The organism is Pseudoalteromonas sp. ATL1, assembly GCF_058933015.1.
In genome coordinates this window covers 2817474-2932816 of record NZ_JBZYXL010000001.1, presented here as the reverse complement: position 1 = coordinate 2932816, position 115343 = coordinate 2817474, and the positions used below count along the sequence as shown (strand labels likewise).

General features: G+C 43.5%; 46 protein-coding genes (2 of these 46 cut by a window edge). 21 read left to right on the top strand and 25 right to left on the bottom strand.

Annotation, left to right across the window (positions count from 1 at the left end; translation table 11 throughout):
• On the bottom strand, window positions 1-2338 hold the 5' portion of the coding sequence (locus AC5FX4_RS12795; protein WP_493606765.1) for a penicillin acylase family protein. Its footprint begins 116 nt before the window's first position; 2338 of the gene's 2454 nt are visible here — the first part of the coding sequence; the start codon lies at window positions 2336-2338; its stop codon lies off the left edge, out of view.
• A gap of 464 nt (window positions 2339-2802) precedes the next feature.
• Between AC5FX4_RS12795 and AC5FX4_RS12790 the strand changes: the two genes are divergently transcribed.
• From AC5FX4_RS12790 to AC5FX4_RS12745, 10 genes are all read left to right on the top strand, one after another.
• Window positions 2803-24993: a non-ribosomal peptide synthase/polyketide synthase gene (locus tag AC5FX4_RS12790; protein WP_493606764.1), complete on the top strand. Its 22191-nt coding sequence runs from the start codon at window positions 2803-2805 to the stop codon at window positions 24991-24993.
• A 1-nt stretch (window position 24994) separates the two neighbouring features.
• Complete coding sequence (locus AC5FX4_RS12785; protein WP_493606763.1) at window positions 24995-36148, top strand: amino acid adenylation domain-containing protein; 11154 nt, start codon at window positions 24995-24997, stop codon at window positions 36146-36148.
• A 2-nt stretch (window positions 36149-36150) separates the two neighbouring features.
• On the top strand, window positions 36151-51846 hold the full coding sequence (locus AC5FX4_RS12780; RefSeq protein WP_493606762.1) for an amino acid adenylation domain-containing protein: 15696 nt from the start codon (window positions 36151-36153) through the stop codon (window positions 51844-51846).
• Window positions 51843-65486 (top strand): amino acid adenylation domain-containing protein, encoded by a 13644-nt coding sequence (locus AC5FX4_RS12775; RefSeq protein WP_493606761.1) that lies wholly within the window; start codon window positions 51843-51845, stop codon window positions 65484-65486. Before AC5FX4_RS12780 ends, AC5FX4_RS12775 begins: the two co-directional genes overlap by 4 nt.
• Window positions 65487-65493: 7 nt before the next feature.
• Window positions 65494-66762 (top strand): efflux RND transporter periplasmic adaptor subunit, encoded by a 1269-nt coding sequence (locus AC5FX4_RS12770; RefSeq protein ID WP_493606760.1) that lies wholly within the window; start codon window positions 65494-65496, stop codon window positions 66760-66762.
• The gene (locus AC5FX4_RS12765) at window positions 66759-67508 is read left to right on the top strand and encodes an ABC transporter ATP-binding protein (RefSeq protein ID WP_493606759.1); all 750 of its coding nucleotides are present in this window, start codon (window positions 66759-66761) and stop codon (window positions 67506-67508) included. Before AC5FX4_RS12770 ends, AC5FX4_RS12765 begins: the two co-directional genes overlap by 4 nt.
• 9 nt (window positions 67509-67517) lie before the next feature.
• The gene (locus AC5FX4_RS12760) at window positions 67518-69932 is read left to right on the top strand and encodes an ABC transporter permease (RefSeq protein ID WP_493606758.1); all 2415 of its coding nucleotides are present in this window, start codon (window positions 67518-67520) and stop codon (window positions 69930-69932) included.
• Window positions 69933-69953: 21 nt separating this feature from the next.
• Window positions 69954-71030: a TauD/TfdA family dioxygenase gene (locus tag AC5FX4_RS12755; protein ID WP_493606757.1), complete on the top strand. Its 1077-nt coding sequence runs from the start codon at window positions 69954-69956 to the stop codon at window positions 71028-71030.
• 21 nt (window positions 71031-71051) lie between these two features.
• On the top strand, window positions 71052-72650 hold the full coding sequence (locus AC5FX4_RS12750) for an MBL fold metallo-hydrolase (protein ID WP_493606756.1): 1599 nt from the start codon (window positions 71052-71054) through the stop codon (window positions 72648-72650).
• Between the two features lie 317 nt (window positions 72651-72967).
• Complete coding sequence (locus tag AC5FX4_RS12745; protein WP_493606755.1) at window positions 72968-74653, top strand: S41 family peptidase; 1686 nt, start codon at window positions 72968-72970, stop codon at window positions 74651-74653.
• Window positions 74654-74794: 141 nt separating this feature from the next.
• On the opposite strand, the gene AC5FX4_RS12740 is transcribed toward AC5FX4_RS12745, so the two are convergent.
• Complete coding sequence (locus AC5FX4_RS12740) at window positions 74795-76351, bottom strand: metallopeptidase domain-containing protein (RefSeq protein ID WP_493606754.1); 1557 nt, start codon at window positions 76349-76351, stop codon at window positions 74795-74797.
• 280 nt (window positions 76352-76631) lie between these two features.
• On the opposite strand from AC5FX4_RS12740, the gene AC5FX4_RS12735 reads away from it, so the two are divergent.
• A complete protein-coding gene (locus AC5FX4_RS12735; protein WP_493606753.1) occupies window positions 76632-77924 on the top strand; it encodes an amidohydrolase family protein in 1293 nt (430 codons plus the stop codon).
• 39 nt (window positions 77925-77963) lie between these two features.
• On the opposite strand, the gene AC5FX4_RS12730 is transcribed toward AC5FX4_RS12735, so the two are convergent.
• The gene (locus AC5FX4_RS12730) at window positions 77964-78956 is read right to left on the bottom strand and encodes a GlxA family transcriptional regulator (RefSeq protein WP_493606752.1); all 993 of its coding nucleotides are present in this window, start codon (window positions 78954-78956) and stop codon (window positions 77964-77966) included.
• A 118-nt stretch (window positions 78957-79074) separates the two neighbouring features.
• On the opposite strand from AC5FX4_RS12730, the gene AC5FX4_RS12725 reads away from it, so the two are divergent.
• Window positions 79075-80973, top strand: coding sequence for a beta-ketoacyl synthase (locus AC5FX4_RS12725; RefSeq protein ID WP_493606751.1), 1899 nt, complete (start codon window positions 79075-79077; stop codon window positions 80971-80973).
• A 648-nt stretch (window positions 80974-81621) separates the two neighbouring features.
• Window positions 81622-83202: a BCCT family transporter gene (locus AC5FX4_RS12720; RefSeq protein ID WP_493606750.1), complete on the top strand. Its 1581-nt coding sequence runs from the start codon at window positions 81622-81624 to the stop codon at window positions 83200-83202.
• Between the two features lie 97 nt (window positions 83203-83299).
• On the opposite strand, the gene AC5FX4_RS12715 is transcribed toward AC5FX4_RS12720, so the two are convergent.
• The 4 genes from AC5FX4_RS12715 to AC5FX4_RS12700 form a co-directional block, all read right to left on the bottom strand.
• Window positions 83300-84001, bottom strand: coding sequence for a 3'-5' exonuclease (locus AC5FX4_RS12715; protein WP_493606749.1), 702 nt, complete (start codon window positions 83999-84001; stop codon window positions 83300-83302).
• Between the two features lie 17 nt (window positions 84002-84018).
• Window positions 84019-85914, bottom strand: a complete 1896-nt coding sequence (locus tag AC5FX4_RS12710) for a DUF294 nucleotidyltransferase-like domain-containing protein (protein ID WP_493606748.1) — start codon at window positions 85912-85914, stop codon at window positions 84019-84021.
• Between the two features lie 184 nt (window positions 85915-86098).
• Window positions 86099-86938, bottom strand: coding sequence for an S-formylglutathione hydrolase (gene fghA / locus AC5FX4_RS12705; RefSeq protein WP_493606747.1), 840 nt, complete (start codon window positions 86936-86938; stop codon window positions 86099-86101).
• 9 nt (window positions 86939-86947) lie between these two features.
• Window positions 86948-88072, bottom strand: a complete 1125-nt coding sequence (locus tag AC5FX4_RS12700) for an S-(hydroxymethyl)glutathione dehydrogenase/class III alcohol dehydrogenase (protein ID WP_493606746.1) — start codon at window positions 88070-88072, stop codon at window positions 86948-86950.
• Between the two features lie 95 nt (window positions 88073-88167).
• Here AC5FX4_RS12700 and AC5FX4_RS12695 point away from each other — a divergent pair, with 95 nt between their 5' ends.
• On the top strand, window positions 88168-89049 hold the full coding sequence (locus AC5FX4_RS12695; protein ID WP_493606745.1) for a LysR family transcriptional regulator: 882 nt from the start codon (window positions 88168-88170) through the stop codon (window positions 89047-89049).
• Here AC5FX4_RS12695 and AC5FX4_RS12690 read toward each other — a convergent pair.
• A complete protein-coding gene (locus AC5FX4_RS12690) occupies window positions 88988-90682 on the bottom strand; it encodes a SulP family inorganic anion transporter (protein WP_493606744.1) in 1695 nt (564 codons plus the stop codon). The genes AC5FX4_RS12695 and AC5FX4_RS12690 overlap by 62 nt on opposite strands.
• Window positions 90683-90839: 157 nt before the next feature.
• Between AC5FX4_RS12690 and AC5FX4_RS12685 the strand changes: the two genes are divergently transcribed.
• From AC5FX4_RS12685 to AC5FX4_RS12670, 4 genes are all read left to right on the top strand, one after another.
• On the top strand, window positions 90840-92051 hold the full coding sequence (locus AC5FX4_RS12685; RefSeq protein WP_493606743.1) for a lipoprotein-releasing ABC transporter permease subunit: 1212 nt from the start codon (window positions 90840-90842) through the stop codon (window positions 92049-92051).
• Complete coding sequence (gene lolD, locus AC5FX4_RS12680) at window positions 92044-92733, top strand: lipoprotein-releasing ABC transporter ATP-binding protein LolD (RefSeq protein ID WP_493606742.1); 690 nt, start codon at window positions 92044-92046, stop codon at window positions 92731-92733. The genes AC5FX4_RS12685 and lolD overlap by 8 nt, the downstream gene beginning before the upstream one ends.
• Window positions 92726-93955: a lipoprotein-releasing ABC transporter permease subunit gene (locus AC5FX4_RS12675; RefSeq protein ID WP_493606741.1), complete on the top strand. Its 1230-nt coding sequence runs from the start codon at window positions 92726-92728 to the stop codon at window positions 93953-93955. Before lolD ends, AC5FX4_RS12675 begins: the two co-directional genes overlap by 8 nt.
• A 131-nt stretch (window positions 93956-94086) precedes the next feature.
• The gene (locus tag AC5FX4_RS12670; protein WP_493606740.1) at window positions 94087-94515 is read left to right on the top strand and encodes a DUF4826 family protein; all 429 of its coding nucleotides are present in this window, start codon (window positions 94087-94089) and stop codon (window positions 94513-94515) included.
• Here AC5FX4_RS12670 and AC5FX4_RS12665 read toward each other — a convergent pair.
• From AC5FX4_RS12665 to cspD, 8 genes are all read right to left on the bottom strand, one after another.
• Window positions 94499-94957, bottom strand: coding sequence for a GNAT family N-acetyltransferase (locus AC5FX4_RS12665; RefSeq protein WP_493606739.1), 459 nt, complete (start codon window positions 94955-94957; stop codon window positions 94499-94501). The genes AC5FX4_RS12670 and AC5FX4_RS12665 overlap by 17 nt on opposite strands.
• Window positions 94958-95114: 157 nt before the next feature.
• Window positions 95115-96278 (bottom strand): ribosomal protein uL16 3-hydroxylase, encoded by a 1164-nt coding sequence (locus AC5FX4_RS12660; RefSeq protein WP_493606738.1) that lies wholly within the window; start codon window positions 96276-96278, stop codon window positions 95115-95117.
• A 64-nt stretch (window positions 96279-96342) separates the two neighbouring features.
• Complete coding sequence (purB, locus tag AC5FX4_RS12655) at window positions 96343-97713, bottom strand: adenylosuccinate lyase (RefSeq protein WP_493606737.1); 1371 nt, start codon at window positions 97711-97713, stop codon at window positions 96343-96345.
• A gap of 36 nt (window positions 97714-97749) precedes the next feature.
• Entirely contained in the window at window positions 97750-98352 is a 603-nt protein-coding gene (hflD, locus tag AC5FX4_RS12650) for a high frequency lysogenization protein HflD (RefSeq protein WP_493606736.1), read from the bottom strand.
• Window positions 98352-99455 carry a tRNA 2-thiouridine(34) synthase MnmA gene (mnmA, locus tag AC5FX4_RS12645; RefSeq protein WP_493607820.1) on the bottom strand — a complete coding sequence of 368 codons (1104 nt, stop codon included), beginning with the start codon at window positions 99453-99455 and terminating at the stop codon, window positions 98352-98354. Before mnmA ends, hflD begins: the two co-directional genes overlap by 1 nt.
• Before the next feature lie 79 nt (window positions 99456-99534).
• Window positions 99535-100164: a pseudouridine synthase gene (locus AC5FX4_RS12640; RefSeq protein ID WP_493606735.1), complete on the bottom strand. Its 630-nt coding sequence runs from the start codon at window positions 100162-100164 to the stop codon at window positions 99535-99537.
• A 105-nt stretch (window positions 100165-100269) separates the two neighbouring features.
• The gene (locus AC5FX4_RS12635; RefSeq protein WP_493606734.1) at window positions 100270-102492 is read right to left on the bottom strand and encodes an NADP-dependent isocitrate dehydrogenase; all 2223 of its coding nucleotides are present in this window, start codon (window positions 102490-102492) and stop codon (window positions 100270-100272) included.
• A gap of 279 nt (window positions 102493-102771) precedes the next feature.
• On the bottom strand, window positions 102772-102990 hold the full coding sequence (cspD, locus tag AC5FX4_RS12630) for a cold shock domain-containing protein CspD (RefSeq protein ID WP_152085782.1): 219 nt from the start codon (window positions 102988-102990) through the stop codon (window positions 102772-102774).
• A 208-nt stretch (window positions 102991-103198) separates the two neighbouring features.
• Here cspD and clpS point away from each other — a divergent pair, with 208 nt between their 5' ends.
• On the top strand, window positions 103199-103516 hold the full coding sequence (gene clpS / locus AC5FX4_RS12625; RefSeq protein ID WP_493606733.1) for an ATP-dependent Clp protease adapter ClpS: 318 nt from the start codon (window positions 103199-103201) through the stop codon (window positions 103514-103516).
• Window positions 103517-103545: 29 nt separating this feature from the next.
• Window positions 103546-105810: an ATP-dependent Clp protease ATP-binding subunit ClpA gene (gene clpA, locus AC5FX4_RS12620; RefSeq protein WP_493606732.1), complete on the top strand. Its 2265-nt coding sequence runs from the start codon at window positions 103546-103548 to the stop codon at window positions 105808-105810.
• Window positions 105811-105962: 152 nt separating this feature from the next.
• Here the strand turns inward: clpA and infA are convergent, their stop codons facing one another.
• From infA to trxB, 4 genes are all read right to left on the bottom strand, one after another.
• Complete coding sequence (infA, locus tag AC5FX4_RS12615; RefSeq protein WP_058029687.1) at window positions 105963-106181, bottom strand: translation initiation factor IF-1; 219 nt, start codon at window positions 106179-106181, stop codon at window positions 105963-105965.
• Between the two features lie 169 nt (window positions 106182-106350).
• The gene (locus tag AC5FX4_RS12610) at window positions 106351-107061 is read right to left on the bottom strand and encodes an arginyltransferase (protein ID WP_493606731.1); all 711 of its coding nucleotides are present in this window, start codon (window positions 107059-107061) and stop codon (window positions 106351-106353) included.
• On the bottom strand, window positions 107054-107770 hold the full coding sequence (gene aat, locus AC5FX4_RS12605) for a leucyl/phenylalanyl-tRNA--protein transferase (RefSeq protein WP_493606730.1): 717 nt from the start codon (window positions 107768-107770) through the stop codon (window positions 107054-107056). The genes AC5FX4_RS12610 and aat overlap by 8 nt, the downstream gene beginning before the upstream one ends.
• A gap of 92 nt (window positions 107771-107862) precedes the next feature.
• Window positions 107863-108813 (bottom strand): thioredoxin-disulfide reductase, encoded by a 951-nt coding sequence (trxB, locus tag AC5FX4_RS12600; protein ID WP_493606729.1) that lies wholly within the window; start codon window positions 108811-108813, stop codon window positions 107863-107865.
• A gap of 254 nt (window positions 108814-109067) precedes the next feature.
• On the opposite strand from trxB, the gene pssA reads away from it, so the two are divergent.
• Entirely contained in the window at window positions 109068-110393 is a 1326-nt protein-coding gene (gene pssA, locus AC5FX4_RS12595; RefSeq protein ID WP_493606728.1) for a CDP-diacylglycerol--serine O-phosphatidyltransferase, read from the top strand.
• Window positions 110394-110495: 102 nt separating this feature from the next.
• On the opposite strand, the gene asnB is transcribed toward pssA, so the two are convergent.
• The 5 genes from asnB to AC5FX4_RS12570 all read right to left on the bottom strand — a co-directional run.
• Window positions 110496-112157, bottom strand: coding sequence for an asparagine synthase B (gene asnB, locus AC5FX4_RS12590; protein WP_493606727.1), 1662 nt, complete (start codon window positions 112155-112157; stop codon window positions 110496-110498).
• 364 nt (window positions 112158-112521) lie between these two features.
• Window positions 112522-113184, bottom strand: a complete 663-nt coding sequence (gene pcp / locus AC5FX4_RS12585) for a pyroglutamyl-peptidase I (RefSeq protein WP_493606726.1) — start codon at window positions 113182-113184, stop codon at window positions 112522-112524.
• On the bottom strand, window positions 113177-114196 hold the full coding sequence (locus tag AC5FX4_RS12580) for a DUF979 domain-containing protein (protein WP_493606725.1): 1020 nt from the start codon (window positions 114194-114196) through the stop codon (window positions 113177-113179). The genes pcp and AC5FX4_RS12580 overlap by 8 nt, the downstream gene beginning before the upstream one ends.
• Window positions 114193-114921, bottom strand: coding sequence for a DUF969 domain-containing protein (locus AC5FX4_RS12575; RefSeq protein ID WP_493606724.1), 729 nt, complete (start codon window positions 114919-114921; stop codon window positions 114193-114195). Before AC5FX4_RS12575 ends, AC5FX4_RS12580 begins: the two co-directional genes overlap by 4 nt.
• Before the next feature lie 9 nt (window positions 114922-114930).
• A protein-coding gene (locus AC5FX4_RS12570) for a 5-oxoprolinase subunit C family protein (RefSeq protein ID WP_493606723.1) crosses the window boundary here: on the bottom strand, window positions 114931-115343 show its 3' end. The gene runs 514 nt beyond the window's last position; only the last 413 of its 927 coding nucleotides appear in the window; its start codon lies off the right edge, out of view; its stop codon occupies window positions 114931-114933.

Sequence of the window (115343 nt, the reverse complement as noted above, 5' to 3'; positions counted from 1 at the left end):
AATGCTCACTGGCAATATTGCCAGATTGGCCTGGCGCGAGCATAAACAAGTGGGTTTGTTGTTTGCCCATATCGATAAGTTGCTTAAAAGTCGCTCCGAAATACTGTTCATAGCCCAGAGATTTCTGATAGTGAAAATCGGCCACACTAATGGAGTCTGGTGAACCTTCGCTGTTCATTTTTAAAGTGAAGAAATCTTTCAAAAAGCTAACCTCACTAAATGGTTTATGCTTGTATACAGCGTGGTGTAGTTCTCCCCACTGCCAATTCGACATATTACTATCGCCGGTAATTTTGTATAGCTCCCAAAGCGAATCACTTAACGAGGCGCTGATCACATCTGCGCAAGTTTCTTGTTCTTCGGTAAGTACATTGTCACACCATATTGAGTTTTCTGCTGTTAGCAGTGTATAAAGAGTATCTTCGGGTATGTTCTGAATGATAGATTTGAGCGACTGTTTTTCTGCTCTGTCGTTCCAGTTTTCTCTCAGTTCATCGCGTACGAGCTCCTTTCTCAACTTGCTGATCCAAACATTTAAGATGGTTGGTGTAGGGGACTGAGCACTCATATAACCATTCCAATTAGATAGAATTCTATGTGCCTCACGTTGCTGATCATTTTTAGGTGTATATTGCAGTAGTACCTTGAGTAACCGAAAGGCCGATGCGTTATGGGTATCATGTTGTATTGTTTTAAAGTCTGACAAACTGAGTTTTGTGTCAGTATTTATTATCTGCGACAGTAAGTCAGAAATGCGTTTACTGCGAGTTGGAGGCGCCCAATCATGGGAGATAAAAAAAGGGTAGTCGTCGCTAATCGGTTTGTTGTTTGCCGATACAAGGTAACCTGATTCAGGGTTGAAAATAGAAGGGAGTGCATCATTGGGAATATATCCAGACCATTGATATTCACTTTGCCACCCTGGTACGGGAAGCTCTCCATCCCATCCTGTGCGTATTGGAATTTTACCTGCGACTCGATATCCGATATTACCCTGAGTATCGGCGTACAAAAAGTTCAACGCAGGCGCTACAAGCAAATCTAGTGCATTATTAAATTCATTTTTATTGGATGCGTAATTTAATTTCAGTAGTGACTCAAAGCTGGTGTCATTGCTTTGTAAAGACGTCCAGCGTAGGCTGGCGGGTGAATCCGTTGCTTTTAGAATATCATTGATGATAGGCCCATTCACGGATTCTCTGATTTTTACTTTTACGGGTTTTAGTGCGCCATTAATAAATTCAGGAAAGTCTTGTTTTACTTGAATATACTCAACGCGTTGTTCAAAGCTAAGCCATTCTCCTTGATGAAAATATTTGGTTTTATCGTCTGCTTTAACTTGTTCAAAAAACAGGTCTTGAACGTCGGCCATTAAGTTGGTTGCGGACCATGCAATGTTGGCATTTTTACCAAATATTATAATGGGCAAACCTACTAAAGTTGCACCAGAAGCATTTATTTTATTACCCTTTAGTGTTGCCATATACCACGGTGATGGAACTTCTAAGCCAAGGTGTGGATCTGTGGCGAGTAATGCACCGCCAGTTTGGCTATGTTGTGGAGCTACAACCCAAGCATTGCTACCGACAAACTGACCGCCAATACTGAATTGTTGAGTGAGCGTATTTCCGATTTTTGCAAGTGGATCGAGAGACTGAGATGTTATGTCACTAAGTGCAATAGAAGTGTAGCCTTCTTTAGGGTAGCCTGGTAGTAACTCGGAAATCTGCTGATGACTAAGATATTGAGATATGATCAGGCGGTTTACTTCGTCCCGATAATTGCCTCCAAGGTTAAGGGCAAATGTTTTTATCCAAGCAAGCGAATCTGTAATAAGCCATGGTTGAGGTTTTATATTTGATAATTGAAACTCAATAGGCAGTGTTTTTGTGTTCGCAATAAAGTCGTTAACTCCACTTGAATATGCTTCAAGTGCTCGTCGTGCATTACTAGAGAGAGAGGGAACATCTTTGGCCGCTCTTTGGGTTAAATTTAGAGTTCTGAAGAACACATCCATGCTCACAGTATTTTTGCCAAATACTTCACTTAGCGTGCCTGAAATGAGACGCTTTTGGACCTCTAGTTGCCACAATCTGTCTTGCGCATGTACATAACCCAGTGCATAAAATGTATTTTCATCTGAACTACTTACAATACGTGGTACACCTTGTTTGTCTCTAGAAATATTAACTTGAGAAGTAATGTGTGTAGATGGTATCTGTCCACTGACCTGCGGTAAGCTTTGTAAAAAATAATATGCACACGTACCTACTGTAACAGCGATAGGTAATAATACTAACAGTAACAGTCTAAGGAGGAGTGGCGTAATCCCTCTCATACGGATAATCCTTTCAACTTGAATTTAAAATTATTGTATTTACTTCATTAATAACAAATGTTTTCTCTAATTAATGAAAATAAGCTTTTTAGCTATCTGCTCAATGTTTTAAATATTTTTCTTGGTTTTAGTCGCTTAAATGTCAACGCTGATAGTTTCGTTTTTATCAATATTACTATGCCGGTAATTTTGTGGCTGATTTTGGATGTTATCAGAGTATAATTTTAATTGGTATTTTTTAGTTGTAACAAAAATAAATAATTCGTTTTTTGTCATTTATGTATATTTTCATATTGCAAGTTGAAAGGTTCTAATGTAGCTTTGGCCTGTAAAAGATTGAAGACGGAATTCGTGTTAGTGTAGTCACAGCGTCTTAAGCTGCTTTTAATAAATATAATCAAAACAAAGCAGTGATTGTTTATTTGCCTATTTTATCGGCTTAAAGTCAATGGGGCGTGAGTGACATGCAGTTAAAGGATTTGATCCCTCTTGCTATTGCGCAGCAGGATATTTATTTACATCAAATACAGCATCCAAATAATCCGATGTATAATATTGGTGGTATTTTAAAGCTAACTGATATAGAGCCTTTTAAATTACAGTGTGCGCATAAGTCATTAATTGAAAACCATGAAAACTTTGGTTTAAGAATAGTTGAAACAGATGATGGTCCCATGCAGTTTATCAGCTGTGACCGCACGCTGGAATTGACTTTAGTTGACTTTTCCAACCTCGAGAATGCCCAAGAAAACGCACAGCATTGGGTCGAAGAAAATTTTCAAATTGCATTTCATTTATATAATAGTGAACTATATAAATCATATTTAATTAAACTCTCTGAAAATAATTATTGGTATTGTTTTGTCGCACACCACCTTATGATTGATGGCTGGGGTTTTGCTAAACTCATCGAGTCATTAGGGGGGTACTATAGTGGTAGTGATGTCGTCGCAAAATCGCAGTGGCGAGAAATTGTAGAAAGTGATATTCGGTATTTACAAAGTAATCATTTTAAAAAAGATAAAGATTATTGGGAAAGACAATTAACGAATTTTCCCGAGCCCATGCTAAATCCCTATTATAGAAACTATTATCAAGATCAAAAGTGTATTCCAAGTGGTCGTAAGTCAATGACCATTCCAAGTGATAAATATAATATCCTAAAAAACTTATTGAGAGAACTAGGGGTTGGTCCGGCGCAATTTTTTTTGGCTTTGATATCGGTATATTTTTGTCGTGCTTACTGTAAAGAGCAAGTGCTCGTTGGGTTACCAGTTCATAACCGAAAGCGCTACGATGATAAACAACATATCGGTTTGTTTACCAGTGTTTCCCCAATGTTGGTAGAGATCTCAAACGCCGCTCAGTTTGCCAATATATTACAGCAAGTTTCCCAGCGACAAAGACAAAACTTTAGACATCAAAAATATCCATTTGGTGAATTAGTAAGGCGTCTTGGAGGAAAGAACCATTCTGGTGCTGCGCTAGAAATTGAGTTTAATTATCTTAAGTTAAAAAGTAGTTCTGAGATAGGTGATGGTAGTGCAAGTGTGCATTATTTGAGCCATCACCATAACCCAATACCATTTAGTTTAACGGTTTGGGAATTTGGAGATTCTCAACCTGTTGAGCTGCATATGGACTTTAACAAAGCCTTCTTCACTGATAAAGAAGCGTCGTTAATGCTTAGTCGCTTTTATAGTACTGTTTTGCAATTTATGGCTAAACCCCAACTTCGCGTTTGCGATTTTTCATTGCTTCCGCCCAAAGAGCAGGCAATGCTTTACCGTTTTAGTCAAGGACTGGAAGTTGCGATTAACAAAGAGTCTATTCATTTAGCCTTTGAACGTCAGGCAAAATCTAACCCTATGCAAACAGCGTTAGTTTTTGAAAGTCAGAGTATGAGTTATGGGCAATTGCAGGCCTTAACCAATCAACTAGCCCAGTACTTATTAGAGCAATATCGAGATGAAAAGCAGGTATTTATTGGGGTCAGTTTAGAGCGTTCTTTTGACTTGGTGGTGTCGATCCTTGCAACTTTAAAAGCGGGTTTTGCCTACGTGCCACTTGACCCCGTTTTACCCAAAAGTCGCTTGGCATATATTGCCGCGGATACTCAATTGGCGTGTATTTTAACGGTAGACAAATTTCACCATGTATATCGGGATATCTCATCAGATGTGGTGTTATTAGATGATGAGTGTATTCAAAATATGCTCAAGCAGTTCGCCGTTGATTTCCACTTTATACCTTCTCACCGGGCTTTAGCGTATGTAATTTATACTTCAGGGACCACAGGAAACCCCAAGGGAGTAGCTGTTGAACATATGGGGGTGCTCAATCGTTTAGAGTGGGGACAAAATCAATATCAATTATCATCGCAAGATGTGGTGTTGCAAAAAACGCCATTCAGTTTTGACGTATCGGTATGGGAGATTTTTTGGCCTTTACGACAAGGTGCCACGTTGGTTTTAGCTAAGCCAGATGGACATAAGGACCCGAGTTATTTACATGAATTGATCCAGGAAAATCAAATTACAGTAGCTCAATTTGTACCGTCTATGCTTGAAGCTTATCAACAGATACAAGCTGGTCCAATGCCAGCTTCATTACGATATTTGTTTTGTTCTGGTGAAGCTTTGGGAATAGATGAAGTTCGCAGAATTCATAGTGACTCACCTCATATTCAGGTTTTTAATTTATATGGTCCGACAGAAGCAGCTATCGAAGTAAGCCATTTTGCATGTGCGCAGTTGGGTAAACGCAAGTCGATGCCTATTGGTAACGCTATTCAAAATACCGTGTTGTACGTTTTAAACGCAAATTTAGAATTGTGCCCAATTGGTGTCGTCGGCGAGTTATATATTGGGGGCATATGCTTGGCGCGAGGGTATCACAACTTAGACGCGCTTACAGAACAAAACTTTATCGAAGTGGCAATGTCCTCCGATGAGCCTGTACGATTATACAAAACCGGCGATTTAGCAAGATATGCAGCGGATGGTTACATAGAGTATTTAGGTCGCAATGATCATCAAGTGAAGATCCGTGGGTTAAGGATCGAGTTAACCGAAATTGAAGCTGTTCTAAACGGTCACGCAAATATACGACGTGCGCTGGTGAGTGCATCACAGCAAAATACATTAGTTGCGTATATACAGCTTGACCGAGAGGAGGGGCTTCACGAAAACGAGCAAATCTCGCAATTTAGAACGCTTTTATCGCATAAACTCCCCAGTTACATGGTGCCAGAGCAATATGTGATATTGACCGAGTGGCCCAAAACAGTCAGCGGTAAAATAGACCGAAAAGCTTTACCGGTCCCAGAGCGTCAGGTGAATGCCCAGTACGAGGCACCGCAAACACCAGAGCAACACTGTGTGGTCGATACCGTCGCACAGCTGTTAGGGTTAGATGTCACACAGGTAAGCGTAACCGACAACTTCTTTGCCTTGGGCGGACATTCGCTATTGGCGGTGCGATTAGCGGCAGAAGTACGCCGAGCGCTGGGTAAAGCGCTGTCGGTTCAAGCCATTTTCAATGCGGTGGACTTAAGGGCCTTAGCGCAAGTTGTAGCACGCAGTGAAGATGAACAAGCCAGTACCTTAGTTGCCATTCCCAGGGAACAGAGTGAGTATCCTTTGTCCTATGCCCAGCAGCGCTTATGGTTTATTGACCACTTGCAAGGGGATAGTCGCGAGTACAATATGGCGGCGGCGTTTGATGTGCATGGTGTGTTTGATGTTGACCTAGCCGAGCAAGCATTGGCACAAGTGATTGCACGTCATGAGGTGTTGCGTACGGTCTTTATTGAACGAGACGGACATGCGTGGCAGCAGGTGCAAGACGCGGTGAATTTCCGCTTAGCTGAGCACGATATCCAAGCGTTAGACGCGTCAGAGCAAGCCTTAGCCGTTGCTGAATTGATAGCTTCAGATAAACAACGACCGTTTGATTTAAGCCAAGATTTGATGTTGCGCGGTGCGTATATTCATGTGGCAGCTAAGCAAGGGGTACTGCTGCTAAACCTGCATCACATTGCAGGGGATGGCTGGTCAATTCCGGTGTTAGTCAAAGAATTTGAACAAGGCTATGAGGCGTTGCAACAAGGGACCACGTTGGAGCTGTCACCCTTACCAGTGCAGTACATAGATTATGCACATTGGCAACGTGGCGATGAACAGCAAGCGGTGTTTGCACAGCAACTGAGTTATTGGCAAACGCAATTGGCGGGAGCCCCAACGGTGCATGACCTACCGTTGGCTCATGCACGTACAGCATCGGCGCATAGAGCAGCGGCGTTGTGTGTCAGCGAGGTGCCAGCATCGGTATATCAACAGTTGAACCAAGTTGCTTCAGAGCAGGGCATGAGTGCCTTTATGTTGCTGCACAGTGTGTTGGCGTTGGTGTTATCGCGTCATAGCCACAGTCATGACATCGTGGTGGGTACTCCGGTGGCGAACCGTCAGCATGGCGTATTGAAAGACCTTATCGGCTTTTTTGTAAATACGGTGGTGTTGCGTTTGGACACCCAGCACAACCATTTAGCGGACTATTGGGCGCATGTACGCGAGGTACACTTAGCGGCGCAGTCACACCAAGATGTACCATTTGAACAAGTTGTTGAGCATTGCTGCGATAGCCGTAGCCAAACACATAGCCCGTTATTCCAAATCAGTTTTGATATGCAGTTTGCGGATGAATTGCGTTTATCCTTGGCAGATGTGCAGCTACAGCGTCGTGTAGATGATGCCCAAGCGCTGAAGTTTGAGTTAGAGATAACAGCGCATGTCAGCGACACCGGTTTACAGATAGAGTGGTGGTATGACAGCCACTTGTTTGCGGCAGAGCAGATTGAACAGTTAAGTCGGCACTTTAGCCGATTAGTGAGCGCGGTGGTTGTCAGTGAGCCAGAGCAATGTGCGTTGCACGCTTTGAATATGCTCAGTTCTGCTGAGCAAAGCCAGTTATTGAGTTTGGGTCAATATCACGGTGAGTATGTCGAGACTGAGGCGGTGCGTTTAACGCAAACTATCGCACAGCAAGCCTTTCGTACACCCCATGCCATCGCGGTGCAAGATAGCCATAATGAACTCTCATATCAGGCACTGGAGGCACAAGCTAACCAGCTAGCTCATTACCTCATCGCGCAGGGCGTACAACAAGGCGATGTTATTGGGGTTTATTTACCACGCTCCGTCTTGGTGGTAGTCAGTATGCTCGCGATTTGGAAAGTCGGTGGAACGGTGTTGTCGTTAGACCCTCAGTATCCCCATGAGCGTGTGCAGTTTATGTTGGATGATGCGCAAGCTCGGCAGGTATTGAGCCTAGAGGACGAGGTGCGGTTTAGTCATGTTGAGTGCCTCGTGCTCAGTGACACTGATTGGCAAAATGCGCCTTCGGATATATACATTGAAAGTGGCACACTGAGTGACATTGCGTATTTGATTTATACCTCAGGCTCAACAGGCCAACCCAAAGGGGTGGCGGTGAGTCATAAAGCCATTGCACAACATATTCATGGGGTGGTGTTTGAATATGCTTTGAGTGCAGCAGACAAGGCATGGCAGTTAGCTTCATTTAGTTTTGATACCGCCTTAGAGCAAAGCTTTGCAATATTGAGTTGTGGCGGTTGTGTGATGTTACATCAAGGCGCGGTACTCAGTGCGGAAGCTTGGCACCGCCAAATGTGTGAGCAAGCCATCACCCTCACCGATTTACCCGTGGCGTACTTCGCCCAACTATTGAATCAACTGAATGATACACAGTGGCATACCTTGGGATTGCGCTTGATAGTGGTAGGCGGAGAAGCGCTACCGCGTCAAGTTGTGACGAACTGGTTAGCGAAAGGGATGAATGAGCGCTGTCGTTTGGTGAACGCTTATGGCCCGACAGAAGCGGTGATCACAGCCAGTTATCAAGATATAGATATAGCAGATAGTCAATGCGTCCGTATTGGTCGAGCACTACCGGGTCGTCAACTTTATGTGTTGGACAGTGAGCGGCAGTTGACCCCGATGGGGTGTGTTGGTGAGTTGTATATTGGCGGCTTGTTGGCGCAAGGTTATTGGCGTCAAGCGAGACTAAGCGCAGACAAGTTTATCTCTAGCCCTTGGCATGACGGCGAGCGTTTGTATCGTACAGGGGATAAAGTTCGTTGGCTAGACAGTGGTGCTTTGGTGTTTGAAGGGCGACTGGATGAACAAGTTAAGCGCCGAGGCTATAGAATTGAGTTGGGAGAAATTGAATATCATCTGTCTCAATTAACGGGCGTCGACAGCGCGTTAGTGCTATTGAGTGCCACAGAGCAGTTGGTGGGCTACGTAGTTGCGCAAACGGGGCACAGTGTTGATGAACACACGTTGCAGGAGGCATTGCAAACACAACTCCCCAGTTACATGGTGCCAGAGCAATATGTGATATTGACCGAGTGGCCCAAAACAGTCAGCGGTAAAATAGACCGAAAAGCTTTACCGGTCCCAGAGCGTCAGGTGAATACCCAATACGAGGCACCGCAAACACCAGAGCAACACTGTGTGGTCGATACCGTCGCACAGCTGTTAGGGTTAGATGTCACACAGGTAAGCGTAACCGACAACTTCTTTGCCTTGGGCGGACATTCGCTATTGGCGGTGCGATTAGCGGCAGAAGTACGCCGAGCGCTGGGTAAAGCGCTGTCGGTTCAAGCCATTTTCAATGCGGTGGACTTAAGGGCCTTAGCGCAAGTTGTAGCACGCAGTGAAGATGAACAAGCCAGTACCTTAGTTGCCATTCCCAGGGCACAGAGTGAGTATCCTTTGTCCTATGCCCAGCAGCGCTTATGGTTTATTGACCACTTGCAAGGGGATAGTCGCGAGTACAATATGGCGGCGGCGTTTGATGTGCATGGTGTGTTTGATGTTGACCTAGCCGAGCAAGCATTGGCACAAGTGATTGCACGTCATGAGGTGTTGCGTACGGTCTTTATTGAACGAGACGGACATGCGTGGCAGCAGGTGCAAGACGCGGTGAATTTCCGCTTAGCTGAGCACGATATCCAAGCGTTAGACGCGTCAGAGCAAGCCTTAGCCGTTGCTGAATTGATAGCCTCAGATAAACAACGACCGTTTGATTTAAGCCAAGATTTGATGTTGCGCGGTGCGTATATTCATGTGGCAGCTAAGCAAGGGGTACTGCTGCTAAACCTGCATCACATTGCAGGGGATGGCTGGTCAATTCCGGTGTTAGTCAAAGAATTTGAACATGGCTATGAGGCGTTGCAACAAGGGACAACGTTGGAGCTGTCACCCTTACCAGTGCAGTACATAGATTATGCACATTGGCAACGTGGCGATGAACAGCAAGCGGTGTTTGCACAGCAACTGAGTTATTGGCAAACGCAATTGGCGGGAGCCCCAACGGTGCATGACCTACCGTTGGCTCATGCACGTACAGCATCGGCGCATAGAGCAGCGGCGTTGTGTGTCAGCGAGGTGCCAGCATCGGTATATCAACAGTTGAACCAAGTTGCTTCAGAGCAGGGCATGAGTGCCTTTATGTTGCTGCACAGTGTGTTGGCGTTGGTGTTATCGCGTCATAGCCACAGTCATGACATCGTGGTGGGTACTCCGGTGGCGAACCGTCAGCATGGCGTATTGAAAGACCTTATCGGCTTTTTTGTAAATACGGTGGTGTTGCGTTTGGACACCCAGCACAACCATTTAGCGGACTATTGGGCGCATGTACGCGAGGTACACTTAGCGGCGCAGTCACACCAAGATGTACCATTTGAACAAGTTGTTGAGCATTGCTGCGATAGCCGTAGCCAAACACATAGCCCGTTATTCCAAATCAGTTTTGATATGCAGTTTGCGGATGAATTGCGTTTATCCTTGGCAGATGTGCAGCTACAGCGTCGTGTAGATGATGCCCAAGCGCTGAAGTTTGAGTTAGAGATAACAGCGCATGTCAGCGACACCGGTTTACAGATAGAGTGGTGGTATGACAGCCACTTGTTTGCGGCAGAGCAGATTGAACAGTTAAGTCGGCACTTTAGCCGATTAGTGAGCGCGGTGGTTGTCAGTGAGCCAGAGCAATGTGCGTTGCACGCTTTGAATATGCTCAGTTCTGCTGAGCAAAGCCAGTTATTGAGTTTGGGTCAATATCACGGTGAGTATGTCGAGACTGAGGCGGTGCGTTTAACGCAAACTATCGCACAGCAAGCCTTTCGTACACCCCATGCCATCGCGGTGCAAGATAGCCATAATGAACTCTCATATCAGGCACTGGAGGCACAAGCTAACCAGCTAGCTCATTACCTCATCGCGCAGGGCGTACAACAAGGCGATGTTATTGGGGTTTATTTACCACGCTCCGTCTTGGTGGTAGTCAGTATGCTCGCGATTTGGAAAGTCGGTGGAACGGTGTTGTCGTTAGACCCTCAGTATCCCCATGAGCGTGTGCAGTTTATGTTGGATGATGCGCAAGCTCGGCAGGTATTGAGCCTAGAGGACGAGGTGCGGTTTAGTCATGTTGAGTGCCTCGTGCTCAGTGACACTGATTGGCAAAATGCGCCTTCGGATATATACATTGAAAGTGGCACACTGAGTGACATTGCGTATTTGATTTATACCTCAGGCTCAACAGGCCAACCCAAAGGGGTGGCGGTGAGTCATAAAGCCATTGCACAACATATTCATGGGGTGGTGTTTGAATATGCTTTGAGTGCAGCAGACAAGGCATGGCAGTTAGCTTCATTTAGTTTTGATACCGCCTTAGAGCAAAGCTTTGCAATATTGAGTTGTGGCGGTTGTGTGATGTTACATCAAGGCGCGGTACTCAGTGCGGAAGCTTGGCACCGCCAAATGTGTGAGCAAGCCATCACCCTCACCGATTTACCCGTGGCGTACTTCGCCCAACTATTGAATCAACTGAATGATACACAGTGGCATACCTTGGGATTGCGCTTGATAGTGGTAGGCGGAGAAGCGCTACCGCGTCAAGTTGTGACGAACTGGTTAGCGAAAGGGATGAATGAGCGCTGTCGTTTGGTGAACGCTTATGGCCCGACAGAAGCGGTGATCACAGCCAGTTATCAAGATATAGATATAGCAGATAGTCAATGCGTCCGTATTGGTCGAGCACTACCGGGTCGTCAACTTTATGTGTTGGACAGTGAGCGGCAGTTGACCCCGATGGGGTGTGTTGGTGAGTTGTATATTGGCGGCTTGTTGGCGCAAGGTTATTGGCGTCAAGCGAGACTAAGCGCAGACAAGTTTATCTCTAGCCCTTGGCATGACGGCGAGCGTTTGTATCGTACAGGGGATAAAGTTCGTTGGCTAGACAGTGGTGCTTTGGTGTTTGAAGGGCGACTGGATGAACAAGTTAAGCGCCGAGGCTATAGAATTGAGTTGGGAGAAATTGAATATCATCTGTCTCAATTAACGGGCGTCGACAGCGCGTTAGTGCTATTGAGTGCCACAGAGCAGTTGGTGGGCTACGTAGTTGCGCAAACGGGGCACAGTGTTGATGAACACACGTTGCAGGAGGCATTGCAAACACAACTCCCCAGTTACATGGTGCCAGAGCAATATGTGATATTGACCGAGTGGCCCAAAACAGTCAGCGGTAAAATAGACCGAAAAGCTTTACCGGTCCCAGAGCGTCAGGTGAATACCCAATACGAGGCACCGCAAACACCAGAGCAACACTGTGTGGTCGATACCGTCGCACAGCTGTTAGGGTTAGATGTCACACAGGTAAGCGTAACCGACAACTTCTTTGCCTTGGGCGGACATTCGCTATTGGCGGTGCGATTAGCGGCAGAAGTACGCCGAGCGCTGGGTAAAGCGCTGTCGGTTCAAGCCATTTTCAATGCGGTGGACTTAAGGGCCTTAGCGCAAGTTGTAGCACGCAGTGAAGATGAACAAGCCAGTACCTTAGTTGCCATTCCCAGGGCACAGAGTGAGTATCCTTTGTCCTATGCCCAGCAGCGCTTATGGTTTATTGACCACTTGCAAGGGGATAGTCGCGAGTACAATATGGCGGCGGCGTTTGATGTGCATGGTGTGTTTGATGTTGACCTAGCCGAGCAAGCATTGGCACAAGTGATTGCACGTCATGAGGTGTTGCGTACGGTCTTTATTGAACGAGACGGACATGCGTGGCAGCAGGTGCAAGACGCGGTGAATTTCCGCTTAGCTGAGCACGATATCCAAGCGTTAGACGCGTCAGAGCAAGCCTTAGCCGTTGCTGAATTGATAGCTTCAGATAAACAACGACCGTTTGATTTAAGCCAAGATTTGATGTTGCGCGGTGCGTATATTCATGTGGCAGCTAAGCAAGGGGTACTGCTGCTAAACCTGCATCACATTGCAGGGGATGGCTGGTCAATTCCGGTGTTAGTCAAAGAATTTGAACAAGGCTATGAGGCGTTGCAACAAGGGACAACGTTGGAGCTGTCACCCTTACCAGTGCAGTACATAGATTATGCACATTGGCAACGTGGCGATGAACAGCAAGCGGTGTTTGCACAGCAACTGAGTTATTGGCAAACGCAATTGGCGGGAGCCCCAACGGTGCATGACCTACCGTTGGCTCATGCACGTACAGCATCGGCGCATAGAGCAGCGGCGTTGTGTGTCAGCGAGGTGCCAGCATCGGTATATCAACAGTTGAACCAAGTTGCTTCAGAGCAGGGCATGAGTGCCTTTATGTTGCTGCACAGTGTGTTGGCGTTGGTGTTATCGCGTCATAGCCACAGTCATGACATCGTGGTGGGTACTCCGGTGGCGAACCGTCAGCATGGCGTATTGAAAGACCTTATCGGCTTTTTTGTAAATACGGTGGTGTTGCGTTTGGACACCCAGCACAACCATTTAGCGGACTATTGGGCGCATGTACGCGAGGTACACTTAGCGGCGCAGTCACACCAAGATGTACCATTTGAACAAGTTGTTGAGCATTGCTGCGATAGCCGTAGCCAAACACATAGCCCGTTATTCCAAATCAGTTTTGATATGCAGTTTGCGGATGAATTGCGTTTATCCTTGGCAGATGTGCAGCTACAGCGTCGTGTAGATGATGCCCAAGCGCTGAAGTTTGAGTTAGAGATAACAGCGCATGTCAGCGACACCGGTTTACAGATAGAGTGGTGGTATGACAGCCACTTGTTTGCGGCAGAGCAGATTGAACAGTTAAGTCGGCACTTTAGCCGATTAGTGAGCGCGGTGGTTGCCAGTGAGCCAGAGCAATGTGCGTTACACGCTTTGAATATGCTCAGTTCTGCTGAGCAAAGCCAGTTATTGAGTTTGGGTCAATATCACGGTGAGTATCAATCACCAACTCAATGTATTCATCAGTTATTTGAACAACAAGTAAACCAAACACCTAATAACACCGCAATAGTCTTTTGCGAACAAACACTGAGTTATGAAGAGCTAAATAAGCAAGCTAACCGTGTTGCTCACTATCTTCATGCCCAAGGTGTCACAGCTCATAAGCTGGTTGGCGTCTGTACGCCACGATGCCCAGAAATGATGGTAGCCATACTCGCGATTTTAAAATTAGGGGCCGCATATGTTCCACTTGACCCCGATTACCCTAGATCTAGGCTTGAGTTGATTGTAAAAGATGCTGAATTGCAACTCGTGCTATGTACCACGGAAACCGTACACGCATTGCCGAGTGAACTTTGCAAATTTTTAGATGTCCAGACCATCGACTCGGTATTGTTAGAGTTCCCAGAGACAAACTTACTGGATGTACATATAACGACGAACAGCCCTGCCTATGTCAATTATACCTCGGGTACTACAGGCAAACCAAAAGGAGTGATCGCACCACACCGCGGTGTTTGTCGATTAGTTCGTTCGGCAAATTTTGCTGAATTAAACGCGCAAAGCTGTGTTGTACATTTTGCTTCTATCTCGTTCGATGCGGCCACTTTTGAGCTTTGGGGACCGTTATTAAATGGTGGTCGTTGTGTTTTCTATCCAGAGTCGGTCATGGATCTGGCGTCTATGAATGCATTACTTGCACAACACAGTGTTGATACTCTCTTTATGACTACCGGGCTGTTTAATCAGTGGAGTTACACTCACCCTGAGCTACCTCAGTTAAAGCGCATTTTGGTCGGTGGTGAAGTTGCTGACAAACACGCGGTATCGCGTATGTTACAAGCCTTGCCTACCGCAACCGTGGTTAATGTTTATGGGCCAACCGAAAACACTACTTTTTCTAGCTACTATGAAGTACCAAGGGCGCGTTATGAAAACAATCTCTCAGCGCCAGCTTTACCGATCGGCAAATCCATAACAGGCACAGAGCTGTTTGTAGTCGCTCCTGATGGCAGTTTGTCACCTAAAGGTTGTGTTGGGGAGTTATTGACTGGGGGGGATGGTGTAGCACTAGGTTACTTAAAGCAGTCGACGTTAAGCGAAGAGCGTTTTATTCCTAATACTTTTACTGGTATAGGCCGTTTGTACAAAACGGGGGATCTGGTGCGTTTCAACGACCAAGACGAACTTGATTACATTGGTCGTATTGATAACCAAATAAAGTTACGTGGCTTTAGAATTGAGTTAGGGGAAATTGAACAGGTACTTGCTGCATGTCCTCAAGTTGATGCAGCTTTAGTACAGTTATATGCCGGCGATGATGATGTGAAGCAGTTAGTCGCGTATATGACTGTGGCGATAGATGCCAAACATCTTAGCGAGTTTGAACTCATTGATGCAGTTCGCATGTACCTAACTAGTAAGTTACCACAGTACATGATGCCAGCAATATTTATGGTGGTAGAACAGTGGCCATTAACGGCAACGGGCAAAGTGGATAAAGCTGCGCTGCCAAGACCATCTTTGGCACATTTGCAAACTGAGTTTGTGGATGCAACCACAACAACTGAGCATCAATTGCGTTGTTCTGTCGCAAAACTATTAGCGCTTGATGAATCGCAAATAAGTATTACAGCCAACTTTTTTGATTTGGGTGGGCACTCATTACTGGCTATCAGGTTAGTGAGTGAAATTGACGCGGCAATGGGCAAACATATTGCTGTGAAAGCTATTTTTGACTATCCAATATTAGCCGAATTAGCACAATATATTGAGCAGACTCACGCTGTGAGTATGACTGAGATCCCAAAGGCCAATCGTGATGAAGTGTTATTTACATCTTACGCTCAGCAGCGTTTGTGGTTTATTGATCATATGCAAGGTGGTACCAGTGAGTACAACATTTGTGAAGCGGTAGAGCTCCATGGAAAGTTAGATGAAACAGCGGTACGCCAAGCTTTGCTTGATTTAGTTGTACGTCACGAAGTGATCCGAACTAACTATCAGCATGCAGGAGCGACGGTTCATTGCGTTGTTCGCGATGTTGATGACGTACTATTGTCTATGCATGATTTAAGAAGTCTGGATCTAGAATCACAAAAAATTGCGCTGGGAGAGTATGTGATGCAATTGGCACAGACGCCTTTTGATCTCGCTTGCGATCTCATGCTCAAGGTGGTGCTAGTGAAGTGCTCATCAACACGTTCAGTGCTGATATGGAGTATGCATCACATCGCCACAGATGGTTGGTCACTATCCTTATTGATTAAAGAGTTTTCTAATTTATATAACAGCTACATCAGTCAACAATCGGCGCAACTGCCATCACTCAATTTACAATATGTTGATTTTGCACAGTGGCAAAGAGCACAATTTGCAAGCGACGCTTATCAAAATTCAATTGCCTTCTGGCAGCAACATTTAGCTGCTGTACCGGATGTTCACGGTTTAGTGCTGGATTATCCTCGACCTGCAAAGCAGCAATTTCAAGGCGCGGTTTACAGACAGCACATAGATTCTGCACAACTGAAACGACTGTACGCGACTGCCAAGCAACATCAAGTGACGTTGTATATGCTAATAAAAGCCGCTTTTTCAGTAGTGTTATCGCGTTTTAGCGGCGAAACCGACATAGTAATTGGCACCCCAGTTGCTGGAAGAGAGCACGCTGCGTTAGAAGGCGTCGTGGGTTTGTTCGTCAATACTTTGGTGAGTCGTACAGACCTTTCCAGTGTGACGAGTTTTACGCAATTGTTGGCTCAGGTGAAGGCGCATACTCTAGCTAGCTATGCCCATCAGGAAGTACCTTTTGATGCGATTGTTGAGGCCCTCAACCCTGAACGCTCCTCAGCCTATAATCCTTTGTGTCAGATCAAATTTGTGTTGCAAAACTTTGAATCTGACTCACTTAGTTTATCGAATGTGATCGTTAAGCCATATCAAGAAGCAGTGCCAGTACAGGTTCACTTCGATTTAGATCTAACGGGCACTGAATATGATGAGCAGTTAGAGCTTGAGTGGAGCTATAAAACCTCTTTGTTTAAGCATGCATCAATCGAGCGTATGGCGCAGGCATTATCACTTGTCTTTCATGCGGTTTGTGACGACCCCGACCGTGACTTTTCAAAGATAGATCTGTTACCTGAGCAAATTCGACATCAGTTACTGCAGCATGGCAAAGGAACCGCATTACGGTACGAAACAGCCTCCAGTCTCGCCAAAGAAATAGAAAAGCAGGTGACTGAAACGCCAAATGCAGAAGCAGTCAGGTGTGAAGACTTAGTTTTAAGTTATGCACGTTTTAATCAGCAAGCGAATAAATTGGCCAGAGCACTAGATGAACTGGGTGTTGAAAAGGGTGAATGTGTCGGCTTGTACCTTGAACGTTCAATTGCATTTAGCATTGCTTTGCTTGCGGTGCAAAAGCTTGGGGCGATTTATGTGGTGTTGCCGACTGGCAACGAGGACGAGCGGGTCCAAGGTATTATTGGGGATGCGCAAATTGCTACAGTATTACAAGTCAAAACGGATGGCTTAGCAGCGCTAGCAGGGGTGGATACGATCTATCTCGATGGTGCTGAACACGATGATAATTGGTTGGCAGAATATCCAGACCAAAACCTAGTGATAGATATTCAACCACAGGATATCGCCTATGTACTGTACACATCAGGGTCAACTGGTAAGCCAAAAGGCGTTCAAGTAACACAACAAGGACTACTTGATTATTGTCAGTTGTCGGCGCAGCAGCACTACCGAGGTGTTGGCTCTATTGTGGCAACCGCAACAACGTTTGACTTAAGTATTCCTGGTCTTTATGTGCCATTGTTACGCGGTGGTTGTGTCAACTTACTGAGTGCCAATGATGAGTTGAGTAAACTCATGGCGATGTTGTCCAAACCTGGTCTACTCGGACATTTTATTCGCTTAACGCCATCTCATTTGCAAGGTTTATTGACATTGCTTGAACCCAAACAACTACTAGGTTCACATGTATTTGTGATAGGTGGGGAGCGGTTTGAGTTAAGTTTAGCGGCTAGTTTGCAGGAAAAATTTCCAAACGCGCAAATTTACAATCACTACGGACCAACTGAGACTGTAGTAGGCGCCTTGTGTTATGACGTTACGGCTAACTTGGGGAACTTAGATAGTCAACTTCCAATTGGTAAGCCACTGCCAAATACTCACATATACATTTTAGATGACAAGACGCAACTAGTTCCTTTGGGTGTACCAGGTGAGATCTATATTGGCGGACCTAGAGTGGCAAAAGGCTATCTCAATCAAGCAGAGCTAACAGCAGAGCGTTTTATAGATGATCCATTTATACAAGGAGCGCGTTTATATCGCACTGGTGACAAAGCTCGGTGGATGATTGATGGTAATATCGAGTTTCTTGGGCGCATGGATGACCAAGTTAAAATACGTGGTTATCGTATTGAGCTTGGTGAGATAGAACAACAGCTATTAAAGCACCCACAGATCAACAGTTGTGTAGCGCATGTATGGCATGACGAACAATATTCTCAGCTTGTTGCATATGTGACTGTTAGTGGTGACGTTGAATCGCAAGTCTTACTTGCGTTTTTACAGGGAAAACTGCCCCATTACATGGTCCCGAGCCACATCATGTGTCTAGATACCTTACCACTGTCGGCAAATGGTAAGTTAAACCGTAAAAAACTACCACCACCTCAAATTCAGTCTGAACACACTGGGGTATTTTCAACACCGACGGAGGTAAATCTAGCCGCTATTTGGCAACAGGCTTTGAACGTTGAGCATATTAGCCCACAAGATGATTTCTTTGCTTTGGGCGGACATTCATTGATAGCAACTCGGGTAGTGAGTGACATTGCAAAGCATTTTAATAAACCGATCACAGTGGCTGAGTTTTTTGAATGTCGCACTTTACAAAATATGGCAAGTTTTATTGATGCTAAAGCCAACAAAGATTTTAAAAATATCCCAACACGTGACACGTTGCAGCCCATTGCCTTGTCGTTTGCACAACAAAGGTTGTGGTTTATTGACCAACTAGAGCATGGAAGTACTCAATACAATATGCCCATTGCTTTGCAATTAGCTGGTACGCTTGATGTTGTCGCATTGGAGTCAGCTTTAGCGTATTTGGTATCGAGACATGAAATACTTCGTACCTGCTACCGCAATATTTCTGGCACAGTGTCACAAGTTATCCAGCAAGATATTAATTTGTACGTTTACCATGATGATCTCAGTGCATTACCTGAATATATGCAACAGCAAAGGTTGGTTGAGATCGAAACCAATGAATGGCTAACCAGCTTTGATTTACAGCGTGATCTCATGATCCGTACAAAATTGGTCAAGTTAAACATAACTACGCATGTACTGTTTATTACTTTGCACCATATCGCTTCTGATGGTTGGTCAAACGGTCTCTTGGTCAAAGAATTTGTTCAGCTTTATGAACATTTTCACCTAGGTGTTGAGGTTTCGCTCCCTCCTTTGCCTATTCAGTATTCTGATTATGCTATGTGGCAGCGCCAACAGCTCAGTGAACAGGAGCTTGATAAACAATTGGATTATTGGACGCAGCAGTTGGCAGATTTACCAACTGTGCACAACTTGCCACTTGATAAACCAAGACCAAAACAACAACAATTTGCTGCGCAAAGTTTTACGGTAACGTTGGATAAAGAGCGACTAGGGAAGCTGCATCAAGTGGCATTGAACCAAGGCGCGACCTTATTCATGTTATTGGAAGCGGTATTTGCTTCACTTATTTCAAGGTTTAGCGGCGACGATGACATTGTTATCGGTACTCCAATATCGGGTCGTAATCATAAAGATGTTGAACCATTGATTGGATTGTTTGTAAATACTTTATTATTGCGCACTGATCTATCCGGTGATCCCACATTTGTTGAATTACTCGAACAGAGTAAGCAAACATCATTAGCGGCCTATGCCAATCAAGATGTGCCATTTGATATGCTGGTTGACAAGCTTAATCCGGAACGAAAACTCAACCATGCAGCGTTGTTCCAGATCTTATTTTCAATGAGAAATAATGAACAGGTTGAGCTGTCTTTGCCTGAACTTGAGATCAGCGATATTGTACCAGCACAAGAGCAATCTAAATTTGATTTGCAGCTCAGTGCTACGGAGCTACCTGATGGGTTAGAGTTATCGTGGCGGTTTGCGGTTTCTATTTTTGAGTTGGCAACCATCGAGCGATTAAGCGAGGCTTATTGTGCATTGTTACAAGCGTGTGCAGAACACCCTGAGATAACAGTAAAGTCGGTTCCGATACTTGCCAGTGCACATTTAGCTAAAGTGCAAGGTTGGGAGCAAGGTCAAGTGAAGCCAGCTGACTTGCTGCTTCCTCATGCTTTTGAGCGCCAAGTAAGTTTAACGCCTGATCAGTTTGCGCTTAGCGATGCATCACTTGAACTGAGCTATGCGGCTTTAAACGAACAAGCAAACCGTTTGGCACACTATTTAATGGCACAGCAGGTGTCATACGGTGATACTGTAGCATTGTTATTAACACGTTCCAGCCGCGCTATTGTAAGCATTTTGGCGGTGTTAAAAACGGGGGCTGCTTATGTGCCGATCGATACAAATAGTCCCACAGCACTTATCGAAAATATTATAAAAGACAGCGGCAGTTGTTGTTTGTTGACCGATGTACCTGACAATCCGATTGATCAACACTTGATAAATCATGTTATTGATATGAGGTCGATAAATTTACACGCCTATTCACATACCAACCCACATGTACCGCAATTAGATGGTGATACGTTGGCTTATGTTATCTATACCTCAGGTTCAACGGGTCAACCTAAAGGGGTGATGGTTGCGCATAGCTCGTTGGCTAACTTGACGGCTAATTTAAGTCCTGCATTAGTGGATGGCGGTGTGTTTGGTGGGTGCTGGGGACTAAATGCAACGTATGCATTTGATTCATCGATTAAGGCTCTTGTGCAACTTGCGCACGGCGGTGAAATTTACGTGATGGCCGATCATGAACGCTTAAATACAGACGTGCTGCGCTCGTTGCTACTTAACCGTAATAGACCCATCACCACTTTGGATTGCACACCCACGTTACTTGATGTTTGGCTTGGACAAGGCTTGGAGGCGCATTTACCGCATCTAGTGATTGGCGGGGAAGCGATATCTATATCGCTATGGCAACGTTTAGTACGCTGGCAAACTAGCTCAGGCAAAAAAGCACTAAATGTTTATGGTCCCACCGAATGTACAGTTGATACAACTTGGTCGCTGATTGAGGGCGATCATCCTGTGATCGGTCAGCCATTGAATAACGTGTATGTTCGGGTATTGGATGATGCTTTAAATCGGGTGCCAATCGGTGTATTTGGCCAGTTATATATTGGTGGTGCAGGTGTGGCTTGTGGTTACATTAACCAAACTAACGCGACGGCAAAACACTTTATCCAAGATCCTGATGAACCAGCCAAGCGAATATACAAAACGGGTGATAAAGTTCGTTGGTTGACCTCTGGCTCACTTGAATTTCTGGGTCGATTTGATGATCAAGTGAAGATCAGAGGTTATCGCATTGAGCTTGCACATATTCAACAGCAGCTACTACTGCAAGAACAAGTGACAGACGCTTTAGTACGTGTTGTACAGACCAGTCATGGTGAACAGCTGGTCGCATATCTGATAGTCGCTGATCCGCAATTAGATAGCCAAGATATTTTGCAACATTTAGCCTTGTATTTGCCGAGCTATATGTTACCCAGTGCGCTCATAATTTTGACTTCTTTCCCGCTTACGCGTAATGGCAAGGTGGATCATACAGCGCTACCCATACCAGATTTAACGGAACCAACATCAAAGTTCGAGCCAGTTATCACACAAACAGAGAAAGCATTATTACCAATATGGTTGGCTGTGCTTGATGTTGAGCAAGTGGGTCGCAATAGTGGCTTTTTTGCACTCGGTGGCCACTCAATTTTGGCCATTAAGCTGGTCAGTGAAATAGCGAAAGTATTTGGAAAGTTAATCACCGTACGTGACGTATTTGAGCATCAAAGGTTGCAAGATTTAGCCACTTTGCTAGACACACAGAAAGTGGAATATCAGCAGCATATCAGTGTGATCGAAAAAGACGGACCTTTGATTCTGTCGTATGCACAACAACGAATTTGGTTTATTGATCAGTTAGAAAATGGCAGTACTCAGTACAACATCACAATACCAGTGAAATTATTGGGCACATTGTGTGTTGACGGTCTGAAGCAGGCTTTACTGTTATTGGTTCAACGTCATGAAATACTACGCACAGTGTATTTGCAAAATGAAGATGGCGCCTACCAAAAAGTGAACCCAGTTGAGGAAGTCGTGGTTGATTATGAAGACATCACTTACTTAGACTCAGTGGCTAAAAATGGTGCCTTACACCAAGCTGTAAGCCGAGAAACGGCATTGGCATTTGATTTAAGCGCAGATCTAATGATCCGTGTACGATTAATGAAATTGGCTGAGGGTGAACATGCGTTATTGTTTACCGTTCATCATATTGCCACCGACGGCTGGTCAAACAGCATTTTACTTAAAGATTTTGCGACATTATATCAACAGCACGTCGAACATCATGTGCCTCAGGGCCTAGCCGAGCTACCAATTCAATATGCTGATTTTGCTTTTTGGCAAAGAACTTACTTTAGTGATGAGCGACTCAATCAGCAACTGGATTACTGGAAGCTGCAACTTGCCGGGCTGCCCACTTTGCATGCATTGCCGACAGACTATCCGCGTCCTGCCCAGCAAAAATTGGGGGCAAAACGCCATGTAGAAGTGCTGGACACATCCACGCTGGAAAGTTTACATGGGTTAGCTAAACGTTATAACTGTACCTTGTTTACCCTGATCCACGCCGCATTTAGTGCGTTGTTGGGACGCATCAGTGGCGAGGATGATATTGTCATTGGCACGCCAATCGCTGGGCGAAATCACAATGAAATTCAGTCGCTCATCGGTTGCTTTATAAATACCTTAGTACTGAGAGCGAATTTGGCACAAACGTATACGTTTGAATCTTTGTTACTGTATTGTAAAACACTTAATCTTGATGCCATGTCAAACCAAGATTTGCCGTTTGATTTGTTGGTTGATGAGTTAAACCCAGAGCGAAGCTTAAGTCATGCACCGTTGTTTCAAGTGTTGCTTTCAATGCAAAACTACGAGCAACAATCCATTGAATTGCCTAACTTGCAGTTACAAACTTTATTTGAGCATGATGTGCAATCTAAGTTTGATATTCAATTAGTGGTTGCTGAAGTTGATGGTCAATTACGGTTGACTTGGCTGTATGCCAGTGCCTTATTCCATGAACAAACCATTGTGCGTTTTGCACAGGCCTTAACACGAATATTCAAGCAAGTTGCGCAGAAACCAGATTTACCTATTAGCAAACTGTCATTATTCGATGAGGGATCTGATTGTGCGTTGGCGGCACAAGTGGGCGTGCGTGAATATACAAATAGACAGTACACGCTAATTGATCACATTGAATCACAGGTATTAAAAACCCCTGAGCATATTGCTATAAGTTCTGATGTGGTTTCATTAACTTATGCCCAACTAAATAGTAAAGCGAACCGTCTCGCTCATGCGTTGCTAGCATTGGGTGTAAGACCACAGCAAACCGTTGGAGTTTGCTTAGCGCGCTCTGCTGAGCTACTTATCGCATTACTAGCCATACAGAAAGTAGCTGCAACGTATGTCATGTTGTCAACCGGCGTCGAGCATCAGCGTTTGGTCGAAATAATGCTTGATGCAAACATTGATGTTGTTTTACATGATGGCCACTCGCTGGCATCCCTATCAAATCGCGTTAGGTTGTTTTCTTTAGAAGATGCAGCAATTCATGCACAGTGGGGGGTTGAGTATCCGCAAACTAATCCTGAGGTGGTACGTGATTTACAATACAGTGCTTATATACTCTACACCTCAGGCTCTACTGGTAAACCAAAAGGAGTAGAGATCAGCCAATACGCGCTGAATGATTACTGTCAGCTATCAAGCACGCATCATTATCCTGGTGATGGATCTGTGGTTGCCAGTGCCCCCGTTTTTGATTTGACCATTCCCGGATTATATGTGCCGTTACTCAATGGTGGTTGTGTGCATCTTCTTGCCGAAGGAAATGAGCTGCTTGATTTAGCTGAGTTCTTTGCACAAAACGATGAGCAGGCGTTGCTGGTGAGGTTAACGCCATCTCATGTGCTGGGGCTATTGCCCTTGATTGAACAGCAACAGTTTACTGCTAAGCACAAATTTGTAATTGGTGGGGAGCGTTTTGCACCATCGGTTGCAAAGAGACTTCAGCGAAGCTTCGTTAACAGCCACATTATTAATCATTATGGCCCAACTGAAACTGTAGTCGGGGCGCTGAGTTTTGATGTAACTGCAAACATAGACAGCCTAGGGGTTGATATTCCTATCGGCAAACCATTACCTAATACCGAAGTGATGATTTTGGATATATCTGGCTCACGAGTACCAACCGGTTTGCCTGGCGAGCTTTATATTGCTACTCCGCGCGTTGCAAGAGGATATCTGAATAATGCTCAGTTAACCGAGTCCGTTTTTCTAGACAACCCATTTAATGATTTTCAGCACAATCCTGACTATCAGGTTATGTACCGCACTGGCGACAAGGTTCGCCAATTGGAAGACGGCAATATTGTGTTCATGGGGCGCTTGGATAGACAGGTAAAAATACGAGGCTTTAGAGTAGAACTTGGTGAAATAGAACAACAGCTTATTGCGTTTAATGCAGTTGAACAGGGGGTTGTCAAAGTGTTTGGCAATGCGGAAAGTGCGCTATTGGTCGCCTATGTTGTGGTTAAAGCGTCATTTGACGAAAGCGAATTTTTGGCATTTTTACGCGAGCGTTTACCTGGTTATATGGTGCCAACCTCGGTGCAAGTACTTGACAAACTCCCTTTAAATAACAACGGCAAAGTTAACTTACATGCTTTACCTAAACCGCAACAAAACGAGCAAGAATATACAACAGCACAAACAGAGACTGAACATCAATTAGTCAAAATTTGGCAAACCGTTTTGCAAATTGACGCGCTGAGTACCAGTGCGAATTTCTTTAGTTTAGGTGGAAATTCGTTGCTGGGAACTCGGGTGATCAATGCCGTACAAAAAGAATTTGAAATAGAGTTGCCGCTTAGGCACTTATTTGAGCAATCTGATATTCGCAGTATCGCCACTTTGGTTGAAGCACTGGTCGTGAAAAAACGAAACATTCAAATGGCACTTGCGGAAGAACAAAAAAATATGGAAGAAACGGAGTGGTGATATGCGTTTAACGGATCTAGTTAGCAAATTAAATGAGCGAGGGATTTACCCTTATATTGAGTCAGGCAAATTAAAAACACGATCTGAGCAGCCAATAACAGATCCTCAAATCATTAAATTGATTAAAGATCATAAAGAAGCGCTGATAGAGTTTTTAGCCCCCAATGATGTTGTGTTGGATGCTGAGCCGATCACCCTGTTGGAAGATAGAGGGGCGCCAAGTGAAGCCTCATACGCACAGCAACGACTTTGGTTTATCGATCAACTCGAAGGGCATAGTGCGCAATACAATATAAATATTGGTATTGAATTAACTGGTCAGGTAAACCTAGACGCTATCAAGTATGCGCTTAATGAAATTGTTAAACGTCACGAAATTTTACGCACCACGTTTGTTAAAAAAAATAATCTGTTATTGCAACAAGTGAATGATATTGAGGTGTTGGACATTCAATATATTGACCTATGTGGATTGGATGAACAAACGCAACAATTGAAATTACAAGATATTAGCCACAACTTAGCTAAGCAAAGTTTTAATCTTGCGCATGATATGATGCTGCGTTGCACCGTCGTACAGCAACAAATGCAGCTGGTGACTTGTTTCTTCACTATTCACCATATTGCTTCTGATGGTTGGTCCCGCGCGGTGTTAATGAAGGAATTTAGCGAGTTATATCGCGCTTATGTGACGCAAAAACCAGCCAATCTTGAGCAGTTAAATGTTCAATATCGCGATTTCGCTGCTTGGCAAAGAAAAGCCTTGCAAGGCGAAACGTTACAACAGAATCTCAATTGGTGGACATCTCAACTTGCAGATATGCCGGAAATACACCAGTTACCGCTAAGTCAAAAAAGACCCGCTCAGCAGCAATTTGTGGGTGGCAAGTGGGTACATACAATCAAACGTAATACTCTGGATATTTTGTGCCAAGCATATTCTGTAACACCGTTTGTGTTATTGCACACGGTATTTGCATTATGGATGGCGCGATATAGCAACGAGTCAGATGTTGTTGTGGGTACGCCAATCTCAGGTCGGATTCATAGAGAAGTGGAAGGACTAGTAGGCTTTTTTGTGAACACTTTGGTGTTACGCACACAAGTCAACAGCTCCGATAGTTTTGAGTCATTATTACTGCGAAATAAAAACAATGTATTGGATGCCTTTTCTCACCAACAAATTCCCTTTGATATGTTGGTTGAACAGCTGCAACCATCACGTAGTCTAGCGTTTAGTCCGTTATTTCAAGTCTTGTTTTCGTACCATCAAGGTAGTCATGAAACGCCAGAGTTGCAGTTGCCTGGCGTACAAATAAATGCGCTGGAAAATGAAGACAACACGAACCAATTTGATATTGAATTTAACGTGTCGGTACATGCGGATGAAATTCATATGGTTTGGTCATATAACCGAACCTTATTTAGTGAAGCAGCAGTCGCCCGTTTTGCTCGAAGTGTTGAAGTTTTGTTGCAAAGTGCGGCTGAAACACCACAGCAAAAAGCATTAGCTTTAGCACTGATCGCACCGGTTGATCATCATAAAGCAGTCATTGTAGAGCAAAGTAGGACCGATTTTGCACTCATTCACCAGTATTTTGAGCATCATGCAGAGCACCGCAGTGACCAAATTGCTTTGATCAGTGATGAACATAGTTTGAGTTATCAAGACATTAATATTAAAGCAAATAAAGTTGCACATTATTTGATTAGCGTTGCGGTTAAACCGGGTGAACGTGTTGGTTTATGTACTCGTCGTAGTGCTGATATGTTAATTGGCCTATTGGGTATTTTGAAAGCTGGCGCGGCGTATGTGCCATTTGATTGGGATGCACCTGAAGAGCGTTTGATCACGCAACTTTCAATCGCCAATATTAATGTGATACTGACTCAGTCTGAGTTGATGATGGGGCTGCCATTTGATGAATTGGAAGTGTTGCCACTTGATTACGTGGACGACTTACTCAGCATGCAACCGAGCAATAACCCTCAACTAGCGACTTGTACGGGTGAACAAACAGCGTATGTGATCTTTACCTCTGGTTCTACAGGCTTGCCAAAAGGGGTGATGGTGAGTCACGCCAATGTCGTTAACTACATGCAATATGCATCTGATGAGTATGGCTTGGCGAATATGAGTGGGGCTATTGTGAGTGTACCACTGACTTTTGATGCCGTAGTCACATCGTTACTGGTGCCTTGGGTTGTTGGCAAGCCTGTCGTATTGCTCGCTGATGCGATGCAAGATTACTTAGCGCAGCTACAAAGCTATTGTCGAGAGTCGACCCCATGGCTGTTTAAATTGACCCCTGCACACTTGGAGTTGCTAAGTAAAAATGCCTTGTCACATAGTGATACGGCACACCATTTTGTGGTTGGTGGCGAGGCATTAACCCAGTCTTTAGCGGCAAAATGTCTACAAACCATCAGTTCAAATATGGTTATTTTTAATGAGTATGGACCCACTGAAACAACGGTAGGGTGTAGTGTGTATAAACTAACACATGACACTCTAGATACGAATAGTGTGTCCGTACCGATCGGGGTAGGTATTGCTAATACGCGTATCTATGTCATGAACGAGCAGCAGCAATTAGTACCCGAAGGTGTAGTTGGAGAAATTGTTATTGCTGGCAGTGGTGTGAGTCAAGGTTATTTGCAAACCCCAACACGCCCAGCTGACAAATTTATTCAAGATCCTAAACACCCAGAAGACGTTATGTATCGTTCAGGTGATTTGGGTCGTTACTTAGCTAATGGTGAACTTGAGTATGTTGGTCGAGTTGACAGCCAAGTAAAGCTCAGGGGCTTTAGAATTGAGTTATCTGAAATAGACGCGGTCATTAGTCAATCAGATTTAGTGAGTGAGTGTTGTACACTTGTTCGCGTGCGAGAAAACAATGACAGCGTGATTGTAAGCTATATCGTTCCCGCAGATAATTTTTTAGACACCGAGCAGGAAGAAACGACTTTGCAAGGTTTGCAGCACACGCTAAACACGCAACTGAGAAGTCACAGCAAGCAATATCTTCCTGAATACATGCAGCCAAGTGTTTACATGTTTATCAGTGAAATTCCGTTGACTCATAACGGCAAGGTTGATCCTAAAGCGTTACCGATGCCAATAGATAGCGACTATGAGAAAGAAGTATTTGTCGCGCCAGACACCCCGTTAGAAAAGTCATTGGCGGGTATTTGGCAGTCGGTATTACACATCGAACAAATTGGTATTGATGATAACTTTTTCAGTTTAGGTGGACACTCATTATTGGCCACACAAGTGGTGAGTGAAATAGCTGCGCAGCTACATATAGATGTTCAAGTTAGAGAGTTGTTTGAACTCAATACCATTCGCAGCTTGGCACAAGCGCTTGAAACGAAAGAGGAAGCAAAAGGCGAGCATATTCGTGTTGTGAATCGCGATCAAGTGCTACCGTTGTCATTTCCACAGCGTAGGCTTTGGCTAGTTGACGGTATTGATGGCGGGAGTACGCAATATCATATTGATAATTTACTCAAGTTGGACGGAGACGTTAGCTTAGCAGCCTTGCAACATGCGCTGGATAGCATATTACTGCGTCATGAAATTCTACGTACCAATTATGTTGCAGATAAAGGTCAGCCATATCAAAAAATTAATGCTGCTACAGGGCTGTTGTTAGACGTTGTTGAGCTAACAGAACTTGAGCCGAAAACACAGCACGATGAGCTTAACAGACGGATCAGCGCACAACGGAAAATACCGTTTGATTTAGCCCATGATTTGCCCATTCGCGTCACTCTATACAAGTTGGATGCACAGTCATATGTCATGTTGTTAACGGTACACCATATTGCTGCGGACGGCTGGTCTAGCAATTTATTGATCGCAGAGTTCACCGAGCTTTACCGCGCCTATATTGAAAGCCGCGTAGCCAAATTACCTACACTGCTCATTGGTTATGCTGATTACGCAAGTTGGCAGCACGTGTTTATTGAGTCTCCTGAGTGTGCGCAGCAAATAGCTTACTGGAAACAACAGCTTGCACATTTACCCGTGGCGCATAGCTTACCTTTAGATAAGCCAAGACCTGCGACCCAGCAGTTTCATGGCGGTAAAATAAGCCAGCAAATAGGTGTGCAAGTGGTGGCTAAATTGCAGCAACTAGCGCAAAAAAACAATGCGAGCTTATTCATGGTGCTGCAAAGTGCTTTCGCATTATTGTTAGGGCGATGGAGTAATGAAACGGATGTGGTTATTGGCTCTCCAATTGCTGGAAGAGCGCATAAACAGCTCGAGCACTTGGTAGGTTTTTTCATCAATAGTTTGGTACTTAGAACTCGTCTAGATGCAAATCCAAGCTTTGTGCAACTGCTGGCGCAGAACAAGACTATGATCTTAGATGCCTTTGCGCACCAAGCCGTACCGTTTGATTTGTTGGTCGATGAGCTAAAACCTGAGCGTAGTTTAAATCATTCGCCAGTTTTTCAAGTCAGTTTTACGATGCATAACCTTAATGACGTGGCGGGAGAGTTGCCTCACGTCAAAGTATCTGAATATGTGGTAGACAAAGAGCAAAGTCGTTATGACATCGAGTTACACGTTACGCAAACACCACAGGGGCTGATTATTCGTTGGCTATATGCGACGAGTCTTTTTGAGAGACAGACCATTGAACGCCTGTCTCAGTCATTTGCAACCTTGCTCAATAGCATATTGGCTTACCCTGAGCGACCAGTTCAACAACTGTCGATTTTACCAACCTGTGATATCGAGCCATTGGCATCATTACAGGCTCCTCATGCGAATATTCAATCTGACTGCATACATCGTCTATTTGAGTCGTACGCTCAATCACAGCCGAGCGCTATTGCTGTTCAATATGAGGATGAAACACTGAGCTATGAGGCTCTTAATCAGGCAGCGAATCAACTCGCTAGATTGTTAGTTTCACAGGGGGTAAAAGCCAATCAACTGGTCGGTTTGTGTGTAGAGCGTTCTGTGGAAACCATGATTGGTATTTTAGGTATTCTCAAAGCAGGGGCCGCTTATTTACCGATTGATGCTGAATACCCTGAAGAGCGTATCAATGGCATGCTTGACGATGCTCAAGTGGAGATAGTATTGACGCAGCAGAGTGTCCTCGAAAACCATGCCGTGTTAGCTGAATACACAACAATTGCACTGGATGGACCAATACGAGTGGCATTGTTAAGTCAATTTGAACATCATGATATCAGCGATGCAGAGCTACCGTTGTCAGATAGTAACTTGGGATACAGTATCTATACTTCAGGGTCGACGGGTAAGCCAAAAGGTGTACAGTTAACGCATCGTGGTATGGTTAATTTGGCGCATAACCAGAAAAAATTATATAGCACTAGCGCGGGTAGCAAGGTACTCAGCTTTGCCTCATTGAGTTTTGATGGTGCGACATTTGAGTGGCTATGGGCCTTAACCAGTGGGGCTACCTTATTTATAGCTGCGCAAGAACATCGAACCTCAGCCGATAAACTTTCACGGTTCTTAATTGATAATCAAATTACTCATGCAGCTATCCCACCGGCATTATTGACCCAGATCCCACAGGTACAAGATTATGCACTTGAAGTACTAATCATCGCTGGCGAAGCCTGTGAAGAAAAGCTCGCGTGGCAGTGGACAAAACTATGCCGTGTTTGCAACTCTTATGGACCGTCAGAAAACACCGTTGCAGCAACCCATAAAGATGTGATCTATAACGAACCTATCACGCTTGGTCATGTGTTAGATAATGTTGAAGTTAAAGTAACTAATGCCGATGGGCTACGTCAGCCTATTGGTGTACATGGTGAGCTTTGGTTGACAGGATTGGGCCTGTCCACAGGTTATATTAATCGCCCTCAATTAAATGATGAAAAGTTTGTAGTTGATGAACAAGGCAAGCGGTTTTATAAAACGGGTGATTGGGTTAAATGGTGCAATAGCGGTGAACTTGCCTTTTTAGGCCGAATGGATGATCAAGTTAAGATCCGTGGTTTTAGGATTGAGTTAGGGGAAATTGAAACCCGCTTACTTGCTCACCCCTGGGTTGCAAAAACGGTTATTGTGGCTGATAACAGCAGTGGTGTGGCACGTATTGTCGCTTATGTCGTGGTGCAAGATATACCCGCTGCAGAGCACAATGATGTGTTATTGGGAAAAACATGGCGTGCGTTTTTAAAGACCGATTTACCAGATTATATGGTGCCTTCTGCATTTGTGGTGATCGACGCCTTACCGCTAAATACAAATGGCAAAGTCGACAAAGCTAAGCTGCCTAAACCGAATTTCCAAGCTCAACAGGCCTATGTGGCACCTAGCTCAGTTCTTGAAAAGCAATTAACGACAATTTGGCAAGAAACATTGCGAGTTGAACAAATTGGCGTGAATGACAACTTCTTTGAAAATGGCGGTGACTCAATTTTGGCTATGCAAGTGGTGACTCGTGCTACCGAGCAGCAAATTGAGATCAATACCAAACAGCTTTTTGAAGCGCAAACCATTGCTGAACTTGCTAAGTTGGCTGGTAAAGCTGAGGCTGCTTCAACACCTCAAGAAATGATTATGGGAGAGGTGTCTTTGTTGCCGATACATCACCTGTTCTTGTCGGAAGAAACAGTGGATCGACATCATTATAATCAAGCCGTTTTACTAACTGTGCCTGCTGAATTCAACGAATTTGCGCTGCAGGCTATTATTGAGCAGCTTTATCTGCGTCACGATGCATTGAGATTACGCTTTGATCTCGATGAACAAAGCTGGCATGCAACACACTGTGCCATGGAAGGGGAATTAATCACTCAAAGCTGCATCGTTGAAAACATGCCACAGTTTTCTCATGAAAACTGGGTAACTAAGCGCTGCACGTATTGGCAACGTTCTTTTAATCTAAATAAAGGACCGTTACTTAGGGCGGTTTATTTTAAATCAAGCGCGGAGCAAAGCCGTCTGTTGTTGGTGGTACATCATATTGTGGTTGATGGTGTATCTTGGCGGATTTTACTTAACGATGTACAGCGTGCGTACGCGCAGTGGCAAAAGCAAGAGCCATTGATGCTTGGAGTAAAAACCTCATCGTATCAGCAGTGGACGCAAGCAATTTTAGATTACGCGCACAGTGATGAGTTGCAAAAACAATCTGATTATTGGGTGTCGCAATACCATCATGATATTGCGCCTTTACCATTAGATAAACCACAAACGGATTGGGGCAGTATTGGGAGTACTGCAACTACGGCGATTGAATTAACGACACAAGAAACCAAAGTACTTTTGCACGAGTGTAATCAAGTGTACCGCACCAAGATCAATGAGTTACTACTGGCTGGTGTGTTTTTAGGAATGCGTCGTTGGACACAAAGTAGCGGCTTGCGCATTCGCCTTGAAGGTCATGGACGAGAGGCTCTTTTTGAGCAACTCAACACGACAGAAACGGTGGGTTGGTTTACCAGTGTCTATCCGTTGACACTTATTTCAGAGCAGTCAGATATTGCCACTGTGATTAAATCGGTAAAAGAGCAGTATCGTGCATTGCCTGACAATGGTATTGGTTACGGCGTACTTCGTTACTTAACGCGTGATGAAGCTTTACTGCAAGTGTGTGAAGGAAAAGAACCCGAGCTGGAATTTAACTATCTAGGCCAATTTGACCAAGTTATTAATGATGATACCGATTTTGATGCTGCGCCAGAGGCTGTTGGTGAAAAAATTAGCCACGCAAGACAGCGTATGCACCGAATTGGTTTATCTGGAAAGGTATTTGATGGGCAATTGTTTTTTGTACTGGATTACAGCATTGACAATTACCATACCGAAACGATGGTTCAGTTGGCGCAATGGATTGAAGATGGTTTACGCTGCGTGATCCACCATTGTCAACAAGTACAAGTGGGTGACTACACGCCGTCTGATTTCCCGTTAGCGCAAGTAGAGCAGCAGCAATTAGACGCTTGGCAAGTGCAATATCCACAAATGGATAAACTATATCCGGCAACGCCCATGCAAACAGGGTTGCTGTTTGAAAGTATGATAGATCCAGGCACCTATGTGGTACAGACTTATCCTATTCTCCAAGGACAGCTAAATGTTGAGGCGTTTAGACAAGCATGGCAAGAATTTGTGGCATCGTACGATATTTTGCGTACCGTGTTTGTTGAGCAAGGAGAAGCATTACACCAGTTAGTGGTGAAACAGGCAACGTTGCCATGGCGGTTTGAAGATTGGCGTCAACTTGATGAGAACCAGCAACAAACTGAATTTGCTCAATTGCTACAGCAAGACCGAGCAATTGGCTTTGATTTTTCACAAGCGCCATTGTTGCGAATCACTTTAATTCAATTGTCAGATGACCGTTTCCAATTACTGTGGAGTCAACACCATGCTATTGCTGATGGCTGGAGTATTCCTATCATCTACCGTGATGTAATTGCTTTATATGAACAACTGGTGAAAGGTCAGATCACTGAGCCTTTAGTGCCAGTACCTTATGAAAAGTACATGGCATGGCTAATCAAGCAAGACCTACTGGCAGCTGATACGTATTGGCGTACACTGATGGCCGATGTGACCTCACCAACACAGTTGAGTTTACCGAAGCCCCAACAAGTGGCATCACCCGCTTATGTGAAACAATCGTTGATATTGAGTGAGCAGCAAACCCTCGCACTGACTCAGTTGGCACAAAGCCATCAGACAACGCTCAATACTTTGTTGCAATGGGCTTGGGGATTCATGCTGAATCAGTATTGTGGCGATAATACCGTGGTATTTGGTGCAACTATTGCCGGGCGTCCTGCTGCTGTGGCTGGTATTGAGAGTATGGTGGGGTTATTCATTAATACCATTCCAGTGAAGGTGAGTTTTGCAAAGCAGCAAAGCCTCGCGAGTGCATTGTCTGAGCTTCACCAGCAATTTCAACAAAGCATGGAATATGGTTATTTACCGCTTGCACAGGTGCAACGCATGGCGAATATTCCCAACACCAGTGCTTTGTTCGATAGCTTGTTGGTGTTTGAAAACTTTCCGATTGATGGAGAAATAAAAGAGTCAACACTGAAAGAGCAAATTAGCATTGAAGTGTCGCAAGCTGAGCAGCAGACACACTATAAAATGACGTTAATTGTCAATCCAAATGACAACTTACGTGTTGAATTTAGATATCGAAACTCAGAATTAGATGAACATACTGTTGTTCGATTAAAAACACAGTTTCAACGGGTATTACAGCAAATAGCAACAAATCAGTCGCTTAGCTTGTTAACAGATGATGATGTGCAAACTCAACTTGCTCGCACTCAAAATGAGGTGGCATATACCGATAGCATGACTCTATCTCAAGGGTTTGAGCAAAGCGTTGCGATTGCAGCAGCTTGTCCTGCTTTGATTGTCGGTGAGCAAACGCTCAGCTATGAGCTACTTAATGCTAAAGCTAATCAGGTGGCGCACAAACTCATAGCGAGTGGTGTAGTACCCGGTTCATGGGTCGGCCTACACTGTACGCGTAGCGTTGAGATGGTTGTTGGTATACTGGCAGTCATCAAAGCGGGTGCCGGATATGTGCCGTTGGACCCCAGTTATCCACGAGAGCGTTTACGTTTTATCGCTCAGCAAACGCAGTTGCAATGTGTGCTCACTCAGCAATCATTGGTGTCAGACTCTGATTTTGAGCAAGTCACGCAGTGGTGTTTAGATGACTGGTCATTATTTGCAAAAATGCCAACGTCTAACATTGACCTTGTCGCAAAGGGTGTTGACGGAACAAATAAATTAGTCGCGCTATATACCTCAGGATCGACTGGTACACCAAAGGGGGTTGAGCACACACACCGCAGTTTTATTAATGTCGCACTCACAATGCAACGCCATTATCCAAGCCTAAATAGCCAAGCTGCCGTGATGCATTATTCGACGATGAACTTTGATATGTCATTGTATGAATTGACACAAGCTTTCTTGAGTGCCAGTCCTTTGGTCGTAGTAGAAGATGAAGAACGCTATGAGTTAAGTAAGCTTGTGGCATTGATTGTCGAACATCAGATTGATCGCATTTATCTACCAACCGCTTTACTCGGGCGATTGGCGCATTACGTGTTGAGCGAAAGCATCAGATTGGATTCTTTGAAAGTCATTCAGGTTGCTGGAGAGCAGTTATTGGTGAATGATGAGATAAGACAATTTTTTGCGCAATGTCAGTGCCAACTTATTAATTTATATGGGCCTACAGAGAGCTTTGTAGTGAGTCATGCGTTGCTAGATGGTGACCCTATGCTTTGGCCAGATGTGCCTGCCATTGGTGAGGCGATCGATAATGTGCGGTTGTATGTACTAGATACTCAGCATCAGTTCGTACCCTTAGGAATGCAAGGTGAGCTTTATCTCGCGGGTGATGGTTTGGCGAATGGTTATATCGTACAAACAACTGAAAAGAGCAGTGCGTTTTGCCAAATTACACTTGCTGATGGGATATCTCGGCGTATGTATAAAACTGGCGACCTCGTGCGTTGGAACGAAGCTGGCAAATTAGAGTTTATTCGCCGAATTGACAAGCAGGTGAAAATTAGAGGTTTCAGGATTGAAGTAGGTGAAGTTGAGGTCGCTATTAGCAACATCGCTTTTGTGGAAGATGCCGTTGTAACGGCTCAGGAAAACAAAGGTGAACATTATTTGGTTGCGTATGTTGTTTTTGCCAACGCCGGCGCTCAAAACCAACATGATCTCTTAATTCAACTCAAGCAAGTGCTGCCGCATTATATGCTTCCCGCCAAAGTGGTGGAGCTGAATAGCTTGCCATTAAATGTAAATGGCAAGGTTGATATTTATGCTTTACCGAAAGTTGAATTGGCATCTGAGCTGAGCTTTGTCGCGCCTAAAAATGAATTGGAAGTACGATTAGCCAAACTTTGGTGCGAGGTACTCAAGGTGTCACAAGTGAGCACTCAGAGCAGTTTCTTTGAGTTGGGCGGACACTCCATTTTAGCTATGAAGCTGATCCCTATGATGCTTAAAGAGTTTGATGTGGCTATCTCTGTTGCTGATTTATTTAACTATTCAACGATAGTGCAACAAGCTCAGCTTATCAATCTGTTAGCACAGCACACACAAGAAAGTAATTCGCATATTGAACCATCAGAAGAATTAGAAGAATTGGAGTGGTAACCATGGATGTATTTCATCTTATTAAGCAATTAAAAGATGCCAAAATTAATGTATCAGTTGTCGATGGCAAACTTAAAACCAGCGCCCCAAAAGGCGCAATCACAAGTTCATTGGCCGAGTCTATTAAAGACAACAAAGAAGCATTGATCGCACTGTTGCAGCGTGTTGAAAAAAGCGAATTGTCGCAACACCAAATTAATGCCGCACCCAAGCAATCTATGTATCCATTGTCGTACGCACAGCAACGTCTGTGGTTTATTGATCAACTTGAAGGTTCAAGTGCGCAGTATAATTTAAGCTATGCCTTAGGTGTAAAAGGTAATCTAGACGAAGCGGCGATGCATTATGCACTCACCAATATAATAGCGCGTCATCAGGTGCTCAGAACCACATTTGTGATGCAGCAAACACAGCCAATGCAACGTGTGTCTGAGCAATATGATGTGCATATTAAAAAGGTGAAATTGGCTGTCGCAGATCCACAAACATTGTTTGAGCTTATTGAACAAGAATCTAACTGCCCATTTGATTTAGCAAACGATTTAATGCTGCGCTGCTGTATTGTGGAGCATGGCCAAGGTGAACGCGCCCTGATTTTTACGATGCATCATATTGCCTCAGATGGTTGGTCGATGGGCGTTTTAGTGAAGGAGTTTATGGCTTTATATGAGGCATATAAACAAAACAGCCAAGCTAACTTACCTGAATTACCTGTGCAGTATTTTGATTTTGCCTATTGGCAAAGACATCAACAAGATGGCGAACTGTTTAATGCGCAGCTCAATTATTGGCGCGACAAATTAACAGGATTGCCGCAAGTTCACAGTTTACCGATAGATAAGTCAAGGCCAGCTAAGCAAAGTTACACGGCTAAGCGTCATACGCAAAAACTCGATAGCACGTTGCTACAGGCGTTAAAGCGGTTGGCGAGTGACTATGATATTAGCTTGTTTATTGTGCTACAGAGTGCTTTTGCTGCATTGAATGCTGCGTACAGTGGCGAACAAGATATTGTCATGGGGGTACCTCATGGTGGTCGTAAACAAGCACAGCTTTCTTCCTTGATTGGCTTTTTCATCAATACCTTAGTATTTAGAACGCAATTTGATGAGAGCACCACCTTCGCATCACTGTTGGCACAAACAAAGCGTACAGCGCTAGAAGCGTTTGATAATGATCTGGTGCCGTTTGAACAACTTATAGAAATGCTTAATCCTGAGCGTTCGCGAGCGTACAATCCTGTATGTCAAATTAAGTTTGTGTTGCAAAACCATGATACAACGCAGTTAGAGGTGGATGATGTAGAGTTTGAGGCCATCGCTAAACAGTTCGATAAGGTGCGCTTTGATTTAGATCTCACCGCCAAAGAGTTGGAAAATGAGCTATTACTCACATGGACCTATAAAGAGGACTTGTTCTTAGATAGTTCGATTGCAGCAATGGCAACAAGTTTTAGTAGTTTACTTTCGCAAATGGTGTCTTGTCCGGACACTCGTTTAGTTGATGTGAACTATGTCAATGCCACTATGCAGCCTCGTTTACTGCAGCTTGGTTGTGGTGAGTTTGAAACAGCGCAGCGACAAAATGCGCTGGTCAAGCAAATTGAGCAACAATCTAAAGCAACACCCAATGCCACGGCGGTCAAAGCGATTGCTCAAAATGGCGTTCTTAGCGAACTCAGTTACAACCAGCTCAATACCAAGGCGGGACGCTTAGCTGCGGTACTGTTAGATGCTGGTGTGGAAAGTAATGAACGAGTGGGAATTTATCTCGGGCGAGAAATTGAACTACTGATCGCATTACTGGCGGTACATAAAATTGGCGCGTGTTATGTGATCCTCAGTTTGGATGCAAAAATGCAGCGGCTGCAGCACATAATGCAAGATGCTGATGTTGGCGTGGTGCTTAGAAAGCGCCAACAAGGGCTAACAACGCTGAAGGGGGTGGATAGCATCTATCTAGATGACGCTGTTACTGAACAGGACTGGTTGTCGGAATATCCAGTAATGTGCAGTGTTGATGTCGCGCTGAGTCAGAGTGCCTATGTACTTTACACCTCGGGTTCGACAGGCATGCCCAAAGGCGTTGAAGTTACGCATCGAGGCATGAACGATTATTGCCAGATTTCTCGAGTGCATCACTTTGCAGGGCTTGATTCATTGGTGGCCAGCGCTGTGACATTTGACATGACTTTACCGGGATTATTTGTTCCTTTGCTACAAGGCGGTTGCGTTAATTTGCTGGCACAACAAGATGAACTCACGGTACTGGCCGACACCTTAGTGCGTAATGAGTTAGGCGGTTGTTTTATTCGCTTAACGCCTTCGCATATTTTTGCCATGTTGCCGTTGTTACCAGCTGAGCCTATCAACGCGCCGCACCAATTTGTGATCGGTGGAGAGCGTTTTACCAAACAGTTAGCGGTTGAATTGCAACAGCATTTCCCACACAGTCAAATATTTAACCACTACGGACCTACCGAAACAGTGGTTGGTGCAACATGTTTTGATGTTAGCGCACAGCTGGCACACGCGGATGAGCATTTGCCAATTGGTCGGCCGCTGCCCAATACCCAGTTACTCGTACTAGATGAGCAGCAAAGACTGGTGCCACGAGGTATGGCAGGTGAACTATATATAGGTGGCGCGCGGGTTGCTAAGCACTATCTTAACCGTCCAGAGTTGAGTGCTAAGCACTTTGTCGCACACCCCTTTAAAAAAGGTGAACGATTATATCGTACCGGTGATAAAGTGCGCTGGTTAAGTAACGACAATTTATCGTTTCTGGGTCGTATTGATGAACAAGTAAAAATTCGTGGGCATCGCATTGAGCTGGGGGAAGTTGAGCAGCAGTTATTAAAAATTAACGGGGTTGCTTTTGCTACCACAAAAGTATGGGGGACAGAGCATAGCGCTTATATTGCCGCGTATTTATGCGTTGATCCGCCGCTCGCGAGTGAAACCATCGCTGCGCAATTGGCGCAAGTGTTACCTGATTATATGTTACCGAGTGCCTGGGTATTTGTTGAACAACTGCCACGCACTGGCAACGGCAAAGTAGATAAAGCACAATTACCTGAGCCACAGCAAACACAAACCCATACGATAGACGCATTACAAAGCGAAACGGAATTGCGCTTGGCTGAAATTTGGCGCTCGGTGTTAGGGCAGCAACAAATAGGCCGTCAGTCTGAATTTTTTGTACTCGGTGGTCACTCTCTATTAGCTACACGGGTTGCGAGTGATATTAATCACATATTAGCTAAGAAAGTAGCTGTAGCAGCGTTGTTTGAGTATCCTCGCCTGTGTGACTTAGCAGACTTTTTAGACACCTTGCCAAAATCGGGCTTTAAACCCATTGAACGGGTTTCTCGCTCACAACCTTTACCAGTTTCATTTGCTCAACAGAGGCTGTGGTTTATCGAACAGCTAGAAGGCGGGAGCGCGCAGTACAATATGCCTTTTGCGCTGCGTCTAAAGGGGCAATTGTCGATTGATGCGCTACAGAGTGCTATTACACAACTCATTATTCGTCATGAAATTTTACGCACATGCTATGTTGAACAAGATGGCCAAGTGCAGCAGATCATTCATGAAGCGAGCGAGATGCCTATCACCCTCGTAGAGCTATCTCACCTCAGTGGTGATGACTTGACTCAAGCATTACGTGATCTTGCCCAACAAGAATCTACTCAGCTATTTGATTTAAGAACCCAAGGTGCGCTTCGAGTCACAATTGCCAACATTGCAGCGAATGACCACGCTTTGTATATAACATTACACCACATCGCCTCTGATGGCTGGTCAAATGGTATAATTATCAGAGAATTATGTGAGTTGTACCGTGCAAATCGAGCCCAGCAACAAGCGAATTTACAACCACTGGATATTCAGTATGCAGATTATGCAATGTGGCAACGAACTCAACTTGGTGATAGCAGTGTTCAGCGACAGCTTGATTACTGGCAACAGCAGTTGAGTGGTGCGCCTGCGGTACACAGTTTACCGCTTGATTATCCAAGACCTGCACAGCAACGTTTTACTGCAAAGCGTCATGATCATTGTATTGATGGTGTGCTCGCCACGCAGTTACACGAATTTTCGCTGGCGCAAGGTACGTCGCTATTTATGCTGTTACAAAGTGTATTTACCACTTTATTGGCACACTGTAGTGGCGAAAAAGACATCGTTGTGGGGACACCAAATGCCGGGCGTAATCATAAGCATTTAGAACCTTTAGTTGGATTTTTTATTAACACTTTGGTCTTGCGCACCTCGTTGGTAGATAACCCAAGTTTTGTAGAATTGTTAGCTCGTACACGACAGACTGCATTGGCAGCCTATGAGCATCAAGACATTCCTTTTGATTATTTGGTTGATGTATTAAAACCAGAGCGCAGTTTAAGTTACTCGCCCATTTTTCAAGTGTTATTTACTATGCGTAACAACGACACACCAGAGTTTAGTCTCGAAGGGGTAGATGTTACGGGAATTGCCGGTCAGCAGGCATTGTCGAAGTTTGATATTCAGTTGGCAGTGGAGCACACCAGTCAAGGTATAACGACATCTTGGTTATATAACACATCACTATTTAGCGAGGAAACGATTGCTAAATGGTCATCGGCATACGAAATATTGTTACAGAAAATGCTGCAATCGCCAGATGAGAGTGTGTTTGCCCATTCATTACTTGACCAGTTGCAGCGCACTGAGTTGCTAAATCAAGCAAAAGGCGTCACGCACACCATGGGCAGAGCGCAAAGTTTAATACAGCATTTTGAGGCGCAAGTACTTAAAACACCTGATGCACAGTGTGTGACATGTGGTGTTACAAGTCTCACTTATCGTCAATTGAATGAAAAGGCCAATCGCTTAGGGCGTTATGTGTTGGAACATACTCAGGGTCAATCAGTGTGTGTTGGTATCCATTTGGGCCGTTCAGTGGAATTACTCATCGCATTGTTGGCAATTCAAAAGTCAGCGGCAAGCTATGTTATTTTGCCACAAGAACATACATCGACACGCTTGAACGCGATGATTGATGAGGCGCATATTCAGCTTGCGTTGGTTGATTCTTGTAACGACGAGATTGATGGGAGCGTCAGTCAGTTTGCTATGCAAAATGCTGCGACGGATAGCACTTGGTTACAAACTTATGCGAGCGATAATCTCAACCGCACGGTGGCATTAAACGATACCGCTTATGTGTTGTATACCTCAGGATCAACGGGTAAACCCAAAGGGGTTGAAGTTTCTCACTTAGGGTTAGTGGATTACTGTTTGACGTCAAGCCAAATACATTGCCCGCCCGCAGGTTCTGTTGTGGCCAGCAATATTGCGTTTGATTTGTCTATACCAGGTCTATATGCGCCTTTAATCAGCGGTGGCTGCGTTACGCTGATCCAGGCAAATGGGGATCTTGAGGAATTAGCACAATGTTTAATGAATGAAGATCTTGGCGCGCGATTGGTGCGTTTAACTCCTTCTCATTTACGCGGGTTGTTACCTTTGATTGAACAGTGTCAGTCTTCATTGGCGCATAGTTTTGTGGTTGGAGGGGAACGTTTTGATGCGAGTTTGGCTTTCACTCTTCGCACTCACTTTCCACAGGCAAAAATATATAATCACTATGGGCCAACTGAGACAGTAGTTGGTGCAACTTGCTATGAACTACCATCAAAAGCAACGCTTACGAGTAGCGTATTACCTATTGGTAAACCTTTACCGAATACCTCTATTTATGTGTTGAATGAATCATATCAATTGGTACCTGTTGGTATGCCCGGCGAGCTATATATTGGTGGACTAAGAGTGGCTAAAGGCTACTTAAAGCAACCTGAACTGAGTGCGGCACAGTTTATTGAAAATCCATTTGTTGCAGGAGAGCGACTATACCGCACCGGCGATAAAGTGCGTTGGTTACCATGCGGGAATTTAGCATTTATTGGTCGCTTAGATAGCCAAGTTAAAGTGCGTGGTTATCGCATAGAATTAGGTGACATTGAGCAACATTTGATTGCGCACCCTGATGTTGAACAAGTGGTAGTTCGTATTGTCGACGTCGCTGAACAACAGATACTGTGCGCTTACGTGGTGAGTCGCGCAACAGTGTCGACTCAGGTACTGCAAGCATTTTTACAGCAATCATTACCGCATTATATGATCCCGACATGTTTTGAGTTTCTTACCACTTTTCCCCTGACGGCAAATGGTAAAGTTAACACTAAGGCACTCCCTAAACCTAGCTTTACACAAAGCCATTATGTTGCGCCGCGTACGCAGCTTGAAAAACAACTTGTTGCTATTTGGCAAGGGGTGTTAAACCTAGAAAATGTGGGCATTGAAGATAATTTCTTTGCAATCGGTGGCGACTCCGTAATGAGTATTCAAGTGGTCTCACGCGCTGCTAAAGCGGGTTTGTCATTGTCAACGCGTCAGCTATTTGAGTGTCAAACCATCGCGCAGTTGGCAGCTAAGATCAGTGATCGTGTGCAAAAGTTTTGTGAGCAGGGCTTCGTGTCTGGAGAGTGTGCGCTGCTACCTATACAGAAAAACTTTTTGCAAGCAGAACACACCCATTTACACCACTTTAATCAAGCTGTATTGCTTGAAGTGCCAACGTCATTACAAGCGTGTGTATTACCTAATATTGTTACTGCATTGCTAACGCGACATGATGCATTGAGGCTGCGTTTCAAATGTGTTGAACAACAATGGCAAGCTTGGCACCAAAGATTTGACGACGACATGTTAGCGCAAAGCTATCAAGTCGAGACTATCTCTCAAACGCAAGATTTTACTCACACAGTGACACAACGCTGTGAGTATTGGCAAACTCAGTTTGATTTGGAACAAGGGCCATTGTTTAGGGTCGTATTTTTTGAACATAAACAACAATCCCGTTTGTTACTGGTTGCTCATCACATCGTGGTGGATGCTGTATCATGGCGCGTTATTTTAGCAGATTTAGAGCAAGCGTATCAGCAAGTACAGCAAGGATTGCCGGTACACCTTGGTGTGAAAACGTCATCATTTAGTGCCTTCGCAAATCAAGTTGTGCAATGGGCTAATAGCGATGTCTTGGTTACGCAACGTGAGTATTGGTTAAAGCAACTTGAACCAAGTTTACCTGTGCTCCCTAAAGATAGGGAAACATGTGGGCACGGCAGTCAAGCGAGTACGCAAAGTTGTGGATTTGAATTATCAACATCACAGACAGCACGGTTACTTGAACAAGCTAACCAAACGTATCATACACAGATTAATGAATTACTGCTTAGTGGTGTGTTACTTGGTGTGTATAACTGGACTGGCAATCAAGGAGTTCGAATTAAGCTAGAAGGACATGGTCGAGAAGACTTGTTTGAACACTTAGATACTACAGAAACAGTGGGCTGGTTTACAACGCATTATCCGTTAGCACTACACAGTGAAGATATGCGCACCTCAGAAGTGATCAAAGCAGTTAAAGAGCAAGTGCGCGCAGTCCCTATGCGTGGTTTTGGCTTTGGCGCACTGCAAATGGTTGATACTGATTTCGCCTGGACAGAAAATAATGAGCCATCTTTTACCTTTAATTATTTGGGCCAAATAAATCAAGGTGCATCTAGTGATGTTGCGCCTGTATTTGGTTTTGCACCTGAACGTCACGGTGCAACAAGTAGTGCGCAGCGAACACGCCGTCACGGTTTAATATTTAAAGGTCTGGTAGCAAACGGTCAGTTACAAGTGTCATTTCAGTATAGCGATGAGCAATATGATCAACAAACCATGCAATCTTTTGTTGACCATCTGCGCTTGGGGATTGAGACAGTTTTAGAGCATTGTTGTCAATTATCGAACCAAGTATATACACCGTCAGACTTTCCACTGGCCCATGTTACACAACACCGTTTAGATCAATTGCAGGAACATTATCCTCAACTTGTGCGTTTATACCCTGCAACGCCTATGCAATCAGGGCTTTACTTTCATGCACAAATAGACAAGTCATCGTATGTCACACAGCATTACCCGATATTAAAAGGAGATATGGATGTGAATGCCTTTAAACAGGCATGGCAATACATCATAAAGCGACACGATACCTTTAGAACTGTTTTTGTTGAGTGTGATCAAGCGCTACACCAGTTAGTAAATCAACATGCTATATTGCCTTGGCAGCAGCTGGATTGGCGTGATAAATCACAGGTACAGCAACGTCAAGACTTTGCGATGTTACGTGCCCATGAGCGCGCACAAGGTGTTGATTTTGGTGTGGCACCGTTGATGCGTGTAGTATTGATCCGCTTAACTGAGGATAGCTACCAGCTCCTTTGGAGCCATCACCATATTTTGTCAGATGGCTGGTCTTTACCGCTGCTTTTCAAAGAACTTATGCAATGTTATCAGGCTCTAAGCCACAATCAGCAGCCAGTTCTAAAACCCGCCCCTATTTATGAAAATTATATGGTTTGGTTGGCGCAGCAATCAAAAGATCAAGCTTTGGTGTTTTGGCGTGACCGCTTATCTCATATAGAAGCGCCAACGCCTTTGGTGATTGATAAACTCGGTACATCCACTGAACGTCAAATTCGTAGTCGCTCTGTCACCCTTGACCAAGAGGCTTTTGCTGCCTTACAAGTTTATGCTCAGCGTCAACGCGTTACCATTAATACCTTGATCCAACTGGCGTGGGCATATTTGTTACATCGCTATAGTCAAGAACCTGAAGTGGTCATAGGGGTCACCTTGTCTGGTCGTCCTGCTCAAGTTGACGGCATTGAAGAGTTAGTTGGGCTATTCATTAATTCTATTCCATTCAATATCGACTTCGCAGAAGACGTTTCGCTTGAAACACAGCTGCAACAAATACAAATGCAGTTTCAGGCATGTAGTGATCATGCCTATCTTTCCTTGGTTGATATCCAAAAACAATCCAAGTTGCGTGCGGGAACGCAATTGTTTGATAACTTATTGGTGATCAGTAATTACCCGATTGAGGCCGCATCATCGGCGGCAGTAGGGGAGTCAGGGTTAGAGATCACTGATAATGAAAGCTATGAAGAAACGACCTATAAATTGTCGTTGAGTGTGGGAGTTAGGCAGCAGATCCATATTCAATGCAAGTATCCAAGTGACGAATTTTCAGATTTGAGTATTGATCATCTGCTTAATGATTTTTCCCTAATTCTAACTCAACTTCCTATGACGGAAGGAAAAAGCATACAAGCACTGCACCTGAGTTGCGATGCAGTGGCAAATAGCGAAAAGTCACTTAAACCTTTGCAATCAAGCTCAGTGGTTAAGTTGTTTGAGCATCAAGCACAGCGTCATGCTGAACAAGTTGCGGCTTGTTTTGATGGCGAGCAAATGAGCTACGGTGAATTGAATGCACAAGCAAATAAACTGGCGCGTTTTCTTATTGAATCTGGCGTAACAAAAGAGACATTGGTTGGATTGAGTGTGGAGCGCTCAATTGAAATGCTCATTGGCATGTTGGCTATTTTGAAAGCGGGTGGCGCTTATGTCCCGTTAGACCCAGATTACCCGCAAGAACGTTTGAGTTATATGATATTGGATGCTGGTATTGATGTGGTGCTTACTCAACAATCAGTGATGGAATCATTATCGATATTTGAAGAAACTATGTTGATCCCATTGGACCTCCAATTCAGAGACGCGGTTTGGGGAGGATATGATGCCAGCGATCTTGCCGTTGAAATAGCAGCCGATCAGCTTGCTTACGTGATCTATACATCTGGTTCTACAGGACAACCAAAAGGTGTGATGGTTGAACACGCAAATATAGTGCGATTAGTCAGTAACACTGATTTTGTCAGTTACGAGTTGGGTAAGGTGATGGCACAGGCCTCAAATGCGTCCTTTGATGCCGCCACATTTGAAGTGTGGGGCGCGTTGAGCAATGGAATGACGTTGCACTATATAGCAAAAGACACCTTGTTGGATCCTCAAAAGTTAAGTGCCACGTTAGCGCAACATGATGTTGCTATCTTATTTGTTACCACCGCTATTTTGAATCAAATGTCGTTGGTTGCACCACACGGCTTTGCGACCTTAGACTATTTACTATTTGGTGGTGAGGCTGTAGATAACGCAGCAGTAGAACGTATTTTGACCGCAGGTAAGCCGGCACATTTTGTACATGTTTACGGACCCACTGAAAATACCACGTTTAGTACAGCGTTTGAAATTTGCCATACGACGAATTTTGGTTTCCCAATAGGTCAATCAATAAATGGATCTAGCCATTATGTGCTGGATGAGCGAATGCGCCCAGTGCCAATGGGCACGATAGGTGAGTTGTACTTAGCTGGTTATGGGGTTGCGCGTGGATATATGAACCAGCCTCAGCTTAGTGCACAGCGATTTGTGCCTGATCACTTCACACAGCAGGGCAATATGTACCGCAGTGGAGATATGGTTCGAGTCTTACCGTCAGGTGATTTGTTGTACGTTGGGCGTATGGATGACCAAGTGAAAATCAGGGGGTTCCGTATTGAACTGGGTGAAGTTGAAAACAGCGTATTGACTCACCCAGAAGTGAACAATGCATGTGTTGTTGCCAAAAAGGACAGTTTAATCAACCGTTTGGTAGGATACATTGTACTTAACGAATCATCTGAGTCATATAATGAACATGTGTTTGTAAAAGCGCTGCAAAGCTACTTAAAGCAAAGCTTACCTGATTACATGGTGCCAGCCGTATTTGTGGTGATGAATGAGTTGCCATTAAATGCTAATGGCAAAATTGACAAGTCAAAATTGCCTGAGCCGAACTTTGATAATTTGCTTGAATACGTACCGCCAAGTAATGAGGTTGAGGTTGCGTTGACACAAATTTGGCAAGATGTTTTAAGGCTTGAACAAGTTGGTGTGAATGATAACTTTTTTGAAATAGGGGGCGACTCTATTTTATCCATTCAAGTTGTCTCAAGAGCCAACGAGCAGGGAGTGCTTATTAGCACTAAACAGTTGTTTGAAAGCCAAACAATTGCGCAACTTGCTAGTGTTGCTGGTTCTACCGAAGAGGTGTTGGCATCTCAACACGCATTGCACGGGCAACAGACACTCATGCCAATTCACCATTACTTCTTATCGGGTGATGAAGTTGCACGTCATCACTTTAATCAAACTGTGTTATTAAAGTTGCCGGAGGCTTTCTCAAGCGATGTACTGATGGCTATTATGGCAGCGACCGTTGCACGTCATGATGCTCTTAGGTTGAGTTTTACGCAACAAAATGGGCGTTGGATTGCGCATTATCAGTCTTTAGATGAGGCGTTGCTAGATGCGATTTGTATCACAGAGACGGTGACGAGTTTGCAAGACATTGAACAGCGAAGTCGCTACTGGCAAACACAGTTCTCATTGGAAACCGGACCCTTGATCCGTGCCGTGTATTTTGATTGTTCACAATTACCCAGTGAGCAATCTGGTCGATTGTTACTTGCCGTGCATCATATTGTAGTTGATGGCGTATCATGGCGGGTGTTACTCAAAGATATTGAAATGGCTTTTGCTCAATATCAATTGGATGGGACTATTAAACTTCCTGCAAAAACAAGTTCTTATCAACTTTGGGCAGACCGGCTTGAGCAGTATGCTTTAGAGCAATTGCTACCCGCAGAAAAATCTTACTGGTTGTCACAATGTGGTGACAGGGAGCTGGCTTTTAAAACGGACTATGTGGCAAAAGGGACTGGTAAAATTGCCTCGACTAAGCGCTTGCATATTGGATTGTCGTCGGCTTTAACTAATCAGCTTATACAACAATGTAATGGCACCTACCGTACAACAATCAACGAATTATTGCTCGCAGCGGTTTATTTGGGGATTTCTCAATGGCAACCGTGTTCTAGGCTGACTATCACCTTAGAAGGTCATGGTAGGGAAAATCTCTTTAATGATATAGATCTAACACAAACGGTGGGTTGGTTTACCAGTATTTATCCATTGACATTGCATGCGACTTGCTCCGATGTTGGTGAGATGATCAAAGCCATTAAGGAACAATATCGTGCCATTCCAAACAATGGGATTGGTTATGGTTTGCTTAGGTATTTAGCACAAGACAGTGACATTATTGCAGCGGCTGACCAGCATCTACCTCAGTTGATGTTTAACTATTTGGGGCAATTTGATCAGGTGGTTAACGAGCAAACTCAATTCCAAGTAGCTGATGAATCAATAGGACCTCAAGTGAGCTTGGAGCGCCAGCGTGCCGCATTACTAACCCTAACGGGTAAAGTGGTGGGCGGACAGTTACAGTTTTCTTTGGCTTACTCAAGTGAACATTATGCGGATAAAACGATGTACGCGTTGTCGCATAGTATCGAAATAGCATTAGAGAAGGTGATAGAGCATTGTACTAGTCAGGATAAAGGTAGTTTTACGCCGTCTGATTTTCCGCTGGCCAATATCTCAATTAATGAGTTGGATGAGTTGCAACAGCGCTACAATGAGCTTGATAATTTGTATCCTGCAACGCCGATGCAATCGGGCTTGTATTTTGAATATCTACTTGATAAATCTTCTTATACGGTACAAATCCACCCGATTATTCGTGGTGAGTTAAACATCACATTATTCAGACAAGCATGGCAAGATGTGGTGCAACGGTATGATATTTTACGCACTGCATTTGTGGGGGATGTTGATAGCATTCATCAAATGGTGCTGTCGCATGTTAACCTACAGTGGCAATACATAGATTGGCGTCACCTCAGTGAAGATGAACAACGTAGCGAGTTTGAGCGCTTTAAAGTTGAAGATAGAAATGTAGGTTTTGAGTTTACTAATGCGCCCCTATGTCGATGGTATGTGATCCAACTCAATGACAACCGATATCAAATTTTATGGACCTTGCATCATATTTTGCTCGATGGTTGGAGTATTCCTGTTGTATATCGAGACGTGTTGCGAGCGTATCAAGCTAGGTTGGATGGATGTACACAAGGACTCGATGTTGCACCAAGTTATGCCAAATACGTGCAGTGGCTTAAGAACAGCGATGTAGCGCTTGCCGAGCAGCATTGGCGGGATATGCTAGGAGAGTTTACTCATCCAACACCTTTGATCATTGAGCCTGCATCTGTACAACCTGATAATCAGTTTAATCAATTACAGTTGCAGTTTACTGAGCAACAAACGCATGTCTTACAAGGTTTAGCGCAGCAGCAAAAAACCACGATCAATACTTTACTGCAATGGGCTTGGGGTTATTTGTTGCACTCTTATAGTGGAGAGTCAGACGTTGTATTTGGGGCCACGATTTCTGGACGCCCTGCTGAGGTGGAAGGTATTGAGCAAATGGTGGGTATGTTCATCAACACCATACCGGTAAAAGCATCTTTTGCCACCTCACCGGACATAGCAAGTTCGATACAGGTACTTCAACAGTCTTTTCAAACATCAAATCAGTTTGGCTATTTATCTTTGCTGCAAATCCAAAAACAAAGTGCAGTGCGTTTGGGACAAGCGTTATTTGATAGCTTACTGGTATTTGAAAACTATCCTATTGATGCGGCAATGCGGGATGACTCTCAAAATGCGCCTTTTGAAGTCGAATCTTTGTCAAACACTGAGCACACAACTTTTAAGCTTAGTGTCATTGCATCTTTACGGTTAACGTTGAACATCAAATTAGGCTATAGAGCGGATTTGTTTGATAAGGAGTCAATAGAGCGACTTTTGCAGCATTTTAAGCAAATATTGCTGCTAATGCCTCAGGCTTTAGAGGAGAATAAATATCCCGTATTTATTAGCCAAGAGGAGTATGCACTCCATCAAAGACTGCAAACATTTAAGGTAGTTGAGCGCCCGACGGCACTTGTGCATCAGCAATTTGAGCAATGTGTGGAGGCATATCCTAACAATACTGCGCTGTGGCATGATGATCAGACAAAAACTTATCAAGCGTTGAATGAACAGGCTAATCGGCTAGCCCATTATTTACAGCAACAAGGTGTGCAGCAAGGTGACTTTGTGGGGATTTGCTTTACACGAAGCTTGGATGTGATAGTTGCAATATTAGCGATTTTAAAATCGGGTGGCGCGTATATTCCATTGGACCCAGCTGCCCCACAGTCGCGTATTGAGTACATCGCCAATGATAGTGGCTTTGAGTTGTTATTAACCAGTTCGGCGCTTGCGAAGAACTTAGCAACTTTAGAGATCCAAACAATGTGCTTGGATGAAATTGATGCTCAGTTAGCCACTATGTCGAGTAACAACATAACTCTGGAACATGTTGATGATGAGCAACTGATTTATATTATTTATACGTCAGGAACCACAGGTAACCCTAAAGGGGTGTTGGTGACTCATAACAATGTGGCACGGTTATTCAGCGCAACCACCACGCAGTTTAAATATAGCCAAAACGATGTGTGGACCTTGTTTCACTCAACAGCCTTTGATGCCAGTGTGTGGGAAATTTGGGGGGCCTTATTGCATGGTGGCAAACTGGTGATCCCAAGTTATGCACAAACGCGCGATCCAGCCGCATTTTTATCATTGTGCCAAGCGCAGCAGGTTACATCGTTAACACAAACGCCCAGTGCATTCAAAATGCTCAGTCAAACTGCCATTACTGGTGACTATCCGCTGGCATCATTGCAGTATATCGTAATGTGTGGTGAAGCGCTCAGAACAGAAGACTTAATAAGTTGGTGGCAGCATTATGAGGTTGATAAGCCTGCATTTATTAACATGTACGGGATCACTGAAACCACAGTACATTCTACGTATAAGCATATTACACCAACCGATTTAGGTAGCTCAAACATTGGTTTAGCGCTGAGTGATTTACCCATTTATTTATTAGATGGACATGGTAACCCTGTTCCACAAGGAGTTGCCGGTGAAATTTATGTCGGTGGGTGCGGAGTCGCGCGTGGTTATTTAAACAAACCACAGTTAAGCGCCGAGCGCTTTATCGATAACCCATTTGCCAGTGAGCACATGCGAACACTTGGATACACCCGCATGTATAAGTCGGGAGACTTGGCTAAGCTCAGCAACAACGGGGAGTTACTTTATCTTGGTCGCAATGATGAACAGGTTAAGATCCGTGGATTTAGAATTGAGTTAGGTGAGATTGAATCTCAGCTTAATTTGCTGCCTCAAGTTGCATCAAGTGTGGTGGTAGCTAAGCAAGGAAGTACTGGTGACAATAAGCTCATCGCTTATGTGGTTGCGCAAACTACCTCAGCCATTGAAGAAAAACAGATTGGACAATTACGACATTACTTACTGACAGTGCTACCCGATTACATGGTGCCTAGTGCAATTATTGCAATGGATGCATGGCCACTGACAGTGAATGGCAAAATCGATAAACAAGCATTACCGGATGCTGACTTTACTGCAACACAACACTATCAGGCACCACAAACTGACACAGAAAAACAATTAGCTCATTACTGGAGTGCATTATTAAACCTAGCAGAAGATGAAATTGGCGTTAACACCAGTTTCTTTGAACTTGGAGGGCATTCTTTATTAGTGGCCAGATTGAATAGTGAGCTGAACGCACACTTTGCTGTCAATCTATCTGTGATGGATATCTTTGCAAACAACACCATTCAAGCGCAGGCGAAACTCATAGAAGACAGTTGCGCGCAGCATGAGCTAAGGCAAGCGCTCTCTTTGAATGATATGGACACAGACAACGCTCAGGAACTTATTGAACTATGAAATTTATCTCTACACTTGAAGAATGTAAAAGCAAGCAGATCAAACTGATTGTTAAAAATAATAAACTCTTGATTAGCGATGAACATGGCAATTTAACTGACGAGCTGAAGTCGCAATTAAAACAATATAAGCAAGATATTATTGCTTGGTTTAGCCCAGTCAATGTCCAGCAGAATCATTTAAAAAGAGCACCGGAATGTGAAACTTATCCATTGTCATATTCTCAGCAGCGACTGTGGTTTATTGATAAGTTGGAACAAAATAGTAGCCAATACCATTTGTCTTATGCTCTAAAGGTTAATGGCGAGCTGAATATTGCGGCTTTGAAATGTGCACTGAGTAGGATGTTAGATCGACATCAAGTACTTAGAACTGTGTTCATAGACAAAGAAGGTGTACCTGTGCAACGTGTGCTTGACGCGGTGTCAGTGCCTTTAGAAACACAGCTCTTAGATATAAACCAGAGTGATGCACTAAAGCATGTGATCCAACAAGAAACTCAGCGAGCATTTGATCTAGCAAACGATCCAATGTTGCGGTGCAAAATATTGGAATTGCACAACAAAGAAAAAGTTGTGGTGTTCACTATGCATCACATTGCTGCCGATGGCTGGTCCATGGGTATTTTTGTGAAAGAATTTAGCCAATTCTATCAAGCATACTCGCGCAGTGAATCGTTAGAGCTGACGCCACTGCCGCTGCAATTTAAAGACTTTGCATACTGGCAACGCCATGAAAGTGTCGGTTCAAATTTGCAGCATGATTTAGCCTATTGGTTAGAAAAGCTAGCGGGGATCCCACAAGTTCATAATTTAGCTTTAGATAAACCTCGTCCCGCGAAACAGCGCTATGACGCTAAGCGTTTGCATCGAATGCTTGATGCAAATGTGTATAACGCTTTAATGAAGCTAGCAAATTGTCATGAAGCTACTTTATTTATGGTAATGCAAGCGGCGTTTGCAGCTTTGATTGCGCGCTTCAGTGCATCGCAAGATATTGTGATTGGGGTGCCACATGCAGGACGAGAACAGCCAGAGACAAGAGGATTAATAGGGTTTTTTATCAATACCTTAGTGCTTCGTTCAACAGTTAACGATCAAATGACAGTGAATGAACTAATAGCACAAACAAAAACGACGGTGTTGGAAGCATTTCATCACGATAAACTGCCTTTTGAACAACTCATTGAAGCACTGAACCCTGAACGTACTTTAGCTTACAACCCCGTATGTCAAATTAAGTTCGTATTGCAAAACTTTGAATCGTCTAGTCTTGAACTGCCAGAAGTGGATTTTACACCCATTGAAAAAGACGGTGATCAAGTGCGTTTTGACTTAGATTTGACCGCCAAAGCCTCTGAGAAAGGCATTTACCTTGGTTGGTCTTATAAAGAAGACTTGTTTGATGAAACGCATATGAAGCGCATGGTTCAAGCGTTCGAGTTATTGTTAAGTAACATGGCAGCTCAGCCAAATGCTAAACTTTGCGAACTGATGTTACTGGATAATCAAAGTAAACAACAACTGTTGCAATGGGGGACTGGTGAAGTAGCTGAAGAGGGCCGTACCCAACCTTTGATTGATAAGTTTGAACAACAAGTACAGCAAACTCCTTCTGCCGAGGCTATAACCTTTATCGGCGCAAATGCTCAACAGATCTCATTGACCTATCAGCAGCTTAATGAGAAAGCGGGTAAATTGGCAAGTGTATTGGAAGAGTCTGGTGTTGAACCTCAAGAGCGAGTCGGTGTTTATTTACAGCGCTCAGTGGAGTTGTTGATTGCATTATTGGCAATACAAAAACTAGGTGCGACTTATGTCATGCTGAGTGAAAGTTTTGGAACACAACGCTTAAGCGAAGTAATAAAAGATGCGCAAATAGAGGTTATTTTACAAGAGCGCTCACAAAATTTGCCTGCGGTCTCTGGTGTCGACGCGATATTCTTAGATGGTGCGGCACTTGATAAAAATTGGTTGCATGAATATACGGCGATTAAAAACTCCGTCACTTTATCCGATATCGCTTATGTGCTTTATACGTCCGGTTCTACAGGTAAACCAAAAGGAGTACAGGTCACGCATGAAGGGCTGTTGGATTATTGTTTAATTTCTTCTCAACTTCATTATCCACAAAATGGTTCGCTTGTTGCCAGTGCTGTGACGTTTGATTTGTCTATTCCAGGCTTATATGTCCCACTACTTAATGGTGGAAATGTGTGTTTGATAAGCGAAGATGATGAGATAACGCAATTAGCCAGGGCACTCAAAAATGAATCTTTGCAGCAACGTCTTATCCGGTTAACACCTTCGCATTTGAGAGCGGTACTGCCATTACTGACTGGATTAAGAAGTCAACAAGCCCATACCTTTGTGATAGGTGGTGAGAAATTCCCTGTCCAGCTGGCAAAGACGTTACAAGCGCATTTTGAGCAGGCCACCATCTATAATCACTATGGCCCCACAGAAACGGTCGTCGGTGCCACTTGTTTCAATGTTACATCTTATCTTTATGACATTGAACACGGCACAGAATTTGCGAATTTACCCATAGGTAAAGCGTTACCGAATACTTGTTTATTTGTGCTGGATGCCACAGGTAACTTAGCACCCATTGGCGTTCCTGGTGAATTATGTATCGGAACAAGGCGTATTGCAAAAGGGTATTTGCAGCAAGAAGCGCTCAGCGAACAAAAATTTGTTCAGATTAATACATTGCACAATGAACTCGTGTATCGCACTGGCGATAAGGTTCGTTGGTTAGAAGAAGGGAATCTTGAGTTTCTTGGGCGTATTGATGATCAGGTAAAAGTACGAGGTTATCGCATTGAATTAGGTGAAATTGAGCAGTTACTCGTTAGTCACGAACAGATAAGCGAAGCGGTCGTTAAAGTCTGGGGAGAGGAAGAGGACGCACAGTTGGTTGCCTATGTGGTTGCAAGTGGTGAGCCGAAAAGTGCTCATTTGTTGGCTTTTTTGAGCACACGTTTACCGGAATACATGCTGCCAACTAGTATTGAATTTGTCGAGGCGATGCCACTGAGTGCCAATGGTAAGGTGAACAAAAATGCCTTATTAAAACCTGAACAAAAGGCGCATATGTTTGAGCCGCTACAAACGGATACTGAACGAATGTTGGCTGATATTTGGTCGAATATTCTCGGAGTTAAGGACGTTGGGCGGTTTGCAAATTTTTTTGAGTTAGGAGGACACTCTTTAAAGGCAACTCGTGTGGTGAGTGAGATCATTCGACTTTTCTCAAAGCCAATTGCAGTTAGAGCTTTATTTGAACATCGTGTGCTCGCCGACTTAGCTCAGTATATTGATGAGTTTAAAAGCGCAGACAAACTACAAATTACCACCCAGTCAAAATCCAACCCTTTACCATTGTCGTTTGCACAGCAGCGTTTGTGGTTTATTGATCAACTTGAAGGGGCAAGTCCACAATACAATATGTCGAGTGCCTTGAAGCTTACAGGTCATCTTGACGTAGAGGCATTGCACAGTGCCATCAATGCGTTGATCACGCGACATGAGATATTGCGCACGGTATATCGACAGATAGATGGTGAGCCAATGCAAATTGTATTAGCACCCACGAAGATTAGCATTGAGCAATTTGACTTGAGCGCACTGCACGAGCATGAACAGTTTGAACAAGTAAAAAAACACGTGGATGCGCAATCTCAATATGCGTTTGATTTGGCACATGACATGATGGTGAAAGTCGGATTAGTCCGCTTATCAGTACAAACCCATGTATTAATTTTAACTGTGCACCACATTGCTTGCGATGGTTGGTCAAATGCCATTATTAACAAAGAGCTGAGTGCTTTTTATCAATCTGAAGTGGAAGGACATCAAGCGCAGCTTTCGCCACTTTCTATCCAATATGCTGATTACGCAGTGTGGCAGCGCCAGCAGATAGGTGAGCAGGGGTTAAGTCAACAGCTAGACTACTGGAAAAATCAACTGGCGGGGATCCCTACGGTACACAATTTACCCTTAGATCAACCTAGAACGGCGCAACAAGACTTTGCTGGTGAGCAATGGGTTCATACTTTAGATGAACATCAAGCTACGAAGCTAAAAGCTTTTTGTCAAACTCAGGGGGTGACATTATTTGCGTTTATGCAAACCTTGTTATCCGTTGTGGTGGCGCGATTTAGCGGTGAGCGTGACATTGTTATTGGTGCGCCTACGGCTGGTAGGCAACAACAGCAAGTTGAACCATTAATTGGCTTTTTTCTTAATACTTTGGTGTTACGGACAGTGATTTCCGATAACCCAAGCTTTAATGTCCTACTTAAGCAAAATCAACAAACTATCCTCGATGCGTTCTCTAATGACACAGTGCCATTTGACATGTTAGTTGACGAGCTCAAGCCCCAACGTAGTTTGAGTTATCACCCTATCGTACAGATCTTATTGAATGTATTTGAAAAAGAACCATACAGCGCTGAAAGTGAAATGGCGTCATCATTGCGTATCGAACCTTGGTTTCAAGAAGATAAAGCCCAATTAGCCAAAGCAGATTTGACACTTTATGTGCGTCATATGGGCAAGCAATTGTTTTTTAGTTGGTCATACCGCAGTGCATTGTTTTCAAAGCAAAACATTCAACGTTTAAATGATTGTTTCCAATATTTATTAGCACAAGTCATGGAGGCACCACAACAAGGCGTGTTTGATATTCCTCTTGTACATGAACAGGATGCATTGACTTGCTATCAGCAAAGTGAAGCGTTAAGTGTACCCGCATCTATTGTGCCGCAGATATGGTCACATGCACAAACGCAGGGGAGTAAAATTGCGCTGCGAGATGGACGACGTGAATTGAGTTACCAGCAATTGTGTCAGCAAGCCGAACACTTGGGTTGTACCCTTATCCATAGAGGGATCAAGCCAGGTGATCATGTTGCAGTGTTGATGACGCGTCGCTGTGAATGGTTAGTTGCAGCATTGAGCATATTAAAAATAGGTGCAGTGTATGTGCCTATTTCTTCAGAGTTTCCGAGCGACCGAATTGCCTATATCTTAAATGATGTGGGCGCGCGGTTAGTGTTAACAGAGAAGGCCTTAGTATCATATTTACCTACGGATGTAGAAACTTTTCAAGTGACGCTAACAAGTAACGGTACTGAGCAAGTTGATGCACAATGGCCAGATATTACAGGTAATTCGGCTTCTCACATAATATACACATCTGGTACGACCGGTGATCCAAAAGGTGTGATCGGTAGCCATCGTTCGCTGGCGAATCGTATCTATTGGATGTTGCATGCATTCCCATTCGAGCAAGGGGAAGTGACTGCTATTGTGACCAGCTCGGCCTTTATCCGTTCCGTATGGGAAATGTTTACGCCATTAGTGGCCGGTTCCACGGCCGTTTTGATCGAACGCGAAGTAGTGCTTGATCAAAATGTACTCAGTGATACTTTGGCACAGCATAAAGTGTCTAGATTAGTTACAGCACCATCGTTGGCTCGAGCACTTTACCATGTGCCAAAAATAGCGACCAAGTTACATGCGATGCGTTATTGGTTTTTAAGTGGTGAGCCCATGTACGGCGCGCTTGCAAATGATATCGCGAAGCGATTTTTACACGTCCGTATTGTGAACCTATATGGCTCAACTGAGACAATGTCAGATGTGAGCTTTTATGAAATAAATACGAAGATCACTCACACAACTGCGCCAATTGGTAAGGCAATTGCGAATAATGGGTTGCTAATCTTAGATAAGCAATGCATACAACCGGTAGGCGTACCGGGAGAAATATGTGTTTATGGCGATAATCTTGCAAATGGGTATTGGCAGCAAGCCGAGCTTAGTGCTGAGAAATTTTTTGAACTTGATAATGGTATTCGAGTTTACCGAACTGGAGATTTAGGGCGTTTATTACCCAGTGGTGATATTGAATGTTTAGGACGTGCAGATAACCAAATTAAAATTCGCGGCTTTCGGATTGAACTTGGCGAAATTGAAAGTCGGCTGGCACGTTGTGAATGGGTCCGAGAAGCGGTGGTTTTGGTACAGGGTGAGGAAGAGCAGCGCTACTTGGTTGCTTACTTGGTGCTTCAGGATGAACATTCAGCCAGTGCATTAGAGCAAGTAAAATCCACGCTTAAAAAGTCGTTACCTCAATATATGTTGCCAACACACTATGCGTTGTTGAATGAGTTGCCATTAACAGCCAATGGGAAAATTAATCGACGAGCGCTTATACAGAGCCAAATTACAAATAATAAGCTAGCGAGAAAACCTCAAAGTGAGACAGAGCTTCGTTTAGCGGATATTTGGCTAAAAGTGTTGGCAGTGGATTTAGTGAACGCCAGCGATAATTTCTTTGAGATTGGTGGCCATTCACTGCTGGCTACGCGTGTCGTCAATGACATCAACAAACAATTGCAAAAACAACTATCAGTGAGATGTATTTTTGAGCATCCAATTTTGAGCGAACTGGCCGCTTACATGGATATGAATGATATTGATGACGATAATACGCCTATTATACCGAGCGAAGAGGACAAAATGCCGTTGTCATATTCGCAGCAACGTTTGTGGTTTGTTAATAAGCTTCAAGAAAACAAAGTGCAGAATAATCAGTCTATCGTATTGCGTTGTAAGGGGGCATTGGACTTATCTGCAGTTGAAAAAGCGATAAATGCGATTGTTGAGCGTCATGCTATTTTGCGCACTATTTACGATGACAGTGCGGATGAGGCGACACAAGTTGTTTTAGAGTCATGTAAATTGAGCCCAGAGTTGATTGATTTACAAGGGCTGACTGACACGGAACAAGAGCTACGACTAAAGCATACGGCAAAGCAGCAAATGCAATATGTGTTTGATTTGTACAATGAACCTAGTATTCGTTATGCGGTTGCGCAGTGCGGTGAAGATGATTTTGTATTGTTTATTACCGTTCATCATATTGCAACGGATGGCTGGTCTAAAGGGATTTTAAGCCAAGAGCTGATTGCTTTTTATCGATTATTTACTTTGGGTGTACCTCATAACTTACCCCCTTTACACGTTCAATACGGTGATTATGCTAACTGGCAACGTCGCGCCGGTGATGGCAAAGTCTTGCAACAGGAATGGCAATATTGGCAAGCACAGTTAAAAGATTTGCCTGTGAGCCACTCATTGCCGCTAGACAGAGCAAGGCCCAACCATCAAACAGTGACCGCTGGACGTTATGCACAAGTCATTGAACATGTGTTAGCTGAAAAGCTAAAGGGGTTGGCGAATGAGCAGCAAGTTAGCTTATTTATGCTGTTGCAAGCCGCTTTAGCAACTTTAATTTCTCGTTGGAGTAATGAAACGGATGTTGTGATAGGAACCCCCATAGCGGGAAGAAACCGTGCGGAGTTAGAACCTCTCATTGGCTTTTTTGTTAACAACTTAGTATTGCGTAATCAAATTGATCATCAACAAAGCTTCAGTGATTTATTAGCGCACTCAAAACAAATGGTTATTGATGCATTTGCCAATCAACATACTCCGTTTGATATGCTGGTCGAGCGTCTTAATCCCGAACGTCATATGAACCACGCGCCACTATTTCAGATAGTGCTTGCCATGCAGAGCAATACAACGCCTGACCTGACGCTGGAAAACATCGATATTGAAACTTTTGGCAAGGAAATATCGACGATTGATGTGGATATACACGTTAATATTTCGTTGAGCGAGGAAGGTATTCACATACGTTGGCTATACGCGAGCGCACTATTTGATGAGCAAACTATCAATCGTTTCTCTAAAAGTTTTTTACGTTTGTTAAACAGCATTGTTGAAGCGCCACATCAGCCCATTGCGACACTCAATATTTTACCCCGTGATGAGCATCAGTTGCTGGCAAAATATCGCGGTCAATTTGCTGAACAAGCGGAGTCTCAGTTAGCTCATGAGTTGGTTGAGTATTGGGCGCTGCAGCAACCTGATGCACTTGCCGTAAACTTTGATGGTGAGCTGCGAAGTTATACTCAATTAAATAAAGAGGCAAATCGTTTAGCACACTTCTTAATAAATCAAGGGGTTAAGCCAGATATGCTCGTGGCTATTTGCGTCGAGCGTTCGGTTGAAATGGTGGTTGCGATATTAGCGGTGCTAAAAGCGGGTGGTGCGTATTTACCTGTTGATCCAGAATATCCAGAAGAGCGCATCGAAACCATGCTTACAGAAGCGCATGTTGAGTGGGTACTCGCTCAGAATGCGGTGCTTGAATCAATTTCTGTATTGTCTGAATACCAAGTGTTGCCAATGGATACTGAATTTGCAGAGGCATTATTAAGTGGTATGAGTGATGAAAATATCAGTAAACAGGATATTGGCTTAACGTCACAACATCTCGCTTATTGTATCTTTACCTCAGGTTCAACTGGTAAACCAAAAGGGGTATTATTAAGCCATAAAGGGCTAAATAACCTACATATAAACCAAAAGCGTTATTATCCAACAGATCATCAAAGCCGTGTCATGGCATTTGCTTCACTGAGTTTTGATGGGGCTACATTCGAATGGTTGTGGGCACTTGGCAATGGTGCAAGCTTACATATTTGTGATCAGCAGCAACGTCTATCTGCATTGCATTTATCAGAGTTTTTGTTGGCAAATCGCATCACCCATGGCGCTATTCCGCCTGCATTGTTAATGCATGTACCATACGAATGTAATTATCAACTACAAGATTTGATCGTTGCTGGTGAAGCCTGCGATCAAAAACTCGCGTGGCAATGGGCGAAAAAGTATCGTGTAAGTAATTCATATGGTCCTTCTGAAGGCACCGTTGCTGCGACGCATGCCTACATTAATGCCAATGAAAATATTGTACTTGGTTGTGCTTTGGACGGCGTGGTTGTTGATGTTGTAAGTGACGCTGGTGAACAGCAACCTATTGGGGTGGTCGGTGAAATACGCATTGGTGGGGCAGGTTTAGCGAGGGGCTATTTGGATGATGCTTTAACTGCTGAGCGCTTTAGAATTCATACCGATGGAGAGCGATATTACTACACAGGTGATTTAGCTAAACGAAACAGTAAAGGTGAGCTTGAGTTTATCGGCCGTAAAGATTCTCAAGTGAAGCTCCGTGGTTTTAGAGTTGAATTAGGGGAAGTTGAGCAGGTGTTAGCAATGCACGCCGATGTAAGTAAAGGTGTGGTTGTGGTCGATACTTCATCGGGCAATATGCAGTTGGCGGCTTATGTAAAGTTAGCGCGGCCACTTGAGGTTGTTGAAAGCGCAGCGATACTACAATGGCGTAAGCATATGCTTAAGCATGTGCCAAATTACATGGTGCCTGCATCATTTACTGTGGTGGATGATTTTGCCCTTACCAGTAACGGTAAGGTGGATAAAGCAAAATTACCTCTGCCCAAACACCAAGCATTGGATGATTATATCGCGCCGCAAACTGCCACGGAAATTACATTGGCAGCACTTTGGTCCAATATGCTCAACATTGACGAGGTAAGTGCTAATGCTGATTTTTTTGAGTTGGGTGGACACTCGCTATTAGCTACGCAAATGATGTCGCATATAGCACACAGTCTCAATAAAGAAGTGCCAATTCGCGCCATTTTTGAACATTCTCGCTTAAATGCATTTGCGAACTATGTGGATGGTTTAGGAAAAGTTTGTTTTAGCGCCATTGGACAAGTAGATAGAAATGAGTCAATTCCACTGTCATTTTCACAGCAAAGACTGTGGTTTATTTACCAATTAGAAGGTGCGAGTGCGCAATACAATATGCAAGTTGCGCTCAAGTTCTCAGGCGAGTTTGATGTGGACGTGTTGCAAAGGGTATTTAATTCTTTAATGCAACGGCATGAAATTTTGCGCACTACGTATACCAATTTGCAGGGACAAGGGATACAAGTGATCCATGCGCAAAGATCGGCGAATATAAAGCAGACTGATTTATCTGCTCTGTCTGCCAATGATGCCAATGATGCACTACTGCGCTTGATAAAAGAGGATGCTAATACCGCTTTTGACCTAACAAAAGATGCAATGTTGCGCTGTATCTTGGTTAACTTACCGAGTGACGAGAGTGCATTGATCTTGTCAACGCATCATATTGCATCGGACGGTTGGTCAATGAATGTGTTGGCAAAAGAGTTTATGTCTCTGTACAAAAATCATAGCGAGCAAAAGCCCTCAACTTTACCTCCTTTACCTATCCAATATGCTGATTATGCGTACTGGCAACGCGAAGTGTTAGGCAATGAAACACTACAAGCTGATTTGGCATACTGGAAAGGCAAGCTGACAGGATTGCCAACAGTACACGGTGTGCCATTGGATAATAGTCGACTTGCACGTCAGCAATTTCAAGGGGCGCACATAGTTCGAATTCTCGATGCGAAGAAAGTTGCTGCATTACATCAACTGGCTAATGAACAAGGCGTGAGCCAATTTATGCTGCTACAGAGTGTACTGAACGTCGTATATGCTCATTGGAGCGGTGACACAGATATTGTTCTAGGTACCCCTATTGCGGGGCGTCAGCATAAAGATCTTGAGCCATTGATTGGGTTCTTTGTGAATAGTTTGGTGTTAAGAAACGATTTATCACAGAACCCATCTTTTGTGACATTGCTTGAACAAGTTAAAAACACCACATTAGATGCTTTTGCACACCAATCATTACCCTTTGAAGCATTAGTCGAAGAGCTTAAACCAGAGCGTTCACTGGCCTATACCCCTCTGTATCAACTAAGTTTTACGTACCATAGTCATGAAATGAGTCAGGTTGAGATAGACAATGTAGAAGTTAGTCGCATAGAACGTCAATCTCAGCAGGCAAGGTATGATATCGAAGTACACATGCGTGAAAATCAAGATGGCTTGTATGTGCGTTGGGTATATGCAACGAGTTTGTTCGAACAACAAACAATCGAACGCATTGCACAAAGTTTTGAAATGGCTGTGGATGCATTTATTAACGCACCACAACTGCCAGTACTGAATGCTGACATCACACCAGTCAAAGACTTAACTCAAATTGCACAGTGGAATCATAACCCTCTTGAGTTACCCGATTCTTTTGCGCATGAAGTGTTTGAGCGGTTTGCAGAGCAAAATCCAGATGCGTTGGCGGTGCTAGCCGATGACGTAACCATGAGTTACAGAGAGTTAAATAGTGCAGCAAATCAAGTAGCACGTTACCTCATTGAACAAGGTGTGGTAGCCAATACCATAGTAGGTATTTGTATGCAGCGTCGTGTTGAAATGCTGATAGGTCTATTGGCTGTACTCAAAGCAGGCGGTGCCTACTTACCACTTGACCCAAACTATCCAGAGCAACGCCTGCAAAACATGGTCGAAGATTCGCAAATTGAGATCGTGCTGACTCAAACTGAAGTGCTAGAAACCTTGCCTTTCCTATCGGAATTAACAGTATTGCCTTTGGATAAAGAGTTTAGAGATGTTTTATTTAGTGACCTGTCAGATAGCAATGTGACTCGAGCTGAGCGTTTACTCACGATACAAGATCTTGCCTATATGGTGTACACGTCAGGCTCTACTGGTAAACCTAAAGGGGTGATGTTAACTCATCAAGGTTTGGTGAACTTAATGGTCGAACAGCAACGCAGTTTTGCAATTTCGTCACATTGTAGGGTACTGCAATTTTCTTCGTTTAGTTTTGATGCGGCAACGTGGGACTGGTTGCTAGCATTAACGAATGGTGCAGCGCTTTATTTATGTGACCAAGATGTTAGGCTTTCAGCACAGGACTTAGCACGGTATCTCCAAAAGCATGAGATCACACATGCATTGATACCACCAGCAATGCTTGCTCAACTCCCTGTTCAACAATCTTACGCGCTACAAGTGTTAGTCGTTGGCGGTGAAGCGTGCGATCCGCAATTAGCGTGGCAGTGGACTGATATTTGTAAAGTCGTTAATGCCTATGGCCCTTCTGAATCAACGGTTGTCACTACATTCAGTGAGGTGAAAGCACAACAACCACTTACTCTTGGGCGAGCGACGGCGAACAATATCGTCGCCGTTGTGAATTCTTTTTTCAAACCCGTACCAATTGGTGTGCCAGGAGAGTTGCTCATTGGGGGGCAAAGCTTAGCCCGAGGCTATTGGCAACAGGATGCACTTAGCGCTGAGCGTTTTATTATCGATGAACAAACAGGAAAGAAACTGTATCGTTCTGGTGATAGGGTACGTTGGCTTGCGTCAGGAGAGCTTGAGTATTTAGGACGCAATGATGATCAAATCAAAATTCGTGGCTTTAGGGTTGAGTTGGGAGAGGTAGAACACCGTCTCAAATTACAACCCAAAGTAGCTAATGCAGTTGTCATAGCCCATACCTCAAGCGCGCAGCAACGTTTAATAGCTTATGTTGTGCCTGAGCAGGTTGTCGATCTAACGACGATGGATCAAGCCGAATTTATTGCGCAATTGCGCAGTGATGTTAAAGACTCTTTGCCTGACTTTATGGTGCCCAGTGTGTTTATGTTGATTGCTCAAGTGCCAATAACAGCGAATGGTAAAGTTGATAAAAGAAGCTTACCTGAGCCTCAATATCAAGCAGATAGTAATTTTCTAGCAGCAAAGACAGACTGTGAAAGCCGAATTGTTGCATTGGTAGCTCAATTACTTGAACTTGATGTGAATGTAATTAGTACAACAGCCAACTTTTTTGACTTAGGAGGCCATTCAATTTTGGCGATTAAGCTTGTATCAAAAGTAAACGAGCTTTATGGTGTAAATATTAGCATCCGCCATTTGTTTTTACATAACACGCTTGGAAAGTTGGCGGCATATATTGAGCAAGGAGCATCAAAACTCAGTGGGCATTCACGCTCATTGGTTCCTCTCAATTCAGCTTCAGCAAAATATGAAGTGGTTTGCGTCCCAGCCGCTGGTTTATTGCCTATGTCTTATCAAGCATTAGGTCATGCGTTAAATCAAAAGATCAGGTTATTAGCTTTTGAACCGCAAGGGCTCAGTGATGGGCAAGCTTTACATGTTAATTTTGACGAGGTGGTTTCAAGCTATGTAGATGAGTTGCTATCGCAAGAACCAAGAGAGCATTATGTGATAGCGGGGCATTCATTTGGTGGGGCGATAGCTTTCGAAATGGCTGTCGCTTTGGAAAAATTAGGTAAGTCAGTTGAACTAATTTTGTTTGATAGCTTGATTTATTTACCAGATGTCGTGCGGGGAACGCAAAGCGCCGCAAAGTATGTGCAGCGTATTGCGGGCACCATAACGAATGATCAAGATAGCAATGAAAGTGAAGACGCCTTCGAGCAGCTTTACCAACAGCAATTAAGTGACTTAACGCAAACTGATAAGGCGCAAGGATATGATTTTGTTCAGTCGTTGTTATCACTCGTACGAGCACAATTTAATATGTACAACGCCTATTTACCGCATCAAAAGTTTAACGGCAAGGTGAGTCTGATACGGGCAAAAGAAGGTATTTTGGCGAAATTGCCTCAATCAGAAATTGCACAGCATTTATCTGTGTGTGTTTCGCAGCATGTTGACATAGCTGATGTGTCGGGAGGGCATTTAACCATGCTAACAGCGCAATTTGTTGAGTCGATAGCAGCTCATGTTGAGCAAATGATAACTACATACGCTCAGGCGAACCAAATAAAAAATAAGTGAGAGAAATATGGATATCACCAGAAGTAAAACAAAAAATAAATTTAATGTTCGTCGTTACTGGCCCATCATCGCTATATGTGTTGTTGCATTTATTATCGCCATGACCCTCTACCGCATGAATGGTGCGTCTTACATTGTTGATAAACAGGATGTGGTGATCGGTGAAGTGAAACGTGGTGAATTCGTTGTGGACGTACGTGGTGTTGGCACCTTAGTCCCTAAAGACGTGCAGCTGATAGCGTCAAATGTTGAAGGTGTTGTTGAAAAAATTGAGTTAGAAGCTGGCACGCCAGTTAAAGCGGGTCAAGTGATTGCTCGGTTAAGTAACCCCCAATTGAAAGATGTATACGAAGAGTCTCTATGGGAACTTGAAGCACAGCGTAAAGATTTCTATGCCAAAGAAATGGCGCTGGAATCGGAAATTGCAAACATTAGAGCCTCAGCTATTGAAGCCGAGCTCAAATACAAAAGTGACAAATTGCAGGCGCAAGCTGAAAAAGAACTTATTGCTAAAGGTAACTCCACTGTTGGGGCGTTGGCGCACCAACAGTTGTTACTAGAACTTGAACAGCATGTGGAGCGCATAAAGATTCAAAAAGAGCGGTTGGCTAAGATGGAAGCGAATATGCAAGCACAAAAGGAAGCCAATGATGCTCGTCTGAAAAAACTCACTAATATGCTGAACAAAACGCAACGTCAATTAGATGACCTTGTGATCAAGGCACGTATTGATGGTGTGATCCAGGATGTAGCAGTGTCACTGGGGCAACGTGTTACATACGGTACAGAAGTGGCAAAAGTGGCACCGGAAGACAACTTGGTTGCGATGCTAAACGTACAAGAGTTTCAAGTGCGTGATATCGCCATAGGCCAAAAGGTATTAATTGATACTCGTAGCAGTGAAGTGAATGGAGTGGTTGCACGGATTGACCCTGCCGTTATACAAGGGGTTGTAAAAGTCGAGGTAGCTATTGTAGGTAAACTACCTCCTGAAGCGCGATCTGACTTGAGCGTTGAAGGGGTAATCGAGATTGACAGGAAACCCTCTGCATTATTTGTGAGCCGTCCAACCTTTGCACAAAGTTATCGTCAAACAGCATTGTATCGCATAGATGATAAGGGGGACTCTGCATCAAGAACGCTGGTTGAAATGGGCCGTACATCGGCTCGTTATATAGAAGTAGTCGATGGCTTAAAAGAAGGCGACCGTGTGATCGTATCAGATTCGTCGGCGTGGGATAATCATGAATCGATATTGATCAAGGGGTTATTATGAGTTCGAATAACCTGATTGAATTGATTAACATCGAAAAGTCGTTTCTAACGGAAGATATAGAAACTAAAGCGCTTAATGGTGTTAATTTAACAATAGGTCGAGGTGAATACGTGTCGTTTTCTGGCCCATCTGGGTGTGGTAAATCAACGCTGTTGTCGCTGCTAGGCTTATTAGATACGCAAACTGCTGGGCAATATATACTCGCAGGGCACGATGTCTCTCACTTATCGCGTGCGGAGCGTTCTGCAGTCAGAAATAAACAAATAGGCTTTGTTTTTCAGTCATTTAACCTTATTAGTGATTTAACTATAGCGGAAAATGTCGCCTTGCCTTTGACCTATCGTAAGGATATGAATAAAACGCAAATTGGTGGCTATGTGCAACATGCGTTAGAGCGTGTAGACATGCATCATCGCAGTAATCACTTTCCGTCTCAGTTGTCGGGGGGACAACAGCAACGTATTGCAGTGGCCAGAGCGATTGTAGGCTCACCGCCTTTGATCCTAGCGGATGAGCCAACTGGTAACTTAGACTCTAAAAATGCAGAAACCGTTACACAATTGCTAGAAAGTTTGCATCAAGAAGGTGCAACGGTATGTATTGTTACCCATAACCCAGAAGCGGCATTACGTGCACAAAGACAAATAAGTTTGTTTGATGGGGTGATCCAAAATGATGTGGTTAATTGCCAGCATGCACCTTCACACTCTCGATTAAACGGCTTACGTGCTACAGAGTCAGTTTAAGGAAGACTAATGTTGAGCTTATCTGATTTTAATTATGCTATTCGACTATTAGTAAAGAGTCCTTTTTTTGCCGTGATCACCATGCTGGTGTTGGCCGGGGGATTGGCTGTGAGTATGTATGTTTATTCCGTCCTCAATACTATGTTGTACAAGCCTTTGCCTGTTGGCGATGCTCAAAATGTCGTGCGTGTTCAAGGTAAAGAAAAAAATCGCAATCGCTCATTGGATTCGTTTGAGTTGGCGCAGATGAAAGCTTATGCCCAGTCATTAAATGAGTTTGGATTATATGTTAATGGCAATGCTATTATTTTTGATGGTGGGATAACCAGAAGCGTTAAAACGACGTTTAGCAGTTGGAATATATTTCAGTTTAGCCGAACAAAGCCTTTGCTAGGAAGAGGCTTTGTTGTTGACGACAGTCATGTTGGTGCACAAAAAGTAGCTGTGATTAGCTATCGAACTTGGCAAGCGGTATTCACTGGAGATGATGCTGTTGTTGGTAAAGTAGTGCTAATTGATAATGTACCCACTCGCATTGTGGGCGTGATGCCAAAGTCATATACCTTTCCGATCAGTGCGCAAATGTGGTTGCCGCTCACAGATATAGAACTTAATCCTATTGGTTATATGCAAGCGCCGATGAGCGCGTATGCGCGTGTTAAACAAGGTCATACTATACGAGAGGTCAACACTGAACTCACCGAAATTTTGCACTTAACGCAGCTTAACTATCAAACTGCCAAAGAAGATGAGCAGATCATTGATGCGGCATTTGTAAGTAGTTTTCAGCTTGCGCAAACAGGAAGTGAAGGTGAAATCGTTTTTATGTTACTCAATGTGGTGTCGCTTTTTATATTGTTATTAGTGTGTATCAACGTCGGCAATTTGATTTTAGCCCGTACCAACGAACGTGTGAACGAATTAGCGATCCGCTTAGCGCTGGGTGCACCCCGGGGCAAGTTGATATTTCAAATGATGCTTGAGTCTATCATTATTTGCCTTATTGGTGGCTTATTCGCGCTGTTTTTATGTGGCTGGATGCTTGGTTTAACTGATGCGTTTTTTAATAACGCGTTTGAAGGTGATTTACCTTACTGGTGGAGCTGGGGGATTGATTTAGACACGGTACAATCAACCGTTATATTTGTATTTTTTGCGATGTTTTTGGTGTCGTTTTTGCCGACACTTAGCGCGACTAATCTCAATATTAATACGGTGCTAAAAGATGGCACTCGTGGTTCTCAAGGGAAGTTTACGGGCAAGGTATCACGCGTTTTGGTGATTGTGCAGATTGTACTTATCTCCGTGATAGTGTTGCTTGGTAGCATTATGGCCATTGTTGCGGGACGTGTAGCAAATGTGGACTTTGGAATGGACACCACAAATTTATTACACACAGAAATAGCATTGGATGAAGTCACGTATGCGGATAACGACAAACAGCTGATTTTCTTCCAACAATTACTATCACAGTTACGGGTTAATCCAGAGTTTGAATCAGCAATGATATTACAAGAACTCGGAGCGGAGAAGTTTGCTGTCAGTGGCACAGCTTATGATAGTGAAGACAGTTATCCAAAAGTAAACTTGGTGGTGACCTCTGAAACCACTAACTTAGTGGGAATGAAGTTGATCACGGGGCGTTTGTTTGACTCTAGAGACAATCAAAATGGCCTAAAAACCGCCATGATAAGCCAATATGTAGCGGATACATACTGGCCGAAAGAATCAGCGCTTGGTAAGCGTTTTAGATTACTCGCAGATGAAAATAGTGATGAGTACACTATTGTAGGTGTCGTGAGCAATGTTAAACGAGGCGATTTATTTATTGAAAGTGCACTCACTCATGCAGCCATTTACTTGCCTTATGCCCAATCAGTATTGCCGTCAGCGGGTGTACTAGTTAAGTATGCAGGCACTGAAAGTCGGGCTAGAGAAGAGCTGCTCAATGCTGTCAATCGTGTGGATAGTTATATGGTGCCTTCGCGGATCAGAAACTACGACGAGATGCTTGCTAAGCTCACGCTTATGGCAACCACGATGACCGACTTGTTTATTCGTTGTGGTATTTTTTCAGTTCTGATCGCCTTGACTGGCGTCTATGGTTTGACCAGTAATAACATTGTACAAAAAACACAAGAAATTGGCCTGCGTCGTGCGTTGGGGGCAGATGATTTAGACATCATCAAACATTTTATTAAGCAAGGGGCTTTGCAACTATCTATAGGCTTTTTCATCGCGGCCTTATTGGTTGCCCCCATTTTATTTGCCGCCACTCGTCTAATAGGAATCAGTCCGTACATATCAATTTTAGTGGGCGTGAGTGTTATGGTATCTATTAGCATCTTGGTATCGTTGGCTATTTACATTCCAGCTCGCAAGGCTGTTTTGTGTGAGCCTAGTGAGTCGCTGAGATATGAATAACCATTAGGGAAAGCAGGAAATATGAGTATTGATGTAATAACAAGTAAAACGCAACAAAGTGTCAAAGAACCCAAGTCGCAAATGGTAACCTACACCGAGTTGACTGATGTACAGGTGGATGATTTGCTTGCGGTAGACGGTAGTCCAATGTTGATCAATGTAGATCCCCAGAATCAAAAAGTCATTGATTGGGCGCGTAGTAACGCGATACATGTAGAACGCCTACTGCAGCAAAATGGTGCTTTGTTGGTCCGCGGGCTAAAATTTTTAGGGAGCAAGCAATTTGGTCAGGTGTTGGAAGAAGTGTTCAGAGAACCATTGATCAATTACAGCTTTCGTTCAACGCCCAGAACAGAGTTACGAGGTAACGTATACACTGCTACTGAGTATCATGCTGATCAGACAATACCTCAGCATAATGAAAACTCTTACACCAACAACTGGGCAATGCGTGTTGGATTTTTGAGTACTATCATTGCTCAGAAGGGGGGCGCAACCCCAATCAGCGATAGTCGTAAGGTCTATGAAGCGATACCAAAAGACATCAGAGATAAATTTGCATCGTTAGGGGTAATGTATGTGCGTAACTACTCAGAAATCGATGTTCCTTGGACTGAAGTTTTTCAAACCCAAAACAAACAAGAAGTAGAAGCATATTGTCGGGAAAACCAGCTTGAATTTGAATGGTTAGATGACAACCATTTGCGCACTAAACAGATCAATCAAGCGGTAATGAAACATCCAGTGACAGGGCAAATGGTTTGGTTTAATCAGGCGCATTTATTTCATGTGAGTAACCTTGAACAGGCGGTTCAAGATAGTCTGTTAAATGTCATGAGCGAGGATTTACTGCCGCGTAATACTTATTACGGTGATGGCAGTGCGATTGAACCACAAACCTTGCAAATTATCCGTGCAGCTTATGAGCAGCATACTATTCGCTTTGATTGGCAGTGTAATGACTTGATGCTGTTAGACAACATGTTATTTGCACATGGGCGTGAGCCGTTTGAAGGTGACCGACAAGTATTGGTTGGAATGGCTAAGCCCTTTACATCATTAGCTAACATTAATCAGACTTTGCAAGACGATAATTAAACGAGTTAGGGAAAATCAAAAATGACAAACGAGAACAAACTTTATCTAAGAGAAGATGTATATTTTGAGCCTTTGTGGTGTCAATGGTACGCGTGGCCTTATTTAATTCCACCTGCAACCGGTGCAAGACACATGGTGAATACACACCGTCGGATCATGAAGTCTTTTATTAAAAACTATAAATTACATATTATGGCTGTAAAACAACCAGGTATGGCTGGTGCTGAGTTTTTAGACTGTACTGAAGAACAAGTAGAAGATATCAAAAACTTGGTTGATAAAATTGATACTGAATATTGCGATATGGTTGCATTGGCAGATGCGGTTAGAGAAGTAGATGAGCTTTGTCGTAATCACACAAGTGGTGAAACAACCGATGGGCTTTATGAGCTAGTTCCTGAGCCACTCCAAGGCTATGTTGAATTCTTTATGGATATGGAGCACAACGCGTCCTATCGTTTACTCGAAAGTTTATTGTACCGCAGTAAATACTATAAGCCACAATTGCAAAGTGTGTCGTTTGGTCTTCTCGATAAGGTGGGCGAACGTCCATTTGCTCTGAGTACGCCGCGTTTACCCGATGAAAATCACATTCAATTTAAGGTTGATTACGCTGATCCAATGCTGGATACACTCTTTGCTGCTAGGACTAAGCCCCTTTCTCATGCGGAAGTCGAAGCACTATTTGCTGGGCGTGAAACCGTGGGCGGTGTGCATTACTCAGAACTTTTTACAGAGCAAGCGCCCAAATACCGATATGAACCATCACAAGGTTTAAGATTGGAATACATTGGTCATGCAGGTTTCATGATAGATACACCTGATTTGACGGTATTGATTGATCCTGTGATTGCAAGCCGTGGAGTGCAAAATGCAGATGAAGTGATTAGTTTTACGCAATTACCGGATAAAATTGATTATATCTGCATTACTCACAGTCACCAAGATCATGCAAATTTGGAGTCTTTACTTCAGCTTCGTCACAAAACTGATACCATACTAGTACCTAAAAATAATGGCGGCCAGCTACCCGATCCCTCACTTAAAATGTTGTTACAGCAATTCAACTTTAAAGTGATTGAGATGGATGACTTAGATGAAATAGCTGTTGCTGGTGGTAAGATCATGAGTATTCCTTTTTTGGGTGAGCATGGCGATTTGAATGTACGTTCAAAAGCAGCATGGTATTTGGAACTGCAAGGTAAGAAGTTATTCTTTGGAGCAGACTCATCTAACTTAGATCCTAATATGTATCGCCACATTGGAGATATTATCGGTAAAGTGGATGTCATGGCGATAGGTATGGAATGTGTCGGCGCGCCTTATACATGGCTTTACGGCGCATTACATACCAAGATGGTGAGCAAAAAGATCAAAGAATCACGTCGTTTAAATGGTTCGGACTCTACACAAGCTTTCCATATTGCCGAGATCTTTAAACCAGACCAAATCTTCTTATACGCTTTGGGCTTGGAGCCTTGGTACAAGTATTTTATGGGCTTGGATTATGATGAAAACTCTGTACAGCTTATAGAGACAGATAAGATGATTCAAGAGTGTCAAGATAAGCTAAATATTCCAACACAAAGATTATACGGCAAAAAACGAGTGGATTTTTAAACTTGGTTAAGAATTGAAGCGTCATGAGAATGGTGCTTCAATTGAAAAGGTTTTATCGGCAGCATACATTCTTCCAGTCACCAATGATAGAATGTGACGCAGAAAAACGAACGTAACTAAAAATAAAATGGGCCTATTTGATTTTATAGAAGTAATTCACAATTGTGTCATATAAAAGCGTCTTATCTAATTTATCCACGACTTCTAAAACACTTTCTCACACAATCGAACATCCCTTGTACAAAAGCTAAAAGAGTTAAACAACTCACTCGCTTATCATCACTCGTAGGATTTAAAACATATTTAACGAGAAGAGCATGGATAAAAAACTACTTTTAAGCGCGTTGACGATAGCCATACTTTCAGGTTGTAGTGGCATTGACTGGCATAAACCGCAAGCGGACGCAGGCGCTGATCAAGCTCCTGTTGAATACAATCAAATACGCCTCAATGGCGTGGCAAAAGATAAAGACAACAACATCAAAAGTACGATATGGACGCAAGTCTCAGGCCCTCAAACCGTCACCATTCATGATGATGAAAAAGCCTATGCTTGGATAGATATGCCAAAAATGGCGGGTGACTATGTTTTTAAATTTGAAGTAAAAGATAAGTCTAATCAGCACGATAGTGATGAAGTAAAAATCACCATTAACGAAGCATTAGCGAATCAAGCCAATATGGTGGGTGTATGGCATATGCCGGGGTATGGTCGGTGGGCACATTTTTTAGGCAAGGACGTTATTGAATACATTGCTACCAGTGAACATTGCATCATGAGACTAAGAGCGTCGTATAATACCTATTTGCAGCGGCTTGGGTTTAGCGTACGTGGCGCACAAGATAATTGGGATGTGCTTGATGAGCAAGCAATGAACAATGCAGGTGTGTACAGAGAAGATAATGTTCCCTTGCAATGTAATCCTGAAAACGGCCCCGGTTATTCTAACGATGCCCAGCTAAATTTTGACTTTGCGTGGCAAAGTGTTAATGAATTTCAAGGGCATTTAGCGAAACGCGGGGTTGATTGGCAAAAGCAGTATGAGCTGTTTGCGCCGCAAATTGACGCGCAAGATAACATGGAAAAAACCTTACCAATCATCGCGCAAATGCTTAATTCTTTAAGTGATTTCCATAGTTTTATTCTATTTGACGAAGTCATTGTTGAAACGGGTCGTAAAAAGTCCAAATTGAGAGAGTACTTGGATACAAAACATGAAGTTTCGTTACCTCAATTACGCGAACAAATTGATGTACTCAATCCACTTCATATCGACGCTGATGTTGAAACTCTCTATAACACCGTGATTGAAAGCTATACCGATGAAAGCGGGCTAAAAAGTTACACAAATGAAGCGTCGATGGCTGCGACAGGCAGAGCTTTGCTGAAATGGGGTAAAACTCAATCAAACATAGGACTGCTTGTCATTAATCATATGGATTACTTATCTCAAGAGGAAATCGACACGCAATTTGATTTGATTTTTGATGATTTAGCGCAAACGGATGGGCTTATACTCGATATTAGAACTAACCCGGGTGGCTCTGATGACGTAGCTCTTGGCATTGCCGAGCGTTTTTTTGATAAAACACAAATTGTGTATAAAAAGTTTGCAAAAAACCGCGATGGTCAATCGCCTGTTAAAGAGGTCGTCATTTCAGTTGATGAAAGCACAAGCAAGTACAACAAGCCTATTTATTTGATCACCAGTGAAGATACTATCAGTGCGTCGGAAATATTCACACTCGCCATGCGTAATTTAGCTAATGTGACCCACATAGGTGAACCAACTCAAGGTGCGCTTTCCGATGTGCTGCCTGTGTTCCTGCCTGCTGGCATTATGTTTGGTGTTTCAAACGAGACCTATTTGGATCTGGATGGCAACGAGTTTGAGGCTACAGGTATTCCACCAAAAGTGGTTGTATCCACCTTTAACTTGGATGCAATAACCGAAGGACGCGTTTTAAGTTATGACAAAGCGATACAACTCGCTGGAAAGTAAAATGATTTCATAGTTAGTACCCAGGCTAGCCTCAACCACGAATACGGTTGAGGCTATTTTGATCATTAAAGTAACCCTGCATGTTGAATACTTTAATTAATCGCTCGTATAACAGCGAACATCCTTGTTACAGCCTGTTTGTTAAAGCATTTCTACTTTAATTTCGATCCAAGCCGATGCGCTGTTAGGTGTGCCACCTTTGTTAATCGGTGTGATCCTAAAACCGCCCCAATGATCGGTATAGCTTTTGCCGATAACCAGCTCAGAGTCGGTTTGGTCATCACCCCACCAACCGGGAGTTTTGGAGCCTGGTGTCATATCTAAAAGATACGACGTTGTTTTCCAAAAACGCTCGTCGGTTTCATTTTCGAAATACCCCTGTAGGTTAATCAAAACGCCATTTTGGGTGTTCGGGTAGCTGTTATTTGTGGTGCGGTATTCTAGCCAATAAGTGTATAGGCCATTGCCAGACTTTAAACGTAAGCCGATATTACCATTACTGTTACTGGCGTGATCAAAGGCATAAATACGGTAGGTACCTGATGAGTTAATGACGGGCACATCTGAGTCACTTAGCCAACCAAAGTAGTGTTTGTAGAGCAAGTTGTATTCTTGCATTGAGTGTGCGCCCATACCCATCATGCTGTACACGTTGCCATAATTTAAACTTTCAGAGGCATAGTCACCTACACCAATCACTTTGCCTGGACCCGCTTCAAGCGCTTTTGCATGGCGTAATCCAAGAGCATGACCCAACTCATGGGCAATCACACCGGCAGTATGGTGGTACAAGGTGATGCTTGGTGGCGCGGCACTCGAATTATAGTTGCCAACTTGCGGTGCCACCATCATCACAACGGAGCCTGCACCAGGATTGTTGGGATCAACACCTAGTTCCGAGATTTTTGATTTCCAAAGTGCAGTCCAACCGTGGAAATCATTGTCATACTTGCTCTTTGGTTGGTTGATTCTAATGGTGGGCGTAGATATATCGTAGCTAACCGTAAATTTACCATATGATTGCTCTTGGTAATATTGCACAGTTTTATCCAACTCTTGTTGCATATTAGGCCAATTTAGCGGCGTATCAGAAAACTCAAAGCGATAAACCTTTATATGGGCGTAGTTATACTGGTAGCCATCACCGTCAGTAGGTGGAGGAGGGGGAGGTGGGGTACCACCCGCCGTTCTGCATTGCGTGGCACCTAGTTCTACGATCAAAGAAGCATCTTTTGCGGCGCCCAATATACTGATATATGTCCAATAGTTGCTTGGGTTGGATAAGATAATACACTCGCCGTTACCCGCGTTTGTAGATGACGGATCGCTGCCATCGGTACGTGGCCATCCACCATTTTTGGCATATAGGCTGAGATCACCGCTGCCATATCCAGTGCTAATAGCCACACTGTTATATTGGTTTGCGTTAGCAATAGTTAAATGACGGCTGCTTGAATCGGGCAAACAAACCGTATCACCACTCGTGATTGCTCTTCCGGTGAAAGGAGATTCACTCGCACAGCTGTCGACAAGTTGCGAGCTGGTCGGGGCTAGATTGGTGATTTGTGCAACTGGCTGAGATTCAATGCTCATAATATCAGCGAGCTGCGTGTTTGCTTGTTCGGCTTGGGTTGCGAATGAACTCGCAAGTGCCAAAGCAGAAAAGCAATATTTACATGTTGTATTGTTGGCTTTCATTCCTTTTCCTTACTTTAAAAATAGAGATTACCTCAATCGTGAACACTACAAATGTGGAGGAACACAATAAGGAAATCTAGTTATAGCACTTTGAATATAAAATATACAATATATTGAATGAAATTAAATTATGACCAGGTATCCTCTTGCGATAGCTAAAGCGAGTTGGGGGTTATAGAAGATGAGCAAGGTAATACAGTACTGATTTTTAAAATATAATTGGTTGCTTAAACTTTTTTAAAAGGTATTGTGACTAATCAATTTTAATAGGGAGCGCATTGTGAAAAGTAGCATACTTAAAATAACCATATTCTTTTTTCTTTTGTTAAACAATCAGCCAATTGCATTTGCGCAGCTGCTGCTAACCAATGGCACACTCATTGATCCAAGCAACGAAACTGCAATTAAACAGCATTTATTACTCGATAATAAGGAGGTTGTAGCACGGTTAGATAAAATTCCAGCCAATTTTAAAGGGCACATCATTGATATAAAGGAAAAGTATGTGATCCCAGGGTTTATCGATATGCATACTCATGCATTTGGTAATCGTGCACCTAGGACCGCGACGGAAATTATGGGGCCAAGCACCACTGCACAAGTTGTACTGCATGCAGGCGTGACCGGTTTTGTGGACCTATTTGGTAAAGAAAATGAATTATACGAACATAGACGCATGCAACAAGCGGGTTTATTAGGCGGAGCAGATATTTATACCAGCTTATCGTGCCTGACAGCGCCAGGCGGACATTGTTCTCAATATGGAAAAACAAGAACGATCGCGAATGAAACGGAAGCAGCTCAACACATTCAAGCATTGGCCGAAAAAAAGGCCGATGTTGTGAAGCTCGTCACTACGTTAGGAGGAAGGTTGCCATCACTTTCTCCTCAATTACTGAAGTTTTCGGTTCAAGAAGCCCATAAATATGGCTTAAAAACAATCGTTCATATTCATACTTTAGCTGATATTGAAAGTGCAATTGCGGCGAATGTGGATGCGATCACCCATTTACCAGACGACGGGATTCTTTCAGTTGCATTAGCTGAAAAACTGGCTCAAAACAACACGGTTGTGATACCAACGTTAGCCTGTGATACCGATGAGTATGAGTTTATGTTTTCAGCCGTGTTAAGCTCGCCACTTGCAAACAAAGTGGCTTCGCCACGGCTCTTAGGTACCTATGCTCAAGCCGGAAGCAAAATGACGCCAGAGGAAAAGTTGAAATCAAAGCAACGTACCGAAAAATACTACCAATCAATAAAAAATTTAGTTTCGGCGAAAGTAAATTTACTTGCTGGCAGTGACGGGGGGAACTACGGCACGATACAAGGCTTTACCGTACATCGAGAAATTAAAAAATTGGCTGATGCTGGACTCACTAATTGGCAAGCGTTGGCCTCTGCAACCAGTGATGCTCGCCGATTTTTAGACAAGCCTACAGGACTCAATGCTGGCGCTCAGTCCAGTGTGGTCATTCTGGAAAAATCTCCGCTAGAAAATATTGAAAATACGCAAACCATTTACGCAGTATTTCATGCGGGGCAATTGATCAGCGATAAAGTCGCTTTATAACAAGGGTCGAAGAAGCTGTTCGTATTGTGGCGTGTCCATTTATGAAAACAGCTTCCGTCTCACAACCTTTCTATACTCTCTGGGTGTTTGATTAAGCTTTAACTTAAACGCTCGAGTCAGTAACCCCTGAGAATTAAAGCCAACAGACAAAGCAATATCTTGAATAGACAGATTACTGCTAGCTAAAAGCTCTTTTGCACTTTCGACACGCAGTGACTGTAAATAATCGCTGGCGGTTTGGCCCGTGGCATCTTTGAAGCGTCGGTTAAAAGTGCGATAGCTTAAATCAAACTGCTCGGCGACATTTGCCAAAGAGAGTTCATTTGAGTAATTGTTTTTAAGCCAGAACTGAATAGCTGCAATTTGCTCGTCAGGATGCTTATCTACAGCGCCCTCTAGGTAACGTTGCTCTTCATAGGGTTTACGAATTTCATGAGAAAAGTTTTTTTGCACATGGTTTGCAGCAGCTTTGCCATAAAGTAATGAAATTAAATGCACTACGACGTCTGCTAGGGCATTTAGGCTCGCAACGGTATAAATCCTTTCAGATTGCGTTATAAAAAAGTCTGGCTTAAGGTCAACCTTAGGATAGTTAAACTGAAATTGTTTAGCGTAATGCCAGTGTGTTGTTGCTGAGTGATTGTCGAGTACGCCGGATTCCGCCAAAAAACATACGCCGGTGCCAACGCCTATCAGCGTAGCGCCATTTTCCCAACTTGCCTTGAGCTGACGAGCGAGTAGTGGCGTTCTTTTTATCACCGGTCGAGGATTTCGCCAGATGCTTGGTACGATGACATAGTCTTGCTCACAAATTTTTGATAAATCGCCAGAGGGAGAAAATTGCATGCCAAAATCGTTGGTGAAAGTGTCTTCGGACTGCGCTAACCAAGATATTTGCAACGGCACAAAATGGCTATCTAAATGCCTTCGAGCGTAAGCTTCACCGGCTCTGAGCATTTCAGCAGGCAGCGTGACGCTGGTCGTGAGCATGTGTTCATAAAGGGTAAAAGCAATACGAGTAACTAGTTTCATCTGGACAGACCACAATGCTTTGGCAAAAATTAAATGTTTAGTGGCGTATATTGTATTATTTTTTTATTGGGTTCAATTTAAAATCTGTTTTATTAATGTTTTTATAGACTGACTAAAGATGACCGCATTACCTGTAATTGTTGGCATGGGTGGTATTAACGCCGCCGGGCGCACTTCATTTCACCAAGGCTTTCGCCGTATTGTGTTAGACAAGTTAACGCAAAAACAAAGGCAGGAAACGTACTTAGGTTTAGCCACCTTAATGAATTTGGTTAAATTCGAAAATGGTGAACTGATACAGCAAGATGGCTCGACAATTATTGTCGATGAAATAGAAACAAAACTTGGCGATCAAATAAAAGCGGGTACGCTGATCCGTAAGATTGAAAATAACCATTTTGACGTTGATGCAACTCATTGGCAGCAAAAACTAACGATTAAAGCGAAAGATGAAGGTGGATTACAGTTCACCTGCAAATTAAAAGATTTACCTAATCCAGTGCCATCTCGCTGGGTTGTGACTGAAATAGATAAAAAGACGGTATCTGTGACTGTGCCTGATCAGTTAGAGGTAAAGCACGACAGTTACCGTGACAACATCATCAAAGCCGCTGGGCAATTCCCGACGGGCTTTGAACCTGCAAATATGTACAACAGTCGTTATCAGTCACGCGGTTTACAGGCCACCATTTTTTCGGCAACTGATGCGGTTAAATCCACGGGTTTAGATTGGACAGCCGTGATGAACAGCGTTCGACCTGATCAAATTGGTACCTATTCAGCGTCAATTGCAGGGCAAATGCAAGATGAAGGCTTTGGTGGTTTAATTCGTGCTCGCATGAAAGGTGAGCGCGTCAGTACCAAACAACTGGCGCTTGGCTTGAATACCATGTCTACCGATTTTATCAACGCCTATGTGACTGGCAGCGTAGGTACAACATTTACCACTACAGGCGCTTGTGCCACGTTTTTGTACAACTTACGCGCAGCCGTGAATGACATTCAAGCGGGTCGTACACGCGTTGCGATTGTAGCAAGTGTTGAGTGTGCTCTGACGCCAGAAATTATTGAAGGTTTTGGCACTATGGGCGCGCTGGCCAATGAAGAAGGGCTAAAAAAGCTTGATAATACCGAGCAAGTGGATCACCGTCGCACTAGTCGACCCTTTGGTGAAAACTGTGGGTTTACCATCGGTGAAGGTGCGCAAGTTGCAATCTTAATGGATGACGCATTAGCACTAGAGCTGGGTGCAGATATCATGGGCTCGGTTATTGATGTGTTTGTAAATGCGGATGGAATTAAAAAATCTATCACAGCGCCTGGACCGGGTAATTACATTACCATGGCAAAATCTGTGGCACTTGCCGAGCAAATTGTTGGGAGTGAAGCACTGCAAAAACGTAGCTTTATCTTAGCGCATGGGTCAAGTACACCTCAGAACCGTGTAACAGAATCACTTATTTACCATAAAGTGGCAGAAGCATTTTCAATTAATGGTTGGAAAGTTGTTGCACCTAAAGCGTTTGTGGGCCATACAATTGCCCCTGCTAGTGGCGACCAACTTGCGATGGCTTTAGGTGTATTCAGTCACAACATCATGCCGGGGATCACCACTATTGATAGAGTCGCGGATGATGTTTATAGCGAACATTTAGATATTCGTAATTATCACTATGAGTGTGATGATATGGATGTTGCTTTTATTAACTCTAAAGGGTTTGGCGGTAACAATGCAACTGCAACCGTGTTTTCGCCAAAGCAAACCATGCGTTTACTCGAAAAGCGCTATGGCAATGACGTTTTTGGGGCTTACGAAGCCAAGTTAGCAGCGACGAAAGACAAGCAAACAGAGTATCAACAAGCTGCAGATCTTGGTCAATACGAATTGATTTATCGATTTGGCGACGGTTTGATTGATGAATCAAAACTAGTTGTTGAAAAAGATAAATTGACGATCCCTGGATTTGAGCAATCGATTAGCCTCACTGGTAATAATCAGTATGGCGACCTGAGTTAGAGTCAAAATAGAGAATTGTTAAGCAAAGCAGGGCGCTCAGGAAGAGCGCCTTTTTTGTATTTTGAGAGTTGAACATATAATCAAATTACGGCTATCTACTAGAAAAATGAGCGATCGCCCCCTGTTAATGCTTGTTTTTTACCCGAAAGGTTACGTTTTTAAGGCTTAAAACGCCTTACTCATTTACTTTTTGCTATGAACCCCTACACTAAAAGGGCTGTAAGTAATGGCCTGAGTATTGTTGCGTTGGTCTACCAAACAACAAAAGTACGTTGATATGTAAACGATTTGGTTGGTTTATCTTAATTACATTACACAGGCACAATGGTGTCGCTGTAACTAACATAAACCCACCTCATATCACATTGCTATCTATCCGTTTGTGCGGATCTAAAGATTGCAATGAGCGCATTGGAACAGCTTTTAAACTGTTTTATCACTTATAACTCGAACCGACGACTTAAAAGTAAATGACGAATGCAATGTACTTTGTGTACTAGGAAAATTCTGCATTAGACAGGTTCTCAGTTGGCTACTTACTGCTTTTTATCAAGACCCTAGATTCGAATAGCATTGCTCTTTGGTAGCAATATGTGGTTCTAAGATGGAGTAACTTGATCTCGTATAACGATGAAAAAAGAGGGTATCATGGGCAATCACCACGATAAATATAGTATCGATAATACCGATTACACGGTTGGACAAGACAATGTGCAAAAATGGGGGTTTGATGTACATAACCCAGTTTTTGGCGTTAGTGCCGGTTTAATTTTGGCGTTTTTAGTCGCTGTATTGCTGGTTGATCCAGAGGTCGCAAAAGCCACGCTGGATGGCATTAAGTGGGATATTATTGGCACCTTTGACGCTTTGTTCATGTGGTCAGGCAATTTGTTTGTTGTGTTTTGTATCGTTTTGGTGCTGTCGCCATATGGTAAAATCCGCCTAGGAGGCGTAGACGCGAAACCGAGTTACTCAAGAGTGTCATGGCTCGCCATGTTGTTTGCTGCGGGCATGGGGATTGGCTTAATGTTTTGGGGGGTAGCAGAGCCTGTTGCCTACTACACAGGTTGGTATGAAACACCGCTGAATGTAACAGCCAATACACCAGAAGCCGCAAAACTTGCAATGGGGGCGACCATGTACCATTGGGGCTTGCATCCATGGGCGATATACGCGGTAGTTGCGTTATCGCTTGCATTTTTTGCTTACAACAAAGGCTTACCTTTATCAATTCGATCCATTTTTTACCCGATTTTAGGTGATCGCGCGTGGGGCTGGCCTGGTCATATTATTGATATTCTTGCAGTGTTAGCGACCTTATTTGGTCTTGCAACATCACTGGGATTAGGTGCGCAACAAGCTGGTGCAGGTATCGAACATGTATTTGGTTTTGAATCGGGGCTTACGTTGCAAATAGGTGTGATTGTGGGTGTGACTGCCTTAGCCATTATCTCTGTTGTACGCGGCATTGACGGCGGCGTTAAGGTCCTGAGTAACATCAATATGATCATTGCTTTTGTACTTTTACTGTTTGTTTGTATGGTTGGGTTTGCCGTTGCAATGGGCAACATACCTACCACTGTGATGGCGTACGTAGAAAATATTATTCCATTGAGCAACCCTCATGGGCGCGATGATGAAGCATGGTTTCAAGGTTGGACAGTATTCTACTGGGCTTGGTGGATCTCATGGTCACCATTTGTAGGTATGTTTATTGCGCGTGTGTCTGAAGGGCGAACTATTCGCGAATTCATCGTGGCGGTATTACTTATCCCTACGCTTGTGACTGTTGTTTGGATGTCGATATACGGTGGTATTGCAATTGATCAAGTACAAAATGGTATTGGTGCCTTGGGCGCTGATGGCTTGACTAAAGTGCCACTTGCAATGTTCCAAATGTTTGAAAACCTGCCAATGGGCGGCGTACTTTCGATGATAGCGGTTGTTTTGATTCTCGTATTTTTTATTACGTCTTCAGACTCTGGTTCACTGGTTATTGATAGTATTACTGCAGGTGGGAAAATTGACGCGCCGGTACCTCAGCGTATTTTCTGGGCCAGTTTGGAAGGGGCGATTGCCGCTGCATTACTTTGGATTGGCGGCAAAGAAGCAATAGAAGCGCTGCAAGCGGGTGCTATTTCAACTGGACTGCCATTTACTTTTGTATTGTTGTTAATGTGCGTGAGTTTGATATTAGGCCTAAGAACTGAGCCAAAAAATGGTTACTAGTTAAACCTTGTTACGATTAAACAGAGTAAAAAGGTGAAGCATAGGTTTCACCTTTTTTATAGTCAAACCTTGGTCGAGATTAAACAAAAGCCATGTATTAGCCCCACACATCTTTAATCATCTGTGTAGGTGACAAACAATATTGCGATTGTGCCTGAAACAATTCTGCTGTGGCGAGCGCGTCGGACAAAGCGTGGTGAGGTTGATAATAGGGAAGTCCGTAACGCTTTCTGCAATCGGCTAATCGTATTGAGGGAAAAGGCTTTCTTGTTAGTCTATCGAGCCACGTTCTATGTTGGTTGATTGCAGTTTTTTCTATGGCCATCGTATCTATGACCGGAAATTCGATACCTTCTCCAAGTCGTGCCATTAAAGCAGCATAAAAGAATGTTTTTTCCACAAATTGATAGTGTACGACGATCATTTTGCCCTTTATTGCCTCTAATATGCCGTCTAAAACATTCGTTAAGTCAGGCGCTTGTTCTATTTGAGAATGTGTTATCCGGTGCAGCACCACAGACTCTTCGGCAAGTGTGCAATTGGGTTTGACTAACCAATGTTTTGCCTGCGCACAGTAAATCCGCTTTAGGTTAAATGGCACAATGCCAATGCTCACAATATCATCTTTTGTGGGATCCAAACCTGTGGTTTCAAAATCAAGAGCAACAAACTCACTGTCTCCAAGTGTGCCAAAAGGGTCGGGTACACCTTGTTGGTAAAATTTTTGTAGACGAGTATCTTTGCTTACTTGCGCTAAGCGTTTGAAACGACTTTGCCATGATATGATTTGACCTTGCATGTTTTAGCGACCTTGATTTATTTCATTTTCGATTTGTTTTGGTATCTAAACTTCAAAAAGCTCTGTGCTTTATCGAGTACACCAAACGCTTCTTTTAGGTTTCGTTGTTCAAACTCGGAGAGCGTTTCCGGTGGTAAGCTATTATCTGGTTTTTCACCTTGTTCAATCTGCCATGATTGATGTTTGATGCGCATGATCGCAATGTATTCAAGGGCTGCTTGTAAATCTTGTACTTTGCCTTTGGGTAATATATTTGCCTCGTTGATGTCTTCTAGTCTTTCAAATGAGTTTTGTTTACGCGAGCCCACTGCCAGCGCATGAACCCTCACGAGATCAGATAAAGGTGCCGTACCACGACGTTTTATGTTCATCGAGCGTTTGTGTTCACCATCTTGTTCGAGCACAAAGCCATTGAAAAAGCCTAATGGCGGTGTTCTTCTTAGCGCGTTGTGCGCCATAGCAGCGAGGAAGTTCGGTGTATTTTGTGCTTTTTTGCTGATGAATGCGGTCAGTTTTTCTGCCCATTTTATTTCACCCCATACGCCTTCTAAATCAAAGAAGATAGAACTGTTTAATAGTGCCTCAGGGTTGGGATTTTCTATCCATTGTGCAAATTGCTTTTGCCATTGATCAAATGTGAGTCGCCACACAGGATTACTCGCCATAATGCCACCATCGCAATATTTGTAGCCACAATTGGCAAGTCCATCACAAACGAATTTAGCGAGCTGTTCAAAATACTGACCGTGTTCGCTTGGTTGAAAACGGTTGTCCAGTATGAGCGCATTATCTTGATCGGTCACGATCAGTTGTTCGTCGCGCGCCATTGAACCTAGCGCGATAAAACAATAGGGTATGGGCGGAGGACCAAACTTTGCCTCAGCAAGTTCAAGTAACTTGTGCTTGAACGTTTTTCCTATGCTAGACATTGCGGAGCCAACCATATGTGAGTTGGCATCTTCATTGACCATGCGGGTGAAAATAGTATCTAGCTGTCTTGAGTATGCCGCCAGATCTTCAACGCTCTGTTGCTCCATAAGACCCTGCACAAACAGTAGACTGCTCTGTGATTCATAACGCAAAATATCAGATAACGAGAGCATACCAATGGGCTTACGCTTATGCACAATAGGCAGGTGATGTACGTTATCACGAAGCATGAGCATCATAGCTTCAAAAACGTATGCGTTAGAATCAATGATCACCACATCGGTCGTCATAATGTCTGCAACCAAGGTATCGTAAGGAAGACCTTGTGCAACCACTTTGCTGCGTAGATCTCGGTCGCTAATTAAGCCAACGACTTGGGCATCATCTTCTTCGGGATCTTCCATCACAGGCTTAGCGGGATCGTAGATCAGCAATGAGGAAACTTGCTCTTTTGCCATGACCTGTGCCGCTTGTTGTACTGTCGCACCGCGCTCCACATAAACGACATCTCGCAATATGAGTTTTGTTACTTTAGCGGTCGTCATGTCGTTGCTGTCTTGCTGTTCAGAGACGGTCATTTTCAGCCTGGCATTGTCGTCTGCTTCGAAATAATCAGCAAAAAACTCGAAGTCGTTACAATATTCATCGAAAGTATCGACGGGAATACAATAAACTAGCGTGTCTTCAAGGGTGTTAGCACCAAAGCGTACCTTGCGATTCATCAACAGGCCTCGGTGGCCAAAAATGCCGCCCGTCGAGATGCGATGATAAAGTTCGCCAGAGCGGCGCAAAAGCTCAACAGCACCAGAGCGGATCACATAAAGGTGTGTGATTTGTTGGCCATATTCGAAAATTTCGCTGTCAGCTCGGTAATAGCTAACTTCAACGCTACTCGCTAGTTTGTTCAAAGCATGGGGTGGTAAATCGGAAAATGGTGGATAAGCTTCTAAAAAATTGGCGATTTCCTGATGTTCGACTTCCATTAGATGCCTTGATTTATAAAGATAATTCACTTTATTGTGGGAGAGTTGACGTCAATTTGCAACGACAAGTACCTTGTGTGGCGGCGGGGGGCGCAAAAAATGAGGGATAACCGCGCTTGTTGAGCGTTGTAACAGCGCAAATATGACACAAATAAGCGAGTGAGTTACTCACCCGCTGCTGGGGCTAAAAATGTGCGGCGTGAAAGCGCAGATGTTCATCAATAAAGCTACTGATGAAAAAGTAACTGTGGTCATACCCATCACGCATATTCAGTGTAAGGGGGTAGTTGCACTGCTCCGCGGCTTTTTGAAAATGCCAAGGTTGTAACTGTTCGTCTAAGAAGTTGTCTGCATTACCTTGATCGATCAATATCGGACAAATTTGTGCATATGCTTTGTTTAGCATCAACTTTGTTGCATCGTACTGTTGCCATTGTGCTTGGTCTTTTCCAAGATATTTTGTAAATGCTTTTATTCCCCAAGGGCATTGTTCTGGGTGAACAATAGGGCTAAATGCCGAAATACTTGAATATTGCGCGCTATTCTTAAGACCAATGATTAACGCGCCGTGCCCACCCATTGAATGGCCACTGATTGCTTTTTGACTTGTGACCGGGAAATGGGTTTGCACGAGCTCGGGCAATTCGTCGACAATGTAATCGTACATATTGTAGTGTTTATCAAAAGGGGCTTGGCTGGCGTTGAGATAAAACCCGGCTCCTAGTCCAAAATCGTACGCGCCTTGCTCATCATCAGGTACGTTTTCACCGCGTGGGCTGGTATCCGGTGCGACAATGGCAATACCTAGTTCGTTTGCCGCTTTAAACGCACCAGCTTTTTGCATGAAGTTTTCATCAGTGCAAGTTAAGCCTGATAACCAATACAGAACGGGGACGCTTTGCCCAGAATTAACCACCTCAGGTAAAAAGATAGCGAAGGTCATATCACAGTGTGTTGTACGGCTGGCATGTTTGTAGCGTTTGTGCCAACCGCCAACAACTTTGTTGCTGGCGATAAGTTCCATAACTAACCCTTATTTGTAGTGAACCACAGAACGAATACTTTTGCCTTGATGCATCAGGTCAAATGCGTCATTGATGTCTTCAAGTGGCATAGTATGCGTAATAAAATCATCTAGCTTGAATTCACCCGCCATGTAACGGTCGACAATTTCAGGCAGCTCTGAACGGCCTTTAACACCGCCAAAAGCGCTACCACGCCAAACTCGACCTGTCACGAGCTGGAATGGACGTGTTGAGATCTCTTGGCCTGCGCCAGCGACACCAATAATCACAGATTCCCCCCAACCTTTATGACAACACTCAAGTGCAGAGCGCATCACATCGACGTTACCGATACATTCGAACGAAAAGTCAACGCCACCATCAGTCATCTCAACAATCACTTCTTGAATCGGTTTGTCGAAATTTTTTGGGTTAATGACATCGGTCGCACCTAACTTGGTAGCAAGCGAAAATTTATCTTCATTGATATCAATGCCGATGATGCGTTTTGCACCAGCCATTGTTGCGCCAATGATTGCCGACAAGCCTATGCCACCTAAACCAAAGATTGCTACGGTATCGCCTTGTTGCACTTTAGCTGTGTTCATAACCGCGCCCATACCGGTGGTTACGCCACAACCGAGCAGGCAAATTTCTTCTAACGGTGCTTCAGGGTTTACTTTAGCTAATGAAATTTCGGGTAAAACAGTGTACTCAGAAAAAGTAGAAGTACCCATATAGTGATAAATTGGTTGGCCATCTTTATAAAAACGCGTTGTGCCGTCTGGCATTAAACCTTTACCTTGAGTTTCGCGAATTTTCTGGCACAGATTGGTTTTGCCAGAAGTACAGAATTTACATTCGCCACACTCTGGTGTGTATAGTGGAATAACATGATCACCAACGCAGACACTCGTGACACCTTCGCCAACTGCTTCAACGATACCGGCGCCTTCATGCCCCAGAATTGCCGGAAAAACACCTTCAGGATCATCGCCTGAAAGGGTGAATGCATCGGTATGACAAACACCCGTTGCGGTGATTTTTACCAGTACTTCACCTGCTTTTGGCATCATTACATCGACTTCTTCGATGCTAAGTGGCTGTCCAGGACCCCATGCGATTGCGGCTTTTGATTTAATAAATTCAGACATAACGATTTCCTTTGAAATAAAGTCCCACAAGTATAATTACATAACTATATTTGATAATATTGCTTTTTATAAAACACTTTTACGTATTTGTAATAATGGATAGATGGACGGGTATTGATGAGTTTGTGGCGGTTGCGACACTTGGCTCATTTACATTGGCAGCAAAGCGCTTGAATACCTCAGTTGCGCAGGTGAGTAGGCGAGTGAAAGAGCTTGAGAGTCAGCTAGATCACCAGCTACTCACTCGCACCACACGCACACTCACATTAACGCAAGAAGGACAGGTATTTTTAACGCATGCTCAACATCTACAGCATGCGTATGATGATGCCACACTTGCACTTCGGCAAAGAGATCAGCAGCCCTCTGGTGTATTAAAATTAACCGCGCCGGTCATGTATGGGGAGCATTACATCATGCCCTTGGTGCATGACTTTATGGCACTGTATCCAAAAGTAACCGTTGAGATGTTGTTATCAAACGAGCAACTAGACATTGTATCGATGGGCATTGATGTCGCAATTCGTTTGGGTAACCTCAAAGATTCAACGTTGAAGGCACGAAGATTAACGTGGCGAAATACGCTGGTTTGCGCTGCTCCTTCTTATATTGAAAAATTTGGCCAACCACACACTTTAGGTGAGTTATCACAGCATAATTGCTTGATTGGTAACAGCAGAACTTGGCGTTTCAAGCGTGAATCGGTTGAGCGTAATATCAGTGTACATGGCAACCTAACGTGTAATAGCGGTTGGGCATTATTAAATGCGGCGATTAAAGGGTTAGGTTTAGTGCAACTGCCTCATTATTATGTGCAAGAAGCGCTAGACGAAGGGCTTTTAGTTGAAGTTCTGCCAAAGTTTAGGCCTGAGCGGGAAGGAGTCTGGGCGCTTTATCCGCCCAGACAATATGTACCTACGAGTTTGCGCCTGCTATTAGACCACTTGGCCTATCAGTTTGATCTGACGGTTGCATAGACTCTAAAGCAAGGTTAAGCGCTTGTTCTCTGCTTTGACAAAATGCATTGATGCCAAGGCGCTCTTTGATGTTAAAGCGGTGCAGTTGCTCACTGGTCTCTTTGTTTGGTGAATAGATGAACACCTCACAGTTTGCATCTAGGGCATCGATAATGGCATTTTCAAGCGCTAAGCTCACAGTCACATCCAACATCGCAACATCACTTAAATCAAGGACCATGGCTTTATATTTAGCTATGTCCCGGTGCTGACGTGCGATAGCTTTAGACACACTGAAGATCATTGGGCCAGATAAATAGAAGTAAAGCAGCTGACCTTTTGCCTGTTCAAACAAATGACGCTCTTCATCAGTCATTGGCACGTCATCGTCACTATCGCTGATGGCTTTTACATGCTCAGCTTGAACGCGACTTAAGCGCTCAATAACGATAATGTTTGAAATGAACACACCCAGTCCTACCGCAACCATTAAATCAACGAATACGGTAAGTAGCATTACGCCGTACATAATCGCCATTTGCATTAGACTAAGTTTGTGCGCGCGCTGAATGAAGCTCCAGTCCAAAATATTGAAGCCAACATAAACCGCGATACCAGCAAGCACCGCCATTGGGATTGGCTCTGTTAAGCTGCCTGCGACAAATACAACGGCCATAAGTATCAGCGCTCGAATGATACCCGCTGCAGGCGAACGTGCACCCACTTGAATATTCACAACCGTACCCATCGTAGCTCCCGCGCCTGGTAGTGCACCAAATAAGCCGGAAATCATGTTTGCGATCCCTTGGCCTCTGAGTTCTTTATCCGAGTCGTGCTCGGTTCGGGTTAAGCTGTCACCAATCACGGCGGTAAGTAAGGTATCGATACAACCGAGTGTGCCGAGGATTAAAGCGTCGATGACCATCTCGGTAAATACTTCAGCACCAAAAGTGGGCCAAACAATATCAGGCAAGCCACTGGGGATTTCACCAATCCTGCGGATACTGTCGGTATCAAACAATACGATAGAAAGCAGTGTAATAGCGACTAGCGCAACAAGTTGTGCAGGCACATATTGGCGATACTTTTCAGGTAAATAGAACAGGATACCGAGTGTTAGAATACCAAGAAACAGCTCTGAAAAATGCAAGTTCATGAGCAAGTCGGGTAGTGCACCGAGTGTCCCAATTACGCCGCCTGCTGGGGCTTTGTGTCCTAGAAGAGGTGCAATTTGCAAAATGATTAGGATTACACCTATCCCTGACATAAAGCCTGAAATTACACTGTATGGCATCAGTGTGACGTATTTACCAAGCTTTAGTGTCCCGAGCAGAATTTGAAATGCGCCGGCCATCATCACAACAGTGAACGCCATTGCCATGCCTGTTTCGGGGTATTTAGCCATCATAGTGGTCAGAATTGCGGTCATAATAACCGTCATCGGACCTGTAGGTTCAGAAATCAGAGAAGTAGAGCCGCCAAATAAAGCAGCGAAAAGACCAACGAGAATTGCGCCCCACATGCCAGCTTCGGCACCAGCGCCAGAAGCCACACCAAAGGCAAGAGCAAGCGGAAGAGATATAATCGCAGTGGTTACACCTCCAAACAAATCGCCCTTAAAATTCATGTGCTTAAATCGAGATAAAGACAACATAAAACTTCCATGCCGCGAGATTTGCCGCATTCTACACCAAAATGTAAGTTTAACTATTAGATTATCAATATTTTTTTACAAATTGTGGCGTACCCAAGGCTGCGCAATCTGTGTTAGTATGCCCAGAATCAGCATTAAGTATGACTAAAAATTTACTATGTTTCAGCCGGTTAGCTTGTATGTGGGCTTGAGGTATGCAAAAGCCGCAAAGGGCAATGCATTTATTTCGTTTATTTCTTTCTTTTCTATCGCGGGTATTGCGCTTGGATTGATGTCTTTGATCACCGTAAGTTCGGTAATGAATGGGTTTGAGCAATCTTTAAAAACAGCCATGCTTGATTTGATCCCACATGTACAGTTAAAGCATAAAGCCGATTCGAAAACCAACACGCAAGATGTGCTCAAATCCTTACGAGACATCGAGCAAATTAAACGGGTTCAGCCTTATTTGACGTCAGACGTGATCTTACAAACCAATAAAGAGTTGGTTGGGGTGCGATTACAAGGGGTCTTTGATGGTTTTACAAGCCCAGTCGAACAACATCTCTATGTTGGCAGCGCAAAACGATTCGCTCAGGGCAAATATCAGTTGATGATTAGCCGCTATTTAGCGAGTAAATTGGGCGCCGGCGTTGGTGATAAAATTCGCGTTATCATGCCTGATGTGTCAAGTTATACGCCTCTTGGACGGGTACCTGCCCAGCGACTATTTGAGGTAGCGGCAATTTATGATTCCAATAGTGAAGCCGATACAACCTTAGCCTTTGCAGATGGCAAAAGCTTATCTCGACTTATGCGCCGAAATAACATTAATGAATTAGATATTAGCATTACGCTTCACGATGCATTTGCTCTAGAAGACTTTTATACCCATAACCACACTTTGAGATCCCAGTTTGATGTGGATGATTGGCAATCTCAGCAGGGCGCATTGTTTTCAGCTGTAGCAATGGAAAAACGTATTATGTCTGTATTGCTCGGTTTAATCGTTATCGTGGCCGTGTTTAATATTTTATCGGCGCTTTCTATGATGGTGAGAGAAAAGCAAGGTGAAGTCGCAATATTACAAACGTTGGGTTTTAAACCCTCGATGATAGCTAAAGTATTTATGGTACAGGGGCTCTACAATGGTCTAGTTGGTACGCTCATTGGTGTCGTGCTAGGTCTTGTTGTGGCTGACAATATTAATGAAATTTTAGCGATGGTTGGATTATCTCTCCTAGGTGGCATGCAGCTGCCTGTGGTGTTTTCACAAACCAGTATTATTATTATGGCATTTGTTAGTATCGTGATGAGTTTTGCTGCGACTCTGTATCCGGCCAAAAAAGCCGCAAGTGTTTTACCTGCTGAGGTATTGAGGTATGAGTGATTTAGTAATTGATTGTCGAGATCTTGGAAAATCTTACCAAGATGGAAAATCTCAAGTTGAGGTATTAAAGGGTGTAAACTTAGCCGTTAAGCAAGGTGAAATGCTGGCAATAGTGGGCAGTTCAGGCTCAGGTAAAAGTACATTGTTACATATTTTAGGTACTTTGGATAAAGCATCTAATGGCCTTGTTGAAATCAAAGGCGTTGAAGTAGGCAAGCTATCTCGCGCTAAGCAAGCTGAGTTTAGGAACCAAAATATGGGGTTCATTTATCAGTTTCACCATTTGCTTATGGAGTTTACCGCCTTAGAAAATGTTGCCATGCCGCTTCTGATCAGAGGACTAAGTGCTAAGCAAGCCGAACCACAAGCTTTGGCTATGTTAGAACGAGTAGGTCTTGCGCACAGGGCATCACATAAGCCGTCAGAGCTATCGGGTGGTGAAAGACAAAGAGTCGCGATTGCGAGAGCGTTAGTTACCAAACCCGCGCTTGTTCTTGCCGATGAACCGACAGGAAATCTCGACAAGCACAATGCTAATCGCATTTATGACCTGCTCGCAGAATTAAATGAGCAATTGAATACCAGTTTTGTTGTAGTGACACACGATATGGAACTTGCTTCAAAATTAGGTCGCACAGTGATGTTAGACGATGGCGTGATTGCTGAGGCTGCCCATGCTTAGTGCTTTTTTAAGTAAGCGTTTTAGGCAAGCAAAAAAGCGTACAGGTATTGTAAGTCTGTTGAGCAAAGCGTCAACATTGGGGGTTATGCTTGGGGTGACGGTGTTAATTGTCGCACTGTCGGTGATTAATGGCTTTGAACAACAGCTGGAAGAACGTTTGTTGTCGGTCGTTCCCCACGTTAGCTATCAAGCGCCGCATGAGCCTATCGTCAACTGGGATGAAAAAGTGAAAACGTTAGAAGCGCATTCCAATATCATTGCAGCCACGCCTGAGATCAATCTGACGGCAATGGTACAGTTTAAAGGCAAGCTAAAGGCGACTCAGTTAAAAGGCGTTTTACCCCATCTACATCAAAAAGTGTCGAGCGTCGGCCGTTTTATTAATGGAAAAAGTATTACCCAGCTTCAAGAAAATGAAGTTGTATTAGGTAAAAAAATAGCCAAAGCGCTTAACGTTGAAGTTGGTGACAAAGTGACGCTACTGATAGCTAATCAGCATTCAGAACAACCTTTGTCTGCGCCAAAGCGTTTGTCCTTAGAACTTGTTGGCGTGATTGATATGGGCGGACCTGTCGATGAAACGCTCACGCTTACTCATATGAGTGCACTCCAAGATGCTTTAGGTTTAACGCGCTCTGACGTAACTGGCTTAAGAGCTAAGGTAAACGACATCTTTAACGCGCATGCCATTGCGATGAGTGCAGGACAAACTTTACCCGATTTAGTTTATGTGAGCAGTTGGTTTAGAAGCCAAGGAAGCCTTTACCAAGATATTCAGATGGTGAGAACCATTGTGTTTTTAGTGGTGTTTTTAATTATCGCTGTGGCTAGTTTTAATATTGTGTCGTCAATGGTTATGGAAGTGAAAGACAAGCAGGCTAATATCGCAATTCTAAAAACGATGGGTGCGAAAGACAGCACAATATTTGCCACTTTCGCGCTTCAAGGTATTACCTATGCTGCAATCGGGGCCTTCATAGGCACGTTAGTTGGCGTGTTATTGGCAATCAATTTGCCAGACTTATTTAATGCAGTTTTTGCCGAACGAGGCAATAACCCGTTAGCAGACGTCTATTTTGTAGAGTTTCTACCTTCAAAATTAGTGTGGTCAGATATATTAATCACGCTCGCCGTTACGCTGGTATTAGCGGTGTTAGCAAGCGTTTATCCGGCTTGGCAAGCAACGAAAACTGAGCCAGCTCAAGTGCTTGGCAATAACTAGAACATTGACGACTATTGTAATTTGGGCGATGTAGTCCGGTAGTATCATGACCGTTTCATTGCAAAAGGTTGCAAGCCTTTGGCCAAACACTTACATTATCGAAACAACAAGCTTAAATAAGAAGTAAAAGCATGAGTGAACAACAAATAACAGAAGAACAAAAAGCAGAATTGGAAAAACAATGGCAACGAGATTGTTTTCAAGCTGCGCAAAAGCATTTAGCTGAAAAAGGGATTATTCCCGCAAGCGTGTTTGATAAAGAAAGTCGCTTTTTAGCCCCATTGTGTGCCGTATGGAAAATAAAGACCCAAACAGGTAAGACTTACTGGGTATTAACCGGACGCCTTCCGACAGATCACATGGAAGCGAGTGCTGCAAAAACGGCACGAGAAGCGATGAAAAGCTTCTCATACCAATGGCAAATGAAAGCCGACAGTATTATGTCAGCGGGCGCAAAAGATGAAACTCAGGTCAAGTTTGCAAATTTACTCGTAAATAGAGCGCACGGCTTATACGAAATAGCCGATAACGATGAACTATGGGTCAATGAAGCATCGTAAAAGGCTCCGTTTTGAATGAGGTGATGGGGCACCTGAGTTTTTGTCTTGGGATCCCTGCCTCCATAAATACACACCCTTGTTTACAAAAGCCACTTTCAACGAAGTTAGGTACTTCATCCAAAATGCAGTTTACATAAATGTTTTCCAAGCCTTTTTCATTGGCTATTGAGACTAAGTGATTTAGAAGGGAGCTATAGGCATCTCGATTTCGGTGGGCTCTAACTACGGCAATTCGGCTAATTAAACCATCAGGTGTCAAACGTCCTGTGCCAACCGCTTCATTATCTTCATTGAGAATTATGACGTGCTCAGATAATGAATCTAGAGAGTCAAACTCAACTTCCTTTGGAATATGAAGCTCATAAACAAATACGCGTTCACGGATCTGTTTTAATTGTGCTTTTCTCTGAAGCCAACTGACCTTGTCAACGTGGTAACTCATGATTCCTCCACTTAATACATAAAAGTATTTGCGCAGGTTACCAAGTAATTAAGTGCCTATTTTGCATTAATTTATTTGCTGGGCTAAACTGTCCCAGCATTAAATCAAAACCTAAATAAACTTGGCAACGGTCATTGCTTGAGTTGCCTTGATTGAGCTACTCAAACTCATCGTCTTCTTGTAAGTAATACGTTCCCTCACTAATCAGTTTAGTGAAGGTTTTCATAAATTCAACACAATTTAATGAAGGAATTATTTGTTCAATTGTAAAGCTAGTGTGGTCTGTGAGTAATATCACACCGTTAATACATTCAGCAGGCAATTGATAGGTACAGCCATTAATGCTCAGCAGAATTTGTTCATTTAGTAACTGGTATATTGCTCTAACGCCACCTGCTCTATGTATGATTTCACCATCCTCTAAATAGTCAAACAGCTCCTCATCATTTAAAGGAGGATCAAGCGGCGCTAAATCCATATCATGCTTGGCCTCACTAATCATCGTGCCAAACCAGTGTTTAAATACTTTATCATCGTTGAGTACACTGTTCATAAGTTGACGAACATTATCAATGTCATTTGTGCTGAGTTCACCAATAGATGAGGGGATTGATAAATTTGGGTCGCTATATCGAGCGCCACCAAACTCATTATCTATCAAGTAGTCTGCCAAGCTTGATATAAGATCTTTTTGATCGGGGGCACGAAAGCCAACCGAATAATTTAGGGCGTTTTCTACGGCATAACCTTCATGTGGGCAACCTGGTGGAATATACAAAATATCGCCGGGTTCCAAAACAGCATCAATGACAGCTTGAAATTGCTCAACCTGAAGCAAGCTTTTATTCTGCGCAAACTGTTTTAATGATGAGTCAGGCATGCCTACTCGCCAATGGCGTTTGCCTTGCCCTTGAATAATGAACACATCATACTGATCTAGGTGAGGTCCAACACCGCCACCGGGAGTGGAGTAGCTGATCATTAAGTCATCAATACGCCAATTTGGAATGAATCGAAAAGGCTCAATTAATTGCGCAGCATCAGGGTGCCAATGGTCCACAGCCTGAACGAGTAGGGTACTGTTGGTATCAGTTAGGCGTGAAAAGTCTTCAAATGGTCCGTGATATGCCTGCCAATCATCGTTGTGGTTTGTGATCAAGCGAGATTCTATCGCTTCTTCCATCGCTAAACCTGCAAGCTCTTCAGGTTCAATCGGATCGATAAAATTTTGAAAGCCAGCTTTAATGAGTAGTGGTTTTTTTTGCCAGTAGGTTGATAAAAACTGTTCTGTCGTTAAATCATTGATGCGTAACTGATACATAAATTTTCCATAAAAAAAGCGAAAGATTTTACTCTTTCGCTTTATAACTTAATTTTGTGTGAAGTTATACAAGCTCGTCGATGAAAGCTTCTGCACGGCCAATATAGTTAGCTGGCGTCATTAGTTTCATTTGCGCTTTTACTTCTTCTGGTAGCTCTAGGCCATCGATGAAATCAGCCATGATAGCTTGATTAACACGCTTACCACGGGTTAGCTCTTTAAGCTTTTCATACGGCTTTTCGATGCCATATTTACGCATAACCGTTTGAATCGGCTCAGCAAGTAGCTCCCAGTTTTGATCAAGTTCTTCTAATAACTTGTTGGCGTTTACTTCAAGCTTGCTCACGCCTTTTAACGTAGCCTGATAGGCAATTAGGGTATAACCCATACCAACGCCTAAGTTACGAAGTACCGTTGAGTCAGTAAGATCGCGCTGCCAGCGAGAAACTGGTAACTTCTGTGCTAGGTGAGCGAACATTGCATTAGCAATACCCAAGTTACCTTCTGAGTTTTCGAAGTCGATAGGGTTTACTTTGTGTGGCATGGTTGAAGAACCAATTTCACCAGCAACTGTTTTTTGCTTGAAGTGGTTAAGTGCGATATAACCCCAAACGTCACGATCAAAGTCTAATAAAATAGTGTTGAATCGAGCGATGGCATCGAACAACTCTGCGATGTAATCGTGCGGCTCGATTTGCGTAGTAAATGCGTTCCAAGTTAGACCAAGGCTAGTTACGAATTGCTCAGCATGTGCGTGCCAATCGTAATCAGGGTAAGCACTTAAGTGCGCATTATAGTTACCGACAGCACCATTGATTTTGCCAAGGATTGCTACGTTAGCGATTTGCTCACGTTGACGTTGTAAACGCACATAAACGTTTGCAAACTCTTTGCCCATAGTAGAAGGGGAAGCTGGCTGACCGTGGGTACGGGTCATCATAGCAACAGAGCGGTATTCAATGGCTTTGTCTTTGATAGCAGCAAGTAGTTTATCGCAGTATGGTAATAACACTTTATCACGAGCTTCGGTTAGCATTAAACCGTGAGACAGGTTGTTAATGTCTTCAGAAGTACAAGCAAAGTGAATGAACTCATTGATTGCGTTAAGCTCAGCGTTATCAGCAACCTTTTCTTTTAGAAGGTATTCGACCGCTTTCACATCGTGGTTTGTGGTACGCTCAATCTCTTTTACGCGCGCAGCATCCGGTTCACTGAAGTTGTCTACGATGCTGTCTAACAATGCATTGGCTTGTTCGCTAAAAGCTGGCACTTCAGCAATGCCTTGTGCTTTTGCTAGTGCTTGTAACCAACGAACCTCTACAGTTACGCGGTACTTGATCAAGCCAAACTCACTAAAGATGCCACGTAACTCGGTAGTTTTACTACCGTAGCGACCATCCACTGGAGAGATAGCGGTTAACGCTGAAAGCTCCATAATTACTCCTAAACTAATTGGTTTTGAACGATATTTTTAAACTCTTCTTTGTGCTTCAGCGATAATTTTCTTTTTACTAAAGAAAAATTGGCGGCGCTTTCCGCCCATTTGTCGCCAAAGTACAGCACTGCGAATACCCGCAAGGAGCAATGCTCTAATTTTTTGTTGAGTCGCTGTTTGTTTTAGCAACTCAGGTTGCCCGAAAACCTGGATCTTTTGACCCAGAGGGCTAACAACTTCACTGTAAATATCAGCAAAAGCCGCAATGATGGTGCTGTCAGTAATGTCAAAATGCTGTAGTTGGCGCTCTACGTCTTTTAAACGTCTTGCCAATTCATCCAGTGCCTTCTTATTATTCATTAGTGCACGTTCTAGCTGTATTAAGCTGCCAACATATTTTACCATTTCAACGTCTTTATCGCCTTGTGGTGATAATTGCGCTAATAAAATACGGTAGCCTGACTTTAACGCAAATGGATCAGAGTACACGTCTTCAGGTCTATCGGGGGTTAAATTAACAATACTATGTAAAAAGCTTTCAACTTCACGCTCGTTAAACTGGCCGTATTTAGCCGTTTTTTGTACCAACTTTGTGATTTGGCACATTGCGGCCAACGGCATCACATAATTTGCTGACATTACTTAATCACCGAATCAATAATACCACCGCCTAAACACACCTCATCGGCATAGAAAACTGCTGATTGACCAGGTGTTACGGCTTTTTGTGGCTCGTCGAATAGCACGCGAGCCATACCATCTTCGCCGACTAGTAACGTACAAGGAATATCTGTTTGGCGATAACGGGTTTTAACGGTACAGCGTGTCGTGCCTTTAGGCCCTTGTCTGTCAACCCAATGTAATTGGTTTGCATTCAAACCATTACTGAATAGACGAGGGTGGTCGCTACCTTGGCCGACAACAAGTACATTGCGCTCAATGTCTTTATCAACAACGTACCAAGGCTCGCCATTGCCTTCTTTCATGCCACCGATTAGCAGACCTTTGCGCTGGCCAAGAGTGTGGTACATCAGCCCTTCATGGTCACCAACAATATTACCGTCAGTATCTTCAATTTTACCTGGTTGCGCGGGTAGGAACTTTTGCAGAAAATCTTTGAACTTACGCTCACCAATAAAACAAATACCCGTACTGTCTTTCTTGTCGTGGGTTATTAAGTCTTGTTCTTCCGCGATGCGTCTGACTTCAGGTTTGGCAATATCACCGACAGGGAAAAGAGTTTGCGCAATATGCTCATGGCTCAAAGTGTATAGAAAGTAGCTTTGATCTTTATTGTCATCAAGACCACGACACATAACGAACTTGCCATCGCGCTCTTCACGGCGAACATAGTGGCCAGTGGCAATATAATCAGCGCCTAATGCTTGGGCAGCAAATTCTAAGAATGCTTTGAACTTTATCTCTTTGTTGCACATGATATCTGGGTTTGGTGTGCGTCCAGCCTTGTATTCAGCAAGGAAGTACTCGAATACGTTGTCCCAATATTCAGCCGCAAAGTTAACGGTGTGTAGTTCAATGCCTAATTTATCGCACACCGCTTGTGCGTCTTTTAAGTCTTCAGCAGCTGCGCAATATTCATCATTATCGTCTTCTTCCCAGTTCTTCATGAACAGGCCTTCAACTTGATAGCCCTGTTCTTTTAAAAGGTATGCTGAAACTGAAGAATCCACGCCGCCGGACATGCCAACGATGACTTTAATGTGACTATTATCGCTCATAATGTTTGCTGTAAATCTACCTGATTTGGAAAGGCCGTGATTATAGCATGCAAAAGCCCATTGCTAAAAGTCGATAACGCGCTCATTGCGCGCCAAGTACTTTATATTCTCCGTTTTTTAATCCCTCTAAAGAATATTCGCCAATTTTTGCTCGAATTAACCTAAGCGTTGGGTGTCCAACATGGGCAGTCATACGTCTAACTTGACGGTTTCTTCCTTCGCTGACGCGGATACTCAGCCAGGTGGTTGGGATATTAGCGCGTTCGCGAATTGGTGGGTTGCGAGGCCAGATGTTTGGTTCTGGTATGATTTCAACTTGGGCTGGGCGAGTAAGGCCGTCTTTTAATTCAACGCCTTCACACAAGGCTTGAATAGCTTCACTTGATGGCACTCCTTCGACTTGAGCCCAATAAGTTTTAACGGTTTTTTTATTTGGTTCGGTTAACTTATGTTGCAGCTTGCCACAATTGGTGAGTAGTAATAGACCTTCACTGTCTCTATCAAGTCTACCTGCCGCATAAACGTCTTTTTCCTTTACAAAGTCGGCAAGTGTTTTACGATTTTGGTCGTCGGTAAACTGACAAAGTACATCATAGGGTTTGTTAAAAAGAACGATTTTTACGTCTTGAGGCGCAATGCTAGGTTTACGTGGCTTGGTAGCTTTGTTGTGGGAAAATGGTTTTGGTTTTTTTTGCACTCGTCGTTGAACCATAGTTACTACTTACATAATTCTCTTAGTGCATACTTTATCATTTACATTGGAAAACAAACATAAAAAAGGGCAGCAAATGCCACCCTTCATTCTTTTTCTAAGAAATTATACTAGCTTAGCTAGGATATCATTGAATGTTTGGCTTGGACGCATTGCTGCAAAAGCAAGTTCGTCATTAGGCTGATAATAGCCACCTACATTCATTGCCTGACCTTGAGCACCATTTAGCTCGTTCACAATTGTTTGCTCTTGTGCTTCTAGCTCACGCGCAATTTCAGTAAATTGTGATTGCAGTTGGGTGTCAGCAGTTTGCGCAGCAAGAGCTTGAGCCCAGTAAAGAGATAGATAGAAGTGGCTACCACGGTTATCTAGTTCGTTTACTTTGCGAGATGGTGATTTGTTCTCATCAAGGAACTTACCAGTTGCTTGATCTAACGTGTCAGCCAACACTTGCGCTTTGGCATTACCAGTTACCTGACTTAGATGTTCAAGTGACGCTGCAAGTGCAAGGAATTCACCTAAAGAATCCCAACGTAAGTGGTTTTCTTTTTCGAATTGTTGTACGTGTTTAGGTGCCGAACCGCCTGCGCCTGTTTCGAATAAACCACCACCGTTCATAAGCGGTACAATTGACAGCATTTTAGCACTTGTACCAAGCTCAAGAATAGGGAATAAGTCAGTGAGGTAGTCACGTAATACGTTACCAGTCACCGAAATAGTGTCTTGTCCCGCTTTCATACGCTCTAACGAGTAAAGCGTTGCGTCTACTGGTGCTTTGATTAGGATTTCAAGGCCATCAGTGTCATGCTCTGGCAAATATGCGTTCACTTTTTTGATTAGCTCAGCATCGTGTGCGCGATTCTCATCTAACCAAAATACCGCTGGAACCCCAGTTGCACGAGCGCGATTAACAGCAAGTTTCACCCAGTCTTTAATTGGCGCGTCTTTAACCTGACACATACGCCAGATATCACCTTGCTCAACATCGTGAGACAGTAATACATCACCGTTGCTGTCTACAACGCGGATAGTACCCGCTGCAGGTGCTTCGAAAGTTTTGTCGTGTGAACCATACTCTTCAGCTTTTTGTGCCATCAAACCTACGTTTGGAATAGTACCCATCGTACGAGGGTCAAATGCACCATGTTCTTTACAGAAGTCGATGGTCGCTTGGTATACGCCTGAGTAACAACGGTCAGGGATCACAAAGCTAGTGTCTTGTTGTTTACCTTCAGCGTTCCACATTTGTCCACTTGTACGAATAGCTGCCGGCATTGATGCATCAATGATTACATCGCTTGGTACGTGTAGGTTAGTGATACCACGGTCAGAGTCGACCATAGCAATGGCTGGACTTGATTCATACACAGCTGCGATGTCAGCTTCAACTTCTTGACGTTTAGCATCATCCAGTTGTTGAATTTTAGAGTAAACATCACCTAAGCCGTTGCTTACATCAACGCCTAACTGTGCAAACAACTCAGCATGTTTAGCGAATACGTCTTTATAGAATACTTTTACAGCATGACCGAAGATGATTGGGTCAGATACCTTCATCATTGTCGCTTTCATATGAAGCGAGAAAAGCACGCCTTTGTCTTTAGCTGATGCTATTTCAGCGGCAAGGAATTCTTGCAGTGCAGAAACACTTAAACTAGAAGCATCGATAATTTCACCAGCCAAGAGCGGTGTACTTGCTTTTAAAACAGTGACATCACCATTTGTAGCAACGTGCTCAATGCGTACATCAGTTGCTTGTTGAACAGTGGTTGATTTTTCTGAACCGAAAAAATCACCTTTATTCATGCTCGCAACATACGATTTTGAATCAGCAGACCAGGCACCCATTGAGTGTGGGTTCTTACGAGCGTATGCTTTAACAGAAGCTGGTGCGCGACGGTCAGAGTTACCTTCACGAAGAACAGGGTTTACTGCACTGCCTTTAATTTTGTCATAAGTTGCTTTAATCGCAGCTTCTTTTTCGTCTTTCGGTTCTGCTGGGTAAGCAGGAAGTGCATAGCCTTTGGCTTGTAATTCTTTAATAGTCGCTTGCAACTGAGGAATAGATGCGCTGATATTTGGTAGTTTGATGATGTTTGCTTCAGGCGTTTTTGCAAGTTCACCTAATTCTGCAAGTGCGTCGCCAATACGTTGCTCTTCAGTTAAAAATTCAGGGAAGTTTGCGATAATACGGCCAGCAAGAGAGATATCTCGTGTCTCAACTTCTACGCCAGCGGCATTGGTGTAAGCTTGAATGATCGGCAGCAATGAATAAGTAGCCAGTGCTGGAGCTTCATCGGTTTTTGTATAAATAATTTTTGATGTCATCATCATTCCTAGATTTTGTGGCTGATTAAGCCATTCAACAATGCAAAGGGAATGCTATGTTGCCTTAAGGCAACGGGTTATAGCAAGTTTGTTAGATATTTTTACTCTAAGGGTAAATAAAAATATCTAACCCACCTAACGACAACGCGGCATATTGTAACAAGCATTAAAGATGAGGGCTAATTAGATTTTTTAAAGGGAAGAGATGAAAAATTATAAGAAATGAAGATATGAAGCGAGCGGCAAATACAACCCGCTTCCTGTTAGCCAAAAACTACATTAAGCCATTTCTTCATCACGAGGTGCGATGTTAGTGGCGTGGAGGCCTTTCGGACCTTCTTGTAGCTCGAATGTTACATCTTGACCAGCTTTAAGCGTTTTGTATCCATCCATTACAATCGTTGAGTAATGGGCGAAGATATCTTCCTCACTGCCGTCTTCTACGATGAAACCAAACCCTTTGGCGTTATTAAACCATTTGACTTTTCCGCAAGCCATACTTCTACATCCTTCTAATAAGTTGACTAATTTAGTTAATCTAAACTTTATATTTTGATAGACTGCCCATAGATTAAGCATGTAGACAATCTATAAACGACTGTAGTTTAAATGAGCAGTCAGTCAAGTTTTTTAACGGATTTTTTAACATTTTATTTATTTTTTAATTCAAGTTTGCTTGAGTTCCAAAGACAAGACTATATTTAATATGAGTGGGATCAAAGAATCAGGTGTGATAGACACGGTACGTGAAAGTGCGAAGCAAAAGCTTAGCCCACCGCGTAAGTACAAGGTCATTTTAAATAACGACGACTACACCCCAATGGAGTTTGTAATCGAAGTTTTAATGACTTTTTTTAATATGGATAGCGATAGAGCAACTGAGGTGATGCTTCAAGTGCATCATGAGGGAAAAGCTGTTTGTGGTATATATCCTGCAGATATTGCCCACACAAAGGCTGAGCAGGTAAATCGTTTCGCCCGCGACCATGAGCATCCATTGCTTTGTAGTTGCGAGCAAGAATAACCTTTTTAATTCTCGTTTGGGGGTTGCCAATGCTAAATAAAGACTTAGAAATTACCTTAAACGCCGCTTTTCGTGAAGCGCGCACGCGTCGTCATGAATTTATGACAGTTGAGCATTTGTTATTGGCGCTAATTGATAACCCGTCTGCAGGAGAGGCGTTAGGCGCCTGCGGCGTAGATATCGAAAATCTAAAACGTGAGCTGTCAGAGTTTATCGATGAGACAACTCCTGTTATTCCTGATTTAGAAGAGGACAGAGAAACACAACCAACCTTAGGTTTTCAACGTGTATTGCAACGAGCAGTATTTCATGTGCAATCGTCTGGTCGAAGCGAAGTTACAGGCGTAAATGTACTTGTTGCGATTTTTTCAGAGCAAGAAAGTCAGGCAGTATACCTCCTTAAGAAAAGTGATATCAGTCGCCTTGATATCGTTAACTTTATTTCTCATGGTATCTCTAAAGTCGATGAAGATGCAGACCATGATGATCATGAAGATATGCATGAAGAGTCTAATGATGTGCAAAGTGAGGAAAAAACAAAACTTGAGAACTTTACAACTAATTTAAATGCGTTAGCGCAGGCGGGTCAGGTTGACCCGCTTGTTGGACGTGATGACGAAGTTGAAAGAACTGTTCAAGTGCTTTGCCGTCGCAAGAAGAATAACCCGCTTCTAGTTGGTGAAGCTGGGGTGGGTAAAACAGCCATCGCGGAAGGCTTAGCTCACCGCATTGTTAATAAGCAAGTGCCTGAAGTAATTGAAGATGCGGTTGTTTATTCTCTAGATATGGGGGCATTGCTTGCCGGTACTAAATATCGAGGCGACTTTGAAAAACGTTTTAAATCGTTATTAAAAGAACTGCAATCTAAACCTCAAGCAATTCTGTTTATTGATGAAATTCATACCATTATTGGCGCTGGTGCTGCGTCAGGTGGTGTAATGGATGCGTCTAATTTGATTAAGCCGCTACTTTCAAGTGGTCAGCTGCGTTGTATGGGTTCTACGACTTATACGGAATTCAAAAATATTTTTGAAAAAGACCGTGCGCTGGTTCGTCGCTTTCAAAAAATTGACGTTGTTGAGCCAAGTGTGGCAGACACCACGAAGATTTTATATGGCTTAAAAGAGCGCTACGAAGAGCATCATGGTATTCGATACACGCAAAAGGCCTTGCGTGCCGCCGCTGAGCTGAGTGCTAAGTACATCAATGAACGTCATTTACCGGACAAGGCAATAGACGTGATAGATGAAGCTGGCGCAAATCAGCGTTTGTTACCTGCGTCAAAACGTAAGAAAACCATTGGTGTTTCTGATATTGAAATGATTGTTTCTAAGATTGCACGTATTCCACAGCAAAGTGTGTCGAATAGTGATAAAGAAACACTTAAAAATCTTGATAGAAATCTGAAAATGTTGGTATTCGGTCAAGATCAGTCCATTGATGCACTTACGTCTGCCATTCGTTTATCACGGTCTGGATTGGCGAATGAAGACAAACCAATAGGTTCTTTCTTATTTGCAGGCCCAACAGGGGTTGGTAAAACCGAAGTGACTAAACAGCTTGCTAAGTGTATGGGCGTTGAGTTTATTCGTTTCGACATGTCTGAATACTCTGAGCGTCATGCGGTGAGTCGTTTAATTGGTGCACCTCCTGGGTATGTTGGCTTTGAACAAGGCGGCCTTTTAACGGATGCGGTTATTAAACATCCTCACGCGGTTGTGTTGTTAGACGAAATCGAGAAAGCGCACCCAGACATTTATAACATTCTACTTCAAGTGATGGATCATGGTACTTTGACGGACAACAATGGCCGTAAAGCTGATTTTAGGAATGTTGTTGTTGTGATGACAACCAATGCCGGCGTACAAGAAACAGTTCGTCAATCAATTGGCTTCCAAGAGCAAGATCACTCACACGATGCCATGGTTGAAATCAACAAAGTGTTTACGCCAGAATTTAGAAATAGGCTGGATAACATCATTTGGTTTAACCATCTTGAGAAAGAAGTCATTATGCAAGTGGTTGACAAGTTCGTCGTTGAGTTACAAGCGCAGCTAGACAAAAAGTCAGTGAACTTGGAATTGACGTCTGCGGCTAGAGAGTGGTTGGCTGATCTTGGCTATGATAAAGCGATGGGAGCAAGGCCTATGGCAAGAGTTATTCAAGATAAGCTTAAAAAGCCACTCGCGAATGAGATTTTATTTGGTCGCTTGAGCGACGGCGGTAACGTTAAAATTGGCGTCAAAGCCGGTGAATTAGACTTCAGATATGAATCAAGCCTTGTATCCGCTTAAATCTAATCTGAAGATGTCAAAAAGCCCAGCATAAGCTGGGCTTTTTGTTTATATGCTTGATAATTATCAGCATCTGCAGGGCAGTCCTGAATACCAATGACTGCGCTTGCGAATACAACTTAACAGAAGCTGTAGGTTTCTACACGATTCGATTAACGAGCGCGGAAGACAATGCGTCCTTTGGTTAAGTCGTACGGAGTCATTTCTACCGTTACTTTGTCACCAGTAAGAATACGGATGTAGTTTTTGCGCATTTTTCCTGAAATATGAGCAACAACTACGTGGCCATTTTCTAGCTCAACGCGGAACATTGTATTTGGTAAAGTATCAAGGACTGTGCCTTGCATTTCAATTACGTCTTCTTTCGCCATGTGTAGCGTAACACCTCTTTGAATAATTAAACGCAGCAGATTTTGCCCAAAAGAAGCCAATAAGTAAAGGTAAGGGCAAAAATTTTGTGATTTTATTAAGCAAAGTTCCATTCTTTTGGCTAGAAATAGCGAGGGAAGGTAATTCTGTGAGCTTAGATGCGAACTACTTTTATTTGGATTGCTCTATCCAAACATCATTCACAAAGCGTTGAGCTGGTGAATATTGGGACTTGTATCTCATCTTTTTACAGCTGTCGATTTGATAACCAAGATATACATACTTTTTAGTTAACTTCTTAGCGTGTTCGATTTGAGCCATGATCATGATGTTCCCTAAGCTATAGCTATCATATTCAGGATCGAAAAAAGTGTATATTGCGGATAGTGCGTTGGGCATAGTATCAGTAACAGCAACTGCAATAAGTTTATCTTTATGCCACAACTCAACAAATGTAATGGGTAACCACTGACAAAACAAAAAGCTTTCGTACTGTAAACGATTCGGTGGGTACATAGTGCCATCACTGTGCCTGAGCGTGATGTATTTTTCATACAATGGGTAATATTCATCTCGTTCTTTATGTGAAATTGAGAATGAAAAAGTGTCGTCCAGCTTTTTAAATTTGCGCTTTTGAGATTTAGAAGGAGCATAACTTTGCGCGGGTATACGCATAGATTGGCATGCGCTGCATCTTGGGCAATGGGGACGATAAATTTGATCTCCACTGCGTCTAAAACCGAGCTCTAAAAGCGCTTCAAAGCGCGCTGGTGTGTAGCAAGTAGGGTCCAAAATGACCAAGAGCTGCTCTTGCTGTTCAGGTAAATAACTACAACTAAATTGCTGACTTAAACCAATTTTGGAAGGGAAATGTTCAGTCATAAATACCTTCTAATGTTTGCGGTCGCCACATCGCGTTTGGCACTGAAAATTCAGTTGCTTTGTTAAGTTTAGCCAAGAATTCTCTTCGCGATATAACTTTTGCACCCAAACTAACCAGATAAGGGTTTTCGAGCTGGCAATCTATAAAATGGGCATGGTGTTTCATCATCCAGTTGACGAGCGCCCACATTGCCAGTTTAGAAGCGTTAGGCTGATTGAAAAACATTGATTCACCGCAGAATACGCCGCAGAGCATGATACCATAAAGTCCGCCGATTAATTCGCCGTTGCTCCATACTTCCAGACTATGTGCAAAACCTTGGGCATGCGCCTCTTGGTAAGCTCTCAGCATGTCAGAGTTGATCCAAGTACCTTCAGCATTAACTCTTTGCTCTCGACATGCGTGGATCACTTCAGAAAATGCCATATTGACTGTGATAGTTGGGTTCATTTGGCGCTGTGCTTTACGCAAGCTCCGGCTAACATGAAATGCATCCAATTCTATAATGCCTCGCTCACTTGGCGCCCACCACATTATCGGCTCATGTTCGTTAAACCATGGAAATATGCCCGATGAATACGCCGCTTTCAATCTTGCTGGTGACAAACAACCGCCAATTGCAAGTAATCCGTCTGGGTCTTTTAATGCGTAGTCACAGGGGGGGAAAAGATAATTGTCTAGGCTTAAGTGAAAGAGTTGTTGCGTCATGCCAATACGTCTGTGCGGTAGATATGCGTAAAATAACGTAAAAAGGCTGCAAAGAAAATGGGAGTGCTACTCCCATTTTACAAAAGTTATGCTTACAGGTTATCTAAATAACGCTCAGCATCAAGGGCAGCCATACAGCCTGTGCCAGCTGAGGTGATTGCTTGGCGATAAATGTGGTCTGATACATCACCCGCTGCAAATACACCCTCAACGCTCGTTTGAGTCGCGTTACCATTAAGGCCAGATTGAACAACTAGGTAGCCGTCTTTCATTTCTAGCTGGCCTTCAAACATGTCAGTGTTTGGCTTGTGGCCGATAGCAATGAATACACCAGCAAGGTCTAACTGCTCAGTGTTGTCAGAGTCAGTTTTTTTGATGCGAATACCTGTAACACCCATTTCATCGCCAAGTACTTCGTCTAACGTGCGGTTTAGGTGTAAAACGACGTTACCATTCTTCGCTTTTTCCATCAGTCTATCAGATAGAATTTTTTCACTTCGGAATGAGTCACGACGGTGTATAACATGTACTTCTTCAGCAATGTTAGATAGGTACAGCGCTTCTTCAACTGCTGTGTTACCACCACCCACTACCGCTACTTTTTGACCGCGATAGAAAAAACCGTCACAGGTTGCACATGCAGAAACACCACGACCTTGGAAAGCAGTTTCAGATTCTAGGCCTAAATATTTAGCTGACGCACCGGTTGCAATAATTAATGCGTCACATGTGTAGGTGCCTTGATCGCCAGTTAAGGTAAATGGACGTTTGGTTACATCTACTTTATTGATGTGATCAAAAATAATTTCTGTTTCAAAGCGCTCTGCATGCTCTTTCATGCGGTCCATTAGCGCAGGACCTGTTAAACCATGAGCATCACCCGGCCAGTTTTCAACTTCAGTGGTGGTTGTTAATTGGCCACCTTGTTGCATGCCAGTGATCAATACTGGGTTCAAATTCGCTCGAGCAGCATAGACTGCTGCTGTATAACCTGCTGGGCCAGAGCCTAAAATAAGCAGTTTGCAATGTTTCGCGTCACTCATGAATAATTCCTAAAATTAACTTACCTCAAATGAATGAGGATGATTCTATGGAATTCAACCTAGATGTAAAATAAAACGCTCATTTCGTTTTTTACTAAATCGCAAAGGTGTCAAAAATACTGTACTTGATGAATATTTAAGCCTTCAGTTGCAAAAGCAACGCTAACCCATGACCAAATTGATTTTTTTTGGTATGTTCTTAGTAATTTTGTTTCGTTATTCTTCATAGAATAACCCCTAACGAATAGGTATTTATGGCATTTTGGCAGGATACACCTGGATTTGCATTGAATGCACAGAGCGTACAAGTTCTGACTGACGCAAAACAGTATCATGAGACACTCATTAGCTTGATACGCGGAGCAAAGCGTAGGATTTATATTACAGCTTTGTATTTGCAAGATGATGAGGCCGGAAGAGAAATTTTAAGTGCTTTACATGAAGTCTCGCTAGCAGATCCAACAATAGAAATTAATGTGTTGGTTGATTTTCACCGCGCGCAGCGAGGGTTAATTGGCGAAGCAAAATCGGAAGGAAATGCGCGGCTTTATTGCGACGAGCTGGAAGCTTCACAAAGTAATGTGAGAGTGTTTGGTGTGCCAGTCAAAGCAAAAGAGCTATTTGGCGTATTGCACCTTAAAGGGTTTGTTATCGATGATACCGTGCTTTACAGCGGGGCAAGTCTTAATAATGTGTATTTGCATCAGGGTGACAAATATCGCCTCGACAGATACTTCGTCATTGAACAAGCGGACTTAGCACAGAGCTTTTGCGATTTTACCGATAAATATTTGCTTAGCTCCGAGGCCGTGCCAAGGTTAGATAAGCGTCCCTTACCTAAATTCATAGACATCAAGCTTGCGCAAAAGCAATTAATGCGTGATTTGAAAAAAGCAAAGTATGGTTTTGAAGGGGCAGACTGCTTCAATAGTCTTAATGTAAGAGCATTTCTTGGTTTTGGGCGTCGTACAAATAAGCTGAACCGATTGATCAAGGCCTTGTTTGACACGACGGAACAAGAGTTGGTGCTCTATACACCTTATTTTAATTTTCCAGCGCCGTTACTTCGCTCATTGAGACGTTTGCTTAAACTAGGTCGACAAGTGACCATTGTGGTCGGCGATAAAACTGCCAACGATTTTTATATTTGCCCAGAGCAGCCATTTAGTAAGATTGGTGCGCTGCCATATCTGTATGAAACTATTTTGAGAAAGTTCTTAAAGTCTCAACATCGCTTTATTAAGTCCGGGCATCTCAAAGTTTACCTATGGAAAGACGGCAGTAACTCGTTTCATTTAAAAGGGATCTGCAAAGATAACCACACGCACTTATTGAGTGGTCACAACTTAAACCCTCGTGCTTGGGGATTAGATATTGAAAATGGTGTTTTGATTGAAGATCCTAATCAATTTATTTTGGCTGACATTGAACGTGAGAAACAGGCTATTTTAGCGAATTGCCGCTTGTTATCAGGGCCCGAAGATGTTGAAACGATAGAAGATTATCCATTGCCTGTTAAGAAGTTATTAGGACAGGCGAAGCGTGTTAAAGTAGACTTTATCATTAAACGTTTTATTTAAAGCTGACATTTAAAAAACAAAAAACCGCGTTAAAAAACGCGGTTTTTTGTTTTAGCTTTACGCCGCACTGTGATGTGAAGCGCCCAGCAATCATTGCCTATATTAGTAAGCATCATTGTGAACATTAGCAGCACGGCCAGATGGATCGGCATTGTTTTGGAATGATTCATCCCATGCAAGCGCTTGTGGTGTTGAACAAGCAACTGACTTGCCGTGTGGAACACATTTAGCGGCGGCATCGCCTGGGAAATGCTCAGTAAAGATTTGGCGATAGAAATAAGCCTCTTTGCTATCAGGGGTATTAATAGGGAAGCGGTACTGTGCATTTGCAAGGTCTTGATCAGACACTTGCTCTTCAACGAACGCTTTTAGCGAGTCAATCCAGCTGTACCCAACGCCATCTGAAAATTGCTCTTTTTGACGCCATAACACTTCTTCTGGTAGATAACCATCAAAAGCTTCACGTAAAATATGCTTCTCAATACGACCATCTTTACACATTTTGTACTCAGGGTTTGTACGCATAGCAATATCAACGAACTCTTTATCGAGAAACGGCACTCGTGCTTCCACGCCCCATGCTGCCATTGATTTGTTGGCACGCAAACAGTCAAACATGTGTAGCTTAGACACTTTACGATTAAGTTCTTCATGAAACTCTTGTGCATTTGGCGCTTTGTGAAAATACAGATAACCGCCAAACAGCTCATCGGCACCTTCACCTGAGAGGACCATTTTGATACCCATCGCTTTGATTTGACGAGACATAAGGTACATAGGTGTCGATGCACGTATTGTTGTTACGTCATAGGTTTCTAGGTGATAAATAACTTCTTTTAGTGCATCAATACCTTGCTGAACCGTGAAATGGATAGGGTGGTGAACTGTACCAATAGCGTCAGCTACTTTTTGAGCCGCAGCGAGATCCGGAGAACCCTCTAAACCAATTGAAAACGAGTGCAGTTTTGGCCACCAAGCGTCTGATGCATCGTCATCTTCAATACGTTTTGCAGCAAATTTTTGTGTGATTGCTGAAATAACTGACGAATCTAAACCACCCGATAGCAACACGCCGTAAGGCACATCACACATTAATTGACGTTTCACTGCAGCTTCTAACGCGTCTTTTACCTTGCTTGGCTCAGCTGCGTTCTCTTTTACAGCATCAAACTCTTGCCAATCTCTGTGGTAGTAGGGGCGTAAACTGCCTTCTTTAGAATACAAATAATGGCCAGGGGGAAATTCTTCAATTTGCGTACAAATAGGCGTTAATGCTTTCATCTCACTCGCAACATAGAAGTTGCCATGCTGGTCACGACCAGTGTAAAGCGGGATGATCCCGATATGATCTCGGCCGATTAAATAGGCATCTTGTTCTTCATCATACAAACAGAATGCAAAAATGCCGTTGAGATCATCTAAAAATTCAGGCCCTTTTTGTTTATAAAGCGCCAAAATAACTTCACAGTCAGATTCTGTTTGAAACTCAAAATCCACGCCTAGATTTTTAGCTAATTCTTTATGGTTATAGATTTCACCGTTAACGGCCAAAATATGCGTTTTTTCAGGGTTATAAAGGGGTTGTGCACCACTAGAGACGCCAACAATGGCCAAACGCTCGTGTACCAATATGGCTTTATCTGACGCGTAAACACCAGACCAGTCAGGTCCACGGTGACGCAGTAATTTTGACATTTCAATCGCTTGTGAGCGAAGTTGTGTGGGATCGGACTTAAGTTCCAATACGCCAAAAATAGAACACATAAAATACCTCATTCCTGTGTTGTGCTGTTGATTTTGTATCTGTGTGTTTTGCAGTCGCGCTACACACCTGTTTTACCCATAGGTGTACCAAATTAAAAAGCGTAAGTCACATACAAAAATGCTTTTTTTAGCAAAAAGCGTTGCTTAGTTTGCGCATAAAAATAGTTATTTTGCACCATGTTGGTGCTGTTTTGTCTGCAAGGATTAGGTTAGTGCCGAATAATCTAGCGCTAAAGTTGTGGATTTGGTGAAAATACCTACGGCGAGAGGGAAATTTGTAAGCACGCGTTGCTCTACTTTGGTGCAAGCGTGAGAGCCGTGCATAGGCAATATTTTTACGTCCTATGCACAGTATTCATGATATTTAGTGTGTAGTACCAGCGGCAACCTTTATATCTTGCTTATCTTGAAGTGCGCTCGTGATCAAAACTTTTAATCCACTCACCATAGTGTCTAGGCTCATACTCGGTGCACCTGCATGATTAACAGCTTGTGATGGCAGATAAGGGATATGAATAAATCCGCCTTTAATATGCGTATCGTGTTGGTTAATTAAGTGCATTAGTCCGTACATCACATGGTTACACACGTAAGTGCCTGCGGAATTTGAAATAGCGGATGGGATCTGTGCTTGTTGTAGCGCAACTAAAAGCCTTTTTATTGGCAGATTAGTGAAATAGGCTGCAGGGGCACCCGCGATCACCGGCGTGTCAACTGGTTGCTTGCCAGCATTGTCTTCAATTCTGGCATCATTAATATTGATAGCAACACGTTCAATAGAAAGCTCTGAGCGCCCCCCAGCTTGACCAACACATAAAACAAGCTGCGGAGCATACTTATCAATCGCGAGATGAAGTTCGCGAAGTGACGTATTAAATTCACATGGCAGCTCTTTGGTATGCACCACACAGCCACCAATATATTCGCCCTCCAATTGCGAAACAGCTTGCCATGAAGGATTGATTTGCTCGCCACCAAATGGGGCAAAGCCAGTGAGTAAAATGCTGGGTTTTTGTGCTTTAGTCATTAAAGACAACTCCGTACATAAGCAGAATGTTGATTGCTAACAAGGTTAAGGCTGTCGGTATTTGTACTTTTATCACTTGGTATTTATCTTTTAAATCAAGTAATGCCGCTGGAACAATATTAAAGTTTGCTGCCATTGGAGTCATTAACGTACCGCAATAGCCTGAATACATGCCGATCGCTACCAGAGGAGCCGGGGAGGCGCCATGCCCTTGGATTAGAAACGGGACTGCAACACCTGCGGTCATGACCGGAAACGCGGCAAACGCATTCCCCATAATCATAGTAAACAGTGCCATACCTGTACAATAAAGGACTACCAACATAAAGCGGTTGTCGGGTGAAATGAACATGGTGACCAGCTCTTGTATTGCAGTGCCCGTTTGCGCCACGATAAATACGCCACCTAGCATCGCGAGCATTTGCGGTAAAATCGCTGCCCAACCAATGGAGTCGACTAAGCGTCGCGACTCGCCTAGTGCAAGTAGAGGATTGCCTGTAGTAATTTTCCAACCGACCAAAAGAGCCGTACCGCAGGCGAGTGTTAAGGAGGCCAAGGTAATATAAGCTTGGTCGAATAGATACACGTCACCAATATGAATGTCTTTAAGCACAATGGCACACACAACAGTGACAATAGGTATGAGTACGGCAGGCACAAATAGCTTGTTACCAAACTTTTGTGCGTTTTGCTCTAGCTCCTCTTTTGAGGGCTTATGATAACTGCCCATCGATACTCTGCCCAAGCCTGCGAGTAAAGCAATCAGTAGGACGCTGCAACCTACCCATCGATATGTAATAGACTCTCCGAGTAGCTTTATAGACAAATCACCGAACAAAAATACATTACCGAACAAAAACCAAAATAGGGCAGTGGTCCATTTTTTAGGATGAGCGGGATCTTGGATGGTTTTTACGACTAAAAACATCACAATAAACCCCAGAATAAGGTAAATATTATTGATTGATATAATCGATGTAGACTCTACGGAGGTGTTTACTGGTGCACTCATGATACTTCCTCGCACACATGTGCTTGCTCAAATATTCTCGCTTTTTCGATTGCGCGAGTGATCTTCGCTTCTAGTCTGGCCAAGCGAAATAAATGGACTAGCAAAGCCGAGATAGCCGTAGGAATAGCCCACAGGCCAATGTAAAGGGGTTCAATACCAGCGATGCCATTTTCTCGCAAGAAAGCGTCCATCAATAGTACGGCACCAAAAGCGATAAAAATGTCTTCACCAAAAAATACCGCGATATTGTCACAAGCTGCAGCATGGGCGCTGATCATATCTTGAACATGCTTGGGTAATTCACCATGTTTATTACTCGCAGCGCCTAGCGCCATTGGCGCGAGCAGAGGTCTAACCGTTTGCGGCTGACCTGCTAGATTGATCAATCCAAGTGCAGCCGAGCACTCTCTAACGATAAAGTACACTGCGAGTATTCTGGCTGTAGTTGCTGATTTTATCGTCGCAACCCATGCGGTGGCGCGTTGTTGTAACCCAAAACGCTCCAATAGTGCAATGACGGGTAAAATAAGTAAGAAACTAGCTAGTTGACGTGAGTTCATAAACTTCTCACCAAAAGTTTCCAACAATGCAAGTAGTTCGATATCTACTGCCCATCCGGTAACCAGTCCTGCAACACACACAACCAATAAGGGGTTAAAGCGTAAGGCAAAACCAAACACCACAATGACAATACCTATCAGTGGTAGTAGGTTGAGTTCATTCATATTGTTACTCTAATTATTATTATTTTTTGCTAAGTTAAACTGAGCTAAATGAGCACTTAATTTATCACTGGCCTCATGAGCTTGCTCAAGCGTACATTCAACAAAGTTACATTGTTGATTAGCACCAAGCTGGCTAAACATACGCAAGTCTGCGTCAATCACTGTCGCGATAATGGGATAACCGCCCGTGGTTTGACAGTCATTTAATAACACGATGGGCTCTCCGCTAGGCGGTAATTGCACAACGCCTGGGTGTACTGCTTGCGTTGGAATACTGACTTGATGCGCAAGTTCATTACTCCCTAAAAGTCGGGCGCCCATTCTATTGCTCGCTTCGCTCACCATCCAAGGTTGATCAATAAAACGTTCAAATGCATCTGGAGCCAGCTTATCACAATGTGGCCCTTTAAGTACTCGTACCT

Excerpts from the sequence above, each read along its gene's own strand:
- AC5FX4_RS12790 (WP_493606764.1), top strand. The coding sequence starts at position 2,803 with ATGCAGTTAAAGGATTTGATCCCTCTTGCTATTGCGCAGCAGGATATT.
- AC5FX4_RS12785 (WP_493606763.1), top strand. The coding sequence starts at position 24,995 with ATGCGTTTAACGGATCTAGTTAGCAAATTAAATGAGCGAGGGATTTAC.
- AC5FX4_RS12780 (WP_493606762.1), top strand. The coding sequence starts at position 36,151 with ATGGATGTATTTCATCTTATTAAGCAATTAAAAGATGCCAAAATTAAT.
- AC5FX4_RS12775 (WP_493606761.1), top strand. The coding sequence starts at position 51,843 with ATGAAATTTATCTCTACACTTGAAGAATGTAAAAGCAAGCAGATCAAA.
- AC5FX4_RS12770 (WP_493606760.1), top strand. The coding sequence starts at position 65,494 with ATGGATATCACCAGAAGTAAAACAAAAAATAAATTTAATGTTCGTCGT.
- AC5FX4_RS12765 (WP_493606759.1), top strand. The coding sequence starts at position 66,759 with ATGAGTTCGAATAACCTGATTGAATTGATTAACATCGAAAAGTCGTTT.
- AC5FX4_RS12760 (WP_493606758.1), top strand. The coding sequence starts at position 67,518 with ATGTTGAGCTTATCTGATTTTAATTATGCTATTCGACTATTAGTAAAG.
- AC5FX4_RS12755 (WP_493606757.1), top strand. The coding sequence starts at position 69,954 with ATGAGTATTGATGTAATAACAAGTAAAACGCAACAAAGTGTCAAAGAA.
- AC5FX4_RS12750 (WP_493606756.1), top strand. The coding sequence starts at position 71,052 with ATGACAAACGAGAACAAACTTTATCTAAGAGAAGATGTATATTTTGAG.
- AC5FX4_RS12745 (WP_493606755.1), top strand. The coding sequence starts at position 72,968 with ATGGATAAAAAACTACTTTTAAGCGCGTTGACGATAGCCATACTTTCA.
- AC5FX4_RS12740 (WP_493606754.1), bottom strand. The coding sequence starts at position 76,351 with ATGAAAGCCAACAATACAACATGTAAATATTGCTTTTCTGCTTTGGCA.
- AC5FX4_RS12730 (WP_493606752.1), bottom strand. The coding sequence starts at position 78,956 with ATGAAACTAGTTACTCGTATTGCTTTTACCCTTTATGAACACATGCTC.
- AC5FX4_RS12725 (WP_493606751.1), top strand. The coding sequence starts at position 79,075 with ATGACCGCATTACCTGTAATTGTTGGCATGGGTGGTATTAACGCCGCC.
- AC5FX4_RS12720 (WP_493606750.1), top strand. The coding sequence starts at position 81,622 with ATGGGCAATCACCACGATAAATATAGTATCGATAATACCGATTACACG.
- AC5FX4_RS12715 (WP_493606749.1), bottom strand. The coding sequence starts at position 84,001 with ATGCAAGGTCAAATCATATCATGGCAAAGTCGTTTCAAACGCTTAGCG.
- AC5FX4_RS12710 (WP_493606748.1), bottom strand. The coding sequence starts at position 85,914 with ATGGAAGTCGAACATCAGGAAATCGCCAATTTTTTAGAAGCTTATCCA.
- fghA (WP_493606747.1), bottom strand. The coding sequence starts at position 86,938 with ATGGAACTTATCGCCAGCAACAAAGTTGTTGGCGGTTGGCACAAACGC.
- AC5FX4_RS12700 (WP_493606746.1), bottom strand. The coding sequence starts at position 88,072 with ATGTCTGAATTTATTAAATCAAAAGCCGCAATCGCATGGGGTCCTGGA.
- AC5FX4_RS12695 (WP_493606745.1), top strand. The coding sequence starts at position 88,168 with ATGGATAGATGGACGGGTATTGATGAGTTTGTGGCGGTTGCGACACTT.
- AC5FX4_RS12690 (WP_493606744.1), bottom strand. The coding sequence starts at position 90,682 with ATGTTGTCTTTATCTCGATTTAAGCACATGAATTTTAAGGGCGATTTG.
- AC5FX4_RS12685 (WP_493606743.1), top strand. The coding sequence starts at position 90,840 with ATGTTTCAGCCGGTTAGCTTGTATGTGGGCTTGAGGTATGCAAAAGCC.
- lolD (WP_493606742.1), top strand. The coding sequence starts at position 92,044 with ATGAGTGATTTAGTAATTGATTGTCGAGATCTTGGAAAATCTTACCAA.
- AC5FX4_RS12675 (WP_493606741.1), top strand. The coding sequence starts at position 92,726 with ATGCTTAGTGCTTTTTTAAGTAAGCGTTTTAGGCAAGCAAAAAAGCGT.
- AC5FX4_RS12670 (WP_493606740.1), top strand. The coding sequence starts at position 94,087 with ATGAGTGAACAACAAATAACAGAAGAACAAAAAGCAGAATTGGAAAAA.
- AC5FX4_RS12665 (WP_493606739.1), bottom strand. The coding sequence starts at position 94,957 with ATGAGTTACCACGTTGACAAGGTCAGTTGGCTTCAGAGAAAAGCACAA.
- AC5FX4_RS12660 (WP_493606738.1), bottom strand. The coding sequence starts at position 96,278 with ATGTATCAGTTACGCATCAATGATTTAACGACAGAACAGTTTTTATCA.
- purB (WP_493606737.1), bottom strand. The coding sequence starts at position 97,713 with ATGGAGCTTTCAGCGTTAACCGCTATCTCTCCAGTGGATGGTCGCTAC.
- hflD (WP_493606736.1), bottom strand. The coding sequence starts at position 98,352 with ATGTCAGCAAATTATGTGATGCCGTTGGCCGCAATGTGCCAAATCACA.
- AC5FX4_RS12640 (WP_493606735.1), bottom strand. The coding sequence starts at position 100,164 with ATGGTTCAACGACGAGTGCAAAAAAAACCAAAACCATTTTCCCACAAC.
- AC5FX4_RS12635 (WP_493606734.1), bottom strand. The coding sequence starts at position 102,492 with ATGACATCAAAAATTATTTATACAAAAACCGATGAAGCTCCAGCACTG.
- cspD (WP_152085782.1), bottom strand. The coding sequence starts at position 102,990 with ATGGCTTGCGGAAAAGTCAAATGGTTTAATAACGCCAAAGGGTTTGGT.
- clpS (WP_493606733.1), top strand. The coding sequence starts at position 103,199 with ATGAGTGGGATCAAAGAATCAGGTGTGATAGACACGGTACGTGAAAGT.
- clpA (WP_493606732.1), top strand. The coding sequence starts at position 103,546 with ATGCTAAATAAAGACTTAGAAATTACCTTAAACGCCGCTTTTCGTGAA.
- infA (WP_058029687.1), bottom strand. The coding sequence starts at position 106,181 with ATGGCGAAAGAAGACGTAATTGAAATGCAAGGCACAGTCCTTGATACT.
- AC5FX4_RS12610 (WP_493606731.1), bottom strand. The coding sequence starts at position 107,061 with ATGACTGAACATTTCCCTTCCAAAATTGGTTTAAGTCAGCAATTTAGT.
- aat (WP_493606730.1), bottom strand. The coding sequence starts at position 107,770 with ATGACGCAACAACTCTTTCACTTAAGCCTAGACAATTATCTTTTCCCC.
- trxB (WP_493606729.1), bottom strand. The coding sequence starts at position 108,813 with ATGAGTGACGCGAAACATTGCAAACTGCTTATTTTAGGCTCTGGCCCA.
- pssA (WP_493606728.1), top strand. The coding sequence starts at position 109,068 with ATGGCATTTTGGCAGGATACACCTGGATTTGCATTGAATGCACAGAGC.
- asnB (WP_493606727.1), bottom strand. The coding sequence starts at position 112,157 with ATGTGTTCTATTTTTGGCGTATTGGAACTTAAGTCCGATCCCACACAA.
- pcp (WP_493606726.1), bottom strand. The coding sequence starts at position 113,184 with ATGACTAAAGCACAAAAACCCAGCATTTTACTCACTGGCTTTGCCCCA.
- AC5FX4_RS12580 (WP_493606725.1), bottom strand. The coding sequence starts at position 114,196 with ATGAGTGCACCAGTAAACACCTCCGTAGAGTCTACATCGATTATATCA.
- AC5FX4_RS12575 (WP_493606724.1), bottom strand. The coding sequence starts at position 114,921 with ATGAATGAACTCAACCTACTACCACTGATAGGTATTGTCATTGTGGTG.